The following is a 113150-nucleotide window of genomic DNA, read 5'->3' on the forward strand; positions in this document are numbered from 1 at the left end:
GACGATGATCGCTGTGGCCGAGGTCGATACGCCGGTTGGCGCGCAGCCAGTCGGCGATCTCGTATCCGGTCGCGCCGGTCGCGGAGACGTCCATCAGGATCTGTAGCCGATCCAGATCGTGGGATGCCTCCACACCGAGCAGTTCGTCCTCCATGACGGTGATGCCCGGCAACGTGATAAGCCGCTCGCGGCCGTAGGCGGCGACTTGCAATGCGCCGGTGAGCAATTCGTGTCCCTGCTCGACCATCTGGCGACGCCACCCGTCGATCGCGGCGTACAGCATGACATTGGGGCTGGTGGTCATCAGCAGGTCGGCGCACTGGCTCAATCGGTCACGATCGACGAGATCGCCTTGGACGTGAAAGACCGATCCCTGCTCGAAGCCCGCGCCCATCTTGTGGACGCTGACCACGCAGATGTCGGCACCCGCGTCCATGGCCCAGGTAGGCAGGTCGGTGTGGAAGGGCAGATGCGCACCCCACGCCTCGTCCACGATGAGCGGTTTGCCGTATTCGTGGCAGACGGCCGCGATCCCCTCGAGGTCCGCGCAGGTACCGTATGGGCTGGGACTGACGATCAGCGCACCTGCCGCATCCGGGTGAGCCTGCCAGGCCGCGCGCACCTGCTGCGGTGACGGTGGATGCGAGAAGTGCCGTGCCGCATCCCATCTGGGCGTGATCCAATACGGGCGCACACCCGAGAAGATCAATCCCGCGACGATCGACTTATGGCTGTCGCGGCCCAGGATCAAGCCGCCGTCACCACCCGCGACCGCCATCATCGCCGCCTTCACCGACAGCGAACTCCCGCAGGTGGAGAAGAAGGCATACTCGGCACCCACCGCGTCGGCCATCAAGTCCTCGGCGTCGGCGAGGTGATGGCCGCGCGCGAGGCGGTCGTCCATACCCGGCGCCGCCAGCACATCGGCGGCCAGCGCACCGCCGAGGACTTCCCGCACCCGCGGATCCGCACCCCGTCCCTGACGATGTCCGGGCGGGGTGAAGCCGTAACGGCCGAGTCGTCCGTAGTCGGCCAGTGCATCCAGTATCGGGGCAACCGAATGATCCATCGTCTCTCCCTGCATCCCGTTCGTGAGCGACGGGCCACAGCCACCGCTCTGACACGGCGATAACCGGATATACGGCAGTTAACCCTCAGCAGCGTCGTTGAAACCGTCGGCACGACGTCGAACTGAGCGGTGGTCGCACCGATTGAACGCGCAGCCGCCGGGTAGAGCGTGGACGTAGCCCACGGCCACTCTCGAGGAGGACGACCATGCCGGCAAAGCCCATTCAGAGCCCGCTCAGCGGCGACAACCTGCGCGTGACCGGAGATGCGTTGCAACAGACCGTCGTCGATCTGATCGATCTCTCGCTGATCGCCAAGCAGGCACACTGGAACGTGATCGGACCACACTTCCGTTCAGTGCATCTCGGACTGGACGAAGTGGTAACCACGGCAAGGGAATTCACCGATACGGCCGCCGAGCGCGCCACGGCGATCGGCATCAGCCCCGACGGCCGGGCCACGACCGTGATCAAGGAATCCGCAGCAGAGGGAATCAGCGACGGCTGGCAGCACGACACCGTCGTCATCGACTCCATGGTCGACAACCTCTGGGCCGTGATCACCCGGCTACGCGAACACATCCAGGCCACCGAGACAGCAGACCCCGTCACCCAAGATCTCCTGATCGAGATCGCCGGGCGTCTCGAACAGTTGCATTGGATGTGGCAGGCCCAGCAGGCATAGCGCAGACGCGTACATCGAACGAGCGAGGACAGATGATGGGGACGGATGCAGATGCCGGCGATCCGCGGGAGCGCGCAGATCTGGACGAGGCCGATCGAGGGAGCGAGTTCGCGGACGAGCACACGGCTGTGACAACCGAGCGCGACCCCAAGGGCGAGACCGAATCCCCGGAAGGATTGGGCGGCATGGATCCTGATGGCGGCACCGCCGTCTGACAGCCGGGGACAACAGCCTCCGGTGCATGGGTGGTGTTCAGCGGATGAAAAGGGAAAGCGGCTCTCTCGCTGGGTAATGCTGGCTACCAGCGGGAAGCTCGAGAGCGGCAGCGACGTCGATGCGGGCACCTAAATCCGCCATCGCGACGTCGAGGCGCATGAGAATGGTCTTGAGGTCGGTTGGCAAGCCGCTGCCCGCGCGCAGCGATGCTTCGTCGTCCACCATGCGGCGCAGTAGTCCGATTGTGACGAATACAGAAGCCAGAAGGCGTCTTTCGACGGCATTCAAATTAATGAGCTTCCTCTAGCGTGGGCGCACCATCGATGCGTGCAGGCCGCGCTCATCTCGTTCGACGGCGAAGGTCACCGGCTGATGTTCGGTCAGGGTGCGATAGCCGGGAAGGTCGATGTCGGTGTAGTCGACTCAAAGAACGACATCACGCACCCGTAGTGCGACCACGTCGGCGCAAACCTCGCTGCCAGCAAGAAACATTGGGACTTTGGGCATTTCAGATCTCCTTCGGTCCACGGTCCGATTGCGGCGCTGAGGAAAATCGTCAGAAGTAGTGGGAGCGTCCACCGATCGGGCGGCCAACCGCACCCAGTACCGCGAGGATGGCGCCGACGATCAGAAGGATGACGCCGATGGTGGTGAGGATCGGGATGCCGACGACGATGCCGATCACAAGAAGGATGATTCCCAGGACGATCATGTTCGATCCCTTGCGCTGGTTGTGCTGACGGGCAGGCGATTCCCCGGGCCGCGGGTATCAAACCGGGCCCGTACCGACTTTTGGATGTGCTGGCGCGTCAAGGGGCAGGAACCGGGTATGCGAAGAATGTCCGACTGCTGGGTGCGGCCCGAACCCAGGCCCTGCATACGGCTTCCGGTGCAGTACGACCATCAATGGCGATGGTTTCCTCAACGACGAGGGATACGCACGAACCGCGAGAGCCTGCGCGACAACGGAATATGCGGTGGGCAACCGGGTGCCGTCGATGTGGTGTTGCCCGCCCACCCTGCCTGGCTGCGTTTCCTCGCACAACGCCTGAGGCGGGCAACACCGACCACCCTCAGTTCGGGATGTAGTGCAGCAAAGTGAACTCGGCTGCCGCTCCCGTCACGTCCAAGACCCGGTCGACGCAGCGTGAGCCGACGACCATCAGATCGCACTGGCGGACTTCGGCGAGCCGCTGGACCTCGAGTAGCACCTGCAGCGCATTGAGGCTGAAGAATGTGACCGCGTGCAGGTCGACGACCAAGGCTCCGCCGATGGGCAGCGAGTCCGACAGCTGTGCGCGGAAGCTGTCGCAGTTGCAGATGTCGAGTTCGCCGGTGAAGGCGCAGCGAGGGGGTTGGTTGCTGGATATCGCGGCGGCCGAGAGCTGGTCGCGCGCAGATCGCGAAGTGATCATGATGGGAACCAGGGCTTTCATGGGCGCTGACGGAGCAGCTTCGACCGCATGACCACGATGCCACCGCGGAGTCCGCCACCGGACTCAGGCTGGAGAGCTCAACCCTTGCCATTCGACTTCCCACTACGCCAGCAAACCAAACGACATACCAGCGATGAAGATCATTACTTGTTCTGCCTGCTGGTGACAGATCGTTCAGATTGGGGCCAGGCCGCACGGTCTGACGAACGCGCTGTCATGCCGCGTTGAGCGCTGACCGATTCGGCCCTGCCATCAAGTGTCTAGGTAGCCGAGTTGCGTCTCGAACAGGTCAGTGCGGTGTATGGAAGATCAACGGGCCGAGCGGTTCTCGGCCGTCGAGAGTGTGCGTGTATGCCGAGAGGCGCGCATCGCGGGGGTGCGAGGGACGGGTCCGTCGACGGGCTGCTCGCTGGTGAGGATGATCGCGGTGGCATCGGCGCGATAGGTCCGACACACGGAGGTGGCGAGGCTGCGATGCGCGGCTCGGCGAGTCGGTCATGCTGGATGTCCGACCACCTAGGAAGAAGGTAGCCGTGCGTGTTGCCGTGGCCCAGGAGTTGACCGGGATCGAGAGTGTCACTGTCGAGGAGTCGCCGCCACCGCCTGACCCCGGTCCCGGCCAGGTGCTGATCCGCGTCCACTGCGCGGGCGTGGGTCCGTGGGATGTGGGAATGCTGGGTGGAGGGTTTCCCGGGACCACGGTGCCGTTCGTTCCGGGCCAAGAGGTCTCCGGTGTAGTGGAAGCGGTCGGTGTGGGCGCCGAAGTCCTACCGGGACAGCGGGTTTACGCGACGACGTTCCCGACCGGCGGCGGGCTCGCCGAGTTCGTGCTCGCGGATTCCGGCCGGGTGGCCGCGATGCCTGCCGACACGGACTTCGCGGCAGCGGCGGGGCTGGTGATCGCAGCGGGAACCGCGCACGAAGGGCTCATCGACCGAGGGCGGTTGCGGGCTGGGGAAACCGTCCTCATTACCGCCGCCTCGGGCGGAGTCGGCAGTTGCGCGGTGCAGATCGCGGTAGCCGTGGGCGCCCGTGTCCTGGGTGTGGCCAGCCTCGGCAACCACGGGTATCTGCGGAGCCTGGGTGCCGCGGCGGTGTTCGATTATCACGATCCCGACTGGGCCGGACAGGTCCACCGCGCTGTGCCCGGAGGCGTCGACCTGTTGTTCGACGGCGCCGGGGGACAGACCCGCGACAGCGCCCTCACCACGATCCGAGACAACGGCCGCGCGGTGTCGATCATCGCCCAGGATCCGATGGGTGAGTTGGAACGCGGGATCACCGGGGACACTTTCGCCGCACGTGTCGACCGGCAGCGCCTCGACGCGCTGACCGCCTTGGTCGAGGCCGGCCAGCTACATCCGAGGGTCGAGGCCGTGTTCCCGCTCGAGCAAGCCCCTGAAGCGCTCGCGCGCGTCGCCGGTGGACACACCCGCGGCAAGCTCGCGGTGCAGATCGTGCCGTAGCGGCGGTCGGTAGCGTCTGCTCACCGGCACGCGAGCAGCCCGGTTCGGCGCCGGAGTCTGGCAACTCCCAACGCACAGAACGCCTTTCTATGCCGCGGAGACGGCAGATTCCACATCGAGCGATACCTCCGACCGGACCAAGTGCAGGAGAACAGCTTTCACAGGCGCTGCCTGATCCGCGGCTGTTCCGCTGGATCATGGGTGCGTATCCGCAATTCCTCTGTCGACTTCCTCGCCGCCGCCACCGAACCTGACACGCCAGTTGGCTGGTGGGTCCGTATTCAGGCGGAAGAGTGCTGAAGCGGGACTCGGCGGTGGATTGGGTGACGTGGGGCAATCTGCGCGACATCGTTGGGTCCGATGGTGCAGGGAGGGCGGGTGGCAAGTGGCGTGCCGGTGCGCAATTGGGACATGCGGTGGGCGTGGGCTCGGCGGGAGCCGATTCGGCGCGCCATACGGCCGGAATTGATGGCACAGGTGAGTCATTCAGAATGAAACGTCGGTGAGTCAACGGTAGGGTGAACGGCCGTGACCCGATTGTTATCGGGTTCGGTTCGAGCTATTGGAGATTCATGAAGTACACAAAGTTCGTGGCTACCGCATTCGTTGCCGCTGCCGCGACCGGGATCGCTGCGGGGACCGGTTATGCCGTGCCCGTCGATCAGGCTCCGGCGGTGCAGCAGGCTTCGTCGACGCTGCAGGGGACGCAGCAGGGTGTTGATTACAGTGTGGCGCTGACCGATGCGAACGACATCGTCACCAAGGTGAGCGGTGGGCAGTTCAGCCTGGATGCGGCGAACCAGACCGTGTTCCTGAAGAATCAGGCCGGCGCCGAGGTGCTGCGGGTGCCGTTGAGCGGGGTGCTGGCGGGTAAGCAGTACGCGCTCACCTCGGATATCGACGCCACCGGGACGCAGTTGACGCTGACCCCGACCTCGGCTCCGGTGTCGGGCGCCAAGGACATCGACTCGCAGGCCGATTTCTTCGGGCAGCTGCAGCATGCGGCGCTGGGCGGGATCATCGGCGGCATTCTGGGTGCGTTCCTGTTCGGGATCGGCGCGATTCCGGGGGCGATCATCGGTCTGCTCATCGCGGGCGGGCAGCCGCTGATCGATTCGGGCTCGGCCTACTTCAGCGGGCAGCCCTGAAAACGCTGATTCTCGGTGGCACCCGGGAGGCTCGGGAACTGGCCGACATCGCTTCCGGTGAGCGGGGATTCGAGATCGTGTCCTCGCTCGCCGGGCGCGTGCGCGAACCTGTGCTGCCGGTCGGCGAGGTGCGCGTCGGGGGATTCGGGGGAGTCGAGGGGCTGCGGGAGTGGCTGGCGGGCAATGGGATCGAGGCCGTGGTGGATGCGACGCATCCATTTGCCGGGGGCATCACGGCCAACGCCGCCGCTGCGGCGGCGAGTCTCGGATTGCCGATAGTGCACCTGCGGCGCCCGGGCTGGGCCGAGCGGGAGGCGGATCGCTGGATCCATGTTCCCGACCTGGCGTTGGCGGCGGAAGCCGCTGCGGCGCTGGGGAAGCGGGTCTTCCTGACCATCGGGCGCCAGGGTGTGGGCGCGTTCGCGCACTCGGATGCGTGGTTCCTGATCCGTGCCATCGACCCGCCCGAGGGTGATGTCCCCGAGAATCACGAATTGCTGCTCGCCCGTGGGCCTTTCAGTGTCGAGGATGAGATCGCATTGCTGACCGAGCGGGACATCGACGTCCTGGTGACCAAGGACAGCGGGGGAGCGCTCACCGAGGCCAAGCTGACCGCCGCGCGTGCGCTCGGCCTCGCGGTCGTGATGATCGACCGGCCACCGCTGCCCGAAGGCGCGCGGCAGGTGGAAACCGTTGCGGCGGCGTGGGATTGGCTGCGCGCTCGGCGCGAAACCGCCGAGCGCTAGCCCATTGCCGCCGGGTCAGGACAGGCGGCTGGTGCGGTCCAATAGCTCGGGCAGGCGGTCGAACCACTCCAGGACGGCCCGCTCGTAGCGGATTCCGAAATCGAGGGTGGCACGCTCGAACGGCGACATGCGCTGCTCGTCCTGGCCGGACAGGTAGCCCGACAACCGTTGTTCGTGGACGGCGCGGTTGGCGGCGACGATGCGCTCGAGCCGTCCGGAGTCCACGAATTCACCGAAGGACAGGGTCAGCAGCAGCGGCACCCGGATCGTTTCGGCGCCCGGGTCGCGGGCGATCCACTCCGCGAACGCCTCTCGGCCGTCCTCGGTGATGCGGTACGGCGTGCGATCGCGCGCGCCGGATTCACCCTTCTCCACGAGTCCGAGCTGATGCATGGTGGCCAGCTCCCGATAGACCTGGCTCTGGGTGATGGTCCAGAAGTCGCCGATGCGCTCCTGGGCCATCGCCACCAGATCCCACCCGGACATTTCGCCCTGGTGCAGGAAGCCGAGTAGGGACGCTGCCGTCGAGTTGAGCGGGCGTCGAGCTTTGTCTTCGGTCACCGGCACTCCTTCCAGCCACGTTCTACTGTGGAATATTAGTCTCCGTAGCGACGCGAGGTGAACACCCTGGGTCCACCGGCCGCGTCGAACACCGTGGTGGTGGACGCGCCCACGATCAGCAGGGTCCGCATGTCCACCTCGGCCGGATCCAGGTCCTGCAGGGTCACCACCCGCACCGATTCGGTCGGCCCGCCCACATCGCGGCCGATCACCACCGGCGTCTCGGGCTTGCGATGCTCGAGCACCAGCTCCCGCATGGCCGCCACCTGCCACTGCCGCTGCGACGAGGCGGGGTTGTACACCGCGAACGCCATATCCGCTGATGCCACGGCCGAAATGCGTTGCGCCACCGTCTCCCACGGCTTGAGCCGATCCGACAGCGACAGCATGGCGAAATCGTGCCCCAGCGGCGCGCCCATCCGGCTGGCCACCGCGCTGGCCGCGGTCACCCCCGGCAGCACCCGCACCGGCACATCGCGCCACTGCGGATCGGCCGACTCCTCGATCACCGCCGCCGCCATGGCGAACACCCCGGGATCCCCGGACGACACCACCACGACCTTCGCCCCGCCCTTGGCCATGTCCAAAGCCATTCCGGCCCGCTCGGATTCGACCCGATTGTCACTGGCATGCCGCCGCTGCCCGGCCCGCACCGGCACCCGGTTCACATACGTCGTGTACCCGACGATGTCGGTCGCCTCGGCCAGCGCCTGCGCTACTTCGGGCGTGGTCCATCCCTCAGCGCCGGGTCCGAGCCCCACCACCACGACCTCGCCGAACCGGCGATCCGCCTCCGGATCGGCGGTGATCGCGGATGCCGGTGTCCCCGGGTCGGTGTGGCGATGGATAGTCGTGGGATTGGCGACGCTGCCCTGCTGCGCCACAGGAGATTCGGTGGCGGTCTGTGCTCCGGCCGCTCCCGTCCCCGAGGTGGCCTCCGCTCGCGACCGAAAGATAGCGGGTGCGCCGGGATTTCCTGCGGCGGCTGCGCTTTCGGTGTCGGTCGAGATGGCATCGATCGCCGTTGCGATGGGCGCGTGGCGTACGTCCTGCGTGGTCAACGGGATTCGGGTGGCGGGTTCGGGGCCCGGCACGATGGTGATCGCGAAGTAGGGGACGCTCGAGTCGTCGACGTCGGCGGCACGCAGGACACGCTGGCGGGTGGAGCTGGCGCGTTCGACGTAGTAGGCGTCGTCGAGGCGGCCGGAGTCGGAAAGGGCCTGGCGGACACCGGGGTACGTGCGGCCGAGCTTCATGATGGCGGCGGCGTCGGTTTCGCGCAGGCGGGCGGTGAGTTCCTCGGTGGGCATGGTGCCGGGGAGGATGGTCAGGACCTGCTCGCCCTCCACGAGGGGAGTGCCCAGGGCGGCGGAGGCGGCGCTGACCGAGGTGACGCCTGGGATGATCTCGGTTTCGAAGCGGTCGGCCAGGCGGCGGTGCATGTGCATGAACGAGCTGTAGAACAGCGGGTCGCCCGCGGCGAGCAGGGCCACGGTGCGGCCCGCGGACAGGTGCTCGGCGAGCAAGGCGGCTGCGCGCTCGTAGAATTCGTCGATCGCGCCCTGATAGCCGCCGGGATGATCGGTGGTCTCGGTGGTGACCGGGTAGACCAGGTGCTCCTCGAGCTGCCCCTCGCGCATGTACGGCGCGGCGATGGCACGCGAGATGCTGCGGCCGTGGCGGGCGCTGTGGAAGGCGATGACGTCGGCCTCGGCGATGACGCGGGCGGCCTTGACCGTCACCAGTTCCGGATCGCCGGGACCCAGCCCGACACCCCAGAGCTTGCTCATTCTTGTTCGCTCGCAATCGCATTGAGGGCGGCGGCCGTGATGGCGCTGCCGCCGCGCCGGCCCCGCACGGTCAGGAATTCGACGCCGCCGTATTCGGCCAGCGCCTGCTTGGATTCCGCGGCCCCGATGAACCCGACGGGAATACCGAGCACCGCGGCCGGGCGGGGCGCGCCCGCGTCGAGCATGTCGAGCAGATGGAACAGCGCGGTCGGCGCATTGCCGATGGCGACCACCGCCCCGTCCAGCCGATCACGCCAGAGTTCCAGCGCCGCAGCGGATCTCGTATTGTCGATGGCCGCGGCCAGTTCGGGCACGCGCGGATCGCGCAACAGGCACAGCACCTCGTTGTCGGCGGGCAGCCGCTTGCGCGTGACCCCGGAGGCAACCATGTTGGCGTCGCACAGAATCGGCGCGCCCGCACGCAGCGCCGCCCGCGCCTTGGCCACCACATCGGTACTGAACTCGACGTCCCCGGCCAGATCCACCTGCCCGCAGGCGTGGATCATGCGCACCACCACCTGCGACACATCCGCTGGGAACCGGGCCAGATCGGCCTCGTCCCGAATGGTCGCGAACGAGCGCCGATAAATCTCGGCCCCGTCTTTGAGGTAGCTGGTACGCACGTCGGACATGGCGTCCACAGTAGATTTCGCCCTCCGAGCGGCCTCGAGTGGGTAGTGCGCGACGGCCTGCGGACGAGCGCGACCGCCGTACCGTGCGGTTCGGTCAGGTGCGGGGGCGTTCGATCAAGCGGGACATGACGATATTGCTGCGAGTGCGCCCGACCCGCGCGTTCTCCCGGATCCGCTCGACCGTGGCCTCTATTTCGGCCATGTCCGTGGCCATCACGTGGACCAGCGCGTCGGCCTCGCCCGCAATCGTCCACACCCCGACCACCTGGGGGATCGGTTCGAGGCTGCGGCGCAGTTCGGCGGGGGAGATGTTGTCGCGGTAGAAGACTTCGACATACGCCTCGGTGCGCCAGCCGAGCGCGGCCGGATTCACCACGGCGGTGAAGCCGGTGATCTGCCCGCCCGCCACCATCTTGTCGACCCGGCGTTTGACCGCGGGCGCCGACAATCCGACGGCCGCCCCGATCTCCTGGAACGAGGCGCGGGCGTGCTCGAGCAGGTGGGCCAGGATGCGACGGTCGAGCTCGTCCACGGTCGGCTCCTTCTCGCAATGATGCGCACGCATCGTTCTGACGCAATGATTCGCCGCGATATCGGTGATCAACGCAACGAATCGCTATTTCCAGTGCAACGGTACGCCACATACCTTCAGCTCAGCCCGGTCCGCGCCGCTACCGAGGGAGTCTCGTTGACGTCCGTAGCCACCCTGCCCGCCCGTGATCCCGCCGCCCGCCGTCCCGTTCCCCGCCGCTATCTCATGTGCCGCCCGGAACACTTCGAAGTCACCTACGCCATCAACCCGTGGATGGACACCTCCGAACCGGTCAACCGTGCCCTCGCGCTGGCCCAGTGGGACGGTCTGCGGGCTGCCTACGAGGCGCGCGGGCATCGGGTCGAGGTGATCGAACCCGTTGCGGGGCTGCCGGATATGGTATTCGCCGCCAATGGCGGGCTGATCATCGGCGACCGCGCGCTCTCGGCGCGCTTCGCCAATCCCGAACGCGAGGCCGAAGGCCCGGCCTACCACGACTGGATGGCCGCGCGGGGCTTCACCGCCGTCGCCGCGGCGCGCGAGACCAATGAGGGCGAAGGCGATTTCGCCATCGCGGGCGAGCGCATCCTGGCCGGAACCGGGTTCCGCAGCGCGCGCGGCGCGCACGAGGAGGTGGGGGAGTTCTTCGGGCTGCCGGTCGTCTCGCTGGATCTCGTGGATCCCCGCTTCTACCACCTCGATACCGCGCTCATGGTGCTCGACGACACCATCGCCTACTACCCGGCCGCCTTCAGCGGTCCCAGCGCACGCCTGCTGGCGCGGTTGTATCCCGATGCCATCATCGCCACCGACGAGGACGCGAATGTGCTGGGCCTCAACGGCGTCTGCGACGGCTACCACGTGTTCCTGACCGAGAAGGCGACCGAACTGCACGAGCAGTTGCGAGCCCGCGGGTACGAACCGGTCGGCATCGACCTCTCGGAGCTGCTCAAGTCCGGCGGCAGCGTGAAATGCTGCACGCTGGAAATGCACCAGGTCAGAACGGCAACCGGGTCCGGAACGGACTGACCGCTGGATCGTGCAGGGGGTGCGCCATGATCAGGAAGCGCAGCAACATGATCGCGCCGCTGATCTGCAGCCCCGCCAACGGAATCTCAGCGAGCACGGCCGTGCCGACCGAGACCCACACATCCCCGGCATCGGCGGTCACGATGTCGAACCAGGCGTCCACGAGCAGCAGGATGCCGGTGGCGAACGCCGGGAGCAGCACCATCACCCGGCGTTTCCAGCCCAGATACGCGGTGCTCGCCATCAGCAGCACCAGCATGATGTCGTAGCCGATCCACGCCAGCGACCAATTGCGGGCGTGGTACTCGGCCGGCAGCGAGAAGCCGAGGTAGACGATCCAGGGAATCAGCCCGAGACAGCCGGCGACCATGAGCGTCAGACGAACCCGCCGATGCACCCGCACCACCTCCGGTCGGGGCAGCACCCGCTCGGGCGGCGGCTGCAATCGCCGAATGAGAGCCCGCCGCTCGTCATCCGACATCGCCGCGATCTCCTGATCGCTGAGCTTCGACACGGTCATGATCGACTCCCGCCTCCGCCGGTCACGGAAACCACACTGCCTCAGCAAGGATCGTCGTACCGCCGCCGCTCATGTCCGTGCTGACACACCGGGCCGAATTCCGAGCGTAGGCCGATCCGATCATCGTGCGATACCGATCGGGTTGTCGAGACCTCAGTCGTCGCCGGCGGCGCGGCGACGGCGCGCGGCGCGGCGATCGGGGTCGAGACGTTCCCGCATCCGATCGTCGGCCCCGGGACCGGCGAGGAACGTGAAGTCGATCGTGGACAGCGGTCGGCCGCTGTCCCGGTCGACGAGGCCGGGGACGATCTCGTCACCGGTCTCCCGATCGACCAGGATCACGCTCGGTTCGGCGGTGTCGGCGTGTTTGCGGCCCCATTCGTAGAGGGCCACCACCACGGGGAAGAGGTCTCGGCCCTTGGCGGTCGCGATGTATTCGTAGCGCGGCGGTGCGTCGTGGTAGCGCCTGCGTTCGAGCAGACCGGTCTCGACGAGGGTGCTCAGTCGCCTGGTCAGCATGTTCGGGGCGATGCCGAGGTTGTATCCGAACTCGTCGAACCTGCTGAATCCGTCCAGGGCGTCTCGCATGATCAGCAGGGTCCACCAGTCGCCGACCTGATCCAGCGCACCGGCTATCGGGCATCCCATGGACTCCACACTCGTCCGTCGCATCCGGCGATTCTCCCATGCACCTAGTTACTTGCATAATGGTAGTCACTAATTTAGCGTGGGGCGCCGCGGTCCTCTTCGGCCGCGATCCGGCACTCACCCGCGGGTGAACTATCGAAAGGATGTGCCGTGAGCTCCATCGATTCCCGGTCCACGACGCTGGTCATCGGGGCGGGCGGCCGCCACGGCGGCACCGGTTCCCATGTCGCGCAGCGTCTTCAGGAGCAGAACCACACCGTTCGCGTCCTGGTTCGCACCGAAGATGAACGCGCGCAACGCCTTCGTGCGCTCGGAGCGCAGATCGCGGTGGGCGATCTGCTGGATCGCCGGACCCTCGATGCCGCGGTCGACGGCGTGGACACGGTGTACTTCACCTACCCCGTCGCACCCGGTGTCGTGCAGGCCGCGACGAATTTGGCCTCGGCGATGCGTGCCGCCGCGAGCACGCCGCGATTGGTGGTCATGTCGATGGCGGCCACGGCCGCCGACAGTCCCAGCGGGCTGGGCCGCGCGCATTGGGCGGCGGAGGAGGTGTTCTCCTGGGCCGGACTCGAACCGGCCGTCCTGCGTATCGCCGCGCTGTTCTACGAGAACATCCCGCTCCTGCACGCCGAGTCCATCCGCCGCACCGGAGGCTTCGCCAACAGCTTCGGAGCGGCGGCCATGCCGTGGATCAGCGGACATGATGCCGCCGATCTCGCCGTGGCCGCCCTCATCGACCCGGACCGCTACCCGGCCGCCACCACGTCCTACCCGCCGGGCGCTGCCGTGCACACGCATGCCGAGATCGCCGCGCTCATCGCCGCCGAAATCGGAAGTCCCGTCGGTTATCAGCAGATTCCGGCCGCGCAATGGCAGCGCGACCTCGAGGATCTGGCCCGGCGGGACACGCTCGCGACGATCAATCCCGAGATGGCCCAGCACATCTCGAGCCTGGGCGCGAAATTCTCACAGAACCCGGTCGCGCCCCGACTCGACAGCACCGCGCTCGGCGAGGCGATAGGGCACCCGCCTCAGACCTTCGCCGACTTCATTCACAACCATCGCGACCGGTTCATCGAAGCGCCGACCGACTGAACGCCGAGACGACACTCCGAGTGGGCCCTCGAGCCGGCGCCCCAGAGCTCTCTGTCCGGACCGGCGGCCACCTTCGTGCCCATCGGCTCCGCCGCGGACGGCCATCCGCTCGCGCTCATGGTGTTCGGCCCGCCCTTGGCGATGACGCCGTGCACGCGGCGGCCAACCGCACTCCGACCCGATCGACTCTCCGGGCGAGAACGGCGCGGCATCGCGCTTGCCGAGGGAGCGGATCGGTCTAGTCGGCGGGGACGATGCGGTAGCCGTCGGTGGTGGCGATGATGTCGGTGACCGCGCCCTTGGGGCGGCCGCAGCGGCGGTCGCAGCCGGACCAGTGCTGGCGGCCCGTGGCGACGATCTCGTCGGCGTCGAGGCCCTCGCGGGCGACTTGCGGTGTGCCGGTGTGGATCACGCGGCCGGAGTCGACGGCCTCGGCGGTATCGGCTCGGACGTCGGTGAGGGATTTGGCGCAGCCCGGCATGCCCGCGCAGGCGCTGACCAGTAGCCATGGTGAGTTGGCGTCGAAGACCAAGCCCATGGGTGCGAGGACGCGGACGACCTGCTCGGCGGTCCATTCGTCCATGTCGGTGAGAACGATGCTGCGCCACGGGGTGACGAAAATCGGACGCTCGACGGCGGCGATGAATTCGGCGGTGCGGGCGGGCAGGGAGCCCAGGCGGACGCCCGCGCCGAGGGCGACCCGATTGTCGTCCTGGGTCAGCCAGCCGATCGGAATGTCCTGGCGCGGGGCCAGTTCGACGGGTTCGCCGGAGGCGTCCAGATCGGAGCGGTTGGCCAGCAGGTGCTCGGTCAGGCGGGTGCCGCCGTCGGGGATCTCGTGCAGCCGCCACTGGCCGTCGCGCAGTTCGAGGAAGCCGTGGGCGGCGGCGAGCATGAGGTCGACCGCCTCGGCGGCGGGTACGCGCACACCGGTGTCCTTGCCCGCCAACAGGAGCGCGTAGGTGGCGTCGTCGAGCGCGTGCACGCCGATATCGCCGCCGAGGCCGCTGACATCGCCGCGACCGTCGTCGAGGGTGAACAGGACGCGACCGGGCAGCTCGGCCAGGCGCGGATCCGCGCGCAGACCCTCGTCGAGCGCGGGCACCAGCGGATGCACGTCGGTCCAGCCTCCGGTCCGGCCCGACAGGGGAGAGGCGACGATATTGCGGACCCGCTCATGGGTGGCGCTGGGCAGCAGGCCCGCCGTGGTGAGCCGTTCGCTGAGTTCGGCGGCGTCGCGGACCCGGCGGAACTGCACATTGCCGCGGGAGGTGAGTTCGATATTGCCGTCGCCGAGATCGACGGCGGCCGCGGCGAGGGCTTGCATCTGCTCGGGGGAGAGCCGCCCGCCCGGCACGCGAATGCGGGCGAGGGGACCGTCGGCTGCTTGGTGCAGGCGCAGCACGCCCGGGCAGGAATCGGGATCGGATCGCGTCATGGCGTTCCCAGCCTACGGAGGATGCCGAGGTCGGGCACGCACTGGCTGGTTGAGCCGGGTGAAGAACAGGTATCCAAATCTGGAGATATTGCAATCTGGGCATGAGTTGCGCACGTGTCGGACCGAAGGACGCAACTGCACACGGATGGGGGAGGGCAAAAAGAGATTCCGGGGAGTGAAGCCCCGGAATCTGGTTGGCGGGTGGGTCTTTTCGGGTGCGGTCAGTGCATGCGGTGGGGTTCGATGGCCTTCGGCGCGCCGCGGCGGCGGGCGAAGGCGGGTGTGGTTTCCCAGGTGTCATTGAGGAGGCTGGGGACGTTGTGGTGTTCGACGTGGTCGCGGTGGATGGTGGTGCTCATGACCGTGATGGCGAACAGCACCGTCGCGGCGCAGATGATGCCGGCGAGCATCGCCCACTGCGTGTGACCGGAGCCGGCGGCCGTGAGGGCCATAGCCAGCGTTGCGAAGGCAACCAATGCGCAAAAGTATCCCGACCAGGCAGCAAAGCGATTCCGCCTGACCCATCCTGGAGTGCTTGGCATATCGGCAGCATACTTTCGGACCGGTCGGTCTCCCAGGGTCTCGGGCGAGCCTTTGCCGCACTGTGATCCGGGCGCGTTGACGGGGATCGCCGGGCGGCGCGATAGCATCGGCGAGCTCGTCGAACGGAAGAAACCGGTGCAATTCCGGTGCGGTCGCGCCACTGTGACAGTCAGACCTTCCGGCGAGCGCCGAACCGTGCTGGGCGCGTCACCCTAGGAAGGCCGAACCTGTGATTCTGCTGCTGTCCACCTCCGACACCGATCTGCTGAGCGCGCGCGCCAGCGGGGCCGACTACCGGCTCGCCAATCCCGCGCGGCTGCTGCCGGAAGACCTGCCGGGTCTGCTCGACGGTGCCGAGCTGGTGATCGTGCGCATCCTGGGCGGCAGGCGCGCCTGGGAGAGCGGGTTGGAGACGGTGCGCGCGAGCGGGATTCCCATGGTGGCGCTCGGCGGTGAGATCGCGCCGGACGCCGAGCTCATGGAGTGCTCGACGGTGCCGGGCGGTGTGGCCGCGGACGCGCACAACTATCTGGCCGCGGGCGGGCCCCGGAACCTGCTGCAGCTGCACAACTTCCTCTCCGACACCGTGCTGCTCACCGGGCACGGCTTCGAGCCGCCGGTGGAGATGCCCAGCTGGGGTGAACTGGAACGGGATTCGCGCGAGCTCGGCGCGGACGCCCCGACCGTCGCCGTGGTGTACTACCGCGCCCAGCATCTGGCCGGCAACACCGGCTACATCGATGCGCTGTGCTCGGCCATCGAGGACAAGGGGGCGCGGGCGCTGCCGGTGTACTGCGCCTCGCTGCGTGCCGCCGAACCGGAACTGCTGGCCGAACTGCGCAAGGCCGACGCGCTGGTGGTCACCGTGCTGGCGGCCGGTGGCACCAAGCCCGCGACCGCCTCGGCGGGCGGCGACGACGAGGCCTGGGATGTGGGCGCGCTCGCGGACCTGGATGTGCCGATCCTGCAAGGGCTCTGCCTGACCAGCGGCCGCGAGCAGTGGGAGGCCAACGACGACGGCCTGTCGCCGCTGGATGTGGCGACGCAGGTGGCGGTGCCGGAATTCGACGGGCGCATCATCACGGTGCCGTTCTCGTTCAAGGAGTTCGACGCCGACGGGCTCTCGACCTATGTGCCCGACGCCGAGCGTGCGGCACGCGTGGCGGGCATCGCGGTGCGCTACGCGCGGCTGCGGCACATTCCGGCCGAGCGCAAGAAGATCGCGCTGGTGCTGTCGGCGTACCCGACCAAGCACGCGCGCATCGGCAATGCGGTCGGGCTGGACACCCCGGCCAGCGCGATCCGGTTGCTCACTGAGATGCGCTCGGCCGGTTACGATCTTGGCGCGGAGGGGGAAATCCCCGGCCTGGAACAGGGTGACGGCGACGCGCTGATCCACGCGCTCATCGCCGCGGGCGGTCAGGACCCGGACTGGCTGAGCGCGGAACAGTTGGAGGGCAACCCGATTCGTATCGGGGCCGACCTGTACACGCAGTGGTTCGAGACGCTGCCGGAGGACCTGCGCGAGGCGGTCGTCGAGGCGTGGGGCCCGCCCCCGGGCGAGCTGTACGTGGACCGCTCCGCCGACCCCAAGGGTGAAATCGTCATCGCCGCATTGCGTTTCGGCAATGTGGTGCTGATCGTGCAGCCGCCGCGCGGGTTCGGCGAGAATCCCGTCGCCATCTACCACGACCCGGATCTGCCGCCGAGTCACCACTATCTGGCCGCCTACCGCTGGCTGGCCGCGCCGGAGGGCTTCGCCGCCGACGCCGTGGTGCATCTGGGCAAGCACGGCAACCTGGAATGGCTGCCCGGCAAGACCCTCGGCATGTCGGCGTCGTGCGGCACCGATGCCGCGCTGGGCGATCTGCCGCTGATCTACCCGTTCCTGGTCAACGACCCGGGCGAGGGCACCCAGGCCAAACGCCGCGCCCACGCCACCCTGGTCGACCACCTGATCCCGCCGATGGCGCGCGCCGAAACCTACGGCGACATCTCGCGGCTCGAACAGCTGCTCGACGAGCACGCCAACATCTCGGCGTTGGACCCGGGCAAGCTGCCCGCCATCCGCCAGCAGATCTGGACGCTCATGCGGGCGGCCAAGATGGACCACGATCTCGGCCTGACCGAGCGGCCCGACGAGGAAGTCTTCGACGACATGCTGCTGCACGTCGACGGCTGGCTGTGCGAGATCAAGGACGTACAGATCCGCGACGGGCTGCACATTCTCGGCCAGGCCCCGGCGGGGGAGTCCGAGGTCGACCTGGTGCTGGCCATGCTACGCGCCCGGCAGCTGTGGGGCGGCGAGGTCAACGTGCCGGGCCTGCGGGAAGCACTGGGGCTCAGCGAAGCCGGGGACGAAGCGCGCGAGCGGGTGGACGCGTTCGAGAAGCTGGCGCGCGAACTGGTGTCGGCCATGCAGGAAGTCGACTGGGATGTCGACTCCATCGACGCGGTCACTGAGACGCTGTTGAACGGCGAACTGGCTGCAGCGGCCGGAATCGCCACTGCAACAGGGCTTTCGACCACGAGTGCCGCGCCCTTGGCCGATTCGGCGGTGCTCTCGGCCACCGCGACGGGGCCGTCGGTCGGGGCGGCGGAATCGTCGACCGCCAAGGCAGGGCCGTCGGCCGATTCGGTGGGGACGTCGTCTGAGGCGGCAAGGTCGTCGGGCGAGGTGGAAGGGCCTTTGACGCAGGTGCGTCGGGTGCTGGGGTTCGGGGCGACCGAGGTGGTGCCGCGGTTGCGGCAGACCGGGGTGGAGATCTCGCGAATCCTGCACGCGCTGAATGGTGGATTCATTCCGGCCGGGCCGAGTGGTTCGCCGCTGCGTGGTCTGATCAATGTGCTGCCGACCGGGCGGAATTTCTATTCGGTCGATCCCAAGGCGGTGCCGTCGCGGCTGGCGTGGGAAACCGGTCAGGCCATGGCGGATTCGCTGCTGGAGCGGTATCTGGCCGATCACGGCGAGTACCCGCGCTCGGTGGGCCTGTCGGTGTGGGGCACCTCGGCCATGCGGACCTCCGGAGACGATATCGCCGAGGTGTTCGCGCTGCTGGGCGTGCGGCCGGTGTGGGATGAGGCCAGCCGCCGCGTGACTCGGCTCGAGGCCATCTCGCTGGAGGAACTGGGCCGCCCGCGCATCGACGTCACGGTGCGCATCAGCGGGTTCTTCCGCGATGCCTTCCCGCACGTGCTCGCGCTGCTCGATGACGCGGTCCGGTTGGTCGCCGAGCTCGACGAGCCCGCCGAATCCAACTACGTGCGTGCCCATGCTCAGGCCGATCTGGCCGAGCACGGTGATGAACGACGCGCCACCACCAGGATTTTCGGCTCCAAGCCCGGCACCTACGGCGCGGGACTGCTGCAGCTGATCGATTCCAAGAGCTGGCGTACCGACGACGATCTGGCGCAGGTGTACACCGCCTGGGGCGGTTTCGCCTACGGCCGTGACCTCGACGGCGCGCCCGCCGCCGACGACATGCGCACCGCGTATCGGCGAATCGCGGTGGCGGCCAAGAACACCGACACCCGCGAGCACGATATCGCCGACTCCGACGACTACTTCCAGTACCACGGCGGCATGGTGGCCGCGGTGCGCGCGCTCACCGGCAAGAACCCCGAGGCCTACATCGGTGACAGCACTCGCCCCGACGCGGTGCGCACCCGCACCCTGTCGGAGGAGACCACCCGCGTGTTCCGGGCGCGCGTGGTGAACCCGCGCTGGCTCGAGGCGATGCGCCGGCACGGCTACAAGGGCGCGTTCGAAATGGCCGCCACGGTCGACTATCTGTTCGGCTACGACGCGACCACGAATGTGGTCGCGGACTGGATGTACGAAAAGCTCGCCGAGTCGTATGTTTTCGACGAGACCAACCGCAAGTTCATGGAGCAGTCGAATCCCTGGGCGCTGCACGGTATTGCGGAGCGTTTGCTGGAAGCGGCGGAGCGGAAACTCTGGGAACAGCCCGAACGCGAAACCCTGGACCGGCTGCGGCAGATCTACCTGGAAACCGAAGGCGAACTGGAATAAGCGAATTCCGGCCGCGCGCGGCGTGTCGGGGTGACTCGCAGGACAACGGCGGACAACCCCGGCACCTGGGTCTTCCCTGTGGGAGATCTTGAGAGGATTATGAGAATCGTCCCGGCGTCGTACTCGGGGAGACGTCGGGTCACCCAATGATGGTATTGGGGCTCATAATTCGATTGGGAATTCCCCGATTCGCCGCGTCCACGGGTACGCGCAATCGAGTTGCGGTCCAAGGCGTCTCTGTTCGGGATTCGCCAGCTTGGCCATGCGGTGAATCGGCTCTTCGATTGCAGGGAAACATCATGCGAATTGCCAGAATTGCCGCTACCGCTTTACTTTCCGTCGCTGCGTTGTGCGTCGCCACGGTGACCGCACACGGCGCACCCGTCACTGCGCCCGGCATCTCCGGCGCGGATCGGGGCGTCGACTATTCGGTCACGCTCGCGCCCGATCGCAGCGCGGTCACCACCACCCTCACCGCGGGTCATTTCGAGCTCGCCGGTACCGGGGTGAACGTGATCGCGCCGTCGGGGGAGATCATCGGTTCGCTACCGCTGGTCTATCCGACCGCGGACCGCGTCCTGTCCGTCATCCCCGAGGTCAGCGCGGCGGGAACCGAATTGACCGTACGGCCCGCCGACCCGGCCGATGTCGCCGCGCCGACCGCTGATGTCGTGGCACTGCAGAATGTGGCGAATGCCGGATCGATCGTGGCCGGAGCGCTCATCGGCTGCGTGGTCGGCGCCGTGATCGGGTTCTTCTTCTTCGTGGTCGGCGCCATTGCCGGTTGCATCGTCGGCGGGCTGCTCGGCGCGGTCATCGCCGGAGATCAACCCTGACCGGGAAGGGAATACGCACACCCGCCGCCGGACCGCTCCCCGTCGGTTCGGCGGCTGCGGCGTGCGCGAAAAGCGTTATGCCGGAGCGATTTCGATGCCGATGGTGCCGGTGTCGCCGCGGCGGATCTTGCTCAGCGTGATGCTGATCCAGCCCATGATGCCGTACCGGCGCTTGATCAGATCCCGCGTCCGCTCCGAGCCCGCGGGATCGAGGATCAGGGCCGAACCCTTCACCATCTCGCCATGGGTCTTGCCGCGGAAGTCGCACGGCTGCAGCGTGACTTCGGGATTGCGCCGGATGCGCTTGACCTTCCAGCTGTCGGTCACGGTCCAGACATAGAGCCGGCCGTCGTCGAGCACCGCCCACACGGGAGTCCCGACCGGCGTCCCATCCTTCTTGAAGGTGGTCAGCTGCACATAGTTCGCCTTGCCCAACGCCTCGAACGTATTCTCCACGCCCGCAGCATAATGGGCGCCGTCAGCTCCTGCCGTCCTCAACCCGTGCATCGCCGCAGTGAATGCGGAGGTATGCCTAACCGGTTCCCCGGCGCGACGCGGATCACGCGCCGCGCCAGGGGCGTGCGTCTGCGCCCGATCCGTGGCATGGCTTCCGACCTGATCGACGAGGAAGCGCAAGGGGCAGTTTCGGTTCCGGTCGATCAGTCGATCCCTTGTGCGGCCTTGAGGCGGTCGTCGAAGATTGCGATCGTTGTGTCCGTGAGCCGCCCAACGGGACCGGACAGCCATGGCCGGTAAGCGGTAGTGATGCGGTCGGTCCGAATCCAACCCTGAACCGGGTCTGCCTCGGCCAGCGGTACCGCGACAAGTCGATCCGGGTCGAATCGTTCGATGGGCGCGACCATTACCCAGTTCTCGCTGTCCGGCAGCAGATAACCGGGCGTAATGACGACCCGGTAGGGGGTACGTTCGTCGTTTTCGCGGGAGGGGCGTTCGCGATCGAAGGTGTAGACGTCGCCGTGGTTCACGCGGCGTGTCCGTGCCCGTTGTGGGCATCGGAGTCGGCTGCCTCGTCTAGCGCGAGAAGTTCTTCGGCGCGGGCCACGTCGTCGGCGGCGTCACGCTGCCGCGGGCGGTTCGCATCCTCCCACAAAGCGCCGATCTTGGCGGCACGCACGAAATAGGGGGAGACCTTCAATCCGTTGCGTGCCGCTGCAGCTTCGAAGAAGGCGAGATCGGCATCAGGAACCGTAATCGTCAACTTGGCCATATTCGACACCATACTCTTGGCCATCTCTATGGATGCGGCGAAATCGGCGACGAGCCCGGCGAACGCGTCGGCGTGGGTGAGCGGGAGATAGTGGCCCGCGCGCGGGACGACCAGTAGGCGGGCGTCGGCGGCGGCGCGCAGGAAGGCTTGCTCGCCGAGGCGGAAATGATCGTGACCGCCATTGACCAGGCGGACGGGTCCCGGATAGGCCGCGAGGGCGGCGAGCGGATCGAAGCCGGTCAGGGCGGCGAGTACATCGGGGATCGCTTCGGTGGCGATGCCGCCGCGCGCGATGTCGGCGGCGACGCGGGACGGGACAGCACGATCGAAGACGCGCTCGCTGAGTGCTTTTCCGCCGTCGGGTCGTGACGACAGGGCGCGGTGCATGAGTCGGAACGGCATCGAGAGCGTGCGGCCGGGCACCAGGGTCGAGCCCGCCACGACCAGTCCCGAAACCCGGCCGGGATGGGCGGCGGCGGTGGCGATCGAGACGAAACCGCCCAGGGAATGGCCCACGACCAGGGCGTTGCCGCCTTGTCGATCGATGCTCTCGGCGACCGCCTCGATCGCGCCCGGCAGGGTGAATCGTTCGCCGCGGCGGCGACCGTGGCCGGGCAGATCGATCGCCAGCACCGGGCGTCGCGGGGCGAGGCGGTCGATCACCTCCGCCCAGCAGGTGTGGCTCAGCCTGATGCCGTGGACCAGGACGATCGGAGTGTTCGTCATCGCTACCTCCAGAGAAAATGCAACGCAACGTTGCGTTGTGATCAAAGCAGGCATTCGAGTGCAACGCAACGTTGTGTTGTATTTTGGGGCGGTGACGACACCGGGACGACGATCGGCGGGCGGACCGCGGCAGGCGGGTGCGATCTACGGGGCGACCCTGGAATTGCTGGCCGCCAAGGGTTATGACGGACTGACCATGGAGGCGGTTGCCGAGCGGTCCGGGGTGAACAAGACGACGCTGTATCGCTGGTGGCCCGCCAAGGACGCGCTGCTGGCCGCCGCACTCACCGACTCCGACCTGCTGGCCTTCCCGGTGCCGGACACGGGCAGTCTGCGCGGTGATCTGCTCGCCTTGGCGCATGCCATCGCCGGATTGCTGACCGATGCGGCGACCGGGCCCGTCGCCACCGCGGTGCTGGCGGCCGCACCCGCGCGGCCGCAGCTGGCGGCGGTCGGAGCGTCCTTCTTCGCCGACCGGCTCTGTCGCGAGCAGCCGGTGTTCCAACGCGCGATGGATCGCGGCGAACTCGGTCGCGCATGCGACCCGGCGGCGATCATGGATCTGCTCGCCGGGGCCATCTGGTTCCGGCTGCTATTGCGCGGTCAGCCGCTGACGCCCGAATATCTCAGCGGCGCAGTGGATCTGGTGATCGACGGGCTGCCCGCGGCGGATTGAGCCGGGGCCTCTCACGCGGACTTCGCGGCGACCAGGCGCAGGGCCATGGCGGCGTAATCGGCGCCGATCTGGTCGGGGCTGCGGCGGTAGTCGGGGGAGTACCAGCGGGCGGTGTCGACGCACAACGACATCAGGGCCAGGGTGGTGGCGTGGGTGTCGGGGACGTCGAAGTCGCCGTCGGTGACGCCGTGCGCGACCAGGTCGCGCAGCAGGCGGTGGATGGCGATCTGGATGTCGATGACCTCGGCGCGGTGTTCGGGGGTGAGGTCGGTGAGGTGGTGCAGCACGACCTTGACCGAGGCGGCGTGCTCGGCGTGCCAGACCGTCAGGTCGCGCACGACGGCGGTCAGGTGTTCGGCGGCGGTGCCGGGGGCGGCGGCCGCGGCGGTGGCGACCTGCTGGGTCAGGCGCATGGACGACAGCGAAATGCGGTAGAGCACTTCCTCTTTGGAGCCGAAGTGGACGTAGAGCCCGGCGGGGCTGAGTCCGGCGCGCGCGGCGATGTCGCGGGTGGTGGTGGCGTGGAAGCCGCGCTCGGAAAAGGCGTCGATGGCGGCCAGGAAGATCCGGCGCTGGCCTTCGGGGAAGCGGCGTTGGGACAGCTCGAGGTGCGCCACCGTCGCGGTGTCGCGGGCGGCGGTCTCGGCGTTCGGCGTTACGTCGTCGTTACCCATCGAATGAGTATCTCCCAGTGAATGTTTCACCGGAGCACCGGCCGGGCCCGAGGGCGGCCCGGCCGGTGGGGCGGGCGCCGGACCCGCGATGACGGCGGCGGATCCGCCTCGCCCTGGTTCGGCGGCCTATTTACCGGCCGGGGTGAACGGTAAAGACGCCGCGACCTGGGCGATATCGGCGCGGCGGACCAGCAGCAATGCGATGGGTACCGCGCTCAGGCCGAGGAGTCCGCAGGCCCACAGGGCCTGATGGAACCCGCCGGTGAGGGCGTCCGCGGCGGGATGGCCACGGCCGAGCAGGGCCGTGGAGCGCGCGGTCGCCACGGTGGACGCGATGGCTATGCCGATCGCGCCGCCGAGTTGCTGGGAGGAGTCGATGAGGCCGGAGGCCACGCCCGCGTCACGCTCGGTCACCCCGGCCAGGGCTCCGATCGACACCGGGATGAACACCCAGGTGACGGTTCCGGTCAGGAGGAACGGGCCCGCCAGGTTCGCCCAGAAGCTGCCGTGCACCGGAACCTGTGTGGCCCAGAGGATTCCGGCTGCGGTGAGGGTCATTCCCGTCGCCATCACCAGCCTGGCCGACGCCCGGGTGACCAGGTACTGCGCCGGTCCGGCGAACACCACTCCCGTCAATCCGACTGTGAGCCAGGCCAACCCGGTCGTCATCGCGGAGTATCCGAGCACCTGCTGCATGTACAGGGTGCCGATGAAGATGTAGCCGTAGAACCCTGCCCCGAGGAGGAAGCCGACCGCGTTGGAACCGGCGAGGGTCCGCAGCCGGAACAATCGCAGAGGCAACAGCGGCGCCTCGACTCTGGACTCCACCACGACGAACGCGATCAGCAGGACCGCCGCGGCCGTGAGCAGCGCCAGCGTCCGGGTGGCCGTCCAGCCGAGCGTGGGCGCCTGCGAGATCGCGTAGACCGCGAGCACCAGCGCGGCGGTCACGGTGAGGGCGCCGAGCGGGTCGTAGCGGCGGTGCGCGACCGACCGGCGGCTCTCGGGAACCACGCGCCGGGTCAGCAGCAGCGCGGCTCCGCCGATCACCACGTTGAGATAGAAGATGTAGGGCCAGCCTGCATAGCGGGTGAGCGCGCCACCGGCCAGCACGCCGAAGGTGGCCCCGCTGGCGCCGACCGCGCCCCAGATGCCCAGTGCCCGATTGCGTTCGGCGCCCTCGGGGAACATGTTCATCACGATCGAGAGCGCGGCGGGCAGCACCGCGGCGGCCCCCAGGCCCTGCAGCCCGCGCATGAGAATCAGGAACGTGGCATCGGTGGCCAGCGCGCAGGCGAGCGAGGCCGCGGTGAACACCGCCAGCCCGGCCGTGAACATGCGCCGTCGCCCGAGCAGATCGGCGGTCCGGCCGCCGAGCAGCAGGAAGCCGCCGAAGGTGATCGCGTAGGCGGTCACAACCCATTGCAGGTCCGATTGGGCGAAGCGCAGTTTCGCGCCGATGGTCGGCAGCGCTACGTTCACGATCAGCAGATCCACCGCGGTCATGAAGTACGCGACGGTGAGCAGCGCGAACGCGCGCCATCGGCGGGCCGCGTCGGGTGTCGCGGTGCGGCTGTCGGTGCTGGGGTCCAGTGAGGTCATGGGTGCCTCCGGTCGTCACGGGTCGAAGTCCTCACCGGATGAAGCACCGCGGATCGCGCCGATTCGCCGCCGCGTGGCGATGAATCCGGGCCGGTGCCGGTGTTGCATTGTCAGGACCCGTTTTTCGGGTGGAGGAAAGGACAGGTCTCACCATGACCGAGGCGACCCTCGCGCTGGCCCGGGCCGGAGATGGTGCGGCGTTCCGCGCACTCGTCGAGCCCTATCGCCGTGAGCTGCAGGCGCACTGCTATCGGATCCTGGGGTCGGTGCAGGATGCCGAGGACGTACTCCAGGAGGTCATGTTGGCCGCATGGCGTTCGATCGGCCGGTTCGACGGCCGGTCACTGCGGGCGTGGCTCTACCGGATCGCCACCAACCGCTGCCTCAATTACCTGCGCGGCGAATCGCGCCGCCCGCAACCGGCCGACCTGCCCGGATACCGGACCGAGGCGGGGCGCTCCGAGGAGCCGTGGTGGCTCGAACCCTTCCCGGGCGGCCTCGACGAGCTGACGCCCGGTCCCGAATCCCGTTACGACGCACGGGAATCGATTGCCCTGTCGTTCGTGGCGGGCCTGCAGCATCTCTCACCCCAGCAGCGGGTGGTCCTGGTGCTGCGCGATGTGCTCGGCTTCCCGGCGGCCGAAACCGCGGAGATCCTCGGCATCACCCGGGCGGCGGTCAACAGCGCGCTCGTCCGGGCCCGGGACGCTCTGCCGCCCGACCGGAATCCGCACGAGGTGCCCCTGCCCAAGTCGCCCGCCGAGGTCGCCGTAGTCGACCGGTTCGTCAGCGCGTTCGAGCGCGGCGACCTGGAAGAACTGGTGACGCTGCTGACCGACGACGCCCGCCTGACGATGCCGCCGGAGCCCGACGAGCACCGCGGACCCGGACCGATCGCCCACTTCCTCGTGTACACCCATGTGGGCCTGGAGGTCAAGCTGCTTCCGGCTCGCGCCAATGGTCAGCCCGCCCTGGTGCTGTATCTGCCCGATCCCCACGCGCCGATCTGGCGGGCCAACGGGCTCATCGTGCTGTCCTTGCGGGGAGAGCGGATTCAGTCGATGACGCGGTTCGGGGATCAGAGCGTTCTCGCCCGGTTCGGATATCCCCGCACGCTGCCGCGGGGATGACCGGATGCTCTCACCCCACGCGGGTGAGGACCTGCGGGCCGGATTCGGTGATGGCGATGGTGTGTTCGGAGTGGGCGGTGCGGGAGCCGTCGGCCGAACGCAGGGTCCAGCCGTCCGGATCGGTGACGATGCGGTCGGTGGTGCGGGCGAACCAGGGTTCGATGGCCAGGGTCAGCCCCGGGCGCAGCCGGAACCCGCGCCCGGCCCGGCCGTTGTTGGGGACGTGCGGGTCCTCGTGCATGGTGCGGCCCAGGCCGTGACCGCCGTACTCGGTATTGATCGGGTAGCCGCCGGAGTGCGCGACCGCGGCGATGGCGGCCGAGAGATCGCCGATCGAGTTGCCCGGCACGGCCACCGCGATCGCGGCGTCGAGGGCGTCCTCGGTGGCGCGGATCAGGCGCACGTCCTCCGGATCGGGCGTGCCGACGATGGTGGTGACGGCCGAGTCGGCGACCCAGCCGTCGATGCTGACCGCCAGATCCATGCTGAGCACGTCGCCGTCGCGCAGGGTGTAGTCGAACGGAAGCCCGTGCAGCACCGCGTCGTTGACCGACAGGCAGATGGTGTTGCGGAAGGGCCCGCGCCCGAACGAGGGGGAGTAGTCCCAGTAGCACGAGACCGCGCCGCGCTCTCGGATGCGTTCGCGCACAACGGCTTCCAGTTCGAGCAGGTTCACCCCGATCTGTGCCTTCGCGCGCAGTTCACCCAGTACCTCGGCCACGAAGGCCCCGGTGACCCGCATGCGTTCGATCTCGGCCGGGCTCTTGAGCTCCACCATGACAACCTCCCAGAGTCGGTATTTTAATACCGACCATAGCGGCTTGCGGTATTTAAATACCAACCGTAGGGTGGCGGTCATGGTCCGACTGCCCCTCACGCCCGCCCAGCTCGAGGCCGGTCGCCGCCTGGGCGCGGCCCTGCGTGCCGCCCGCGCGGACCGCGAGCTGATGGAAGTGGCCGCGAGCGCGGGCATTTCGCCCGAGACGCTGCGCAAGATCGAATCGGGTCGGCTGCCGACCCCGGCCTTCGGGACCGTGGTGGCGCTCAGCCGCGCCCTGGACATCCCCCTCGACGAGCTGGCCGATATCTGGCAGCCGAGCCTCGAACAGCGCTCGGCGTCCTGATCCGGCTCAATCCACGGTCAGCTCGACCGGCACCGCGATGACATCCACCATCGCGCCGTTGCGCAGCACGGTCACCGGCAGTGAGCGGCCGATGGCGTCGGCGAACAACTGTCGTTGAATGCCTTGCGCGTCACGGATTTCCGTGCGCGCGATGCTGAGCACCAGATCCCCGCGGCGCAGTCCGGCGCGTTCGGCCGGGCCGCCGCGCACCACTTCGACGATGCGCAGCCCGGCGTCCTGCCCGGTCCGCGCGGCGACCGCGGTGGGCAGCGGCGCGGGCACCCCGACCACGCCCAGGTAGGCGCGCCGCACCCGGCGCTCGAGGAGCAGGGTGCTGATGATGCGGCGGGTGGTGGCATTGATCGGAATCGCCAGTCCCAGGCCGATTCCGGCGACGGCGGTATTGACCCCGACCACACGCCCGGCCGAATCCGCGAGTGCCCCACCGGAATTGCCGGGATTGAGGGCGGCGTCGGTCTGGATGACGTCCTCGATCACGCGGGCGGTGCGGCGGTTGCCCACCGGCACCGAACGGCCCAGGGCGCTGACCACCCCGGCCGTCACCGACCCGGCCAGCCCGAGCGGGCTGCCGACCGCGACCACCAGCTGGCCGACCACGAGCCGGTCGGCGTCGCCGAGCTGCACCGCGCGCGGCGCGCCGGCCCGGGCGCGCAGCACCGCCAGATCCGAGAGCGGATCCACGCCCACCACATCGAATTTCGATTCCAGCCCGTCGGCGAACACCACCTGACCGTTGCTCGCCTCGCCCACCACGTGGGCATTGGTGAGCAGGAACCCGTCGTCGGTGAACACCACCGCCGAGCCGCCGCCGCGGCGGGTCTGCACGCTGGCCACGTGCGGGGTCACCGATTTGGCGACCGCGATCACGGTGCGCGAATAGGCATCCAGCGCCGCGGCGTCGGGTTCTCCGAAGCCGGGCTGGGCCACCGGCTCGGGGGAGTTCGCGTTCTCGTCCATCGACGAGAGGGCAGCTTCGTCGTCCACGACGACCACCATCCCGATTACATGATTACGTTGCTATGACACCAGGATGCGCGCGAAACGGGGTTCGCGACAACCGGTTCGCCGACAGCGCAACCCCGGGTCAGCGCACGCGGTACTTCAGATGGGTGACGCGCGTGCCCGCCACGATCTCCGGATCCTCGAGCAGCACCGGCGCATCGGCGAGCTCGCCCAGCAGCGGGACGCCGCCACCGAGCAGTACCGGCACGATATCGACCCAGATCTCCTCGATCAGGCCCTGATCCAGGCATTGGCGGGCGACATCGCCGCCGCTGACGCCGACCATCTTCTCGCCCGCGATACCGCGCGCGACATCCACGGCCTCCTTCACACCGCCGGTGACGAAGGTGAACGGGGCCTCGGGATGCTCGGCGATCCACTGCTCGGGCACGGTGTGGGTGACCACCACGATCGGCTTGTCGGCCGGATGCACGCCGCCCCAGCCGTCGGTCAGGGTGAACAGCCGCTTGCCGACGATGTAGACACCGACCCCGTCGAGCCAGGCCTGCAGGTAGGCGGCATCGGAGGGGGTCAGGTTGAACGGGATCTCGGGGTGGGTGCTGGCGATCGGGACATCGCCGCTCTGGTACCAGGCGAACAGGTGCTCGAATCCGGTTTCGCCGGGTCCGGCGATGAAGCCGTCGAGGGACATGCTCGCGCCGGTGACTACCTTGCTCATTGCCGTACTCCTTCATGAGTGGAACGAAGCGGCCGTGATTGCCGTCTCTGCGATGAAGTCGGAGCCGATGTCGGCAAATCATCGTTCATGCCCGAAGAAGTTTTCGGGAAACCATGGCGGGGAACGGATTCACGCCCGAAACCCGCCGACCCGGGCATGATGGAGGCGAGTTCGCGGCACGGTGAGGGCACGGCGATGGTCGATATCGAGATCCGGGACCTGGGGCGGGGACGGCGGCGCGAGGCGGCCGCGGTGCTCGGGCGCGGCATGCGTGACAACCCGATCAATGTGGCGGCCTTCGAAGCGGATCCCGCACGCCGGGAACGGGTGCTGACCCGGTTCTTCCGGGCGGCGGTGTACGGGCTGTCCGGGCGCGGGACCGTCGGCGGGGCGTTACGCGAGGGCCGCGTCGTGGGCGTGTGCGGTATGGCTCCGCCCGGCCGCTGTCATCCGACTCCGGAGGAGAAGACGCTCATCCTGCCCACCGTGTTGCTGGGCACTCCGTTCGGCACGACCGGGCGGGTGGTGCGGTGGAGCAACGAATGGGCGCAACGCGATCCGGGCGAACCTCATTGGCACCTCGGTCCGGTCGCCGTGGACCCGGCACTGCAGGGCCTGGGCATCGGCACCCTCATGCTCACGGATTTCTGCGCCCGCGTCGACGATCGGCGCGAGGTCGCCTACCTCGAAACCGACAAGCCCGAGAACGTGAGGTTCTACCGGCGCTTCGGATTCGAGGTCGTCGAGGAGGCCGACGTGCTCGCGGTACCGAACTGGTTCATGCGCCGACCGCGCGCCGTCTGACCCGAAACGCCTCGGCGGCACGCTATTTCGAGAAGATCGCCTGAGCCTGGACGACGTATCGCTCGCGGACGCGGTCGACGGTCTCGCGGTCGGTTCGGCACAGTTCGCCGAAGGTGGACTCGGCTCGCTCGACCAGCTCGGCGTCCGGCATCGACAGTCCCTCGAGCGCGGCGCAGTACCAGCTGTCGATGCGGGAGGAGTAGTCACGGATCGCCGCACCCACCTGCCGGACCGCAGTGGACAGCGGCGGCGGCCCGGCCAACTCGGCCGCACCCTTCAATTCCCGAAGCTCCGTCCACGCCTTCGTGTACTCGACCTGCGCGTCCTCCAACTCCTGTGCGCTGGCGAACATCCCCCGATCGAGCACCGATCGCGCGTCCCGCGCCGCCTCACAGAACCGATCGACGCCTTTGACGAACTCCAGATGCGCCGCATACCGCCGATCCTGGACAGCCTCCCGCCGCGCCTTCACCGCCTGCCGATGCTGCGACCGCAGGTTCACCCAGGTCCCGGCGAACGACGCCGCACCCCCCACGAGCGCCCCGGCCACCCCCACCAACCCGGTGACCACTTCACTGCCCATCCCCACATCATCCGCTGGATCCGGCCGCGGACCGGCGGATGTTCTTGTGCTGGAGCCGAACCGGAACCCGATCGAGTGCGGGGTCAAACGGTCCGGGCGTCCACCGCCTGGAAACTCAGATAGCTCGGGCGGGCCGGGTCGAGGACGACGGTCTGGCCGGTGATCTGCCGCTTCCTCCACGTGGGAAGGAGATGGCGGGGGAAGCTGGTGCGGCTCACCGCGATTCGCAGGCGGTGGCCGGTGCGGAGGAGGATTTCGGTGGGGTTGATCTCGATGTCGATATCGAAGGGGGTTCCCGGTGACAGGGGCAGTGCGGAGTCGGCGGTGAGCGGGTGGTGGGGGAACAGGAGTTCGTCGGCGACGTAATAGCTGGTGGCGGAGTCGGTGTGGCGCAGCGAGGACAGCAGGGCGCCGCGGGTGAAGGGCAGCGAGGTGCCGTCGGGATGGACGTCGCAGACGGTGATGGACCAGAAGGCGTCGGTGCCGTCGGCCTCGGCGTGTAGGTGCAGGTTCATCGGTCCGGTGAGGATCGTGTCCCGGTCGAAGGGGGCGCTGGTGAAGGTGACGGCGGTGGCCTCGTTGCGGCGGTCGTCGTTGCCGTGGACCGCGCGGCCCAGCCAGCCGGAACGCTGGGTCAGCCGGGAGCGCAGGAACTGTCCGGCGACACCTTCACGCAGTAGACCCGGCAGCGCGGGAATCAGCTTGCCGCCGTTGACCGCCAGAATCCACAGGGCCATCCCCGGGGTGGGCACACCGCCGGTGAGCCCGAGTTCGCGGGGCGGATTCTCCCCGGCCTCGATGGCGAACACGGCCTCGAGGCCCTCCGGCCGCTGCGCCGCGGTGTGCAGGGCCGCGATCGCCCCGTACGAGACTCCCGTGACCGCGACCCTGCCGTCGCACCAGGGCTGTTCGCGGACCCAGCGCACCACCTCGGCGTAGTCGAGCTGTTCGCGGCTGCTGAAGAAATCCCAAGCGCCGGTGGAGCTTCCGGTGCCGCGCACATCCACCATCAGGCCCACATAGCCGCGTCGCACGGCGGTGCGGTTGATGGCGAACGGCTCCAGAATGCCGCCGGCCGGGGTGCGCAGGACATCACGCCGGGTGGTCCGGGTGCGGTCGGAGGGTTCGACGCGCCCGGCGAGGCAGCGCAGGGAGTTGTTCCAGCGGGTGGCGTGGCGGTTGAACATCTTGTTGTAGGCGGTGAAGTTGACGATCGCCGGAAGCGGTTCGGCGGCGGGCCCGTTCGCGTCGCCGGGCCGCAGCACGTCGGCGGACAGCAGTACTCCGTCCGACATGCGGATGGGAATGGTGTTCCCGGCGTACAGCTTCGGGTAGCGGACCGGCCCGATGTCGAATCGGGTGTCGGGCCGGACCGCGGATTCGTGCGGTCCGGCCGCGAGCGGATCGGTCATCGGGGTCCCCCATCGATGTCGGTGCCTTCCCGTCACCGTAACACCGTCTGGGACAGCGGGTGTCGCTATTGCCGCCTAGGTGGCCTGACTGACCGAGGACATATGGAAGTCGGGAATCCGCAAGGGCGGCATGGCCGTCCGGGAGAACCAGTCCTTCCATTCGCGGGGCAGGGTGATCTCGGTGCGGCCCGCCTCGGAGGCGCGGCGCAGCAGGTCCAGCGGGCTCTCGTTGAAGCGGAAGTTGTTGACCGCCGCCGTGACCGCGCCGTTCTCGACCAGGTAGACGCCGTCGCGGGTGAGGCCGGTCAGCAGCAGGGTCGCGGGGTCGACCTCGCGGATGTACCACAGGCAGGTCAGCAGCAGACCGCGCTCGGTGCGCGCGATCATGTCCTCGAGGGTGGCGTCGGAGCCGCCGGTCATGAGCAGGTTCTCGCCGGGAACGGTGACGGGGGCGTCGAATTCGGCGGCGGTGGCGCGCGGGTAGACCAGCGATTCGATGACGCCCTCGCCGATCCAGTCGGTGCGCTGGGCGGTGAGACCGTTGTCGAAGACCGACAGCGACTCCGAGGACGAGGAGGTCGCCACGAACGGTCGGTACTCGAGGCCCGCGGCCGCCGGATCGGAGTAGAGGGTCAGCGGAATGTCGGTGAGCCGCTCGCCGATTCGGGTCCCGCCCGCGCGCGAGAAGGCCGTATGGCCCTCGTGCGCGCCGCGGCCCTCCATGGTCCAGGCCATGTAGATCATCATGTCGGCGACCGCGGAGGGCGGGAGCAGGGTTTCGTAGCGGCCGGCGGGCAGCTCCACGCGGCGCTTGCTCCAGTCCAGGCGGCGCGACAGTTCCGCGAGCAGGCCGGGGGTGTCGACGTCGGCGAAATCGGTGGTGCCGGTGCCGACCCAGGCGCTGGCCAATTCCGCGCCCTCGCCGCGCTTTCCGTTGATCTCCACCGACCCGGTGGGCTGCACCCAGCGTCGCCGCAGGCCCGTGGAGGTGCCCAGCCAGGTGGAGTGCATCTGGTGGTGGGCGAAACCGTAGAGCCGGTCCGCGCCGTCGAATCCGGTGGCGAGATCGCCCGCGAGGGTGGTGAACACGCCGATGTCGGTGGTAGCCGGCTCGCCGTCCCAGTCCAGCAGCTTGTCGAGGGTGTCGGCGTCGACGGCGTCGGGATCCAGCAGCGGCATGGCGTCGCGCGCGGGTTCGGCGGTGCGCGCGGCCTCTTCGCTGGCGCGCACCACGTATTCGATGTCGGCGGGATCCACACTGGTGGAGCTCACGCTGCCCACGCGGGCGCCGGACCCGTCGCGGAAGATGGAGACCACCGCCCAGTCCCGGGCCACCGAGGACCCGTTGGTGGTCATGGAGTTTCCGGCCCAGCGCAGCGACGCCTCGTGCGCGTCGGTCACGATCACCACGGCCTCGTCGGCGCGGGAGGACCGCAGCGCGCGTTCGACGACCTCGGGGGCGGGGAGCACACTCACCGTTGTCGGTCCTTTCTTCGAGACGACGCTGCCTACTGTCCGGCCTCGGCGCGGGTATTGAGAATATTGATGCCGCGCACCAGAACCGACGGGCAACCGTGCGAGACCGCCGCCACCTGTCCGGGCTGCGCCTTACCGCAGTTGAACGCACCGCCCAGCACCCAGGTCGAGGGCCCGCCCACGGCTTCCATGGATCCCCAGAAGTCGGTGGTGGTGGCCTGGTAGGCGACATCGCGCAGCTGCCCGGCCAATTCACCGTTGCGGATGCGGAAGAAACGCTGGCCGGTGAACTGGAAGTTGTAGCGCTGCATATCGATCGACCACGACTTGTCGCCGACGATGTAGATGCCGTCCTCGACGCGGGAGATGAGTTCGGCGGTGCTGGTGTCGCGTTCGGGATCGGGCTGCAGTGACACATTGGCCATGCGCTGGATCGGCACGTGATGGGCGGAGTCGGCGTAGGAGCAGCCGTTGGAGCGTTCCAGGCCCAGCCGCGGCGCGAACACCCGATCCAGCTGATAGCCCACGAGAATGCCGTCGCGCACCAGATCCCAGCGCTGCCCGGCCACGCCCTCGTCGTCCCAGCCGACGCTGGCCAGGCCGTGCTCCTGGGTGCGGTCACCGGTCACGTGCATGATCGGGGTGCCGTACTTCAGGGTGCCCAGCTTGTCGGGGGTGGCGAACGAGGTGCCCGCGTAGGCGGATTCGTAGCCGATGGCGCGGTCGTACTCGGTGGCGTGGCCGATGGATTCGTGGATGGTCAGCCACAGATTGGTCGGATCGATGACCAGATCGGTGGGCCCGGCGACCACGGTCGGGGCTTTCACCTTCTCGGCCAGCCACTCCGGGATCCGCGCGAGTTCGCCCGCCCAGTCCCAGGTTCCGTCCGCGCCCGTGACGTACTCCCAGCCGCGCCCCACGGGAGCCGCGAGCGTGCGCATGCTCTCGAACACGCCCGCCGACGGGTCGACGGTGATCGCCTCGAACTCCGGATGCAACCGCACCCGCTGCTGGGTGATGCGCGAGCCGAAGCTGTCGGCGTAGAAGGTCTGCTCCTTGACCTGCAGCACCGACGCCGTCACGTGATCGACGCCGTCGGCGGACTTCAGCCGCTCCGAATAGTCCAGCAGCAGCGCCACTTTCTCCGGCGTCGGCACCGAGAACGGGTCGAGGTCGTAGGCCGAGACGTACTCCACGCCGTCGTAGCGCGGCTCGGCGGCCAGCTCGACCCGCTCGCGATTGAGCGCGCGCAGCGTGCGCGCCACGGTCACCGCGCCGCGCGCCACCTCGGCCGCGGTATCCACGGTCAGGTCGGCATGCGAGGCGAAACCCCAGGTGCCGTCGACGATCACGCGCACCGCGAACCCGAGATCGGTGCTGTCGGACACCGATTCGACGCGCCCGTCACGCAACCTGATGGACTGCTGCACAAGTCGATGCACGCGCAGGTCCGCGTACTCGGCTCCGGCCGAGCGGGCCGCGGACAGGGCGGCGTCGGCGAGCGCGGACAGCGGCAGCGCACGGAACTGTTCGTCCACGACGGCGGTAGCGATGCTCACCCGAACCAACCTAGAGGCCGACACGCCGAGGGGCCAAGAAACCACGCAGCCGGAATGAAATTCACGGTCAGCAAACATGCATACGCTGCAACAATGCGCGAAGTGCGAAGTAGCGCAGCCTGAAACGGCACGCACAAGTCCTGGACATGCCACGTTTTGCTGACCGGATGCCGTACTGTCTGCCCGCGTGCCGCCATCCGCACTCCGCGATCGCAAACGGGAACGCACCCGCCGAGCCCTGCTCGAAGCCGCCGTAGAACAGTTCGAGAGCCGAGGATACGAGGCGGCCACCGTCGCCGACATCGCGGCCGCCGCCGAAGTCGGCACCAGAACGTTCTTCAACTACTTCGCCAGCAAAGAGGAACTGCTGTTCCCCGAGCCGGACGAACGCGTGCAGGCCGCCGTGCGCGCCATCGCCACCCGCCGCCCCGGGGAACGCCCCGTCGAGGTGCTGCTGCGCGCCCTGCGCGCCGCCGGCGACAACCCCGGCGACCACCTCGGTGACACCCTCGCCGCCCGGATCGCCGTACTGCGCGCCCAGGTTTCGCGCACGGTGCCCGCGGTGTCGGGCCGCGCCGCCTACGCCCAGCTCGCCTCCCAACAGGAGATCGCGCGCCAGTTGCGCGCCGCCTTCCCGGAGGAACTCGACGACGTCGGCGCGGCCGCCCTCGTCGGGGCGGTCGTCGGCGCGGTGTCCGGTGCCCTGACCGTGCTGTTCCAGCGCCCCGGCCTCGCCGAGGACGCCGAAGCGCTGCAACGCAAGATCCAGGAAACCACCTCGAAGGTGCTGGCCCCCTGGCTGTCCCAGCCCGCCCCCGCGCCGCGCGAACTCCCCGGCGAGCAGACCCAATTGCTCCCGGACATCCCGCTACGCCCGGAGCCCGAGCCCTTCCGCCCCATGGGGACGGTGCACCGTCTCACCCAGGAGTCGTTGCAGCGCTCGGCCTCCGACGGCCTCCGCTCCCTCCCCGGCGTCCACCGCCACTCGGAAGACGCCCGCGTCTAACCGTCGAGTGGCACACCGGCGCGGGGTATTCGGACAGATCGCCTCGATGGTGTGCCGCTCGACGACAGTGGAGTCAGGTGGTGAACTGCTGCCAGCCGAGGCGGATCACCATGACGATGACGACGATCAGCAGGACCGCGCGGACGAAGCCCGCGCCCTTCGCGATCGCCATGCGCGAACCGACCACGGAGCCCGCCACGTTCGCGACGGCCATGGACAGGCCCAGGGCCCACAGGACGTGGCCGGTGCTCGCCAGGAAGATCAGCGAGCCGAGGTTGGAGCCGCAGTTGATGACCTTCGCCATGGCCGCGGCGCGGACGAATTCGGTGCCGAGCAGGGTGGCGAAGGTGATGATCAGGAAAGTGCCGGTGCCGGGGCCGAGCAGGCCGTCGTAGAGGCCGATGAGGCCGGCGGCCAGGGCCACGACCAGGATCGTCTTGCGGCGGGTCGGGGGATGGGTGGCCATGGTGACCCCGACCGAGGGGCGCATGGTCACGAAGATCGCCACCCCGACGAGGACGACCATCACGATCGGGACGAAGTACTTCTTGTCGATCAAGGCCACCGCCGCCGATCCGCAGGCCGCGGCGAGGGCGGCGATGAGCGCGCCGGGAATGAGGACCTTCCAGCGCATCGGGACCTTGCGGGAGAAGGTCAGCACCGCGGCGCTGGTGCCGGATAAGGCGGCGATCTTGTTGGTGCCCAAGGCCGTCTGCGGGGCCAGACCGGGTAACACCACGAACAGCGTCGGCAGCACGATCAGGCCGCCGCCGCCGACCACCGCGTCGACCCAACCGGCCGCCGTCGCCGCGGTCAGTAGGACCGCCCAGTCCGCAAGGCTCACAGGGCGACCCAACCAGAAACCGTCCACCAAGATCAAACGGTTGAGTGCCGGTCGGGCGCGCGCGCCGAGCGCGACCGTAGGGTGGATGGGTGCGCCGGTTCAGTTTGTGGCTGCGTGGCAAGCCCGTCATCACCGATTCGACCCTGGCCGTGTTGTTGCTGGCCATCGATGTGCTCGCGGTCGGCAACAGCAGCTCCAAGGTCAGCTATCTGGTGATGAGCGTGCTGCTGGTGGTGCCGATCGTGTTCCGCCGCACCCACCCGTGGGCCGCGGCGCTGAGCCTGGTGGGGCTGTCGATGCTCACCTCACTGGTCAACAGCGGCGCCGACGACAAATCCGTGCATCCGGCGCTGCTGGGGCTGGGCATCATGCTCTACACGCTGGTCGCTTACGTCGGGCGCCGTGAAGGGCTGATCTACCTGGGCGTGCTGGTACTCGACAGCCTGCTGGCGGCGTTGGCCGTCGCGGTGCCACCGGCCACCGACCTCGTCTTCACCGTCCTCTACTTCGCGTTGTGCTGGACGATGGCCGAATTCGTGGGCGCGCGGCACGCCTACGACGCCGAGGTCGCCGCCCGCCTGGCCGTGGCCGACTACGACCGCGAACGCCGCGCCCACGACGCGGTCGCCGCCGAACGCACCCGCATCGCCCGCGAACTGCACGATGTGGTCGCCCACGCGGTCAGCGTCATCATCGTGCAGGCCGACGGCGCGCGCTTCGCCCTGCGCCGCGACCCCGACACCGCCGAACAGGCGCTGTCCACCATCGCCGGCACCGGCCGCGACGCCCTGCGCGAACTGCGCCGCACCGTCGAGCTGCTGCGCACCGAGCATGCGCCCGAACAACTTCCGCAGCACGGCACCGCCGGCATCGCCAAGGTCGTCGACATGATGCGCAGCGCGGGCCTGGACGTGTCCCTGGAACTGTGCGGCGAACTCGACACCGTCACCCCCGAGGTCAGCCTCGGCATCCACCGCATCGTGCAGGAATCGCTGACCAACACCCTGCGCCACGCCGGCCCTGACCCGCACGCCGCGGTCACCGTCACCCGCCGCGACACCGACGTCTTCGTCGAGATCACCGACTCCGGCCCCACCCCGATCACCCAGACCACCGTCAACGGCTCCACCCTGATCACCCGGCCCGGCGCCAACGGCTGCGGCCCGGTCAGCGCCACCACCGAACTCGCGGTCCCCGCCACCGTCCAATCGCGGATACCCGGCAGCGGCCTGGGCCTGGTCGGCATGCGCGAGCGCATCGCCGTCCTCGACGGCACCCTCACCGCGGGCCGAAACCCGCACGGCGGCTGGACCGTCCGCGCCACCATCCCCCTCGACCGCCCGACCGGCGAATAACCCTCCACCCTGGCTTCGCATCCGCGCGCTGCCGGTTCGCCCATGCGAAACGTGCCGACGCTCGCGTGCACCGGATACCCCATCGCCATGCTGGACCGGCAGGTCCGCCCGCGCGGCCTTCGGGTTCTGGCGGGCGTGACCCAGCGGATCGGCCGGGACCGGGACGGGCATCACCGCTGCTGCCCCCTCCCGGTCCGCGTGCCGGGAGATCGATCCGGGAATTCTGGGATCACGTTGGGCACCGGTTAGGTTGTCAGGGTGCCGATCACCGTTCTAGTAGTCGATGACCAGGAACTCATGCGTGCGGGGTTGCGGATGGTGCTCGGCGCCCACCCCGACATCGAGGTGGTGGGGGAGGCCGACAACGGGGCCAATGCGATCGCGCGGGCGCGGGAACTGCGGCCCGACGTGGTGCTCATGGACGTGCGGATGCCGGTGACCGACGGGGTGACCGCGACCGCGCGGATCATCGAATCCGGGTGCGGGAGCAGGGTTCTGGTGATGACCACCTTCGATCTCGACGAGCACGCGCTGGGGGCGCTGCGGGCGGGGGCCAGCGGGTTCCTGCTCAAGGACACCCCGCCCGAGGACCTCATCTCCGCGATCCGCAGCGTCGCCGCCGGGGACGCGGTCGTCTCACCCAAGGTCACCAAGCGGCTGCTCGACCGGCTCATCGCCGAGGATCCGGCCGCCGGGCGCGACCCGGGCGTGCTGGAGGTGCTCACCGCCCGCGAACGCGAGGTGCTCGAGCACATCGCGGCCGGGCGCTCCAATGCCGAGATCGCCGGGGAGCTGTTCCTGTCCGAGGCGACGGTCAAGACCCACGTCGGGCGGGTGCTCACCAAACTCGGCCTGCGCGACCGGGTTCAGGCCGTGGTCCTGGCCTACGAGACCGGGCTGGTCCGCCCGGGCAGCGCCTGACACTGTGACCGGCGACGCACCCGGGAGAAAATCGGGGCCCTCGCGCGTTGCAGGAGTAGATCGATCGAAAGGATCGCCCGATGCCTGCCCTGTTGTTCCTCGCCTGGTTCGCCGCCGAGATCGCCACCCTCGTCGTGGTCGGCCACTTCATCGGCGTATTCCCCACCATCCTGCTGCTGTTGGCGGGCTCGGCCGTGGGTCTGGTGCTGGTGCGCTCGCAGGGCCGGCGCGTGTTCCAAGGCTTCCGCAAGGCCGCGCGCGGTGAACTCGACCCGGGCACCGCGGTCGCCGACGGGGCCCTGGTCGGCGTCGGCGCGGTCCTGATGTTCGTGCCGGGCCTGCTCACCACCGCCCTCGGCCTGCTGGCCCTGCTCCCGGTGACCCGGTTCCTGTTCCGCCCGCTCGTGGCCGCTTTCGCCGCCCGCCGCCTGAGCCGCGTCGCCACCGCCGTCGGCCCGTACGGCTACCGCAACGTGGTCATCGACCCCGACGGCGAGGTCATCGACGCCACCGTCGTCACCGAGTACTACGACGACGGCCAGGGCCACGGCTACCGCGCCATCGACCCGCGCTGACCCACAACGCCTTTCCGCACCCCGGTCCACTCGGCCTCGACGCCGCGTGCCGGGGTGCTCATGTTTTTCGAGCAGCCACACCGGGAATCGGACGTGCTGTCCCGACCCGAGCAGCCCGGCGACACCGGCAAGCCTCGAGGGCAAGGGCTGTGCGGACGGCGGCGCAGGTCCGATTCCTCGACCCTCTGGGCGCGGGCGGTCCGGGCCTGGTCGGGGGGCTGTGGAAGCCGACTCGCTGACAGCGGGCAATGCGGTTTCGGGCGCGGCGGGGGAGTCGGGCAGGATGGGCATCCGTGAGTACCCAGTTGCTTGTCGGCGGTCGTATCTACAGTTCGAGCAATCCTGACGCGACGGCCATGGCCGTCAGTGACGGGACCGTGGTGTGGGTCGGGCTCGACAAGCCGGGGCGGGCGCTGCATCCGGACGCGGAGATCATCGAGCTGGACGGGGCGCTCGTCGCCCCGGGATTCGTGGACCCGCACGTGCACGTGACCGCGCTCGGGTTGAAGCTGACGGGACTCGATCTGGCGCAGGCCGGTTCGCTCGCGGACTGCCTCGAGGCGGTGCGGGCGCACGCGGCCGCGCACCCCGAGGGCGTCGTGCTCGGCGAAGGCTGGGACGAGACCCGGTGGGCCGAGGGCCGCCCGCCGTCGGTGGCCGAACTCGATGCCGCCGCGCCGGGACGGCAGGTGTATCTGGCTCGGGTGGACGCGCATTCGGCCGTCGCCTCCACCGCGCTGCTGGCCGCGGTGCCCGGCCTCGCCGAGGCGAGCGGGTTCACCCGCGGCGAGCCGCTGCGCGCGGACGCCCATCACCGGGTGCGCGGGGCCGCACTGGGTGCGCTGAGCCGCGACCAGCGCGACGCCGCAAGGCGGGCCGCGCTCGACGCGGCGGCCGCCAATGGCGTTGTGGCCGTGCACGAATGCGCGGGCCCCGACATCTCCGGCGCCACCGACGTGCGGGAACTCCTCGAATTCGCGCACGGGGTCGAGGTGCGCGCCTACTGGGGGCAGGCCGTGACCACCGCCGACGAAGCCCGCACCCTGGTCAAGGAACTCGGGGTGCACGCCCTCGGCGGCGACCTGTTCGTCGACGGGGCGATCGGCTCCCACACCGCGTGGCTGCGCGCGCCCTACGCCGACCGCGACACCACCGGCACCTCCTACCTCGACGTCGACGCCATCACCGCACACGTGCTGGCCTGCACCGAGGCCGGAATCCAGACCGGATTCCACGTCATCGGCGACGCCGCCATGGACGCGGTCGTCGCGGGCTTCGAGCGAGTCGTCGACCAGCTCGGCGGCCCGGCCGTCGCCTCGCGCGGGCACCGCATCGAACACGCCGAGATGATCACCCCCGAGCAGATCGGCAAACTCGCCGCCTGGGGCGTGATCGCCAGTGTCCAACCGGGATTCGACGCCGCCTGGGGCGGCCCCGACGGCATGTACGCCACCCGCCTGGGCGCCGAACGCGCCGCCACCCTGAACCCCTTCGCCGCCATGGCCTCCGCAGGCATCTCCCTGGCCATCGGCTCCGACGCCCCCGTGACGGCCCTCGACCCGTGGGAGGCCGTGCGTGCCGCCGCCCACCATCGCACCCCCGGCCACCAGATCTCCCCGCGCGCCGCCTTCGCCGCCGCCACCCGGGGCGCCTGGCGCGCGGGCGGTGTGCGCGACGGCGTCGCCGGAACCCTGGTCCCCGGAGCCCCTGCCTCCTATGCCATCTGGGATTCCCGCGAGCTCGTGGTGGCCGCCGCCTCCGACACTGTCCAGCGCTGGTCCACCGACCCCCGCTCCCGAGTCCCCGGCCTCCCGCCCCTCACCCCCGACGCCACCCTCCCGCGCTGCCTGCGCACCGTGCACCGCGGAGTCACCATCCATGAAGCCTGAGACCGGCCCCGAAACCCGTTCCGCCGCACTACGCTCCACCGGCTCCGGCTCCGGCTCCGGCTCTGCGGCTCGCACCGGAGAATCGGAACCGCCGAGCCCCGGCCCAGCAACGGCGTCTTTCGCGGAAGGCAACGGCGAAGCCGGTGCGTCCGCACCGAACCCGGTCGCCCCGAAGCCCGACGTCGTCGCCCCGGAATCGGCTGTCGACCCCGAGCCGGCGAACGCTGCCGGGCTGCCGGGCCCGGACAGGCTGCACGGCGACGACTCACAGGAGCCCGCCGGTACCGCGGCGGAAGGCACTGGTGGCGAGGGTGTTTCGAAGTCCGGGAGTGCGGGTCCGGTGGCGCGGCTGGTCGGACTGGCGGCGGCACGGCCGCGGGTGACGCGGCTGATCGCGGCCGTGGTGGCCGGGCTGCTGTTGTACGCGAGCTTCCCGCCGCGGACGTTGTGGTTCCTCGCACCGGTCGGGATCGCGTTGCTGACGTTGGCGGTGCGTGGAACGTGCCGGGCGCGTGGGGGATTCGGGTTCGGATTCGTGGCGGGGCTGGCGTTCTTCCTGCCGTTGCTGCCGTGGACCGGGATCTATGTGGGGCCGGTGCCCTGGATCGCGTTGTCGACGGTGTGCGCGGTGTATGTGGGGTTGTTCGGGGTGCTGACGCGGTGGGTGGCGACGCTGCCGGGGTGGCCGCTGTGGGTGGCGTGTGTGTGGTCGCTCACCGAGTGGGCGCGGTCGAGTTTTCCGTTCGGCGGGTTCCCCTGGGGGAGGCTGGCTTTCGGGCAGGCCGACGGGTGGTATCTGCCGTTCGCGATGCTGGGCGGCGCGCCGCTGGTGAGCTTCGCGGTGGCCTTGACGGGGACCGGTCTGGCGGCCCTCGCACTGGGTCTTTTGCGAAGGTTGCGAGGGGAAAAGGGCGATAGCTCGGAAGTGGCTGCGGTCACAGTGAATTCTCCCAGATGGGGGGCTGTGCGTCTCACATCGTGGAACCGGATTGTTGCTGCGGCAATGCTTGTGGCTATAGTTCCCCTTACCGGAGTGATCCTCCGGACCGCGCTGCCCGGCCCGGAGGACGGCAACCGGCCGATCACGGTCGCCGCCATCCAGGGCAGCGTGCCGCAACTGGGACTGGACTTCAACGCCCAGCGCCGCGCGGTTCTCGACAATCACGTTCGCCGCACCGAGCAGCTGGCCGCCGACATCGCCGCGGGCCGCGCTCCGCAGCCGGACGTGGTGATCTGGCCGGAGAACTCCTCCGACATCGATCCGCTGCGCAATGCCGATGCGGCCCAGGAGATCTCGCAGGCGTCCAAGGATGTGAAGGCACCCATCCTGGTGGGCGCGGTGCTCGTCAACGACGACCGCACCACCACCAACTCGGTCATCGTCTGGAACGGCGACGCCGGGCCGGGGGAGCGGCACGACAAGAAGATCATCCAGCCCTTCGGCGAATACCTCCCGTACCGCAACTTCTTCCGGCACTTCTCCGAATACGCCGACCGCGCAGGCTATTTCGTCCCCGGTACCGGCGACGGCGTGGTGCACGTGCAGCCCGCGGGCGGCGGCGCTCCCGTCGCGATCGGCGTGGCGACCTGCTACGAGGTCGTTTTCGACCGCGCCTTCGAGCAGGCGGTGACCGCCGGTGCGCAGATTCTCACCGTCCCGTCCAACAACGCCACCTTCGGCCGCAGCGAGATGACCTATCAGCAGCTGGCCATGTCGCGGGTGCGCGCGGTGGAGCACGGTCGCGCCGTGGTGGTTTCGGTGACCACCGGTGTCAGCGCCATGATCACCGCCGACGGCACCATCCAGCAGCGCACCGTCCAGTTCGAGCCCGCGGCGCTGGTAGCGAGGCTGCCGTTGCGAAACAACACGACGCCCGCGACGCGGTTGGGCCCCGCGCCGGAGGCATTCTTGTGTATCCTGGCCGCGGCTGCCACTGCGGCAGCGCTCATTCGGCGGCGGGCGCGCGACCAGCGCGAGCGCTGAGAAGAAGCGGTCACTGCAGAGGATCCGACCGCTCCGGATGTCCGAACAACCTTTCGGCGCAGTAATCGCGGGTACGTGTGACGAGGGCCGTCCCGCTCGGCGACTCAGATTCGCCAGTTCGTTGCCTGGGCTTGTTGGTGTTTCCGATATGTCCGAGTTTGCGCGGTTCCCTTATGCGATTTACGCGAGTATCGCGAGGTTTGCTATGAGGTAGCTGAATTAAATCTTCGCTCCGCCAACGCTGTTCGTTGCGGGCAACTCGAGATCACCACCGATCCGCTCGGCGGGATGCTCCGAATCATAGGGCGTGGGCCACGTCCTACGGCTCGCGCGTGCGCGCGAAACCCGGACTCGGAGGCCCACCTGATCGTCTATCGGGGCTCGGGGAGTGCGTCTACAGCGGCAGAACGGAGTGTTTTCATGAGTTCATTGGCCACCGACCGTGTCGACCAATGTGCTTCGGGTGAATTCTCGGCTCAACCTTTCGCGCTCTCTCCCGCGCAATCGGCCCTCTGGTACGCCCAGCGCATCCGACCCGACATTCCGCTGACCATCGCGCAATTCGTGGAGATCCACGGCGATCTGGACGTGGGACGGCTGCTCTATGCCATCGAACGCTTCGGCGCCGAAAGCGAAGTCGGCCATGTGCGGCTGCTCGAGATCGACGGCGTCCCGCACCAGGTGGTCGACCCCGCCTGGCGGCCCGGCTGGGCCCGCATCGACCTGCGCGAGGAGCCCGATCCGAAGGCGGCGGCCCGCGCGTGGATGAACGAGCACGCCAGCTCGCCCATCGACATCGAGCACGACCCGCTCACCATGAATGCGGTGCTGCGCGTCGGTGATTCGGACTGGATCTGGTACACCCGCGGCCACCACATCGTCATCGACGGCTACGGCGCGATGAACGCCACCACCCGCGCCGCGGAGATCTACACGGCGCTGGAGAGCCAGGGCGAGCCGGTCGTCTCGCGCGCGACCCCGCTGGCCACCATCTACGCCGACGAGATCCGCTACCGGGAGACCAGCCGTTTCGTCACTGACGGCGACTACTGGCGTGAACAGCTCGCCGGGGTCGGCGAGCCGATCACCTTGTCGAGCAACGGATCGAAGCCCGTGGTCTCCGACGCGGGCCGCCGCACCGCCACCGCCGTCATCGGCCGCGATGTCGAATCCGCCATCGAGGCCGCGGCAACCGCGTTCGGCTCCAACAGTTCCGCGCTGTTCGTGGCCGCCCTGGCCGGCTACGTGCGCGCGGTCACCGGCACCCAGGACGTGGTGCTGAGCCTGCCCGTCTCCGCCCGCACCACCGTGTCGCTGCGGCGTTCCGGCGGTGTGGTCTCCAACGTGGTCCCCATCCGCGTCCAGTTCGCTCCCACCCACACCGTGGCCGACACCGTGCGCGCCATCGAACTGCAGATTACCGGCGCGCTGCGGCACCAGCGTTACCGCAGCGACGACATCCGCCGCGAGTGCGGCTATTCCCGTGACGCGCGCGGTTTCTTCGGGCCCATGGTCAACCTCATGCTCTTCCACAGCGAGCTGAAGTTCGGCAGCCTGATGGGCTCGATCAACGTGCTGTCCACCGGCCCGGTCGAGGACCTCTCGATCAACCTCTACAACGGCCTGGGCAACCGCATCCACATCGACTTCGAGGCCAACCCGCGCCTGTACGGCGACGCCGAGTTGTCCATGCACCACGGGCGCTTCCTGGACTACCTGTCCCGTTTCGTCACCGCGGCCCCCGACACCGTGATCGCCGACATGCCGGTGCTCACCGAGCTGGAACGCGAACGCGTCCTGCACGAATGGAATTCGACCCAGGTCGCCCGCCAGGAAGGCACCCTGGCCGGACTGTTCGCCGACCGCGCCGCCATGTCCGCGGGCCGGGTGGCCCTGGACTTCGAGGGCGAGACCCTCACCTACGCCGCCTTCGACGAGCGCGCCAATCGCCTGGCCCGCGAACTCGTCGCGCGCGGCGCGGGCCCGGACACCCTGGTGGGCCTGGCCATTCGCCGCAGCCTGGACCTGCTGGTCGGCATGTACGCCATCGTCAAGGCGGGCGCGGCGTATCTGCCCATCGATCCGGACCACCCGGCCGAGCGCATCCAGGCCGTGCTGGAACAGGGCCGTCCGCTGTGCGTGCTCACCACCGCCCGCGACCGGCTCGAACTGCCGCGCACCGCACCGCGATTCGACATCGACACCGTCGACCTGACCCAGCGCTCGGGCCGTCCGGTCACCGACGCCGACCGGCGCGCACCCCTGCGCTCGGATCATCTGGCCTACGTCATCTTCACCTCCGGCTCCACCGGCAAGCCCAAGGGCGTGGGCGTCACCCACGCCGCCATCGTGAACCGGCTGCGCTGGATGCAGCACGCCTACCCGCTCGACGCCTCCGACGTGGTGCTGCAGAAGACCCCCGCCACCTTCGACGTGTCGGTGTGGGAGTTCTTCTGGCCCTTGCAGATCGGGTCGCGGCTGGTCATCGCCGCCCCCGACGGGCACCGCGATCCGGGGTATCTGGCCCGCGTGATCGCCGAGAAGGGCGTCACCACCGCGCATTTCGTGCCGTCCATGCTCTCGGTGTTCCTCACCGACACCGATGTGGCGGGCTGCACCGGTCTGACCCGCGTGTTCTGCTCCGGTGAGGCGCTGCCCGCCGCCACCGTCGCCGAATTCCACGCCGCCCTGGGCACCGGTCCGCAGGCCCCGCAGCTGCACAATCTCTACGGCCCCACCGAGGCCGCCGTCGACGTCACCGCCTGGCATTGCACTCCCGGCACCACCGACGTGCCGATCGGCGCGCCCATCTGGAACACCCGCACCTACGTCCTCGACGCCCGCCTGCAGCCGGTCGCCCCCGGTGTCGTGGGTGAGCTGTATCTGGCGGGCGTGCAACTCGCGCGCGGCTACCTCGGCCGTGCCGCGCTGACCGCGGACCGGTTCGTGGCCAATCCGTTCACCCCCGGCACCCGCATGTACCGCACCGGGGACCTGGTGCGCTGGCGCGGCAGCGGCCGCTCGGGCGTGCTGGAATACCTGGGCCGCAGCGACTTCCAGGTGAAGGTGCGCGGCCTGCGCATCGAACTCGGCGAGATCGAGGCCGCCCTGCTCGCCGACGAGCGGGTGGCGCGCGCGGTCTGTGTGGCCCGCCGCGGCCGCGGCGGCGACGAACTCATCGGCTACGCGGTCCCCGCCCCCGGCGCGGGCCCGCTCGACCCGGCCGAGCTCACCGCCGGACTGCGCCGCACCCTGCCCGGCTACATGGTGCCGTCGATCCTCATGGTGCTCGACGAACTACCGCTCAGCGCCAACGGCAAGGTGGACCGCAAGGCCCTGCCCGAGCCCGACGCGGGCGCGCGCCGCCCGGCCCGCCCCGCCGCCGCCCCGGCCAATGCCGTCGAACTCCAGCTCACCGGCATCTTCGCCGAGGTGCTCGGCACCGACGAATTCGACGTCCAGGACAACTTCTTCGACCTGGGCGGCAACTCCCTGACCGCCGCACGGGCCATCGCCCGCGTCAACGCCGCCCTCGGAGTGTCGCTGACCATCCGCGATCTGTTCGAAAGCTCGACCGTCAGCGCGCTGGCCGGACGCCTGGCCGGGGCCCGCTCCGACCAGGCGTCCCCGAAGCTGGCGGCCGGGCCACGCCCGCAACAGATTCCGCTGTCGCTGGCTCAGCAGCGGCTGTGGATCCTCAACCGCTTCGCCGAGCACGCCGCCGCCTACAACATGCCCCTCGCGGTGAAACTGACCGGGCCTCTGGATATTCCGGCACTGCGGGCCGGGCTGGTGGACGTGCTCGAACGGCACGAGAGCCTGCGCACCACCTTCCCCGACACCCCGGACGGGCCCTGCCAGGTGGTGCACCCCGCCGCCGAGATCCCGCTCACCCTCGACCCGATCGACGCCACCGACTCCGATGTGGTCGCGCTGGCCACCGAATTCGCCGGGTACGGTTTCGATCTGCGCAGCCAGTCCCCGGTACGGGTCGCGCTGTACGCCACCGGCCCCGACTCCTATCTGTTCCTGATGGTGCTGCACCACATCAGCGGCGACGGCTGGTCCATCGCGCCCCTGATCCGCGACATCATGACCGCGGTCACCGCCCGTGCCGAGGGCCACGCCCCGCAGTGGACGCCGCTGCCGGTGCAGTACGCCGATTTCGCGCTGTGGCAACGGGAACTGCTCGGCGACGAGGCCGACCCGGCCAGCGCCCTGGCCCGGCAGCTCGCGTACTGGCGCGCCGCGTTGGCGGACCTGCCCGACCAGCTGGACCTGCCGCTGGACCGCCCGCGCCCGCGGCAGCGTTCCACCGACGGCGGCACCGTCGAATTCACCATCCCGGCCGAGACCCGCCGCGCCCTGGCCGCCGTGGCCGCCGAGCGCGGGGTCAGCACCTTCATGGTGTTGCACGCCGCCCTCGCGACAGTGCTGGCGCGCCTGTGCAATACGAGCGACATCGCCATCGGCACCCCCATCGCCGGACGCAGCGATCCCGATCTGGACGAGCTGGTCGGTATGTTCGTCAACACCCTGGTGCTGCGCACCCGGGTCGACCCCGCCGCCGGATTCGACCGCATGCTCACCGAGGTCCGCGACACCGACCTCAACGCCTTCGCCAATGCCGACGTGCCCTTCGAACGGCTGGTCGAGGTCGTCAATCCGGAGCGCTCGGCCGCCCGCCACCCGCTGTTCCAGGTCATGCTGTCCTACGACAGCAGCCCCGAACTCGGTGTCGAACTGCCCGGCGTGGCCGCCGAAGTCGTGCCCATGGCCACCGACATCGCCAAGTTCGACCTGCAGCTGACCGTGCACGAACCCACCGGCGCCGCCGCCGAGGGCGCGCCGCTCACCGCCGAATTCGGTTACGCCGCCGATGTTTTCGACCACGCCACGGTCGAGGCCATCGCCCGGCGCTTCGGCGCGGTGCTCACCGCCGCGGTCACCGACCCGTCCGTGCCGGTGGGCGACCTGCCGCTGCTGGACGCGCGGGAGACCGCGAAACTGGTGCCCATCATGGGTTCCCCGGCCGAACCCGCCATCACCCTGGCCCGGCTGCTCACCGACACCGCCGAGCGCGTCCCGGACGCGGTCGCCGTGCGCTACCTGGGCGTCGACACCACCTACCGGGAGCTCGACGAACGCTCGAATCGCCTGGCGCGCGTGCTGATCGAGCACGGCGCGGGCCCCGAGGTCGTGGTGGCCATCGCGCTGCCGCGCGGGCTCGACAGCATTCTCGCGGTGTGGTCGGTCGCGAAAACCGGTGCGGCCTATGTGCCGATCGACCCGGACTATCCGTCCGACCGCATCGCCCACATGCTCGCCGACTCCGGCGCCATGCTCGGCATCACCGACTCCGAACACCGCCAGGAGCTGCCCGACTGGCCCGGCAACCGGGGCCGCCACCGCAAGAACTACGTCGACTGGCTGCTGGTCGGCTCCGAACAGCTCGCCCAGGAGTCCGCGCAGTTCCCCGACACCGCGGTCACCGACGCCGACCGGCACCACCCGCTGCGCACCGGCGGCCCGGCCTACCTCATCTACACCTCCGGCTCCACCGGCCTGCCCAAGGCCGTGGTCGTCACCAACGCCGGCATCGCGTCGCTGGCCCACGAGCAGATGCACCTGTTCAAGGTCACCGATTCGGCTCGTACCCTGCACTTCTCCTCACCCAGCTTCGACGCCTCGGTGCTGGAGCTGCTGCTGGGCTTCGCGGCCGGGGCCACCATCGTGGTCGCGCCCGCCGGCATCTTCGGCGGCATCGAGCTGGCCCGCATCCTGCGCGAGGAACGGGTGACCCATGCCTTCGTCACCCCCGCCGCCCTCGGCACCGTCCCCGCCGACGATCTGCCCGAACTCGAGGCGGTCATCGTCGGCGGCGAGGCCTGCCCCGAGGAGCTCGTGAAGGTTTGGACCGCACCGGAATCGCGGCCCGGGCTCCCGGCGCGGCGCATGCACAACATGTACGGCCCGTCGGAGGCCACCGTCGCCGCCACCGCCACCGGACCCATGCTCGCCGGGCAGCCGGTGCCCATCGGCCTGCCGGTGCGCGGTATGCGACTGTTCGTCCTCGACGGCCGCCTGCACCCCGTTCCGCCGGGGGTCGCGGGTGAGCTCTACCTGTCGGGGCCCGGCCTGGCCCGCGGCTACCTCGGACGGCACGGCCTGACCGCACAACGGTTCCCGGCCAACCCGCACGGCCGCCGCGGCGAACGCATGTACCGCACCGGCGATCTCGTGGTCGCCGACGGCGCCGGGCAGCTGCGCTTCCTGGGCCGCGCCGACGACCAGATCAAGATCCGTGGATTCCGCATCGAACTGCGCGAGATCGACCACGTGCTGGCCGCGCACGAGGGAGTCGCCTTCGCGCTCACCGTCGTCCACCACGACGAACGCGGAATTCCGCGCCTGGTCGCCTATCTCACCGCCGACACCGAGCTCGACCCGGCCGAGGTGCTCGAGACCGCGCGCGGCCGGCTGCCCGGCTACATGGTGCCCTCGGCGCTCACCATCCTCGACGCCATGCCGGTCACCCCGTCGGGCAAACTCGATCGCAAGGCGCTGCCCGCACCCGAGTTCGTGGCCGCGGCGCCCACCCGCGCCCCGGAAACCGAACTGGAACAACAGGTCGCGCTCGTCTTCGGCACCGTACTGGGTGGTCTCGTGCCCGGCGCGGAGGACAACTTCTTCGAGATCGGCGGCAACTCGCTGCTGGCCACCCGCCTGACCGCCACGCTGCACACCGAATTCGGGGTGGAGCTGCCGGTGCGCGCCATCTTCGAGGCCCCGACCGTCGCGGGAGTGGCCGCGCGCCTTGCGGAAGCGCCCCGGACGCAGCGTGTCGCGCTGGCTGTGCACGCACCACGCCCGGAGCGCGTACCACTGTCGCTGCCGCAACAGCGACTGTGGTTCCTCAATAGATATTCCCCCGAATCCAGCGCTTACAACATTGCTTTCGTCCTGCGGATCGACGGCGAACTCGACATCGACGCGCTGCGGGCCGCGCTGGCCGACGTGGTCGAACGCCACGAGGTGCTGCGCACCGTGTTCCCCGAGGACGAACAGGGCGCCTACCAGGTGATCCTCGACACCGCGCGGTGCCTGCCGGTGCTGGAGGACGTGGAGGCCGACGAGGTCGGCGCGCGCACCGCGCTGCGTTCCCTGGCCCGGCGCGGCTTCGACCTGACCCGTGAGATCCCGCTGCGAATGACCTTGCTGCGCACCGGGAACCGGCGCCACCTGCTCGGTATCGCGCTGCACCACATCGCCGCCGACGGCTGGTCGCTCGGCCCGCTCACCCGCGACCTGGCCATCGCCTACACCGCCCGCCACGGCGGCGCGGCGCCCACCTGGACGCCGCTGCCCGTGCAGTACGCCGACTTCAGCCTGTGGCAGCGCGACCTGCTCGGCCTCGACACCGATGCCGAGAGCCCCGCCGCCGCGCAGCTGGCCTACTGGCGCACCGCGCTCGCGGACCTGCCCGAGGAACTGCCGCTGCCCTACGACCGCACCCGCCCGGCCGAACCGACCGGGCGGGCCGGGACCGTGCGCTTCGAGGTGCCGGAGGCGTTGCAGCGCAAGCTCGCCGATGTCGCCCGCGCCCACGGCGTGAGCCTGTTCATGGTGTTGCGCTCGACCCTGGCGGTGCTGCTGCGCACCGTCACCGGCGGCCGCGACATCGTCATCGGCACCCCGGTCGCCGGGCGCACCGACACCCGCCTCGACGAGCTGGTCGGCATGTTCGTCAACACCCTGATCCTGCGTTCGGACGTCGATCCGGACCGCAGCTTCGCCGAACTGCTGCAGGCCGACCGCGACACCGAACTCGCCGCCATGGCCCACGCCGAGGTGCCCTACGAGCGGGTCGTGGAGGAACTGCAGTCCGAGGAGGGGCAGCGCCGTTACGGCGCGCGCCCGCTGCTGCAGGTCGCGTTGACCGTGCAGGACACTCCCGTGCCCGCGCTGCGGCTGCCCGGATTGTCGCTGCAGGCCGAGGAACTCGACATCGCGCTGGCCAAGTTCGACCTGGAATTGCGGGTGCTGCCCGGCTCCGGGCCCGCTGCCGAGGCCGAGGACCGCGTCTTCGAATTCGTCTACGCCGCCGAACTGTTCGACCAGGCCACCGTCGAAACCCTGGGCGAACGCCTGCTGCGGGTGTTCGACGCGGTCGCCGCCGACCCGCGCGTGCGGGTCCGCGACATCGACGCGCGCACCGAACTCGAACGCGAAACCCTCACTCCCGCCTGGGGTCCCGCGCCCGAACCGCAGTGCAGCCTGGCCGCCTACTTCGCGGCCACCGCGCACCTCAACGCCGACCGCGTGTTCTTGCGCTTCGACGACACCGAACTCACCTACCTGGAGTCCGACGTCTACTCCAACCGCTTGGCGCGGGCCCTGGTCGATCGGGGCCTCGGTCCCGGCGACCGGGTGGCCCTCGGCCTGACCCGGTCGGTGGAATCGGTGCTGGCCGCCCTGGCCGTCGCCAAGTGCGGCGCCGCGTTCGTCCCGGTCGACCCCAACTATCCGGCGGATCGGGTGCGGCACATGCTGACCGACTCCGGCTGCCGGGTCGGGATCAGCATGACCGAGCACGCCGCGGACCTCTACACCGCCGCCGGCGACCACCCGGTCGACTGGCTGCTGCTCGACAACGCCGAACTCCTCGAGGAACTCGAGGTGCTCGACGACGGCCCGATCACCGACGCCGAACGCACCACCACCCTGTGGACCGCCGACCTCGCGTACGTCATCTACACCTCCGGCTCCACCGGAAAACCCAAGGGCGTGGCCGTCACCCACGGCGGCCTGTCCAACTTCGCCGACGAGATCCGCGAGCGCATGCGGGTCGACCGGGACTCGCGGACCATGCACTTCTCGTCCCCGAGCTTCGACGCCGCGATCTTCGACCTGCTGCTCGCGGTCGGCGCGGGCGCGACCATGATCATCGTCCCGCCGGATGTGTACGGCGGCGACGAACTGGCCGCGCTCATGGACCGCGAAGAGGTCAGCCACACGTTCATGACCCCCGCCGCCCTGGCCACCATCGACCGCGAACGCTGGCCGCTGCCGCACCTGCGCTCGGTCATGGTCGGGGGAGAGGCCTGCGGTCCGGAACTGGTGGCGCGCTGGGCGCCCGGGCGCATGATGTTCAACGGCTACGGGCCCACCGAGACCACCGTGGTGGTCACCATCGCCGGACCCCTTTCCGTCGGCGCACCCATCACCATCGGCAGCCTGGTGCGCGGCGCACGCGCCCTGGTCCTGGACGAACGCCTGCGCCCGGTCCCGGTCGGCGTGCCCGGCGAGCTCTACCTGGGCGGACAGGGTTGCGCACGCGGCTATTTCGAGCGGCTCGACCTGACCGCGTCGCGGTTCGTGGCCGACCCGTACGGACCCGACGGCTCGCGGCTCTACCGCACCGGTGACGTGGTGCGCTGGACCGCGAACGGCGAGATCGCGTACCTGGGTCGCAGCGACCACCAGGTCAAGGTGCGCGGATTCCGCATCGAACTCGGCGAGATCGACGGCGTGCTCACCGCGCACCCCGCGATCCGCTTCGCCCACACCGAGGTTCGCGAGATCGCGGGCGCGCGCCGCATCGTGTCCTTCGTGCTGCCGCTCGACCTGGCCGCGGGCGCGAATCTGGAAGAGCTGCGGGCCCACTGCGTCGAACGCTTGCCGGTGCACATGGTGCCCTCGGCCATCACCCTGCTCGACCGTATCCCGCTCACCCCGGTCGGCAAGCTCGACCGCGACGCGCTGCCGCAACCGCAGGCCGTCGTCGCCGTGGTCTCGCGTGACCCGGAGACCGACACCGAGCGCCTGGTCGCCGAGGTGATGGGGGAGCTGGTCGGGACCGAGGCCCTCGGCGCGGACGACAGCTTCTTCGAGGTCGGCGGAAACTCGCTGCTGGCAACCCAGTTGGTGGCCCGCCTGGCCACCGCCACCGGTGTCCGGCTCGAGGTGCGGACGGTGTTCGCGGCACCGACCGTGGCCGGGCTGGCCATGGCCCTCGACGCCGGATCCGCCTCGGCGGACCTGCGCCCCGAACCGCGCAAACGCACCCGCCCCGCCCGGATTCCGCTCTCGGCCGCCCAGCGGCGACTGTGGTTCCTGGAGAAGTTCAACGCCTCGGGCGAGCACGGGGAAGCGTTGGGCGCCTACAACGTTCCCGTGGCCCTGCGCCTGCACGGCGAACTCGACATCCCGGCACTGCGCGCGGCCCTGCACGAGGTGCAGCGCCGCCACGAAACCCTGCGCACCGTCTTCCCCGAGATCGACGGCGAACCCTGCCAGCAGATCCTCGAGGCGGGCGAAGCGGCGGTCACCCTGCCGTTGCGCACCGTGCCGGAATCGGAGGTGCCCAACGAGATTCGCCGCGTCACCGCCGCCGGATTCGACCTGGCCACCAGCGTCCCGCTGCGCGCGGCGCTGCTGCGGATCACCGGCAGCAAGACCGAACACGTGCTGGTCCTGGTGGTGCACCACATCGCCATGGACGGCTGGTCGCTGCAGCCGCTGGCCGCCGACGTGGCCACCGCCTACCGCGCCCACGCCGGGAAGCAGGGCCTCGACTGGCCCGAACTGCCCATCCAGTACGCCGATTACACGCTGTGGCAGCAGGATGTGCTGGGCCGCGAAGACGATCCGGAGTCGGTGATCAGCCGCCAGCTCGACTACTGGCGGCGCGCCCTCGACGGCATCCCGGAACTGCTTGCAGTGCCTGCAGATCGGCCACGACCGCCGGTTCCGACCTACCGCGGCGGCACCGTGGACTGCGCGCTCGACGCGTTCACCCACCGTGAGCTGCAGATGCTGGCCGCCGAGCACGGCGTCACCATGTTCATGGTGCTGCACGCGGCACTGGTTGCGTTGTTGCATCGACTGACCTCCGGCGACGACATCACCGTCGGCACACCCATTGCCGGACGCGGACATCCGGCTCTGGACCGCATGGTCGGCATGTTCGTCGGCACCCTGGTGCTGCGCACCCACATCGACGGCGGGGCCGGATTCGCGGACCTGCTGCGCGCGGTCCGCGACACCGACCTGGAAGCCTTCGCGCACGCCGATGTGCCGTTCGAGCGGCTGGTCGAGGTGCTCAACCCAGTGCGCTCGCAGGCACATCACCCGATGTTCCAGGTCATGCTGTCGGTGCAGAACCAGCCGGTGCGCGTGCTGGAACTGCCGGGCATGCGCATCGAGGCCGACGACGCCGACCCGGGCATCGCCAAGTTCGATCTGCAGTTCACCCTCACCGAATCCTGGACCGACGCACGCGAACCCGACGGCATCACGGTGTCGGTCAACTACGCCGCCGACCTGTTCGAGGAGACCACCGCCCGCCGCCTCGCGCAGCGGTTCGTGCGCCTGCTGGCCGCGGCCGCCGCGAATCCGGTGACCGCCGTGGGCGATCTGGAACTGCTCGGCCCGGCCGAATGGTCGGCGCTGGCCCCGGTGCGCGGGGCCGAACCCGGTCTGCCGATCACCTTCCCCGAGGTGTTCGAGGCCGCCGCCAACCTCAACCGCTCGGCCATCGCGGTCCGCTCGGCGGGCACCCAGATCTCCTACGACGCCCTCGACCGTTGGACCAACCGGCTGGCCCGGGTGCTCATCGGCTACGGCGTCGGCCCGGAAACCCTGGTCGCCATGGGCATTCCGCGCTCGGCCGAATCGGTGGCGGTCATGCTGGCCATCGCCAAGGCCGGCGCCGCGTTCGTGCCCGTCGACCCGAACTACCCCGAGCAGCGCATCAGCCACATGCTGCTGGATTCGGGTGCGGCCGTGGGCATCACGCTGTCCTCGTATCGGGAGCGCATGCCCGACGGGGCCAACTGGACGGTCCTGGACGCGCCCTCGTTCCGGCGGCGGGTGCTGGCCACCTCGGACACCCCGATCGTCGACGCCGAACGGACCACGCCGCTGCGCATGGACAACCCGGCGTACGTCATCTACACCTCCGGGTCGACCGGCATCCCCAAGGGCGTGGTCGTCACCCACGGCGGCCTGTCCAACTTCGCCGCCGAGACCGCGCACCGTTTCGACGTCGGCCCCGGCTGCCGCGTCCTGCACTTCGCCACACCGAGTTTCGACGCCGCCATGCTCGACCTGCTGCTCGCCCTGGGCGGCGCGGCCACCCTGGTGATCACCCCGCCCGGCGTGGTCGGCGGGCAGGAACTGGGGCAGGTGTTCATCGAGGAGGGCATCACCCACGCCTTCATCACCACCTCGGCGCTGGGCACCGTCGACCCGACCGGCGTCACCGCGCTGCGGCACGTGCTGGTCGGCGGCGAGGCGCTGCCACCGGATCTGGTCACCCGGTGGGCTCCCGGCCGCAAGCTCTACAACGTGTACGGGCCCACCGAAACCACCATCGTGACGGTGATTTCGCAGCCCATGGCGCCGGGCGGGCAGATCACCATCGGCGGACCCATCCGCGGTGTCGGCGCGACCGTGCTCGACGCGCGCCTGCACCCGGCGCCCGGCGGGGTCACCGGCGAACTGCACCTGGCGGGCGCGGCCCTGGCACGCGGCTACCTGCGCCGGCCGGGCCTGACCGCGCAGCGCTTCGTCGCCAACCCGTTCGGCAAGCCCGGTGAGCGCATGTACCGCACCGGCGACCTGGTGCGCTGGCTCGAACGCGGCGGGCGCGCACGGGATCTGGAATACGTGGGCCGCACCGACCACCAGGTCAAGATCCGCGGGTTCCGCATCGAACTCGGCGAGATCGACGCGGCGCTGGCCAAGCACGCCGATGTCGAGTTCGCCACCACCATCGGGCACCGCACCCCGGCCGGATCGACCGCGCTGGTGGCGTATGTGAAGCCGCGCACCGGCACCGCGCCGACCACGGCCGAGCTGACCGCGCACGTGGCCGAGTTGGTGCCCAACTACATGGTCCCGCAGTCGATCATGCTGCTGGACCGGGTGCCGCTCTCACCGGTCGGCAAGCTGGATCGAAAGGCCCTGCCGGAACCGGTGTTCGCGGCCCGCGAGGGCTACCGGGCCCCGGCCACGCCGATGGAGGAGGCGCTGTGCGCCGCCTTCGCCGAGGTACTGGGCATCGGACAGGTCGGCGCCGACGACGGATTCTTCGAACTCGGCGGCAACTCGCTGCTGGCCACCAAGGTGGTGGCTCAGCTGCGCGCCGAGGGCATCGACCTGCCGGTGCAGGCCATGTTCGGCGACTCCACCCCGTCGGCCATCGCGCGTCGCCTCGCCGACGCCAAGGGCGACGCCGGAGCCGCGCTGCTCGCGGCACTGGGCGCGGTGCTGCCGCTGCGTCCGGGCACGGATTCGACTGTGCCGCCGCTGTTCTGCGTGCACCCGGCCATCGGCCTGTCCTGGTGCTTCGCCGGACTGCTCTCGCACCTGCCGCACGAGCGGCCGGTGTACGGGCTGCAGGCCCCGCACGTCGCGGGGGAGGAGAGCCACCGCACCATCGCCGAGGCCGCGAAATACTATGTGGCGCACATGAAGTCGGTGCAGCCCGAGGGGCCGTACCATGTGCTGGGCTGGTCGCTGGGCGGGCTCATCGCCCACGAGGTGGCCGTGCAGCTGCAGCAGGGCGGCGACGAGGTCGCGCTGCTGGGACTCATGGACAGCTACCAGCTCTCGGACCAGTGGCTCGAACAGGCCGTGCCGTCGGTCTCGGCGATCATCGCCGAATTCGGTTCCGACCTGCTCGGCGGGGACGCCGACATCGACCCGCGCATGACCCTGCACGAGGCGGCCGAACTGCTGCGCGGCCGGTCGGGACCCTTCGCGGCGCTGACAGTGGACCACCTCGAACGGCTCTACATCGGCTACGAGAACGGCGCGCAGCAGGCGCACGGCTTCCAGCCGCACATCTTCGACGGCGACCTGTTGTTCTTCACCGCCGCCGACGACGAGATCAACCGGGCCGACCCGGAACGCTGCGCCGCGGCCTGGGAGCCGTACGTGACCGGTGTCGTGCACGACCAGCTGGTGCGCTGTACGCACGCCGGCATGACCACGCCCGAATCCCTCGCCGTCATCGGGCCGGTGTTGCGGGATCACCTGGCGGCGATCGAAGCCCGGCGGGAGGGGCAGGCATGAGCGGTCAAGCGCGGAGGAGGCAGCGGAGCGTAACCACGGAGCGCTCCGCTCGTGCCCGAAAGGATCCAGCATGAGTCTCGCGGTGGAAGTTCAAGGACTGGTGAAGTATTACGGCAAGGTGCGGGTGCTCGACGGGATCGATCTGGCGATCCCGTCCGGCACCGTGATGGGACTGCTCGGGCCCAACGGCGCGGGCAAGACCACCACGGTCCGCATCGTCACCACCCTGCTACGCCCGACCAAGGGGACGGTTCATGTTGCGGGCGTGGATGTTCTGAAGAACCCCGCCCGCGCCCGCACCCGGCTGGGCCTGTCCGGGCAGTACGCGGCGGTCGACGCCAACCTGTCCGGATTCGAGAACCTGCGCATGGTGGCGCGGCTCTACGGCATGACCCACAAGCGGGCCGCCGAGCGGGCCGACGAACTGCTCTGCGCCCTGGGCCTCGAGCACGCGGCCGGGCGGCGGGCGGGTACCTACTCCGGCGGTATGGCCCGGCGCCTGGACCTCGCGGGCGCGCTGGTGTGCAGACCCCCGGTGGTCGTGCTCGACGAGCCGACCACCGGATTGGATCCGCGCGGCCGCCTCGACATGTGGCGTGTCATCGGCGAACTCGTCGACGACGGCACCACCGTGCTGCTCACCACCCAGTACCTCGAGGAGGCCGACCTCCTCGCCGACCGCATCACCGTCATCGACCGCGGCCGCGTCATCGCGCGCGGCTCCGCCGACGAACTCAAGACCTCCATCGGCGGTGACAAGCTCACCGTCACCCTGGCCGCGGGCCAGGATCCCGCACCGGCCAAGCGGGTGCTCGCCGGTGTCGGCATCGGGGAACCCGAAACCGCCGAAGCCGTCGACGAACTCACCGTCGTGGTCGGCGACGGCACCCGCACCATGGTCGAGGCCCTGCGCCGCCTCGACGACGCCGGGGTGTGCGTCGTCGACGCCACCGTGCACCGGCCCAGCCTCGACGACGTATTCCTTTCCCTCACCGGCAAATCCGCCGACCGCAAGTCCAATGCCCCCACGCCCGAGCCCGTTCAAGAGGAGATCCTGTCGTGACGACCCTCCCCGCCGAGCCAGCCGCGCCGCCCGTCGTCGATCCGGCGCACGGCCGACACCGCGCCGAGGGGCCCGCCATCCTGCTACCCCGGGTGGTGCGGGACAGCGCCATCGTCGCCTACCGCAATCTGCTGACCATCCTGCGTGTGCCGACGCTGCTGGTCACCGCGACGATCCAGCCGCTGATGTTCGTGTTCCTGTTCGCCTATATCTTCGGGGCGTCTCTGGGCGGCAGCCAGTACCGGGAGTTCCTGCTCGCCGGAATCTTCACCCAGACAGTCGCTTTCAACGCCGCGTTCACCACCGTCGGGCTGGCCAACGACCTGCACAAGGGCATCATCGACCGGATGCGGACCCTGCCCATGTCGCGGCTGGCGGTGCTGATGGGCCGCACCCTGTCGGATCTGGTGGTCAACATCCTGGCGCTGGCGGTCATGGTCGCCTGCGGGTACGTGGTCGGCTGGCGCATCAACGGCGCGATCCTGGACGCTGTGCTGGCCTTCGGGGTGATCCTGCTGTTCGCCTTCGCCATGTCCTGGGTCGGCGCCATCACCGGGCTCATGTCACCGAGCGTGGAGGTGGCCCAGAGCGCCGGTCTCATCTGGCTTTTCCCGCTGACCTTCATCTCCTCGGCCTTCATCTCCAGCGAGACCCTGCCCGGCCCGCTGCGCACCGTCGCCGCCTGGAACCCCATCACGGCCGTCTCCGCCGCCGGGCGCAAGCTCTTCGACAACGGCTCCCCGCCCACCTTCAAGGCGCCCACCGGCTGGCCCGCCGACCACTGCGTCGAGTACTCCATCTACTGCTCGCTGGCCATCCTCGCCGTCGCGGTGCCGATGGCCCTGCTGCAGTATCGCAAGGTCGCCAGTCACTGAAACGCTTGCCGCCCACCGCGGCTCACGGCGATTCCGGCACAAAAGAAAAGGCCCCCCGCACCGAGTGGTGCGGGGGACCCTTTCGTGTCCGTTGTCGCTCAGCCGCGGCGACGGTTCTTGATCAGCTCCATGCGCTCCTGGAGCAGCTCCTCGAGCTCTTCCTTGCTGCGGCGCTCGAGCAGCATGTCCCAGTGGGTGCGCGGCGGCTTCACCTTCTTGGGCTCCTGGGTGGTGCCCTCCATGAGGGTGCCTTCCTGGCCGTTCTTGCACAGCCAGGTGGGCGGAATCTCAGCGTCGTCGGCGAAGGGAACGTTGAATTCCTCGCCGTTGTCGGTGCGGTACCGCGCCATCCGACGCGGCGCCAGGTCGTGGTCGCGGTCGGTCTCGTAGCTCACCGCTCCGAGCCGAGACCCCCGGAGTACGCGATCTGCCATGAGTGCGGTCCCTTCTCGCCTGTCGGCAATGTCTACAACTTGTCTTCTGCCTCTGCGCTACGTCGTATCAACGCAGACGCGAACGCTTGGGTTCCCGTTAGAGAACCCTGCCATCCTACTCGTTCTGCCCGGCCCGCTTGTCGCGGCGTGCCCTTCCGCCCGGTCGTGGCCCGGAACCGCTAATGTGTCGGACCATGTCTCGACGCGTGCTGTCCTGCTGCCAGTGGTGCGGGCGGGAGATCGCCGAATCGGAGATCGGACGCCGCCGGCGGTATTGCCGACAATCGTGTCGCCAGCGGGCGTACGAACATCGAAACAGCGTGAAGGGCACCGGTATTCCCGAGGATTCGGTGGTACTGAGTGCCCAGGAGGTGTCCGACCTGTCGGACCGGTGGTTCGCGGCCCGCTGTGCGGCCGAGGACGTGGCCACGGCCGTCTCGGAGGGAGCAGAGATGCTCGAACTGGCCGATCTCACCGCGACATTGGTGGCACTGACCCGCGAGGCCGAACGGCTGCGCTGAGCGCGGCGTGGCGGCCCGGATTCTCGGCGCGCACGCTCAGCCCGTAGACCGCCGCGATCCCCGCGGCGGTGACGGCGGCGACAATGCCGAGGGCGGTGAGGGTTTCACCGTCGGGCGCGGTCACCGGCTGTCCGCGCAGCGCCTGCCACATGAGCAGTGCCACCAGTCCGGTGTAGCCGAGGGCCAGCACGCCGATCAGGCGCGCCCGGGTGCGCTCGGGCCGTAGCCAGCCCACGGCCGGTGCGAGGCGGGCCAGCACGATGGCGGCCACGATCAGCAGCTGGATGCCGTGCAGGCCCGCGAAGTGGGCGATGCGCATGTCACCGCCCGCGGTGGACCAGTGCGTCACCGGCATGCCCGCGACCCCGTCGCGGACCTCGGGCTGCCCGTGGACGAAGGTGTGCCCCGCGGCGAGGGTGACGGGGTGGCCGTAGGCGTCGGTGGTCTGCTGCTTGCCGCTGAAGCCCATGGTGTAGCCCAGCGCCATGCCGAACACCGCGATGCCCAGGCCCGCCCGGATCGCGGTCGAGGTGGGCCGGTCGGTGACGCGCTGCCACGAAAGGGTCACCGCGATCACCAGATTCGCCAGGAACAATCCCGGCACACCGGACATGAACACCTGCTGGCCGATGGTGTTGACCGCATCGTGCTGATCGTTGAAGTGGCTGAAGGTGCCGCGCGCGGCCTGCAGCACGATGAACCCGACGTCCACGACGGCGGTGAGCGCGAACAGCGCGCCCGCCCACCAGGTCAGTCGCCGGGCGCGATGGGGGAACGACAGCAGCCACGCCAGGGTGCCGCCGTAGAGGGTGAAGGCGAGGGCGAACTTGAACGGCTTGAGCCATACCGATTCGCCCAGCAGCATCCGGTCGTCGAAGGCCATGGCGCACAGGCAGAACACGGCCAGCGCGGCCATGGCGATGGTGGTGCCCAGCAGCGGGCGGTGCAGTCGGCGGACGGGGGCGGGGACGGTGAGCGACGCGTGCGACGGACGATCGAGCGTGGTCATGACGCTGACGGTAGGTTCGCGATCCCGCACGCCACGTCCCCCGACGGTGGGGTGGGCACGTAGTACCCGGGTATGAGAACGGCCCCGGCGGTATGAGCCGGGGCCGTTCTCGATCGACCACCGCGCGGTGGCCTGCGTTCGACGCTGAACGCGTTGGTGCGCAACCGGATCCGTGCACCCCTCATCGGCGCCCGGTCCCGGTGGCGGGTCCTAGTCGGCGGCGGGGCCGAGGTTCATGCCGCGCCCGGCCAGCCAGGGCAGCGGGTCGATGGCCGCGCCCTCGCCGGCGTGCACCTCGTAGTGCAGGTGGGGTCCGGTGGAGTAGCCGCGGTTGCCGACGGTGGCCAGCACGTCGCCGGCCTTCAGTTGCTGGCCGACCTGGACCAGGATGTCCTGCATGTGGCCGTAGACGCCGATGGTGCCGTCGTCCTGCAGCACCCGCACCCACAGGCCGAAGCCCGAGGCCGGGCCCGCCTCGATGACGGTGCCGTCGGTGACCGAGCGGATGGGGGAGCCGAACATGCCCGCGAAGTCGATCCCGGCGTGCATGGCGCCCCAGCGCATGCCGAAGCCGGAGCTGAGCGGGCCGTCGGAGGGGCGCACGGTCTTGGGGCGGTTCTGCTCGGCGCGCAGGCCGTTGAGGAAGTCCAGCACCTGCTGCGGCACCACCTGCGGCATCTGCGCCTCGCGCGGGGTGAACGCGACCGGGATGTCGGTCTCGGTCGCGGCGTTCGCGACGGAGTTGCCCGTGAGTGTGTGTGCCTCGTGCGGGTCGGCGGCGGCCAGTGCGGTCAGCGAGGCGCCGACGACGGCGGTGACGGCCACCGCGCGGGTCGCGGCGGTGCGGTACCGGCCGGCTCCTCGCCGTAGAGATAACGGAACTGTTACGGGCATGACTCGAACGTACGAGGTCTCAGCTGTCGTTCAGAAATCGAGTTGTGACCGTCACAGTCGTATAAAATCCCAGTTGATGTGTCACGATGCGATAACGACACGCAGGTAATTCCGGAATGACGTCGGTCGACGAAGGTTGCTCGTGTATTGACCGGGCGGTCGTCATGTGGGCAATCTATTTAAGTGATCACTAATGGAGTCCGGGTGCTGAGTGCTCTCGCCGACGACACCCGCCGCGCGGTCTTCGAAGCGCTGCCGCAGGGGCCGAAGTCGGTGGGGGAGATCGCCGCGGGCCTCGGGGTCACGAGTTCGGCTATCTCTCAGCATCTGAAGGTGTTGCGGGAGGCGCGCCTGGTGATGGTGCAACCCGCCGGAAACCGACGCCTCTATTCTCTGGACCCGCGCGGTCTGGCCGACGCCCGCGACTACCTCGAACAGTTCTGGCCCAGCGCGCTGGCCGCGTACTCCGCGGCCCTGTCGAACGCGCGGGAGGAGCAGTCGCCGAAATAGCGGGGCGCTACGGTGGCGGCGTGGGTACGTCCGTCGCAGTCGAGAATCAGCGCCGCACAACACTGCCCGGCTGGTCGGTGCCACTGCTCTTCATCGCGGGAGGCGTCTCCCAATATCTGGGCGCCGCGATGGGCGTGCACCTGTTCGGCACGGTCGAACCCGCCACGGTCGCCTGGTTGCGGGCGGCCGCGGCCGGTGTGGCGCTGCTGGCGTGGCGGCGGCCCTGGCGCGGGACCTGGACCCGGCGAACGGTGGTGGTGGCCACCGGTTTCGGCGTGGTGACCCTGGCCATGAACATCGTCTTCTACGAGGCGATCGCGCGGATCCCCCTGGGCACCGCGGTGGCCATCGAATTCCTCGGCCCGGTCGCGGTCGCCACCCTCGGTTCGCGCCGGGCTCGCGACTTCCTGGCGGTCGCCCTGGTGATCGCGGGCGTCTACCTGCTGGCCGGAGTCTCCTCCGACGCCCGACCGGCAGGCGTCGGTTTCGCCCTGCTGGCCGCGGCGCTGTGGGCGGGCTACATCCTGCTCGGAAAGCGGGTCGCCGACGCGGGTTCGGGGCTGGACGCCCTCGCCGTCGGCATGGCCGCGGCCGCCGCCCTGCTGGCCCCGATCCTGGTGGCGCGCCAATTGGTCCTGTCGCCAACAGCTTTCGCCGATCCGTCGACCTGGCTGCTGGGTGTCGGGGTGGGCGTGCTGTCGAGCGCGGTTCCCTACGCGCTCGACCAGCTGGTCCTGCGCGAGGTCGGGCGCGCCCGCTTCGCCCTGCTGCTGGCCCTGCTCCCGGCGACCGCGGCCGTCATCGGGGCGATCACCTTGTCCCAGAGCCCCTCGCTGCCGGAGTCGCTGGGCATTGCGCTCGTCATGGCCGCACTGACCGTCTCCGCCACCCGCGGGTAGCGACCGCTCTCTCGATATGACTCCGATGTGGCGTGTGTCATTTGTCCGCTCCGGTGTAATTTGCACCGTATGCGCGAATTTCAGGATGGTGGACTGTGCGCCGCGGTGGGGTGCCCGCCCCTGAAACGCGAGAAACCCGCGCCGATGGCGCGGGTTTCCAGGTCGTCGGCTACCGGAGCCGGCGAGGACGTTCTCAGATGACGCGGACGCCCTGGGCCTGCGGACCCTTCTGGCCCTGACCGATCTCGAACTCGACGCGCTGGCCCTCATCGAGGGTCTTGAAGCCGGAGCCCGAAATCTCGGAGTAATGGACGAAAACGTCGGGACCGCCACCGTCTTGAGCGATGAACCCGAAGCCCTTTTCGCCGTTAAACCACTTCACGCTGCCTTGAGCCATTGTGTGTAAAAACTTTCTTGTAGTCAGCCGGGCGATTACTTCAAAAGCCCGTGCTTATCGAAATAGTCTGTCACATTTCGAGCCGTCGGTCCAAAACGGTGCCGCAACACACACGAATCCGACACGCGTGTAGTTTGCGCGCTGGTCGCCTCCGGTGTGCTCGGCTATCCCACACGCCGGTACGCCTGCTGGGCGCGCCGGTCCAGATTGGTGCCGGGCCAGGGGCGTTTGCGCAGCTGCTTGTCGACGGCGTTGACGACCTCGGGCACGCCGATCTTCAGCAGTCCCGGGTCGGCGACGGCCGCGTCGGGGTCGCCGGTCTGCCCGGCCCACAGCACGGCGTGGCGGCCCAGCAGGTGCGGGGGCGGGCCGCTGCGGCTGGGCGGGTTGGGCCCGAACAGCAGCACGGTGCGGGTCCCGAAAGCCGTTGCCAGATGGGCGACTCCGGTGTCGCCGCACACCACCAGGTCGGCCTCGGCGACGGTGGCGGCCAGTTCGATGAGGTTCTGCTGACCCGCGAGGACTCGCGCCGGTGAGAGTCCCGCGCGGGCGGCGACGCCGAGCGCGGTCTCGCGTTCGGGTTCGTCGCCGGTCAGCACGACCTCGCGGCCCTGCACCAGCAGGTGCCGGATGACCGCGGCGAAGCGGTCGGGCGGCCAGCGCCGGGCGGGGGCGCCCGCGCCGATGTGCACGACCACGGCCTCGCGGTGGCTGGTGGTGGCCACCGGCGGGACCAGGCCCAGGTTGCGGCGGTCGGCGGCGATGCCGTCGAATTCGAGCAGATGGCACCAGCGGTCCACATCGTGCATCTCGGGCTGCCATTCGGGTCCGGGCAGGTCCGGGAAGGCGGGGTTGCGGTAGGTGAGAATGCGCTCGGGCCGGGTGCGCACGAGCTCCACCAGCCCTTCGGCGCCGACGCCGCTGAGGTTGACCGCGAGCGCGGGCTTCTCGCCGTCCCAGCGCAATCCGATGGGATCGCTGACGGGCACCATCTCGTCGACGGAGGCGATGAGGTCGATGATCGGTTTCAGGCGGTGGGGCGCGGCGAGCGCGATGTGGTCGTCGGGCCGGGCCCGCCGCAGCGCGCGCAACGCGGGCACGGCGGTGAGGAGATCACCGAGCCCGTGTGCTCGCAGCACCAGTACAACCGCCACCTTGATTCTCCTAGCCGGCCACGCTGCCCACGACGCGAGACTCTCCACCGGACACTGAGGAGAGCCATTGGCAGAGGACTACCCGGCCCGTGGCGGGGTGAAACCGGTAGGGCTGTGATCGACGTCGCCGGGCGAGTCCGATCGGTTTGTACTACCGGCTGTCGTTGCCGGGGTGACATGGATTACCGTGTGCCTCATGACCTTCGTCTACAACCTCGTGGTGACGGCTCATCTGCTCGGTATGGCGGCGGTGGTCGGCGGATATGTCGCCTCCCGGCCGCGAGTGTCGGAACTGATGGTGTGGGGTGCGCGGGCCCAGATCGTGACCGGTGTCGTGCTGCTGGGTATGGCCGAGTCGATCCATTCGCTGGGCAAGGACCCGAACATGGCGAAGATGATCGTCAAACTCGTTGTGGCCGTGCTGGTCGCGGCGTTCGCCGAAATGGGGCGCGCGGATGCCAAGCGCGGCAAGGAAGTCGCGTGGATGTGCGAGGCCGCCGGTGGGCTGGCCATCCTGAACGTGCTGATCGCGGCCCTGTGGAAGTGAACGGACTGTACTGAGGCGGCCGATGCCGCACGGGTGATTCCCCGTGCGGCATCGGTCTTTTCGGACACGGCTCAGCCTCGCACCAGTTCGGGTGGCAGGTCGGCGGCGTGGCGGGCCAGATTCTTGGCGATCTCGGCGGCGGCCACGGCGTGCCCGGCCATGGTCAGGTGGATGAGGTCGGCCGAGACCCAGTCCGGGCGGGTTCGGGCCGGGTGGTCCCAGAATTCGGTGAGGATCGCGTCGTGGCGGTGCGCGACGCGGCGCACGGCCTGGGCGAATTCGGTGAACAGCGGGCGCAGCGGGGCCATGCGGCCGGTGAAGACGTCGGCGAAGGTGAACATCGACAGCTGCGCGCCCGTCGCGGCGAGGCGGGTGCACAGGTCGTCGAGCTCGGCCTCCACGTCGGGCACGCTCGCCCCGCGCAGGAACAGGTCGTTGCCGCCGCAGGACAGGTGGACCAGGTCCGGGCGGAAGGCTTCGATCACCGATAGTTGGCGGGCGCGGACATCGGCGAGGACCGCGCCCATCTCTCCGGTGTTGAGGTAGTCGGTGCGCGGGTGGGCGGCCAGCAGCCAGCGCGCCAATCGGTCGGCCCAGGGGACGGTTTCGTAGCCCGGCCACGGGTCTCCGGTGCCCGCGGCGGTGGAATCGCCCAGGACGGCGAAGCGCCGCCAGGGAACATGACGCAGCAGAGTGGTGGCCTCGGCGTCGGCGAGGGTGAACGGGTCGGTGGCCTCGGTGCGGGCGTTCATGCGGTGAGCTCCTGGGTGCGGACGGGCAGAACGGCGAGAACTGCAGCGGCGACGGCGATGACGGCGCAGACGGCGAACAAGGTGTGGAAGGCGGTCAACGGCCGGTCCGGCCGGGCGGCGAAGACGGCGGCGAGCACGGCCACGCCCAGTGCGCCCCCGGATTGGCGGGCGGTGAGATTCATGCCGACCCCGGCCGCGAACCGTTGCGGCGGCAGCGATCTGGCGGCGGTGGTGCCGAGCACCGTGATCAGCAGGCCGATGCCGCCGCCCCCGAGGATCCCAGCGGGCACCCACGCCTTCCACAGTGCGGGCGTGGCATCCCAGACGCCGGTGCTCATATAGAGGGTGGAGGCGGCGAACATCAGCGCGCCCAGCACACCCAGCCATCGTTGCCACGCCACGGGCGCACGCCCGGCCGCGACGGCGGTGACCATGGAGGCGATCGCTCCGACGGTCATGGCGGCCGCGGATTTCAGCACCGAGTAGCGCCACATCGAGTCCAGCCACAGCGGTCCGGCCAGCAGCCAGGCGAACATGGCCGCGCCGAACACGAAGGCGACCGCGTTGACCTGCGCGTAGGAACGGCTGCGCCACAAGCCGACCGCGATGGCCGGGCGCGGATGCGAGCGCGATCGCCACAGGGCCACCGCCAGCAGCGCGAGTCCACCCAGCCCGGTCGACACCGTGCGCGGATCGCCCCAGCCCCACTGCTGTCCCTGGGTGACCGCGGCGACGACCGCGCCGATGCCCAGTCCGGTGGCGGCGGTGCCGATCAGGTCGGGCAGCCCGTGCGGGTGCCGCTGCTCACCGCGGGCCAGCCGCAGTCCGGCGGCGAGGAGGGCGGCGGCGATGGGCACATTGATGACGAAGACCGAACGCCAGCCGAACCAGTCCACGAGCGCGCCGCCCACGGCGGGGCCGACGGTGGCGGCGAATCCGCCCGCCGCGGTCCAGGCGGCCATGGCCACGCCGAGGCGTTCGGGTGGGGTGACGCCCAGGACCAGGCCGAGCCCGGCGGGGATGAGGAAGGCGGCGGTGCCGCCCTGCAGGAATCGCCCGGCGATGAGCCAGTCCGCGCCGGGCGCGAGCGCGCACAGCAGGGAGGTGAGCGCGAATCCGGCCAGGGCGGTGAGGAATACGCGCCCGCGTCCGAGGGCGTCGGCGAGTTGGCCCGCCGGAGTGAGCAGGGCGGCGAAGGCCACGGCGTATCCGCTGACCACCCAGGTCAGGGTGGTGGGCGCGGTGTGGGGGTAGTCGCGGGTGATGGCGGGGAAGGCGATGTTCACCACCGACAGGTCGAGGAAGGACATGAACGCCGCGCCGGAGGCGACCAGCAGCGCCAGGTGGGCGGAACGATTGGATATGACTGGGGCCGAAGGGATTTCGATATCGGTCATGACGGCTCTCTGGGGCTCGGAGGCTGAGCGGGATCAAAAGTGAACGCACGGTCGTTCTTATTGTTGAAAAATACGACCGATCGTGCGTAAAAGCAACGGGGGATGCCAAGATGGAGAGGTGGATGAACCGGTGCAGGCTTCCGAGCAGGAGATTTCCGATCAGCGGCTGCTGAAGGGCGCGCGCGCCCGCGCGACCATCGCCCGCCGCGCCGCCGAGGTGGCCTCGGTCGAAGGGCTGACCGGATTGAGCCTGGGACGCCTCGCCACCGACCTGGGGGTCAGCAAGTCCGGGGTGGCGACCCTGTTCGGCACCAAGGAGAAGTTGCAGCTGGCGGCGGTGGCCGCGGCGCGAGAGATGTTCATCGACACCGTGATTCGCCCCGCCCACAGCGCGGAGAAGGGAATGTCGCGGTTGCGTGCCCTCATCGAGCGCTGGTTCGACTATGTGGGTGAGCCGATGCTGCCCGGCGGCTGCTTCCGGTGCGCCAATCTCCCGGAGTTCGACAGCCGTCCCGGCCCGGTGCGTGATGCGCTGGCCGCCGACCACGAGGACTGGTTCGCGGTGCTGGAGAAGGAGATCGGGCACGCCCAGGGGCAGGGCTACATGGCGGGACTGGATCCGCACGCGGTGGCGTTCCAGATCGACGCGGTCGTGGGCGCGGCGAACACCGCCGCGCGCATGGGGGACGAAACCGCGCTGCCCTTGGCGCGCACCATCGTCGAGGGACTGCTGTCGTCGGCGCGCTGACCCCTACGCTGACCGGCCCGATCGGATCGGTGCTTCGCGCACTGCAAGTGTGCATCGAATGCGTGAATGCAGTTCGGTCGCAGTCGGTTTCACGTGGATCAATGGTTCGGCGTGTCTAGTGCGGGCGTGGCGCGTACATGATGAGCGCGACTCCGGCCAGGCATACCAGCGCGCCGGACACGTCCCAGCGGTCGGGCCGGAAGCCGTCCAGGACCATGCCCCACAGTAGCGATCCGGCGACGAAGACGCCTCCGTAGGCGGCGAGGATGCGCCCGAAATTCGCGTCGGGTTGCAGGGTGGCGACGAAACCGTAGAAGCCGAGCGCGACCACGCCCGCTCCCATCCACGCCCAACCCCGGTGTTCGCGGACCCCCTGCCAGATCAGCCATGCTCCACCGATTTCCGCGACGGCGGCCAGTCCGAACAGCACGATCGAGCGTAAGACGGTCATAGAAGCAAACCCTAAGGTCTGTGACCGGATCCGGTCGGACCAACCCTGCCGAGGCGGTCCGACCGGGCCGGGTTCACCGGGTCGCGACGCTGTCGAACAGTTGCTGACCGAGATAGCCGCCCGGGCCGGGCACGCCCGGCGGGATGGCGAAGACCGCCGAGCCGACCGGGACGGTCCACTGGTTGAGGGCGTCGAATTCGGCCAGGCGCTGCTGCACCGGCAGGTACTGGGCGTCGATATCGCGCTGGAACGACGCGAACAGCAGACCCGAGTTGGAGACTTGCCCGGGGGCGGGCGCGTCGTCGTAGTTGTAGCCGCGGCGCAGGAACCGTTCCTCGTCGCGGGTGTGGTGGGCGCGGGCGATGTGGGAGGACGGCGGGATCTTCGGAATGCCGTACTGATCCACCACCTGGAAGTCGGCTTCGTCGAATTCCTTTGTGCCCGACAGGGGTGCGCCGTTGTCGACGGTGCGCCCGATGGTGATGGCGCGACCGTCGGCGTCGAGTTCGTCCCAGGTCTCGAGCTGCATGGCGATGCGCCGCAACACCATCGAGGTGCCCCCGGCCAGCCACGGCCGGTAGCCGCCGTCGTCCCACACCAGGCGATCGAAATCCGGTGTGTCGGGGGCGATGTTGACGGTGCCGTCGACCGAGCCCATGAGATTGCGCATGGTCTGGCCCTTGGCGGCGTTGCGGAATCCGCGCTGCACCCATTTCACGCTGACCAGCGACTTGACGTGTTTGGACAGCACGCGCACCGCGTGGGACACCGTGGTGGCCTCGTCGGCGCAGATCTGCAGCACCAGATCGCCGCCGCACCAGGCGGCGTCGAGTTTGTCGATGCTGAACGGCGGCAACGGTTTCAGCCAGTGCGGGCGCTGATCGTCGAGTTGCGCGGCGGTGAACAGTTGCGGCCCGAACCCGACGGTGACGGTGAGCCGGGCGGGCCTCGCGGCCAGTTCCGGTTCGGTGTCGGCGAGCGCGGGCTTGCCCTGGGTCAGGCGCGAGGCGTCGTCGGTCCAGATCTTCAGCAGGCCGATGATGTCCTCGCGTCCCACGCCCGCCACCAGGTCGAAGCCGACGAACGCGGCGTGCCCCGGCGGTTCGGTGGCGATACCGGCCTGGTGGGCGCCGTAGAAGGCGACCGTGTCCAGGGCGGGATCGCGGTCGTGTTCGCGGTGGGTGAGAGTGGCCGCGCCCCAGCCGATCCCGGCCGCCCCGGCCGCGCCCGCGACGGCGGCCGAGCCGCCGAGCAGTCGCCGCCGGGACAGGCCCGCGGGCCGCGCCCTTGTCGGCTCAGCCACCGTGGGCGGCGGTGTCGCCGGAGGGCTGGTAGTTCTCCTTGCCGCCGGCGAAGTCGCGCACCTGGGCGGTGACGGTGGTGGTGGAGCCGTCGGAGAAGGTCAGCGTGATGGGGGTTTCCGAGCCGGTGCGCAGCGGGGCCTTCAAGCCCATGAACATCATGTGGTCACCGCCCGGCTGCAGGGTGATGCTGCCGTGGGCGGGGATGACGAAGCCACCGGGCTTGGGGCGCATGGTCTTCTCGCCCGCGCCGTCGGGGGCGACCTCGTGCAGTTCGACCGTCGCGGAGGCCGGGCTGGCGGCGGCGACCACATTGACCGGCTTGTCGGAGTTGTTGGCGAGCTTGCCGAAGGCGGCGGACATGCCGCTGTCGGCGGCCTTGATCCACTGGTCGGACATGGACACCGACTCGGCGGCCTTGGCCGTGGAATCCGAGGCGGTCTGGGAGTTGGAGCAGGCCACCGGCAGCAGCGCCAGCGTGGTGATGGCGGCGGCCGCGCCGAGGCGGCGGGCGAATCCGCCGGTGCGCAGGCGGAAGCTGTGGCAGCGGGGCATCTGGGACATGGGAGGTCTCCGTGTGTCGGGGGATGGGTGCACCCCGGACCGGTCCCGGCGAAACCCTGTGCACGCAGGGCTGATTCGACCCGTTGCGGATCGACGAGGATGTCGCGGTACTAGGCCGGAGCGAAAAGTGAGAACACAGCAGGGCCCGCCGGTGGGCCGCGCCGTCCGATACCCGGGCTGACCAGCAGCCGCCGGACTGTGGCGCGCTCGTCACCGACCCACACGGGTACGGGTCGGCCCGGCGGTTGCGGTGCCGAGGCCAGCGCCAGGATGAACCGTCGCACGCTGGTGACGGCCCGGCGCATACCCGCCTCGGCGGCGCGAATCACCAGCGCGCCCAGCGGGATCGCGATCAGGTGCGCGAGCAGCATCGACGGTGAGGAGGCGTGATGGTGGTGGCCCGTCGGCATCGACAGCGCCGCGTGCCCGAGGGACTGGCCCGCGGCGAGCATGGCCATGGTTCCGGCCAGGCCGTAGCGCGGGCGGATCGAGGCCACCACGGCGCCGATGGCGGCGCAGGCGGCGAACAACAGGGCCAGGGCCGAGCCTTCGATGGCGGTCGCGCCGCCGCCGAGTCCGTGCGCGAGAATGGCCACCGCACCCGAGGACGCGCCGACCGCGGCGCCGCGCAGGCGCGCGGTGTGATCGGTCGGTGAGCGCACCCGGACATGCTACGACGTCGTGTCGGAGGCGATGGTTCCAGGTGGTACGACCGGCGTCTCCACGAGATCTTCACAATCGGCGCGAACCATCTCCACGGCGGTTTCGTAAGGTCACCTGCATGGAAACCAGTCCGAGGAGCCCGCGCCGGATTCTGGTGGTCGACGACGAGCCGACCATCGCCGAGTCCATTGCCGCGCGGCTGCGCGCCGAAGGATACGCGGTCGACATCGCCCACGACGGGCCCGCCGCGGTCGAATCGGAGGCCGCCGGTGACCCGGATCTGGTGGTGCTGGATGTGATGCTGCCCGGCTTCGACGGCCTCGAGGTGTGCCGGCGCATTCAGGCGCGCCGCCCGGTCCCGGTGCTCATGCTGACCGCGCGCACCGACGAGACCGACATGCTCGTCGGGCTGGGCGTCGGCGCGGACGACTATCTGACCAAGCCGTTCTCCATGCGGGTGCTCACCGCCCGCGTGCACGCGCTGCTGCGCCGCGTCGAGCGGACCGCGACCCCGGCGGCCACCATCGTGGTCGGGGATCTGCGCATCGACATCGATCAGCGTCGAGTGTGGCGCGCGGACGCCGAAACACAGCTCACCCCCTTGGAATTCGAGCTGCTGGTGCATCTGGCGCGCCGCCCGCGCACGGTGCTGGCGCGCGAGCGACTACTCAGCGAGGTGTGGGGCTGGGCCGACGCCTCGGGCACCCGCGCCGTGGACAGTCACATCAAGGCCCTGCGCCGCAAACTCGGCGCGGATCTCATCCGCACCGTGCACGGTGTCGGATACGCGCTGGAGGCGAGATGAGCGGCGTCGAACGCGGCGGGCGGCACCGGATCTGCGCCCAGCCCAGCCGCGGGCGACCCCGGCCGGTGAGTGCGCCCCCCGCGGGTCCCCGTGAGAACGGGCCGGACGGCGGAACCGGTGACGGTGGCGGGCGGGGGCGGCGGTGAGCGCGCGGGAGTGGTTGCGCGCGGCCGGGAATCCGCTGGCCGGACGGATGCCGCGGCCGCTGGATCGGGTGCGTTCGATCAAGGTGAAGCTGGCGATCGTCATGGTCGGCTCGGGGGCGGTGGCGTTCGGATTCTTCGCCCTGAAGATCGGCTGGCTGCCTCCGCGCACCACGGTGGCGGCGACGCTGCTGGCATTGGTGCTCTCGCAGGTCCTCGCGCACGGGATGACGCTGCCGCTGCGGGAGATGACCGCCGCGGCCAAACGCATGGCGCAGGGCGACTATTCGCGGCGGGTGCGCGCCACCTCCCGTGACGAGGTCGGCCAGCTGGCGGAGGCGTTCAATCAGATGGCCGCCGATCTGGCCGCCGCCGATCAGCAGCGGCGCGAGTTCATCGCGAACGTCTCGCACGAATTGCGCACGCCCATCACCGCATTGGGGGCAGTGCTCGAGAACCTGGTCGACGGGGTCTCCGAACCCGATCCGGCGACCCTGCGCACCGCGCTGGCGCAGACCGAACGGTTGAGCCTGCTGGTGTCGGAGCTGCTGGCGCTGTCGAGCGTGGAAGCCGGGGCGGTGGCCCTGGACCGCGAACCGGTGCCGGTCGAGCCACTGCTGAAAGAGGTTGTCGCCGAGGCGGAAGTGATGGCCGCCGCCATCGATCGCCCGGTGCGTTTCAGCGCCGTCGCCACCCCCGGACTGACCGTGCACGCCGACCGCGCCCGCCTGCACCAGGTCCTGCTCAACCTGCTCGACAACGCCACCCGCCACGGCCCCGCCCACGGCGAGGTCCGCATCCACGCCCACGCCGGACGCACCCACACCATCATCGACGTCGCCGACGACGGCCCCGGCATCCCGCCCGCCGAACGCGCCCGCGTCTTCGAACGCTTCACCCGCGGCGGCCGCGCCACCGGCGGCGGCACCGGCCTGGGCCTGGCCATCGCCCGCTGGATCATCGACCTGCACGGCGGCACCATCGCCGTCGCCGACCCGGGCTCCCGCATCCGCATCACCCTGCCCGCTTCCTGACGCTTCCTTCCCCGAATCCCGGCGCGCCCCGTGCTCCCGGGATGTTCCCGCACACCCATCGGAGGCTCCGTCATGCCCGAAAAACCTTCCGACACACCGAATTCTGGCCCCGGAACACCCGCGCCGCCACCTGTGCCCGTTACGCCCGCGGACTTGCCACTCGTGCCCGAGGTGCCCGTCAGCGGCGAGCCGACGACCGAGGAGCGTGCCAAAGAGGCGTCCTCGGCCGCTTCGGGAGCCTTGTCGGCCATGGCGGTTCCCGCCGGCACAGCCGAGGACGGGTCTTCGAATCCGCCGACCCTGCCCGAGATTCCGGTGGCTGCGCCGGGTGCCTGGGCCGCGCCGCCCGTGCCCGTCGCCGATCCGCCGCACGCCCGAGGGGTAGGCCCGTTGGTGCCCGATGGGCCGAATCACGTGTGGCCGCCACGAGTTCCGCCGCGCTCGGCATTGGTGCCGGTGCCCGCGGGCCTGTTGGCGGCGACCGGGCTGGCCGGTGTGGCCGCCGCGGTGTGTGTGCCCGTGGATCGTCCGGGGCTGGGGTGGCTGCTCGCGGGCTTGACCGTCACGGGCGCGGTGTACGCGGTCGATCGCGCCGCCCGTCGCGCGAGCCGGGCCGATGACGAACACCTCGGTGGCCGGGAACGGATCTGGTGGGCCGGGGTGGCGTTGGCGTTGCTGGGGGTCGGGGTGGTGCGGGATGCGCCGTGGCTGTTCGGGTTGTGTCTGGCGGGTGCGGTGGTGGCCGGATCCCTGGCGGTGGTGCGGCCCTCGGTGTACGGGGTGGGGTGTGATGCGGTGGCGGTGCCGTTCGCGGCGGTGACTTCGCTGCCGTGGGTGTATCGGGCGGTGGAGGGGAGACGTGCGCGCGGCGGGGTGGGCTCGCAACGGGTGTGGTGGTCGGTGGCGGTGGCCGCTGGACTGTTGGTGATCGTGGTGCCGTTGCTGGCGGGGGCCGATGCGGTGTTCGCCGGGGTGGTGGACGGTGTGCTGCCGCGCGTGAACGTGCCCGCGGTGCTGCGGTGGGGTGTGGTGTTCGCGGTCGCCGGGATGGGGACCGCCGGTGCGCTGTATCTGTTGGCGGGCCCGCTCCCGGCCGCGGGAAGCGCCGGGTCGCAGACGACCGGTGACGGCGTGGATCCGTTGGGGTGGATGGGAATTCGACGGTTCTCGCCGCTGGAGTGGGGTATCCCGGTGGGCGCGCTGACCGTGGTGTTCGCGGCGTTCGTGGCCACCCAGGTGGCGGTGCTGTTCGGGGGCGACGGCTATGTACAGCGGACCGCCGGACTGACCTACGCCGAGTACGCCCGCAGCGGGTTCTGGCAGTTGTCGATCGTGAGCATGCTGACGCTGGCGGTGATCGGGGCCGTGCTGCGGTTCGCCCGTCAGGAATCGGGGATCGAACGCCGATGGCTGCGTGGCGCGGTCGCGGCGGTGAGCGTGCTGAGTCTGGTGATCGTGGCCTCGGCGCTGCACCGGATGTGGACCTATCAGCAGGCCTACGGGTTCACCGTGATGCGACTGCTGGTGGAGGTGTTCGAGGGCTGGATCGCACTGGTGTACCTGCTGATTCTCGTGAGCCTGGTCCGGTTGCGGCGCGGGTGGGTGCCGCGCGCGGCGGTCGGAGCGGCGGCGGCGACATTGCTGGGATTGGCGGTGCTGAACCCGGAAGGGTTTGTGGCCGAGCGCAATATCGACCGGTGGCAGGCGGGTAAGAGCCTGGATGCCGAGTACCTGAGCAGACTGTCTGCCGATGCGCTGCCGGCCACGCATCGCTTGCCCGGCGGCGAGCGCGCGGCCGTCTCGGAGGCCATACGCGCGCGTCTGGGTGAGGATTCGTGGCAGGGCTGGAACTATTCGCGTGCGGTCGCCGGTCGCTGAGGATCGATGTCGCCGCTCAGCCGAAGCTCACCGGCGTCCAGGTGCGCCCGGCGTCCTCGGTCGTCAGCATCATGGTGGCGTAGTGTTTCGCCCCGGGGCGCGACAGGATCACGAAACCTGTTGTCTCGGTGACGAACTCGCCGGAGAAGTCGTTCCAGTTCCGGTCGGGTGCGGTGTAGGTGGTGGTCCAGGTCGCGCCGCCGTCGGCCGAGGTGAGCAGGTGGTCGTCGATGGCGGCGACCAGATGGGCGGGGTCGGCGGGGATGAGTGCGGTCCGGGCCGTCAGCGTGGGGGCGAGCTGGCCGGTTTCGGTGAAGGTGGCGCCGCCGTCGGTGGAGGTCATGAGGCGGGTGGCGCCGCCGTCGTCGGCGGGGCCGAGCCGTCCGCACAGGGCGACGAGCCGCCTCTCGGTGAACGCGTGCAAGCCGGCGGGACCGTTGCCGCCGCAGGGCAGTTGCCATGTGGTCCAGGTGCCCTCGACGAGGCGGGAACCGGATTGGGTGCGGTTGTACACGACCAGCCAGGCCCGGTTGCCGACCGCGCTGACGGCGGCCAGCGGCTTGGGCCCGCCTCCGACATTGTTGGGAATGTCGGTTGTCCTGGTCCAGGATTCGCTGTCGAGCGGGCTGGTCCACACCTCCGGGTCCTTACCCGAGGGCACCCCGGCGATCCACACGCTGTCCTCGGAGAAGGAGATCGCCCATTCCGCGTCCAATTCCAGTTCGACCTCGCGCCAGTTCTTCCCGCCGTCGTGGGTCGAGAACAGCCGGTGGTCGATCCAGGCCCATCCGTTGCGGGTATCGGCGAAGTGCAGCGCACCGGCGGGGTTGCCGCCGCGGATCGCCGTCGCGCCCGGCTGCAGCGGGGCGGGCAGTGCCACCTGCTGCCAGGTGCGCCCGCCGTCGGTGGTGTGGCGCAGTTGCTGGCAGGGCTCGGCGGTGCACGGGTACATCCGGCCCAGCACCCAGCCCTCGTCGGCGGAGACGAAGTTGATCGAATCGGGTTGGAAGCCCACCGGATCCGGTTCGGCGACGATCTTGCCGGGCGTCGGCGGTGTGGGCGGAACGGGAGGTGCAGGTGGGGCCGACTGTGTGCTGGTGTGCGAGCCCGTATGTGGGTCGAGGCCGTTGCCGCCGGGGTCGAGAGTGAGGGCCGCGACCAGTCCCGCCGCCAGGACCGGTACTCCGACTCCGACGACTCCGGCCAACGCGACCGGATTCCGCAAACCCACCGGTCTGGACTCCCTTCGGCACAACACCCCCGGCCGCTGGTCCGGGCACTCACCCGGGCGGTCCTGTGGCACAACGGGATCGAGTATGCCCGGTGGGAGGACGAATCGCCCACCCGGCTCAGCGGTGGGCGCGCTGGGCGGCCAGGCGGGTCGCGATGTCGGCGATGAGCTCGTAGGGGACGGGGTTCTTCAGGGGGAAGTTCAACGAGCCCTTGCCGACCCGGTAGGGCGCGATGGCCTGCTCGAACGCGGCGTCCCCGGCGGGCACCGGGTACACCGACAGGTGCTTCTTCCAGCCCGCGAAGTACATCACCGCCTTCCCGTTCACTTCGACGGTCGGCATCTTGTAGCTGAGGGTCTCGGTGGCCTCGGGCAGTGCGGTGTGGATCGCGGCACGCACCCGGTCGAGGGCCTCGCGCATGGGTGCGGGCTGGGTGGCGAGGTATTCCTCGACGGTGCTCGGGTCAGGCTTGGCCATAACGGTTCACCTTCCGTGGAACGTCCGTTTCGACCGTACCGGTGGGCTGGTCAGCCGCGCAGCCGTTCCAGCAGGCCCAGGCTGGTGTCGAGCATGGCGTCGAGGGAGTCGGCGACGTAGAGCAGGTCGATGAAGAAGTCGTCGAATCCGGTGTCGGCGGCCACGGCTTCGATGGTGTCGGCGACCAGCGCGGGGTCGGTGCCCGCGGCCACGTTCACGCGCACCACGGTGTCGATGGCCTTCGGGTCGCGGCCCGCTTCCACCGCGGCCTGGTCGATGAGCTCGCGCAGTCCCAGCAGCCGCTGGCCCCAGGCGGGCGGGCCGGGGACGGGGACCACGGGCAGCCAGCCGTCGGCGCGGCGGCCGATGCGGGCAAGCCCGGCCGGGTTGAACGCGCCCAGGTAGATCGGCGGCCGGGGACGTTGGACGGGTTTGAGTTCGCTGCGATGTTCGGGGACGGTGACGAACCGGCCCCGGTACCCGGCCGGATCGGTGGTCCAGATGGCTTCCAGCGCATCGAGAGTCTCGTCCAGTCGCGCCCCGCGATGGCTGAACTCCACCCCGGACGCCTCGTATTCCTCGGGTGACCAGCCGATTCCGAAGCCGGGCAGCAGTCGCCCGTTGCTGACCACGTCGAGGGTGGTCAGCGCCCGCGCCAGGTGCGCGGGCCGATGCAGGGGAGCGATCAGCACATTGGTGCCCAGCCGCACCCGCTCGGTGACCGCGGCCGCGATGCCGAGCAGCAGCAGCGGGTCGAGCACGGAATTGAATTCGTCGGGAATGGTGGGCTTGCCCGCGTACCCGACCGCCGGATTCGTCGCCGCGATGAGCCGTTCACCGACCCAGAGGCTGTCGGCCCCGGCCTGTTCGAGCGCGGTCGCGTAGTGCGCGACCCGCGCGCCCTCGCGGGCCTGGGCGCCGTGCTGGGGAAGCGAGAATCCGATTTTCACGCCTTCGGTGATACCAGACCCGCGATTTCGTGCCGCCGGGCGCCACCGGAGAGGATGGGCCGGGTGGGAGAACACAAGGATCGCATGCTGGCCGGCGAGCTCTACCGCGACAACGACCCCGAACTGGTCGCCGAACGCCTGCACTGCCAGAAACTGCTCGACGACTTCAACGCGACCCGCGCCGGCCAGGACACGGCCCGGCGCGCGATTCTCGAGCAGCTGCTCGGCGCGATCGGGGAGGGCTCGTGGATCATGCCGCGCTTCCAATGCGACTACGGCCACCTGATCCGGTTGGGCCGCAACAGCTTCCTCAACTACGACGCCATCGTGATGGATTGCGCGCCGGTGACCATCGGCGACGACGTCTCGATCGGCCCGCGCACCCAACTGCTCACCGCCCTGCACCCGATGACCGACCACGAGCTGCGCCGCCAACGGTGGGAGACGGCCGCCCCCATCACGATCGGGGACAATGTGTGGCTCGGCGCGGGTGTGATCGTCTGCCCGGGTGTCACGATCGGCGCGAACACGGTGGTCGGCGCCGGCAGCGTCGTCACCCGCGACCTACCTGAGAAAGTCTTCGCCGCAGGCAATCCGGCCCGGGTGATCCGCACACTGTAGGCCGGGCGAGCGGCGAGTATTCCGGTGGCGGCGGGGCCGGTGGGCTGCCGAGTCCGTCGGGGCGCGACTGTGGGCCGAGTCGGCCTATGTGTCGGCTCGGGGACTATTCGGGCTGCCCCCTGCCGAATGCCCTGTTGCCCCAGTTCTATTCGGGCAGGCCGGTCAGTTCGGCGCAGAGCCGGTGCAGGCGGGTGGCCGCGGCGTCGTCCTGGGCGGCGGGGGAGGGGGCTTTGACGCGGTTGCGCTGGAAGTAGCAGCCGGACACGGCCGACACGTCGGGGTCGGTGGCCAGGTAGGTGAGGGCCGCGCCGCCCTGCTCGGCGGAGACCATGAACAGGCGTTTGGCCAGCGCCAGCGCGGGCTGGGCGAACCAGGGGGCGGAGTCCCAGATGCCGGTGTCGACCGCGCCGGGGTGAAAGGCGTTGGCGGTCACCTTGGTTCCGGTCAGCCGCCGGGCCAGGTCGCGGGCGTAGAGGATGTTGGCCAGTTTGGAGCGCCCGTACGCGGTGGTGCCGGAGTAGCCGTGGCGCATCTGCAGGTCGTCGAAGTCGAGGTGGTTGCCGTAATGCATGACCGAGGAGGTGAACAGGATCCGTGCGGGGGTGCTCTCGCGCAGTAGGTCCAGCAGTAGTTCGGTGAGCAGGAAACCGGCGAGATGGTTGACGGCGAAGGTGGCTTCGAGTCCGTCGCCGGTTTCGGTGCGGCGCATATGGAATCCGCCGGCGTTGTTGGCCAGTACGTCGAGGCGGTCGTAGCGGCCGCGCACGGTCTCGGCGAGTCCGCGCACCGCGTCGAGGCTGGACAGGTCGCAGACCAGGGTGTCGATCTCGGCGGTGGTGTCCGCGCGCACCGATTGCGCGGTGGCGGTGAGCTTTTCGTGATTGCGGCCGACCAGGATCAGTCGGTGCCCGTCGGCGGCGAGGCCCCGCGCCGCGGCCAGGCCGATCCCCGATGTGGCCCCCGTGATCAGCATGGTCTTCATGCTCTGTCAATCTGCCACACCCCGACCGCGCTGTCGCGCCGCACGGGTCACCCGATTGTGATGGGGATCTCGTGAAAGTCACTGTCGCGCAACGAATGCGGCCTCCTGGTCGGGTGCACGAACCGGATCGGTGAAATCGTGCGGAATACCGAGTGACAGAACACCGGCGGACCCGTACCGTCTGAGACACGCGCCCGCGTGGTGGCGGGCGGTCTCGGCAAAGGAGCCGACATGGCGCATCCGCACGATCTCACGCCCACCGCGCTGCCCGCGCCCCGCCCGGGACTACCGCCCAACGCGCGCTTCGATATCGGGCCCGCCCTGCACCCGAAGGTCCACGTGCGGCGCGGGGTGGGAATCCGGTTGAGCGACGGCACGATCCTCTCGGCGGACATCACCCGGCCCGCCGACGCCGACGGGCGACCGGTCACCGCCGCACTGCCCGCGGTCATCACCCTGACCCCCTACAACAAGACGCTGATGACACGCGCCAACCCGCTCATCGACGCGGTCACGGCCGTCGGCCCGCTGGTCTACCGTCTCGTCCCGCCCTCACCGCACGGGCGCGCGGGCGGTCGCGAGATGCTGCGCGCCCTGGGCGGCGGTGCGCTGGAATCGATTCGCGCCAACCGCACCCTCATCGCGCGCGGCTACGTCCACGTCGCCGTCGACGTGCGCGGCACCGGCACCTCCACCGGGCGGCTCGAGATCATGTCCGCGCGCGAGCAACGCGACCACCTCGAGGTTCTCGCGTGGGTGCGCCGACAGTCCTGGTGCAACGGCGATCTCGCCATGACCGGGATCTCGTATCTGGCCATCACCGCCCTGCAGACCGCCGGGCATCGGCCCGAGGGTTTGAAAGCGGTGTTCGCGCTGGTCGGTTCGGAGGATCCGACCCGGGACCTGATCCTGACCGGCGGCGTGCAATCGATGTTCACCCTGGCGTGGCTGGGCGCGGTCAACGGCGGCAAGTGGCTGCCCTCGCTGCCGGGCCTGGTGAAATCCGGTGCCGCCGGACGCTATCTGCGCGACCGGCTGGCCAGTCCGTTCACCCGGCTCCCCGATATCGCCGGCGCCATGATCGACGACCGGCACCCCGAGCACTTCTACAACGACGACGCCCGCGACCGCCGCCCCCGGCTCGAGGAATTCACCGCCGCCACTTGGATCCACGCGGGCTGGCACGACGTGTTCGCCCGTTCCGCACCGGCGCTGTACCAGCGGCTCCGATTGCCCTCGGGCGCGGCGCAATTGGTGGTCGAGGACAGCTATCACGTCGGGCCCGGCACCGGATTCGGCACCGACGACCATCCGCAGCGTCTCGACGAACTGCAGTGCGCGTTCTTCGACCGCTGGGTCAAGGGCATCGACAACGGGATCGACGCCTACGGTCCGGTGACCGTGCGCCAGCTCGGCGGCGGCTGGGTCGCCCGCGACGGCTACCCGCATCCCGCTGCCCGGGTGCATCGCTGGTATCTGTCCCGCCACGCCAGCGGCGCCGCGCCGCATGCCGCCCACGACGGCTCCCTGCGCCAGTGGCCCGACCGCTACCCCGCGCGAATCCGGTTGCCGCGCAAGCGCCCCGGCATCGCCTCGCAGACCAGCACCTGGCTGATGTGCGGGCTGCCCACCGCGTTCGGGCGCAGCTGGTCGATCGACGACCGCGCCCACGAGGCCGCCACCGTCACCTTCACCGGCGACGCGCTCGACCACGATCTGCTGCTGTCGGGGCCGATCAATCTGCACCTGCGGGTGTCGGCGGCCGGGACCGACGCCTTCTGGGCAGTCACCGTCTGCGATGTCGCCCCCGACGGCGTCTCCACCGTGATCGCCCGCGGCGCACTGCGTTCGAGCCGCCGCGCCCTCGACGCGGAGGCCAGCGGCTACCAGGACGGCGAACTGCTCGCCGCCGCACACCCCATGAGCGCCGAGACCGTGCTGCGGGTGACTCCCGGTGTGCCCCACGACCTGGACATCGACATCACCCCCACCGAAGCGATCCTGCGTGCCGGACACCGCCTGCGCGTGGCGATCGCGCGCACCAGCTGGCCGCGATACTTCCTCACCCCGGCGGTGTCGCGCCACATCAAGGACCAGCACATCGTGCTCGATCCCCAGCATCCCGGGCATCTGAGCGTCCCGGCCGTACCGCTGCCGACCGGGATCGAGAACCGTACCGCCTCATAGGGAGATCACCCCGTCGGCGGCGAAGACCCTGTGCCGCAAGGTCACGACACGTACCGTTGAACCATGGAGCCGGTACTGGTCACCGGTGCCGCCGGGGGGCGCGATGGATCCACCGGGCGGCACCTCACAGCACAACTGCTCGGCCGCGGCATTCCCGTGCGGGCCCTGGTGCGCTCCGACGACGTGCGCGCGAATCTGCTACGGGCGCTCGGGGCGCAGGTCGTGGTCGGCGATCTCCGCGACCTCGCGCTGGTGCGCAGCGCCATGGCGGGGGTACGCGGGGCCTACTTCACCTATCCGGTGGTCGACGGACTGCTCGACGCCGCGGGCGTGTTCGCCGTGGCGGCGCGCGAGGCCGAGGTCGAACGCGTGGTCGCGGTGTCCCAGCTCGCGGCCGGGCCGCAGGCGCTCACCCCGCGCATGCGTCAGCACTGGGTGGCCGAGCAGATCCTGGACTGGGCGCAGATCGGCGCGATCCACTTGCGCGCGGCCGTCTTCCACGAGAACCTGGCCCGCATCGCCGACACCGGTGACGGCGCGGCGCTCACGATGCCGATGGGTGCGGCGAGTACCGAACTTCCGCTGGTGGCCGCCTCGGACGTGGCGCGGGTCGCGGCGGGCCTGCTGGCCGATCCCGAACTCGAGGCCGATCCGGTGTTACTGCTGACCGGGGATGTGGTCTCCATCGGCGCGGCCGCGCGCACCCTGGGCCGCACCTACCGCGACGCCGATCCCGACGCCTGGCACCGCTGGGCGCTCGAGTTCTACGGCAGCCCGCATGCCGCGGAGCATCTTTCCAGGCTGTGGGAGATCTTCCGGGTCCTCGGCGAAGGGACCGGGCTGTATCAGGTGACACCGGCCATCGAGAAGATCGGCGGCCACCCGCCGATCACCCTGTCCGACTTCGCGATCCACCGCCCGGCCCACTGAGCGCGGTCAGCGCGCGTCGGGAACCTCGGCCGCGCTCAGATAGACGCGCTTACCCAACGCGCGGGCATGAGCGACCATGCGATCGGCGCCTTCGGACGGGCCGCCGATGCGCAGCACCGCGTCACAGCGCGCCAGCAGCTGCTCGGCGACGGGGTGAAAGATCTCCTCGTAGAGGGAATCTCCGGGCCCGGTGCTGCCCGCGGTCTCGAGCAACGGCAGCGCCAGCGCTTCCCCGGTCACCCCGAGATGCCCGGCCCGGAACAGGGCCAGCGCGGTCTCGTTCATGGCCGCCACATTGGCGGCCATCCGGGCCGGATCGTCGCCGGTGCCCGACCGGTACGGTCCCGCCACCAGGATCATCTGAGCATTCGACACGGCAACTCCTTCGATTGGTGCACAGTCGGTTCACACCGAATGGACGACGACGCCCGCCTCGCGCAGGGCATCGAGGGTCTGTGGTCCGGCCGGATGGATCGCCGGATCCGATCCGGCCCGGTCGGTGACGAATTCGTGGGCCGCCGACAGCGCGGCGACCTGGCTGAAGGCGCGCACCCCCAGCTTGGTCGCGTCGGCGACGGCCAGCACCCGCGCCGACTGCGCGATCCCGGCCTGTTTGACCGCGGCGTCGTCGAGGCAGAACTCCGACCAGCCGTAGCCGGCGTGGACACCGCCGATCGACATCACGAACACGTCGAAGGCCAGCGCCTCCAGCGCGCGTAATGCCAAGGGGCCGACCAGGGATCGCTCACCGGGGCGGGAGCGGCCACCCGCGACCAGCAGCTCGATATCGGGCTGGTCGGCCAGGGCCAGGGCGGTCTGCAGGCTCAGCGCGGTCACCGTCAGCGGTCCCCGTCCGGCCAGGGCGCGGGCCACGTGCACCGTGGTGGTGCCCGCGTCGAGCAGCACACGGGAGCCCGGCGCGATGAGGTTCGCGACCGCGACACCCAGGCGATCCTTGATCGCGGCCGACCAGTCCGCACGATCGGTGAAGCCGCCCGCCTCGGTGCGGGCGTGGACGGCGACCGCACCGCCGTGCACGCGCCGCGCCAGGCCCCGCTGTTCCAGCGCGTCCAGATCCCGGCGCACCGTCATCTCTGAAACGCCCAGGCGCTGTGCCAGTTCCGACACCGACGCGCGGTCGGCGCCCTGGATCAGGCGCAGCGTCACATCCAACCGTTCGGCAGCGTCCACCCCACAGTTCTAACATTGTTGTGTTCGAATGAACAGTGCTGGTTTCGTTTTACGATCACGTGCCATTACCCGCCTGGTAATGGCCTGCGACCGTTGCCCATTCGTACGATCGGCTCATGGCGACACCCACGGCAGGCGATCTACTCCGGCACTGGCGCACCACCCGGCGACTGAGCCAACTCGAACTCGCCGGCCGCGCCGACACCTCCACCCGCCACCTCAGCTTCATCGAAACCGGCCGCGCCACACCGAGCCGTCACATGTTGCTGCACCTGTCCGAAGAACTCGACATCCCCCTGCGCGAACGCAACCGCATGCTCCTCGCCGCCGGTTACGCCCCCGTCTACGCCGAACCCGAACTCGACAATCCCGCCATGGCACCGGTCCGCGACACCCTGCGCCGCCTGCTCACCGGCTTCGAACCCCACCCCGCCCTCGCCATCGACGCCACCTGGACCATGGTCGACGCCAACGCCGCCATCACCCTGTTCCTCGACGGCGTCGACCCCGCCCTGCTGCAGCCGCCCGTCAACGCCCTGCGCCTGACCCTGCACCCCGACGGACTCGCCCCGCGCATCGTCAACCTGCCCGAATGGCGCGGACACCTCTTCGAACGCCTGCAACGCCAGATCGAGATCACCGGCGCACCCGAACTCGTTGCGCTGCTGGCCGAATTGCGCGCCTACCCCGGCGGCGAACAAGCCCCCGGACTGCCCGAACCCGATCAGACCATCGTCCCGCTGCGACTGCGTCACGACGGCCACGAACTCGCCTTCCTCGGCGTCACCACCGTCTTCGGCACTCCCATGAACGTCACCGTCGCCGAACTGGCCATCGAAGCGTTCTTCCCCGCCGACGCCGCCACCGCGACCCTGCTGCGCGAACGCATCGCCGTCGCCGCCGACCCCACCACCCCATCCGACTAGTCGGTCCGCGCGGGGTGGTCCGTACCGCACAATGAATCTCCATGGACGTGCCCGCGCACCTCACCCACCTCACCGGCACCCCACCGACCCGCCTGCACGCACTCGGCCACAGCCACGCCTGGACCCTGCACCGCGCCGAAACACTCGACGGCCGCACCCTTTTCATCAAAGCCCTCGACAACGGCACCCCCACCGGCGTCCTGACCGCCGAAGCCGCGGGCCTGCGCTGGCTGGCCCAGGCCACCCCCGACCTCGTCCCACCCGTCCTCGCCGCCGACCCCCACATGCTCGTCCTACCCTGGCAACCCCCGCACCCACCCACCCCGGCGGCCGCCGACCACCTCGGCCACTCCCTCGCCACCCTCCACACCACCACCCCCGCGACCTACGGCGCCCCCTGGCCCGGCTACATCGCCACCCTGCCCCTCGACAACACCCCCACCCCCGGCCCCTGGGCATCCTGGTACGCCGAATACCGTCTGGCCCCTTACCTTCCCGCCGCTGCCGAACACCTCGGCCGCGACGGCCTCCGCCTTCTCGAACGCGTCATCGACCGCATCGACGACCTCGCGGGCACTCCCGAACCCCCCGCCCGCATCCACGGCGACCTCTGGTCCGGCAACATCCTCTGGACCCCCGACCGCGCCCTCCTCGTCGACCCCGCAGCCCACGGTGGCCACCGCGAAACCGACCTTGCCATGCTCGCCCTGTTCGGCGCCCCCCACCTCGACCGAATCCTGTCCGCCTACCAGCACACCGCACCCCTGAACCCGGGCTGGCGACAACGCATCCCGCTACACCAACTCCACCCACTGCTGGTGCACGTCGTGCTGTTCGGAGCCTCGTACCGCGGCATGCTGCTCGCCGCCGCGGCCTCGGCCCTCGCGGGGTAGCCGCACTCGGCCGACCGCGATGTCCTCGCAATCGGCGACCTGAACCGCGGAACCCGGTCCCGGACAACCTCCTCGGCGCAATCCAGGGTGTCCTCGGTCCCCAACTCGATGCGCAACGGCGGAATCGCGCTGGATTGTCCGTCGCCGCCCGCCCGTGGCCGATCGGTCCGCTCCCGCGCGTTCGAGTTCCGCTCCAGCGCTTACCAATTCCCGAGTTCGCCGGTAGCGTCTGTCGCGTGACACGGGTGGTTGCCGATTCGGTTCGATCTTCTTCCGGGACCGATCGGCGTGAGCCGTTCGCGGTGGTCGCGGTTGCGGTAGTGGCGGCGGTGACCGCCGTGGTGGCGGCAGCCGCCGCGACGCGGTACGGGTATTACTACGACGAGCTGTATTTCATCGCGGCGGGGCGACGGCCGTCGTTCGGGTATGTGGACCAGGGGCCGTTCGTGCCGCTGGTGGCGCGGGCGATGGACTGGGTGTTTCCCGGATCGTTTGTGGCATTGCGGATTCCGGCGGTTGCCGCGTCGGTCGGGGTGGTCGTGTTCGGCGCGGTGATCGCGCGGGAGTTGGGTGGCGGGCGCGGGGCACAAGTGGTGACGGCCGCGGCGTGTGCGACGTCGGTGCTGGTGCTGGGGCAGGCGACGACGTTGTCCACCAATGGAATCGACACGGTGTTGTGGGTCGTGCTGACGTGGCTGTTGGTGCGTTGGGTGCGGACTCGCCAGGACGGGCTGCTGCTGGCGGCGGGTGTGGTGACGGCGGTGGACGTCCAGGTCAAATGGCTGGTGCCGGTCTTCTGGATCGCGGTGATCATCGGTGCGGGGGTGGTGGGGCCGCGGGATCTGCTACGACGGCCCGCGCTGTGGTGGGGCGCGGGCATCGCGCTGCTGGCTGCGACACCGGGACTGATCTGGCAGGCCCGGCACGGCTGGCCGCAGCTGAGCATGGGATCGGTGGTCCGGCGTCAGACAGGCGGTTTCGCCGGGTCGCTGTGGTTCGTGCCCTCGACGCTGGAGTTGTGGGGTCTGCTGGGTGCGGTGGTCGTCGTGTGTGGTGTGTGGCAGTTGCTCCGGTCGCCCGGCTTTCGCCCGTACCGGTTTCTGGGTGTGGCGTTTCTTCTGGTGATAGCGGTCTTCGCGGTCAGCGGCGGCCGTACCGTCTACGGCGCGGGGTGCTATCCGGTGGTGATCGCCGCCGGATCCGTGGGGTTGGCCGCGTCCGCCAGGCGCTGGCCCGCGATGGCCGCGATACCGGCCGTGGTGGTTTCCGCGCTGGCAGTCGTCTACTTCGCGACGCCGTGGCGACCCGCCTCGCAGTTCAGCCCGTCCTCCGATCGTGCTGTCACACTGGGACCTTCGGTCTACAGCGAGCTCGGCTGGTCCGAGCTTGACGCGGTGACGGTCGACGCCTACCGCAGATTGTGGCCGCGACAGCGACCCACGGCCGTCATCGTGACGGAGTGGTACGTCCAAGCCGCGGCGCTCGACCACGACCGTACGAATCTGCCGCCGGTGTTCAGCCCCAATCGCGGCTTCGGCTACTTCGGCGCGCCACCCGACACCGCCGAAACGATCATCTACGTCGGCGGCACCGAAGCCGATCTGAGCCACTGGTTCACCTCCGTCGTACCTGCGGGCCGAATGGAGAACCCACTCGGAATCCCGGGCATCACCAGGGACATCACGATCTGGGAATGCGGCGGCCCCAAACAGCCGTGGTCGGTCATGTGGCCGACCATGCGCAAGCTGTGACGCGCGGACCCGACGTCGAACCGACACATCACCGCAGAACAGTTGCGGCGGTGCGCGTTTCGATCAAGGCAACAATAGCGCCTTGATGGCGCGCCGCTCGTCCATCGCCGCGTAGCCCTCGGCGACCCGGTCCAGCGGCAGGGTCAGGTCGAAGACCTTGCCCGGTTCGATGTGACCGTCGAGGACCCGGCCGATGAGGTCGGGCAGGAATCGGCGCACCGGCGCCGGGCCACCGCGCAGCCCGACGTGGGTGCGGAAGAGCTCGTCACCGCCGATCTGGATGCCGTGCGGGACGCCGACGAATCCGACCGTCCCGCCGACGCGTGTCGACTGGCGGGCCTGGGTCATGGATTCGGCGGTACCCACACATTCCAGCACCGAGTCGGCCCCGACCCCGTCGGTGAGTTCCTTGATCCGGGCCACGCCCTCGTCGCCACGCTCGGTGACGATATCGGTGGCCCCGAAGTCGAGCGCCAGCTTCTGCCGCGCGTCATGCCGACTCATCGCAATGATCCGCTCGGCCCCGAGCTCCTTGGCGGCCAGCACCCCGCACAGCCCGACGGCCCCGTCCCCGACCACCGCGACCGTCGATCCCGCCCGCACCTCGGCGGCTACCGCCGCGTACCACCCGGTCCCCATGACATCGGACAGCGTCAGCAGACTGGGCACCAGCCCCGCGTCCGGCTGCTCGGGCAACGCGACGAGAGTCCCGTCGGCCAGTGGAATCCGGATCAGCTCCGCCTGACACGTCCCCATGAACCCACCGTGCATACAGGCGGATTGAACCCCGTAACGGCAATTGGCACAGGTGTTGTCGGAGTAGGCGAACCCACCCACCACGAACTGCCCCGCCCGCAACGACGCAACCTCCGCCCCCACCTCCTCCACGATCCCCACATACTCGTGCCCGATCGGCCGCGGCTCGGTAACCGGATTGATCCCGCGATAATTCCACAGGTCAGACCCGCAAACACAGGTCGCGACGGTCCGAATGACCGCGTCGGTCGCCTGTTCGATCCGAGGATCGGGCCGCTCTTCGAACCGAATATCGAACGGGGCATGCAGAACGGTGCCACGCATGAGCTCTCCTGTTCGCCGCCGAACGCCGGAAGACTCGCCTCGAACCATGCTAGCCACCCATTAGCTAATGCCTACATTCCGGGTGCCCGGAGAGCGCTACCTGTGCACGGAACGGGGTTCAGACGCCTCGGAAGGCCTTGTCGCCGACTCGTTCCGGGTCGGTGATGTGGGAGAGGAACAGGCGGGCGGTGGGGGTTGGGGTGCGGGTGGTGACGACGTGCCAGGGGCGGGTCAGGGGGGTGCCGTCGACGGTGAGTTCCTCGAGGAGGCCGGCGGCCAGGTCGGTCGCGATGGCGTCGGAGTGGATGAGGGTGATGCCGAGGCCCTCGCGGGCGGCGGCGATGGCCGCGCCGTGGGTGCCGAGCGTCAGTGTGGGCGGGCGGATTTGGAGGCGGTCGAAGAGGGCGAGGGTGGTGTCGCGGGTGCCGGAGCCTTTGCCTCGTAGTAGCCAGGTGGCTTCGCAGGGGTCGGGCCAGAGGTTGGGGGCGCCGACGACGACCAGTTGGCAGGGGCGGCGGGCGCGGGTGACGAGGCCGGTGTCGCGGGGCGGGCGGCCCGCCACCACGAGATCGGTTTCGTGGTGGGTCAATTCGAGGAACAGGACGTCGCGGGGCTGGATGGAGAGGCCGAGTTCGATGTCGGGGTAGCGGTTGCGGAAGGAGGCGAGCAGCCGCAACAGGACGTACTCGCCGGCGGTCGCCACCACGCCGATGCGCAGGCGACCGGTCTCGGCCTCGCGCACCGCCGCGTGCGCTTCCTTCATCAGCCCCAGGATGCTGCGGCAGTAGTCCGCGTAGACCCGGCCCGCCTCGGTGAGCGCGATGCCGCGCCCGGATTTGGCGACGAGTTTCGCGCCGAGTTGTTTCTCGATGTGTGCCACGGCCGCCGAGGCGGCGGCCTCGGTGATGTGCAGCTGCGCGGCGGCACGGCGAATGCTCGAGTGCTTGGCAACGGCGAGAAAGGTTTCCATGCGCACCGCGCTCACCGTACCCATACTCAACGGTAGCAAACCCGACTAAAAGGTTGAGCGAGAACAGAAACAATCGAATTGTTTGTCGTTAACGACCCCGTCATCCTGGGAATCGCAAGTGACCCAACCCGGTTCGCAGGAGGAAAGATGGCGGGATCTGCCGATGATCAGCGCGGCCGGTGGGATCCGGGCGTGCAGTCCTACGCGTCGATGGGATACTACGCCCCGGACTATCAGCCCAAGGACACCGATGTGCTGGCCGTGTTTCGGGTGACGCCGCAGCAGGGCGTCGATCCGGTCGAGGCGTCGGCGGCCGTGGCCGGCGAATCCTCCACCGCGACATGGACCGTCGTCTGGACCGACCGGCTCACCGCGCACAGCCGCTACCAGGGCAAGTGCTATCGGGTGGACGAGGTCCCGGGCCGTCCGGGCGAGTACTTCGCCTATGTCGCCTACGATCTGGACCTGTTCGAGGAGGGCTCGATCACCAATCTCACCTCCTCGGTGATCGGAAACGTGTTCGGTTTCAAGCCATTGCAGGCATTGCGCTTGGAGGACATGCGGATTCCCGTCGCATATGTCAAGACCTTTCAAGGTCCTGCGCACGGAATTGTTATGGAGCGCGAATACCTCAACAAATATGGGCGCCCGCTGCTCGGCGCGACGGTGAAACCGAAACTCGGTCTGTCGGCCCGCAACTACGGGCGCGTGGTGTACGAGGCCTGCAAGGGCGGTCTCGATTTCACCAAGGACGACGAGAACATCAACTCGCAGCCGTTCATGCGCTGGCGTGATCGTTTTCTGTTCGCCATGGAGGGCGTGAACCGCGCGATTGCCGAAACCGGTGAATTGAAGGGTCATTACCTCAATGTCACGGCCGCCGACATGGAGGACATGTACGAGCGCGCCGAGTTCGCCAAGTCGCTGGGCAGCTGCATCATCATGATGGACCTGACCGTCGGCTACACCGCCATGCAGTCCATGGCCAAGTGGGCGCGCCGCAATGGCATGTTGCTGCACCTGCACCGGGCCGGGCATTCCACCTACACCAGGCAGAAGACGCACGGCGTGAGTTTCCGGGTGCTCGCCAAGTGGTGCCGCCTGATCGGCGTGGACCACATCCACGCGGGCACCGTGGTGGGAAAGCTGGAGGGCGACCCGCATACGGTGCGCGGATTCTATGACACCCTGCGCGACGGCCATGTTCCCATGAATCCGGCCAACGGCATCTTCTTCGATCAGGATTGGGCGAGCCTGCCGGGCGTCATGCCGGTGGCCTCGGGCGGTATTCACGCCGGGCAGATGCATCAACTCCTGGATCTCTTCGGCGACGACGTGATCCTGCAATTCGGCGGCGGCACCATCGGCCACCCGATGGGCATCGCCGCGGGCGCGGAGGCCAACCGGGTAGCGCTCGAAGCGGTCGTCAAGGCGCGCAACGAGGGTCGCGATCTGCTCAAGGAGGGCCCGGACGTGCTGCGCCGCGCGGCCGAGATCTGCCGTCCGCTCGATGTCGCCCTGGCCACCTGGGGTGATGTCACCTTCGACTACACCTCCACCGACGCCCCCGACGCCGTTCCGACGGCGACGCGCTGAAGCCCCAACGACCCGAAAGGCACGGAATCCCCATGCATCTGCGTCAGGGCACCTTCTCGCACCTGCCGGAACTCGACGACGCCGAGATCGCCGCGCAGGTCCGCTACGCACTGCTCAACAACTGGCCGGTGTCCATCGAGTACACCGACGACCCGCACCCGCGCAACAACTACTGGGAGATGTGGGGCCTGCCGCTGTTCGATCTCGACGAGCCCGACGGCGTGCTGGCCGAGATCAACGCCTGCCGGGCGACGTTCCCGCGCCACTACATTCGCGTGAACGCCTACGACGCGTCCTACGGCCGCCAGACCACGGCCTTGAGCTTCATCGTGCAGCGTCCGGCCCACGAGCCGGGCTTCCGCCTGGATCGCACCGAATCCGATGATCGCCGCCAGCATTACGGCTTCCACGCCTATGCGACCGACGATCGTCCGGGCGAAAGGTATGGCGGCTGAAGACGTTTCGGGACGGGAGGATATCGTGAGCACGGAACGCCCCGCGGTTCCGGACGGCCGGCAGCCTGCAGCCGGCCGTCCGGCGGGCGGGTTCCAGATGCACCGGCCCGGGGTCACGAGCCCCGGAACGGTGCGCGGTACGGCCGCCGATGGCCCTCCCGGACCGGAGGATTCGGCGGCCGACCACCTGAGCCCACTCCCTGACGACGCGCTGTTGGATCTGTCGACCGACATCGCCGGCAAGGACGTGGAGGACACACTCACCCGCCTGGATTCCGAACTGGTCGGCCTGGCGAATGTCAAACGGCGTGTGCGGGAAATCGCGGCCCTGCTGCTCATCGATCGCGCCCGTCAGCGCTTCGGTCTTCAGGCTACCCGCCCGACCATGCACATGAGCTTCACCGGCGGACCCGGCACCGGCAAGACCACGGTCGCGCTGCGCATGGCCGAGATGCTGCACGCCCTCGGCTACATCCGTAAACCCAAGGTGCACACCGTCACCCGCGACGACCTGGTCGGCCAGTTCATCGGCCACACCGCCCCCAAGACCAAGGAGGCCCTCGCGAAGGCCGCCGGGGGAGTGCTGTTCATCGACGAGGCCTACTACCTGTTCCGTCCCGAGAACGAGCGCGACTACGGGCAGGAGGTCATCGAGATCCTGTTGCAGGAGATGGAGAACGAGCGCACCAGCCTGGTCGTCATCTTCGCGGGCTACCCGGACCGCATGGAGACCTTCTTCTCCGCCAACCCGGGCCTGTCCTCCCGCGTCGCCCACCACATCGAATTCCCCGACTACACCCACGAAGAGCTCATGGCCATCGCCGAACTCATGGTGCGCCAGGAGAACTTCCGCTTCGATCCCGATGCCGCCGAAGCCTTCTCACGCTACCTCCGCCTGCGCATGGCCCGCCCCCGCTTCGCCAATGCCCGCAGCGTGCGCAACGCCCTCGACCGCTGCCGCCTCCGCCAGGCCAAACGCCTGGTCGAACTGCATCGGCCGGTCGGCCGCACGGACCTGATCACACTGACGGACAGCGACGTCCTCGGCAGCAGTGTGTTCGCGGACGCCCCCGCCGACTCGAACGGGTCCACCGACGAGGGGGCCTCTCCATGACGAAATGAGAGCGACTGTGCCCGAAGGATTGAAGACCCTCACCCGCTACACCATCGAATCCGAGCATCGGCACCCCGGATCGTCCGGAGAGTTCTCGGCGCTGCTGAACGTGGTGGCGACGGCGACCAAGATAATCGGCAACCAGGTGACCCGGGGAGCGATCGTCGGCTCCCTGGGCGCTTCGGATGCCGAGAATCTGCCGGTCACCGTGCATCGGAAGATGGACGCCATCGCCAATGACATCATGGTGGCCGAATCACAGTGGACCGGACCGCTGTCGGCGCTGGTGTCCGAGCAGATGCGCGAATGCCATCCGGTGCCCAGCGAGTACCGGCGCGGGAAGTATCTGCTGGCCTTCGATCCGCTGGACGGGTCCAGCAATATCGACGTGAACCTGCCTGTCGGAACGATTTTCAGTGTGCTGCGCGCACCCGAGGACGGGCGCGAGGCGACCGGGGACGACTTCCTGCAGCCGGGAGTGCGGCAGGTGTGCGCGGGATTCACGCTGTACGGGCCCGCCACCATGCTGGTGTTGACGGTGGGCGACGGGGTCGACGGCTTCACCCTCGATCGCGAGGTGGGCGCGTTCGTGCTCACCCATCCGCGCATGCGAATCCCCGACGACACTTCGGGTTTCGCCATCAATGCCGCCAACGAGCGCTTCTGGGAGCGCCCGGTGCGCCGCTACGTCCACGAATGCCTCGAGGGCCTGGACGGCCCGCGCGGGCGTGACTTCAATATGCGCTGGGTCGCCTCGCTGGTGGCCGACACCTTCCACATCCTCACGCGCGGTGGGCTCTACATGTATCCGCGCGACACCCGGCACCCGGATCGTCCGGGCCGGGTCTCGCTGCTGTACGGGGCCAATCCCATCGCCTTCATCGTCGAGCAGGCCGGGGGCGCGGCCACCACCGGGCACGAGCGGGTGCTCGACGTCCAGCCCGAGGAGTTGCATCAGCGGATCCCGCTGATCTTCGGCTCGCGCAATGAGGTCGAGCGGATCGAGCGCTATCACCGCGAGCCGGACGAGGGGCAGAGCTTCGACGCCTCCCTCTTCGGTTCCCGCTCGCTGTTCCGTTCAGCCCGCCACTGAGCGTTCCGTGCGCAGCCAGCGCGCGAAACCTGCTGTCCGGCAATTGAGGAGGAGCCACATGTCGGTGAAGCATCCCGTGGTCGCGATCACCGGGTCGTCCGGTGCGGGGACGACCAGCGTCACGCGAACCTTCCAGGAGATCTTCCGCCGCGAGGGAATCAACGCGGCCATCGTGGAAGGGGATTCGTTCCATCGCTTCGACCGCAACGAGATGAAACTGGCCATGGCCGAGGCCGAACAGCAGCGCAACCTGACCTTCTCGCATTTCGGGCCGGAGGCGAACCTGCTCAGCGAGTTGGAGTCGCTGTTCCGCGAGTACGGGGAGACCGGCGTCGGCGGGGTGCGGCGCTATCTGCACGATGACGACGAGGCCAAGCCGTTCGGGCAGCCCGCGGGCACGTTCACACCCTGGGAGGAGCTCGCGCCGGGCAGCGATCTGCTGTTCTACGAGGGCCTGCACGGCGCGGCGGTGTGCGAGGACATCGATGTGTCCCGCTATGCCGATCTGCTGGTCGGCGTGGTGCCCATCATCAATCTGGAGTGGATTCAGAAGGTCCACCGGGACAAGACCGAACGGGGTTACTCCAGCGAGGCCATCATCGACACCATCCTGCGGCGCATGCCCGACTACGTGAAGCACATCTGCCCGCAGTTCTCGCGGACGTACGTGAACTTCCAGCGCGTGCCGACGGTGGACACCTCGAATCCGTTCACCGCCCGCACCATTCCGACCGCGGACGAGAGTTTCGTGGTGATCCGTTTCGCCGACCCGAAGGTGATCGACTTCCCGTATCTGCTGTCCATGCTGCACGATTCGTTCATGTCGCGGCCCAACAGCATCGTGGTGCCGGGCGGCAAGATGGACCTGGCCATGCAGCTGATCTTCACGCCGCTGATCCTGCGGCTGATGGACAAGCGGCCCAAGCGTTTGCGTTGAGAACGGCTGTCCGGCAATAGGAAACGGCGGCCGCCCGCAGGGGCGACCGCCGTTCGAATTTCGAGTCAGAGACCGGCCGGAACTTTCTTCGCGTCGCTCTTGACCATGAAGGCCGAGACCACCTCGAAGACGCCGATGGCGATCAGCCAGCAGCCGACCACGACCACCAGGGCGGTGATCGAGCGGAACGGCTCCACGATCAGCAGACCACCACCGACGATGAGCAGGATGCCGAACAGGATCTGCCAGCCCCGGCCCGGCACCGCCGCATCCGACATCGCGGCGACGAGCACCGCGGTGCCGCGGAAGATCCAGGTGATGCCGATCCACAGCGCCAGCAGACCGATGGCCTGGAACTCGTTGCGGAAGCAGAAGAAACCCAGAATGAAGGACAGGATCGCGGTGATGAACGACAGCACCCGCATCCAGGTGCTGATGTGCAGGCCGAACGCCGCGATCAATTGGAAGACACCGGACACGAGCAGATAGATACCGAACAGGACACCGGCGACGACCAGGGTGGGTCCGGGCCACACCAGGACCAGGATGCCCAGCACCACCGAGAGAATGCCGGTGACCAGGATCGACTGCCACGCACTGCGGGCCAGTGCTTGGACCGGCCCTTCGTAAACTCCCTCTTTGCTGGTTGTCATGTTCAGCAGAATATGACCAGTTAGGGCGAATTGCGCTTAATTAGCCAAGTGTTGCGCGGCTGTGACGCGGTTCAACCCTCGTCGGCGGTGAGCCGGGCATTTCGGCGCACCCAGCGAATGTCCGCGCGCCAGGTGTAGCAGGCCACCAGCAGCGAGCCGACGAACGCGGCGTTGAGCATGTAATAGCCGTCGACCACCAGTGACACCAGGCCGCCGATGAGTGCGCCCGCGGCGAACGAAAGATATTGCGTCGCATAGCCGAGCCAGTCGCGCGCACTGCCGCCGCCGGCCACGTGACGTTCCACGCCCTGCGCGAACTTCACCAGCGTGCCGGTGATGTAACTGACCGGGATGGACACCTCGCCGTTCTTGACGAACGAGGTGTTCAGCGCGCCCATGCCGAAGGCCACGAACAGGATCGGGGCCAGGCCGATGCCGCGCTCCTCGAGGAAGAAGTCCACGACCGCCGCGCCCAGCAGCGCGCCCGTCGTGAGCATGGTCGCGCCATGCGGGTGATTGGTCCACCAGTAGCGACGGCACAGCGAGGCCACGAAGACACCGGCCAGGAAGCACACGATGATCGAGGCCGCGCCCAGCGCGAGAGTGTGGTCGCCCGCGAAATTGCCCAGCACCGCGCGTTCGGTATTGCCGGTCATGAAGGTGACGAAGTAACCCTCGGAGTGGGTGTACGCGGCCGCGCCGACGAATCCGGCCAATATCGACAGCACGACCGACAGCCGCATCTCGAGGTCCCAGAAGGGTTCGGGGTTCCGATTGCGTGTCGCAGTCACAGCAACAGGCTAGCAATCTGAATCACGGTGCCTGGGAGGTGAAAATCCGGACGGCTGACGGCGCGCCCGCGGTGGGGTACAGTGCATATGTTAACCGGAATTCGCGTCCGGTCGGTTCAGCTGGAGCAAGGAGAAGTCATGACTTCCGCCGTCATCGTCGACGCTGTCCGCACCCCGTCCGGCAAGGGCAAAAGCGGTGGCGGCCTGTCGGAAGTCCATCCGGCCACGCTGCTGTCCGGGGTGTTGCAGAACCTGGTCGAGCGGACCGGCCTCGATCCGGCGCTGGTCGATGATGTGATCGGCGGTTGCGTCACGCAGAGCGGCGAGCAGGCGTTCAATATCTCGCGGACCGCGGTGCTGGCGGCCGGATTTCCCGAGGCCGTACCCGCCACGACCGTGGATCGGCAGTGTGGATCGTCACAGCAGGCCGCCCACTTCGCGGCGCAGGGCGTGATCGCCGGGGCCTACGACATCGCCATCGCCTGCGGCGTGGAATCCATGTCGCGGGTGCCCATGTTCTCCAATGCCCAGGGCAAGGACGCCAACCGCGGACCCATCGCCCACCGGTACCCGGACGGGCTTGTGCAGCAGGGCATTTCCGCCGAGGTGATCGCCGCGCGCTGGAAGTTCGACCGGGCCGCGCTGGACGAATTCGCGGCCCGCTCGCACCGATTGGCCGCCGCCACGGCCGCATCCGGCGGGTTCGACAACGAATTGGTCGCCGCGGGCAGCCTCACCGCCGACGAGACCATTCGGCCCAGCACGACTGTCGAGGGCCTGGCCGGATTGCGGCCCGCCTTCGTCGACGCCGAGTTCAAGGCCCGGTTCCCGGAGATCGAATGGTCGATCACCCCGGGCAACTCCTCGCCGCTGACCGACGGCGCGTCCGCCGCGCTCATCATGAGCGAGGAGAAGGCGACCCAGCTCGGTATGAAGCCCCGCGCCCGCTTCCACTCCTTCGCCGTCATCGGCGACGACCCGCTGCTCATGCTGACCGCCGTCATCCCGGCCACCCGCAAGGTGCTGGCGCGAGCCGGATTGTCCATCAACGACATCGACGTCTACGAGGTGAACGAGGCGTTCGCCCCGGTCCCGCTGGTCTGGGCGCACGAACTGGGCGCCGACCCGGCAAAACTGAACCCCCGCGGCGGCGCGATCGCCCTCGGCCACCCACTCGGCGCCTCGGGCACCCGCATCCTGACCACCATGCTCAACCACCTCGAACAGACCGGCGGCCGCTACGGCCTGATGACCATGTGCGAGGCAGGCGGATTGGCCAACGCCACCATCATCGAACGCCTCTGACCCCGACCGCGGCCAGCGATGGGCTCGGCGCGAACGGCGTGTCAATACCTCTGGGCGGCAAGCGATCTACTGCCGACCAATTGCGTCAGAGGAGGACGCGCCACATGTTCCGGAGTAGCGCCATGATCATCGCCGCAGTCGTCGCGGTGGCACTCGTGTCCGGGTGCGGCGAGCGCTCGGGCACCCGCGCCACGCCAGATGGACAGCAAGTCGTCACCACCGGCAAACCCCCGGAATATAGCCCAGAGGGCAGCGTGACTGCGGGCTCGCAGCCCAGCGCGGAGCCCCGCCGGCCACTGTTCACCCGGGCAATGGCTCCGCTCACGGCCGGTGTCGGTGGCCGGCCGTAGTCTTGGCCGGATCTGGTGGACCGGGTGAGGGAGGCGTGGTGCGGGTTTCGTGGGATCAGGTGTTCGGCTGGCGGGTTCAGCGGCAGTTCGTGGATCCGTGGACCGAGGGTGATGCCGTAGCCGTGGCCGAGCGGCTGTGCGGGATACAGGCGCAGGTCACCTCGGCGGCGGAAACCGCTGTCGCGCTGCGCCGTTCGGCGGGTGAGCCCGGGGCGGTCGTCGCGGCGCTGGGGGAGGGGAGGCTGATCAAGACCTGGGCGATGCGGGGGACCCTGCATGCGCTGACCCCCGAGCTGGGCGCCGCGGTGCTCTCGCTCATGGGATCGGCTCGGACCTGGGAGAAGCCCTCCTGGACCAAAGCCGCGGGTGCTACACCGCAGGATGTCGCGGCCCTGGTGAAAGCCGTCGGCGAAATACTCGACGGCCGAGTGCTCACCCGCGACGAGCTGGTCGGCGAGCTGATCGTCGAACCCCGATTCCAGCCCCTCGAAACGCATTTGCGCTCCGGCTGGGGTTCCATGCTCAAGCCGCTGGCCTGGCAGGGAGCCCTGTGTCACGGCCCGAATCGCGGCACAGCGGTCACCTTCGGCAATCCCGCGAACATCATTCCCGAGTGGTCCGGAATCCCGGACCCGGACCTAGCGGCGCCACTCGTCATCCGCGCCTACCTGGGCGCCTACGGACCCGCGACGCCGGAAATCTTCAACAACTGGCTGACGCGCGGCTTCCTGAGCAAACCGACGGTGCGACGCTGGTTCTCGGAACTGAGCGATGAACTGACCGAAATCGACGTCGAAGGTCGCAAGGGCTGGTTCCTCACCGACCTCCTCGACGAACTGGCCGGTACCAAGCCGACTTCCGAGGTCCGCCTCCTCGGCCAGTTCGATCAGTACGTCCTGGGCCCCGGCACCGGCGATACGGCCCTGCTGCCCGGCGACCACCGCGCCAAGGTCAGCCGCACCGCAGGCTGGATCTCACCCCTGGTGCTGACCGGCGGACGAATCACCGGTACTTGGGATCTCGACAAGGACGAACTGGTCGTCTCGATGTTCGACGGAGCACCGGTGCCCCACTCGCGGATCACCCGGCAGCTACCGCGCATCGGCAGAGCCATCGGCCGAACTGTCGCCGCGGTTCGATCCGCCTGAGACCGGCCCGAACCAGCCCAGCAACCGGAACGCGACCACACTCGCGACGGCGCTCGCCCCGAGCGACTGCGTCCAAGGCTCGACATGATCGAAGTTGACGATGAAGCTGATCAGGTTCGCCAGGCACAACCCGGCGGTGACGACCAGCGCCACCAACGGCCGCCAGGACTCCCGACGTGATTCCGACATCCCGATTCCCCCGAATCCCCTGTGCACGAAACACTTTGGACGTGACGATACTACGCTCGTCCGAGGTCGCCAAGTCGATTCTCAGGGGTGGTCTCAGGGATTGTCCGGATGTCCTTGCCCGTGCCGGTCCCTACCGTCGAGATATGCGAATCGTGCCGACGGTGACAGTGGTGGCGCTGCTGGGGGCGGCGGGGTGCGGGGGTGTGTCGCAGGAGGGGCCGCAGCCGGTGTCGAGTACGCCGATGGCGGTGTCGGCCGAGCGGGTCGATCGGATTCGGACCGATATCGATGGGATGGTTCGTGGCGGGACCACCGGGGTGATCGCCACTCTCACGGAGAACGGGCAGACGGTGACGCTGACCGCGGGGGTTGGCGATCGCGCGAGCAAGGCGGCGATTCCGATGGCTCCGCCGCAGCAGGTGCGGGTCGGCAGTATCTCGAAAACCTTTGCGGCGGCACTGCTGCTGCAGTTGGTGTCGGAGGGGAAGTTGCGGCTGGACGAACCGGTCGACACCTATCTGCCGGGACTGCTGACCGGGGAGGGAGTGGACGGGCGGGTGATCACCGTGCGGCAGATCCTGCAGCATCGCAGTGGATTACCGGAAATCGCGGATGATCCGGAGCTCGACGAGACGCGGGCGGTGGCCGAGGGACGGACGTTCACCCCGCAGCAGGAGATCGCCATCGCGCTGCGCAAACCTGCTCAGTTCGCGCCGGGAGCGCGGTTCAAGTACACGAACACCAATTTCATCGTCGCGGGCATGTTGGTTGAGAAGATCACGGGCCGAACGTATTCCGACGAGCTGACCGGGCGAATCACCACACCCGCACAGCTGCCCGACACCTATCTGCCCGGCCCGGGTGAGCTGGGATTCCGCGGTCCACACTTGCAGGGCTACACCGTGATCGCGGGCGTGCCCACCGACGTAACCCGCTCCGAGCCGTCGATCGCCTGGTCCGCGGGCGGTATGGTCTCCACCGGCAACGATCTCAACCGCTTCTTCCTGGCATTGCTCGCCGGCAGGATCGTCGCCGATGCCCAACTGCGCGAAATGCTGGCCACCCAACCGCGTTCCGCCGATGCGCCCTTCGAGTACGGGCTGGGCATCGGTTCCACACCGCTGCCGTGCAATACGCAGTACTTCGGCCACGTGGGCGAGATCGTCGGCTTCACCACCGTTTCCGGAGCGACCCGCGACGGCCGCGCGGTGACCATCGCCCTCAACGATTCTCCCGACAAGGAACCGGACTTCACCAACCTCCTCGGCGACGCTTTGTGCCCCTAGAGCCACCCCTTGCGCAGTGCTGTGTGGTCGGGGGCGGCCCCGCGGGCGTGATGGCCGGGCTGCTGCTCGCCCGTGCCGGGGTCAAGGTGACCGTCCTCGAGAAGCACAAGGACTTCCTGCGCGACTTCCGCGGCGACACCGTGCACCCGTCGACCCTGCGCCTGCTGGACCAACTGGGTCTGGGGGAGCGGTTCGCGCGCCTCCCGCAGCGCAAGCTCGAGCGGATGTGCATGCGGGTCGCCGATCGCACCGTGGTGGCCGCCGATTTCGGCCGGATCCCCGGCCCGCACCGCTACATCGCCATGGTCCCGCAGTGGGACTTCCTCGACCTGCTGGCCGACGCGGCCCGATCCGAACCCACGTTCACCCTGCGGATGGCGACCGAATTCACCGCTCTGCGCACCGAATCCGGCCGCGTCACCGGCGTCGCGTTCCGAAACCCGGACGGTACCGTCGAATCCCTGACCACCGACCTCGTCCTGGCCTGCGACGGCCGCGATTCGGCCGCCCGCGCGGCCGCCGGACTCGAGCAGCACATGTTCGATGTCCCCATGGATGTCTGGTGGCTGCGCATTCCGGCCGAGGCGGGGGATCGCCATGATTCCCAGGTCTTCGCGCGATTCGCCAACGGCCGCGCCGCCGTCACCATGGACCGCGGCGACTACTACCAGACCTCCTACCTCATCCCCAAGGGCTCGGACGCCCGCCTGCGCGCCAACGGAATCCAATGGCTGCGAGACGAACTCGCCCTGCTGTTCGGCTGGCAGCCCGAGTTGCTCTCCGCCCTGCGCGACTGGGACGACGTCAAACTCCTCGAGGTGACCATGGGCCGCCTGCCCACCTGGCATCGTCCCGGCCTGCTCTGCCTGGGCGACGCCGCCCACACCATGTCCCCGGTGGGCGGCGTCGGGGTGAATCTCGCCATCCAGGACGCGGTGGCCGCGGCCCGCCTGCTGAGCGGGCCACTCCGCACCGGCACCCTCACCGATTCCGATCTCGCGAAGGTCCAGCGCCGCCGCCGACTCGCCACCGCGTTCACCCAGAAATCTCAACTCTCCGAACACAAGATGCTCCTCGAGCCGTCGCTGTCCGGCACCCTGGATTCGGTCCCGGTCCCGTTGCGCCTGGTAGATCGGATCCCGGCTTTGTCGGCGCTCACCGCCTACCTCGGCGGTATCGGTATCCGCCCCGAATCGGCCTGAGCGCGGCGGGTGCTCATCCCGCGATCTGATCGCGGATTCCCGCCGCCACCGCTTCATCGCCGCGCACGGACGGATGGAATGGTATGGCGGTGGGGTCGCGTGGATCCTGATAGTCGTTGAGCCACGGCTGTTCTGTGCACAGTCCGTGGCCGGCGGTCACCGCGCGGGAATCGAAGAACTCGACGCCCAGTAGCCGTGCCGCCTCTCGTTGAGCCTGATCGAGGCGGTCCAGGGATTCGATGGCCGCCTGCCCGCGAGGCTGGATGAAGCGCACCGCGCCGAAGGCGTTGAAGCACACCGCGTCCTGCCCGATGCGGAAGAATTCCGGATATCCGACGAGCACGATCCGCGCGTTCGGGGCGTAGTACTTCACATAGGTGATGACATTGGCGAGGCGTTCGGCGTACTTCGCGCCGGTCAGATTGCTGTCGTCCACGATGCGGTTCGCCGCGGCGGCCTCGGTTCCGCATCCGCGAATCAGATCGAGGACGCATTGCTGCAGGGCGTACCAGAGGGTGGTGTCGTTCGTGCCCCAGCGGTCGTTCAATCCGAATTGCAAGGCCACCACCTTGGTTCGCGGTCCGAACGCGCCCGCCTGGTCGGCCTGTTTCGCCTCCCAGGCGGCGGTGTAGCTCGGCGGGGTGTCGATGGACGCGCCCGGACACGACAGGTCGAGGTAGTCCGAGGCGTCGGCCTCGCCCATCAGCTTGCTCAATTGCGTGGGCCATGAAGTGTCGCCGTGCCGGCACTCCTGCGAATCCACCGCCCAGGCATTGGCGCTGAACGAGTCGCCCAACACCACAAGCTCTCGGCTGTCGGCCGGAGCCGCCGTCCCCATCCCCGCCGCACAGGCCGAAACGCCCACGGCCAACACCACCGCGATCCAAGACCTCATGACCACCGCCCGAAAAAACTGAACCGAACACATTTCATCTACCCGTGAGTCAAGCACCCGCCGCGCTGTCGTGCTGGATTCCACGATCGATTCCGGCCCCCCAGTTCCTCTCCCCCCGGATCTGGGGGGAGGACATCGGTTCAGGCGGGGGTGAGAACTCCGCGGTTGCGGATCATCAAGATGGCCGCGACGAGCGAGAGGCTCAGCAGGGTCAGGGCGAAGATCGTCGCGCCCGTGGACAAGCCGACGAGGTCGCTGAGGTATCCGGCACTGACCGGTAGCAGACCCGCGGGGATGTAGCCGCCGATATTGAAGGCCGCGTTGGCTTCCGCCAGCCGCGCGGCCGGGACCGCGTGACCCAGCAGCGACAGTCCACCCAATTGGCCGAGTCCCTGTCCCGCGCCCGCGAGCAGGGCCGACCCGATGAGGAAGGCGGGGGATTGGGTGTGGACCGCGATCACCAGTCCCAGCATGGCCAGCGCGGTGGTGGCGGCGGAGATCGTCATGGTTACCGGGCGTGGCAGGGTACGGGCGGCGAACTGGACGGCGGTGGCGGTGAAGAACATCGCGAAGGCCATGGCACCGGCGAGGATTCGACTGGTGGTGCCGAGCAGGCCGGACAGCAGCGCCGGACCCAGGGACAGCACGAACGACGTGGCCGTGATGCCGGGCGCGAACACCGCGACACCGAGCAACAGCTGACGACGGTTCTCGGCGGGGACGCGAGGCACACGGATCCACGACCCCGCACCCCGGTGCGCCGGACGGCCGAGCGGCATGCGCAGAACAGTGATGAAAGCGGTGGCCAGCAGCGCGATCTCGACCACGAAGACGGTCGCCGTCGGAGCCGGGGCGGTCTCGGACAAGATGCCGGACAGCAGCGGGCCGACGCCCGCACCGAGAACCATGGCGGTCGAGGCGAACAGCGCACCGAGGTGTTTGCGTTCGGGTCCGGCCACGTCGGTCACCGCGGCCATGCCGGCCGAGACCGCTGCGCCGACCGCGATACCGGTCAGCAGCCGGGCGATCATCAACGCGAGCACGTTCGGCGCGGTCGCGAAGATCAGGCAGGCGACCGTGGCGAGGATCAGCGCCGGAATCAGAACCGCCTTGCGGCCGAGCCGGTCCGAGGCCACGCCGGAGACCAGCAGCGATCCCAGCAGGCCGACGATGTAGAACGCGAAGACCACGGTCATCGTGCCTTTGGAGAATCCGAAGTCCCGCTGCCACAGCACATACAGCGGCGTCGCCGCGTTCGAGAGCACGAAGACCGCGGTCACCGGCCATGCCGCCAGCCAGATCCACCATTTCGGGGTCGGGTGGTGTTCGGCTTCGAGGTTGACCGGCTTCGTGTCGTTCGCCGGACGGGATTGTGTCGCAACCACTTCCACTACCTCCACTTAAAGTTCGAAAAGACTCGAACTAGTACGAATGAAGTCGAACATAGCATGCTGTACGATGAAAGTCGTACAAGCGCCGACAGTGAGGAGTTCGCCGATGCCGACCAAGGCGCCAGCCCCGCGATTCACGCTCCCGCCCGAGCCGGCCGCGACTCCCGAACCGCTGCCCGAGCCGGGCGTCGACGAGCTGCGCCTGGAGACCGTCATGGGCGCACTCAGTGACCCGCTGCGGATCTTCATCGTGCAGAAACTGCTGCTCGACTCCGAGGCGTACGACCACCCCTGCGGCTGGTTCGGCATCGACCGCCCGAAATCCTCACTGACACACCACTTCAAGGCGCTGCGCGAAGCGGGTATCACCCGTCAGCGCCAATATGGCCTGGAACGCCGCAGTCAGGTCCGCATCGACGACCTCGAAACGCGCTTCCCCGGCCTGCTCGCCCTCGTCGCCGCCTGGCGGCCCGCGGACTGAGGCCCGATAGGCTGCGCGAATGCGGACGGAGCGCGAGCAGCGGCTGATCGACACGGTGGCGTGGGTGCGGATCGAGGAGGGCCGGATCCTGTGCGCGCGACCGCGCGGCAAGGACGTCTTCTATATCCCCGGCGGGAAACGCGAAGGCGCGGAGACCGATCTGCAGACGCTGATCCGAGAGATCCGCGAGGAGCTGACGGTCGAGATCGCCCCGGACTCCGTCGCCCATGTCGGCACCTACGAGGCGTTGATCCCCGAGGCCGTCGTGCGCATGGCCTGCTATACCGCCGACTACTCGGGCACCCTCGCGGTCAGTAGCGAGATCGAGGAAATCGCCTGGTTCACCTACGCCGATCGGCCGCAGGTGCCGCCGGTGGACCAGCTGCTGTTCGACGATCTGGCGGCCGATGGCCTGCTCGCGGGCTGATCAGAGGCTAAAACTGGAACACGTACATACTGCGTACTCGCCGGTAATCATACAAAGCCTGGTCAATTTGTAGAACATGTTCTAGCGTGGTGAGCACAACGTTTCCAGTGTCGGAAAGTTCAGAGGAGCCCACCACACATGCGTACCGAGATCTGTGATCGCCTCGGCATCGACGTGCCCATTTTCGCCTTCACCCACTGCCGGGACGTGGCCGCCGCGGTCAGCAACGCGGGTGGTCTCGGCGTGCTCGGCGCGGTCGGGTTCACCGCCGAGCAGCTCGAGGTCGAGCTGCAGTGGCTCGACGAGCACGTGCAGGGCGTCTACGGCGTGGACCTGGTCATTCCTTCCAAGTACGAGGGCAAGGGCGTCGAGGGCCTGACCCCCGAGGAGCTGGAAGCCCAACTGGCCAAGCTGGTTCCGCAGGGGCACCGCGATTTCGCGGAGAAGATCCTCAACGACCACGGCGTGCCGCACCTGCCGCCGGAGGAGAAGCACAACCAGCTGCTGGGCTGGACCGCCACCACGGTCGCCCCGCAGATCGAGGTGATCCTCGAGCACCCCAAGGCCAAACTGGTCGCCAACGCGCTGGGCACCCCGCCCGATGACGTGATCAAGCAGATTCAGGACTCGGGTCGTCTCATCGGCGCGCTGTGCGGTTCGGTCAAGCACGCGCTCAACCACAAGAACGCCGGGCTGGACTTCGTGGTCATGCAGGGCACCGAGGGCGGCGGCCACTGCGGCGAGATCGCCTCGATCGTGTTGTGGCCGCAGGTGATCGACGCGATCGGCGATATGCCCGCCCTCGCCGCCGGCGGCATCGGCAACGGCCGTCAGGTCGCGGCCGCGCTGGCCATGGGCGCTGCGGGCGCGTGGACCGGTTCGCTGTGGCTGACCGTCGAAGAGGCGAATGTGCCTCCGGCGCAGATGCAGACCTACATCGACGCCACCAGCTCCGACACCGTGCGCTCGCGCTCGTGGACCGGCAAGCCGTGCCGCATGCTCAAGAACGACTGGACCGAGGCGTGGGAAGCGCCGGAGAACCCGAAGCCGTTGGGCATGCCGCTGCAGATGATGGTCGCCCTCGACGGCGTCAAGCGCGGCCACCGCTACCCGGAGCAGGCCAAGGACGTGAACTTCAACCCGGTCGGCCAGGTCGTCGGCATGATGAACAAGATGGAGCGTTCCGCCGACGTCGTGCAGCGTCTCATCACCGAGTACCTGGAGTCGTGCGAGCGGCTGAACAAGCTCAACAACGCCTGATTCCGTAGGCGAGTCCGCCTGATCGGCAGGTGATTCGGCGCGCCGGGCAGGGATTGTCCGGCGCGCCGACGCGTATTCGGACGATCGACCAGCGTTAGTGTGTGGGTCATGGGGAAGGTCGAACGGGTGCTGCGGGCGGCGTACTTCGCGCTGCTGTCGGTACCGGTTGCCTTCGCGCCCACCGGGGTTCGGGCCCGGGTTGTCCGGCGGATCTTCCGGACGCCGTTCGCGCTGCGCGAGCCGGGCTGGTGGCGGACCCTCGCGCATTCGGTGCTCAGCCTCGCTGTCGGACTGGTCGCCTGGTTCGCGGCGTTTCTCATGATCCTGGCCGCGGTGCGCGGCATCTTCTATCCGCTCATCGCCGCGCACGACTACCAGCATTCCTGGGGCGGACCGACATTGGCGGGCGCCTGGGCCGTCCATTTCGCCGGGGGAGCGCTGCCGTTCCCGCTCTGGGTGCTGCTGATCGCCGGGCTCGGCGTCCTCGAACAGCGTCTCGCCCAACGGTTGCTGAGCCGCAGCGGGCCGTGGTGGCCACTGCCGGTGGCGGTCGTCCTGTTCGCGGGCAGCGTGCTGTTCTTCATAGCCTGGTGGCATCAGATCTAGCGCGACACGGGCAACGCGCCGGGCTGGGACCGGAATTGCCTGCACCGTCATTGTTTTCGATCTTGCGGCACCTCAGCATGGAATAGCGGCAGATGTGCCGTATGTCCTGGTCGCGGACCCGGATGCCGGAGACCCGGTGTGACGCCTGTCTCCGAAACCGCCGTGCGGCTTGCTGTTTCGGGCCACTGATTGCCAAGGTTTGCGGGATATGTTGCAGAAGCTACGTTCATCCCCCGCGCTGCGTCGCGCGCTGCAAGCGGCGCTGTCCCTTCTCGTCGTCATCGCCGTCACCGCCCTGGTCGCCGTCCTCGAAAAACACGGAGGCACCGGCAAATCCGCGGATTCGAGCGGACCGCCCGCCCCGTCCGGCCCGGTGCAACCGGCCGGATCGGCCAAGGAGATCACCAGCCTGCTGGGAAAACTCAAGGTGGCCGACGAAATGCCGATGACCGGCTACTCGCGTGATCGATTCCCGCACTGGGACACCGAGAAACCTGAACACGGATTCGGTGACACCTTCGCGCAATACAGCCGCTGCACCACCCGAGATGTCGTGCTGCTGCGCGACGCGACCGGGCCGGTGAAACTCGATCCGAGCAGCTGCAAATTGACCGTCGGCAAGGACGGCGGCTGGCGCGACCAGTACGGGGTCATCGACAAGAAGACCAATGCCCTCAAGACCTACAAGTGGACCACCGATTCCTCGGGCCTCGATATCGACCACATCGTGGCATTGGCCGAGGCCTGGCGCTCGGGCGCGGCGAACTTCGACGACGACACCCGCCGCCACATCGCCAATGACGCACTGAACCTGGTGATTTCCGATCCCACCGCCAACCGTTCCAAGGGCGACCAGGATCCGTCCACCTATATTCCGCCCGGGAATTTCCGGTGCGCCTATATCGCGCACTACATCCAGGTGAAAGTAAAGTACGGATTGAACGTCGACGCCAAGGAACAGACCGCATTGCAGACAGCCGTCAAGGACTGCACCGCCAAGGGAGAATTCACATAGTCGCCATCGTCGAAATCCGCACCGAAGCAGCCGTCATGACCCGGGAAGAGGGAACGGTATCCGGGGATCTCGATGTGACGCTGGATTATTCGGGCCAGGGGCTGGTGCGCTATCGCGGCACCGCCACCTGGTACACCATCGGCAATCTGGAGGACGAACAACCACGCAGCTGGTCCAGCGTGCAGGACCTGGCCACCGCCATCGAAAACGAGAGCGGCAGCCGGGATTCCGCCGGCAACGTCGTGCCGTTCGAGGCGTGAGCCTTAGTCGCGCACGGCTTTCAGGGCCTCGGCCCGCGACTTGACCGCGTCGGTCATACCCGTGAACCCGGTGGTCAGCGCGCCGCCCAGCAGGCCGGAGACCACCGGGGCCAGCGGGCCGTTGAGCTGGAAGTGCGACACGTAGCGGGTGCGGCCGTCCGCGAGCGCGGTCACGGTGTGCGAGCGCTCGCTACTGAGCAGGCCCAGCGGCGCGGGCTTCATGCAGTAGCTGAATTCCTCACCCGGCGTGTGGGAGCGGATGAACTCGCGCTGCTGCTTGGGCTTGGGTCCGACCAGCCGCACCTTCATATCGATCGGCGACCCCGGCTCGAGCGTGGTCTTGCACTCGAGGCAGAAGGGATTCCACTCCCCGTACTTCTCCACGTCGGTCAGCACCTGCCACACCAGCTCGGCGGGCGCGTCGATGTCCACGGTCTTATCGATGACGAAGGCCATGCGAGAACAATACTGAAACCAGTTCTAAAAGGTGACCCGGGCGTCCCCGGTACGGTCGAGCCATGACGCTCGCCGACCGCTACCCACTCCTGCACACCCCCGCCCGCTGGGAATGGGGCGGTCTGGACGTCCAGTTCTCCACCGACCTCCCGCCCGACGATCTGGTCACCAACATCCACGTCGTCTGCTTCATCGGCGACGACATCGTCCTGTGCCGCGACGACCGCGACCACTGGATCCTCCCCGGCGGCACCCGCGAGGCCGGCGAATCCATCGAATCCTGCGTGATCCGCGAACTCGCCGAGGAGGCCGGGGCCGAATTATCCGGCCCCATCCACCCTTTCGGCGCCCACTACGCCACTACCGACCGGCCCACCCCGTACCGCCCCTGGCAGCCCCATCCCCATAAGGCCTGGCTCTGGTGCACCGCCGACGTCATCCTCACCGGCCAACCCACGAATCCCGCTGACGCCGAACAAATCCTGGAAGTCCGCTCGTTCCCCCTCGTGGAAGCAGTGCGCTACGCGGGCAGCGACGGCTCGTACCACCCCGAACTAATCACCCTGGCCGCCGAACTCCATCGGCGCTGAATTCGGGATGGCCTGGGCGATCAGGAGGTCTACGGCGCGGCCGACCCGGGCGGTGTCGCCGGTGACCCACCAGTCCTGAATCAGCCCGCGCATGCCGGAGATCAGCAGGGTGGCGGAGGCTTCGGGGTCGGGGATGGTGGCGTCGATCCGGGTGAGGGAGTTGGTCATCGCGGTGATGAGCACTTCGATGGCGTCGGTCGCGTAGTCCTTGAAAGGGCTGTTGGGGACGGTGGCGGCACCGAGGACCTGCAGGAGTACCGGGAGGCTGTTCGCGAATTCGCCGGCGGTGTTGATCGCGAAGGACGCGGAGAGGCGTTCGCGGAGCAGCTGGGCGGAGTCGATGCCGGAGAAGAGGGCGGGGATGTCGGGGCGCTGGGTTTCCAAGGCGGCGACCAGCATTGCCTCTTTGGTGCCGAAGTAGTGGATGAGCATGCGCGAGCTGGTGCCGAGGTATTCGGCCAGGGGGCGTAGGGAGAGTTCGGCCAGGCCGTGGTCGGCGATGTAGGCGATGACGCCTTCGAGGAGTTGGGCGCGGCGGGCATGGTCGAGTGGACGGGGCACGGGTTGACTGTAGCGGGTGCTACAGGTATCCATGTCGGCATGGGTGTAACAACTGGTACAGAAACTCGGTCGGCGGTGGTGGTGACCGCGATGGCGGCTACCACCTGCCTGGGAGCCGATCTGGAGTCCACATGGACCCGGCTGCTCGCCGGGGACAGTGGGATCGGTCCGCTCACAGACGATTTCGTCACCGACAACGACCTGCCGGTGCGGATCGGGGGACGGCTGGTGGCCCAGCCGGGGGAGCGGCTGACCCGGATCGAGCAGCGGCGCATGTCCTTCGTACAGCAGTTGGCGCTGGTGCTCGCGCGGCAGGCGTGGCAGGAGGCGGGGACGCCCGAGGTCACGGCCGAACGCCTCGCGGTCGCCGTCGGCACCGGACTCGGTGGTGGTGAGGCGTTGGTCAATGCGGTCGAGTCGATGAAGGCCGGGGGATATCGCAAGGTGCCGCCGATGACGGTGCCCATGGTCATGCCGAATGGGGCCGCGGCCACCGTCGGACTGGAGATCGGGGCCAAAGGCGGTGTGTACGCACCGGTTTCGGCCTGTGCGTCCGGGGCGGAGGCCATCGCCCACGGCTGGCGGCTGATCACCACCGGAGAGGCGGACGTCGTGGTCGCGGGCGGCGTGGAGGGGCACATCGACGCGGTCCCGATCGCCAGCTTCGCCATGATGCGGGCCATGAGCACCCGCAATGACGAACCCCAGCGCGCCTCACGGCCTTTCGACAAGGACCGCGACGGGTTCGTCTTCGGGGAGGCGGGCGCCCTGCTGGTGCTGGAATCCGAGGAACACGCGCGGGCGCGCGGCGCGACCGTTCTCGGCCGGGTGCTCGGGGCGGGCATCACCTCGGACGGCTATCACATCACCGGCACCGCACCGGACGGCGACGGTGCGGCCCGCGCGATGCGCAAGGCCCTCGCGACCGCGGGCTTGACCGGCGACGACATCGACCACGTCAACGCCCACGCGACCGGTACCCAGGTCGGCGACGCCTCCGAGGCCAAGGCGATCATGGCCGTCACGCCGAAAGCCTCGGTGTACGCGCCCAAGTCGGCGCTGGGGCATTCCATCGGCGCGGTCGGCGCGCTCGAGGTCATGCTGACGTTGCGGACGCTCAGTGAGCAGATCATCCCGCCCACATTGAATTTCGAAGCAGGCGACCCGGACACCGACCTGGACGTCGTCGCGGACAAGCCGCGGTATCAAGAGCTGCGCTACGCGCTGAGCAACTCCTTCGGCTTCGGCGGGCACAATGTGACGCTCGCCCTGGGGCGCGCCTGAACGGCTTGCGTCACAACCGATTCAGGGCAGTTTGTCGGTCTGCACGCGGGGGTCCAGTTTGCGCAGAGTGTCGGGCCGGTCGGTGAGGCACGGCCAATCACGGCTCACCGCTTCGAGAGTCGCGTGCCCGGCCGGGATGAGGGCGTCGGCGTCGGGGCGGTCGGCCAGGGTGTCGCCGAGGTGATCGCTGGCGGGCCGGTCGAGGGGCTGGATGACCGTGTTGGGCAGATCCAGCAGGACCGAGAGGATGTCGAGGCGGCCCGGGGGAATCAGGGCGCGGGCCGCGGCCAGGGCGGTCGCGGGGACGATGATCGTGTGCCCGGCGTCGGCGGTGGCCCACACGACGGATTGGACGTAGGCCACGCGATGGGCCCAGGCGGTCAGCGCTGCGGTGTCGAAGACGACGCCTCCGAGCGTCGGGGCTGCGGGGGTCATGCCGCGCCGCGGTCGCCGGAGGCATCCTCCTCATCCGATAACGGGGGCAAGCCTTGGACCGCTCGGGCGCGGTTGATCAGATCCAGGGGCGGGCGGCCGCCGAGCGCGTTCTCCAGGCGGGCCAGGGATTCGGCGCGGTCGACGCGGGCCTTCACGGACTCGGCGACGAAGCTCGAGATCGAGGCAATGCGGCCGGAACTGCGCCAATCGTCGAGGGTGGCGGCGATCTCCTCCGGCATCGTCACGGTGATCTTGCGGGTGCGACGCTGTCTTGCCATACCGGGATGGTAATCCGGTATTCCCGCCGGACGCGAGCTGACAACGCCGGGGCGCCTTTACACGTCCGCACCCGCATCCCGCACGGAAACCGGCTATTCGGATTCCACTGATCCGAAACCTGCCGGTCAGGCGTCGATCCGTGTTCGATACGGTGGAGTGTGCCCGCAGCCGTGGGCGCTGCCGCAATTCTCCAGTCAAGAGGACACAACTAGATGGATCAGAGTTCGATCGCGTGGGCCGACGGTGCGCTCGTCACCATCGACCAGCGGGCGCTGCCGCACGAGGTGCGGGAGCTTCGTATGACGACGGTCGACGAGGTCATCGATGCCATCAAAACGTTGGCCGTGCGCGGCGCGCCGGCGATCGGGGTGTGCGGGGCATTCGGTGTGGTGATCGCGGCGCTGGCCGCCACGACCGACGGCGTGGTCGACACCGCGCGGGTCGAGGCCGAGGCCGCGCGCATCGCCGACGCCCGGCCGACCGCGGTGAATCTCGCCTGGGGTGTGCAGCGCACGCTGGCCAAGCTGCCCGAGGGGGTGGCGGGCCTGCTCGACGAGGCGCTGGAAATGCTGGCCGAGGACGGCCGCGTGAATCTGGCGGCCGCCACCGAGGCCGCCGACCTGATTCAACGGCTCTGCGGTGACCGGCCGCTGCGGCTGCTCACCCATTGCAATACCGGTCGGCTCGCGACCACCGCGTGGGGGACCGCCATCGGCGCGCTGCGGGTGCTGCACCAGCGCGGCGCGCTCGCCGAAGTGATCGTGGACGAGACCCGCCCGCTGCTGCAGGGCGCGCGGCTCACCGCATGGGAGATGGCCGAAGCCGGTATCCCGCACCGGCTCACCATCGATTCGGCCGCGGCGTGGGCCATGGCCACCGAGCAGGTGGACGCCGTGGTGGTGGGCGCGGATCGCATCACCGCCGACGGGGCCGTGGCCAACAAGATCGGCACCTACATGCTGGCGATCGCGGCACGCCACCATGGGATTCCGTTCATCGTGGTGGCCCCCGAATCCACGCGCGACATCTCCACCGCGCAGGGCTCGGACATCGTGGTCGAGCAGCGCGCGGCCGCCGAGGTGACCG

108 protein-coding genes and 1 riboswitch (2 of these 109 only partly in view) are annotated in these 113150 nt (G+C 69.1%); of the genes, 55 read left to right on the top strand and 53 right to left on the bottom strand.

Translation table 11 applies throughout. The features are described 5' to 3' along the window. A protein-coding gene (locus tag GPX89_RS36005; protein WP_157392223.1) for an aminotransferase class I/II-fold pyridoxal phosphate-dependent enzyme crosses the window boundary here: on the bottom strand, positions 1 to 1069 show its 5' portion. It extends 386 nt beyond the left edge of the window; only the first 1069 of its 1455 coding nucleotides appear in the window; it begins with the start codon at positions 1067 to 1069; its stop codon lies off the left edge, out of view. Between the two features lie 206 nt (positions 1070 to 1275). On the opposite strand from GPX89_RS36005, the gene GPX89_RS36010 reads away from it, so the two are divergent. Together GPX89_RS36010 and GPX89_RS36015 are read left to right on the top strand one after the other, a co-directional pair. Beyond that, complete coding sequence (locus GPX89_RS36010; RefSeq protein ID WP_157392224.1) at positions 1276 to 1752, top strand: Dps family protein; 477 nt, start codon at positions 1276 to 1278, stop codon at positions 1750 to 1752. 35 nt (positions 1753 to 1787) lie between these two features. Further along, positions 1788 to 1967 (top strand): hypothetical protein, encoded by a 180-nt coding sequence (locus GPX89_RS36015; protein WP_157392225.1) that lies wholly within the window; start codon positions 1788 to 1790, stop codon positions 1965 to 1967. A 37-nt stretch (positions 1968 to 2004) separates the two neighbouring features. Here GPX89_RS36015 and GPX89_RS36020 read toward each other — a convergent pair whose 3' ends face one another. Next, on the bottom strand, positions 2005 to 2193 hold the full coding sequence (locus GPX89_RS36020) for a hypothetical protein (RefSeq protein WP_157392226.1): 189 nt from the start codon (positions 2191 to 2193) through the stop codon (positions 2005 to 2007). A 102-nt stretch (positions 2194 to 2295) separates the two neighbouring features. On the opposite strand from GPX89_RS36020, the gene GPX89_RS45655 reads away from it, so the two are divergent. After that, positions 2296 to 2418: a hypothetical protein gene (locus GPX89_RS45655; RefSeq protein ID WP_268893426.1), complete on the top strand. Its 123-nt coding sequence runs from the start codon at positions 2296 to 2298 to the stop codon at positions 2416 to 2418. A 106-nt stretch (positions 2419 to 2524) separates the two neighbouring features. Here GPX89_RS45655 and GPX89_RS44055 read toward each other — a convergent pair whose 3' ends face one another. Together GPX89_RS44055 and GPX89_RS36030 are read right to left on the bottom strand one after the other, a co-directional pair. Then, the gene (locus GPX89_RS44055; protein ID WP_198347438.1) at positions 2525 to 2680 is read right to left on the bottom strand and encodes a DUF6131 family protein; all 156 of its coding nucleotides are present in this window, start codon (positions 2678 to 2680) and stop codon (positions 2525 to 2527) included. A gap of 361 nt (positions 2681 to 3041) precedes the next feature. Continuing rightward, positions 3042 to 3383, bottom strand: a complete 342-nt coding sequence (locus GPX89_RS36030; RefSeq protein ID WP_157392227.1) for an STAS domain-containing protein — start codon at positions 3381 to 3383, stop codon at positions 3042 to 3044. A 554-nt stretch (positions 3384 to 3937) separates the two neighbouring features. Here GPX89_RS36030 and GPX89_RS36035 point away from each other — a divergent pair. The 3 genes from GPX89_RS36035 to GPX89_RS36045 all read left to right on the top strand — a co-directional run bounded on the left by GPX89_RS36035 (position 3938) and on the right by GPX89_RS36045 (position 6764). Further along, positions 3938 to 4870: an NADP-dependent oxidoreductase gene (locus tag GPX89_RS36035; RefSeq protein ID WP_198347759.1), complete on the top strand. Its 933-nt coding sequence runs from the start codon at positions 3938 to 3940 to the stop codon at positions 4868 to 4870. Between the two features lie 590 nt (positions 4871 to 5460). Beyond that, a complete protein-coding gene (locus GPX89_RS36040; RefSeq protein ID WP_328602689.1) occupies positions 5461 to 6018 on the top strand; it encodes a hypothetical protein in 558 nt (185 codons plus the stop codon). Beyond that, complete coding sequence (locus GPX89_RS36045) at positions 6015 to 6764, top strand: cobalt-precorrin-6A reductase (RefSeq protein ID WP_157392392.1); 750 nt, start codon at positions 6015 to 6017, stop codon at positions 6762 to 6764. Before GPX89_RS36040 ends, GPX89_RS36045 begins: the two co-directional genes overlap by 4 nt. Before the next feature lie 15 nt (positions 6765 to 6779). On the opposite strand, the gene GPX89_RS36050 is transcribed toward GPX89_RS36045, so the two are convergent. The 4 genes from GPX89_RS36050 to GPX89_RS36065 form a co-directional block, all read right to left on the bottom strand. Further along, the gene (locus GPX89_RS36050) at positions 6780 to 7325 is read right to left on the bottom strand and encodes a PadR family transcriptional regulator (protein WP_328602690.1); all 546 of its coding nucleotides are present in this window, start codon (positions 7323 to 7325) and stop codon (positions 6780 to 6782) included. Positions 7326 to 7360: 35 nt separating this feature from the next. After that, positions 7361 to 9115, bottom strand: a complete 1755-nt coding sequence (gene cobJ, locus GPX89_RS36055; protein WP_157392230.1) for a precorrin-3B C(17)-methyltransferase — start codon at positions 9113 to 9115, stop codon at positions 7361 to 7363. Next, entirely contained in the window at positions 9112 to 9747 is a 636-nt protein-coding gene (locus GPX89_RS36060) for a precorrin-8X methylmutase (protein WP_157392231.1), read from the bottom strand. The genes cobJ and GPX89_RS36060 overlap by 4 nt, the downstream gene beginning before the upstream one ends. Before the next feature lie 94 nt (positions 9748 to 9841). Beyond that, a complete protein-coding gene (locus GPX89_RS36065; RefSeq protein WP_157392232.1) occupies positions 9842 to 10312 on the bottom strand; it encodes an Lrp/AsnC family transcriptional regulator in 471 nt (156 codons plus the stop codon). A 123-nt stretch (positions 10313 to 10435) separates the two neighbouring features. Here GPX89_RS36065 and ddaH point away from each other — a divergent pair, with 123 nt between their 5' ends. Then, a complete protein-coding gene (gene ddaH / locus GPX89_RS36070) occupies positions 10436 to 11308 on the top strand; it encodes a dimethylargininase (RefSeq protein WP_235948907.1) in 873 nt (290 codons plus the stop codon). Here ddaH and GPX89_RS36075 read toward each other — a convergent pair. Both GPX89_RS36075 and GPX89_RS36080 read right to left on the bottom strand, forming a co-directional pair. Continuing rightward, positions 11277 to 11828, bottom strand: coding sequence for a hypothetical protein (locus GPX89_RS36075; RefSeq protein ID WP_157392233.1), 552 nt, complete (start codon positions 11826 to 11828; stop codon positions 11277 to 11279). The two genes, ddaH and GPX89_RS36075, sit on opposite strands and share 32 nt — an antisense overlap. A gap of 153 nt (positions 11829 to 11981) precedes the next feature. Continuing rightward, positions 11982 to 12500 (bottom strand): winged helix-turn-helix transcriptional regulator, encoded by a 519-nt coding sequence (locus GPX89_RS36080; RefSeq protein ID WP_157392234.1) that lies wholly within the window; start codon positions 12498 to 12500, stop codon positions 11982 to 11984. Positions 12501 to 12626: 126 nt separating this feature from the next. Here GPX89_RS36080 and GPX89_RS36085 point away from each other — a divergent pair, with 126 nt between their 5' ends. Continuing rightward, positions 12627 to 13574 (top strand): NmrA family NAD(P)-binding protein, encoded by a 948-nt coding sequence (locus tag GPX89_RS36085; protein WP_157392235.1) that lies wholly within the window; start codon positions 12627 to 12629, stop codon positions 13572 to 13574. A gap of 238 nt (positions 13575 to 13812) precedes the next feature. Here GPX89_RS36085 and cobG read toward each other — a convergent pair whose 3' ends face one another. Both cobG and GPX89_RS36095 read right to left on the bottom strand, forming a co-directional pair. Beyond that, on the bottom strand, positions 13813 to 15012 hold the full coding sequence (gene cobG / locus GPX89_RS36090) for a precorrin-3B synthase (protein ID WP_157392236.1): 1200 nt from the start codon (positions 15010 to 15012) through the stop codon (positions 13813 to 13815). Positions 15013 to 15233: 221 nt separating this feature from the next. Next, a complete protein-coding gene (locus GPX89_RS36095; RefSeq protein WP_157392237.1) occupies positions 15234 to 15488 on the bottom strand; it encodes a hypothetical protein in 255 nt (84 codons plus the stop codon). 182 nt (positions 15489 to 15670) lie between these two features. Continuing rightward, positions 15671 to 15740, top strand: a riboswitch (adenosylcobalamin-variant (AdoCbl-variant) riboswitch). A gap of 44 nt (positions 15741 to 15784) precedes the next feature. Here GPX89_RS36095 and cobN point away from each other — a divergent pair. Both cobN and GPX89_RS36105 read left to right on the top strand, forming a co-directional pair. After that, positions 15785 to 19588: a cobaltochelatase subunit CobN gene (cobN, locus tag GPX89_RS36100; protein ID WP_328602691.1), complete on the top strand. Its 3804-nt coding sequence runs from the start codon at positions 15785 to 15787 to the stop codon at positions 19586 to 19588. Positions 19589 to 19887: 299 nt separating this feature from the next. Next, entirely contained in the window at positions 19888 to 20424 is a 537-nt protein-coding gene (locus GPX89_RS36105) for a hypothetical protein (RefSeq protein ID WP_198347760.1), read from the top strand. A 75-nt stretch (positions 20425 to 20499) separates the two neighbouring features. Here GPX89_RS36105 and GPX89_RS36110 read toward each other — a convergent pair whose 3' ends face one another. From GPX89_RS36110 to GPX89_RS36120, 3 genes are all read right to left on the bottom strand, one after another. Next, positions 20500 to 20880 (bottom strand): PPOX class F420-dependent oxidoreductase, encoded by a 381-nt coding sequence (locus GPX89_RS36110; RefSeq protein ID WP_328602692.1) that lies wholly within the window; start codon positions 20878 to 20880, stop codon positions 20500 to 20502. A gap of 203 nt (positions 20881 to 21083) precedes the next feature. Continuing rightward, the gene (locus GPX89_RS36115; protein WP_157392239.1) at positions 21084 to 21410 is read right to left on the bottom strand and encodes a hypothetical protein; all 327 of its coding nucleotides are present in this window, start codon (positions 21408 to 21410) and stop codon (positions 21084 to 21086) included. Beyond that, positions 21407 to 22378, bottom strand: a complete 972-nt coding sequence (locus GPX89_RS36120; protein WP_157392240.1) for an alpha/beta fold hydrolase — start codon at positions 22376 to 22378, stop codon at positions 21407 to 21409. Before GPX89_RS36120 ends, GPX89_RS36115 begins: the two co-directional genes overlap by 4 nt. Positions 22379 to 22469: 91 nt before the next feature. Between GPX89_RS36120 and GPX89_RS36125 the strand changes: the two genes are divergently transcribed. Next, positions 22470 to 23054, top strand: a complete 585-nt coding sequence (locus GPX89_RS36125; protein ID WP_198347761.1) for a TetR/AcrR family transcriptional regulator — start codon at positions 22470 to 22472, stop codon at positions 23052 to 23054. 11 nt (positions 23055 to 23065) lie between these two features. On the opposite strand, the gene GPX89_RS36130 is transcribed toward GPX89_RS36125, so the two are convergent. Both GPX89_RS36130 and GPX89_RS36135 read right to left on the bottom strand, forming a co-directional pair. Continuing rightward, positions 23066 to 23728 (bottom strand): TetR/AcrR family transcriptional regulator, encoded by a 663-nt coding sequence (locus GPX89_RS36130; RefSeq protein ID WP_157392242.1) that lies wholly within the window; start codon positions 23726 to 23728, stop codon positions 23066 to 23068. 126 nt (positions 23729 to 23854) lie between these two features. Next, positions 23855 to 25330 carry an MFS transporter gene (locus GPX89_RS36135; protein ID WP_157392243.1) on the bottom strand — a complete coding sequence of 492 codons (1476 nt, stop codon included), beginning with the start codon at positions 25328 to 25330 and terminating at the stop codon, positions 23855 to 23857. Between the two features lie 152 nt (positions 25331 to 25482). Between GPX89_RS36135 and GPX89_RS36140 the strand changes: the two genes are divergently transcribed. Next, positions 25483 to 26460, top strand: coding sequence for an RNA polymerase subunit sigma-70 (locus GPX89_RS36140; protein ID WP_157392244.1), 978 nt, complete (start codon positions 25483 to 25485; stop codon positions 26458 to 26460). A gap of 10 nt (positions 26461 to 26470) precedes the next feature. On the opposite strand, the gene map is transcribed toward GPX89_RS36140, so the two are convergent. Next, positions 26471 to 27238, bottom strand: a complete 768-nt coding sequence (gene map, locus GPX89_RS36145; RefSeq protein WP_157392245.1) for a type I methionyl aminopeptidase — start codon at positions 27236 to 27238, stop codon at positions 26471 to 26473. A 79-nt stretch (positions 27239 to 27317) separates the two neighbouring features. On the opposite strand from map, the gene GPX89_RS36150 reads away from it, so the two are divergent. Next, the gene (locus tag GPX89_RS36150) at positions 27318 to 27584 is read left to right on the top strand and encodes a helix-turn-helix domain-containing protein (RefSeq protein ID WP_157392246.1); all 267 of its coding nucleotides are present in this window, start codon (positions 27318 to 27320) and stop codon (positions 27582 to 27584) included. Between the two features lie 6 nt (positions 27585 to 27590). Here GPX89_RS36150 and GPX89_RS36155 read toward each other — a convergent pair whose 3' ends face one another. Both GPX89_RS36155 and GPX89_RS36160 read right to left on the bottom strand, forming a co-directional pair. Further along, positions 27591 to 28562: a S1C family serine protease gene (locus GPX89_RS36155; protein WP_157392397.1), complete on the bottom strand. Its 972-nt coding sequence runs from the start codon at positions 28560 to 28562 to the stop codon at positions 27591 to 27593. 127 nt (positions 28563 to 28689) lie between these two features. Next, a complete protein-coding gene (locus GPX89_RS36160) occupies positions 28690 to 29286 on the bottom strand; it encodes a dihydrofolate reductase family protein (RefSeq protein ID WP_157392247.1) in 597 nt (198 codons plus the stop codon). Between the two features lie 87 nt (positions 29287 to 29373). On the opposite strand from GPX89_RS36160, the gene GPX89_RS36165 reads away from it, so the two are divergent. Continuing rightward, positions 29374 to 30090 carry a GNAT family N-acetyltransferase gene (locus tag GPX89_RS36165; RefSeq protein WP_157392248.1) on the top strand — a complete coding sequence of 239 codons (717 nt, stop codon included), beginning with the start codon at positions 29374 to 29376 and terminating at the stop codon, positions 30088 to 30090. Positions 30091 to 30112: 22 nt separating this feature from the next. Here GPX89_RS36165 and GPX89_RS36170 read toward each other — a convergent pair whose 3' ends face one another. The 4 genes from GPX89_RS36170 to GPX89_RS36185 form a co-directional block, all read right to left on the bottom strand. Next, the gene (locus tag GPX89_RS36170) at positions 30113 to 30673 is read right to left on the bottom strand and encodes a hypothetical protein (protein WP_157392249.1); all 561 of its coding nucleotides are present in this window, start codon (positions 30671 to 30673) and stop codon (positions 30113 to 30115) included. An 83-nt stretch (positions 30674 to 30756) separates the two neighbouring features. Continuing rightward, a complete protein-coding gene (locus GPX89_RS36175) occupies positions 30757 to 32085 on the bottom strand; it encodes a CocE/NonD family hydrolase (protein WP_157392250.1) in 1329 nt (442 codons plus the stop codon). A gap of 75 nt (positions 32086 to 32160) precedes the next feature. Further along, a complete protein-coding gene (locus tag GPX89_RS36180) occupies positions 32161 to 33555 on the bottom strand; it encodes a TldD/PmbA family protein (RefSeq protein WP_328602732.1) in 1395 nt (464 codons plus the stop codon). Between the two features lie 38 nt (positions 33556 to 33593). Next, entirely contained in the window at positions 33594 to 35120 is a 1527-nt protein-coding gene (locus tag GPX89_RS36185; RefSeq protein WP_407939533.1) for a TldD/PmbA family protein, read from the bottom strand. Between the two features lie 187 nt (positions 35121 to 35307). On the opposite strand from GPX89_RS36185, the gene GPX89_RS36190 reads away from it, so the two are divergent. After that, positions 35308 to 36126 (top strand): TetR/AcrR family transcriptional regulator, encoded by an 819-nt coding sequence (locus tag GPX89_RS36190; RefSeq protein ID WP_328602694.1) that lies wholly within the window; start codon positions 35308 to 35310, stop codon positions 36124 to 36126. A gap of 73 nt (positions 36127 to 36199) precedes the next feature. Here the strand turns inward: GPX89_RS36190 and GPX89_RS36195 are convergent, their stop codons facing one another. Further along, positions 36200 to 36970 (bottom strand): TSUP family transporter, encoded by a 771-nt coding sequence (locus tag GPX89_RS36195; protein ID WP_328602695.1) that lies wholly within the window; start codon positions 36968 to 36970, stop codon positions 36200 to 36202. A gap of 89 nt (positions 36971 to 37059) precedes the next feature. Between GPX89_RS36195 and GPX89_RS36200 the strand changes: the two genes are divergently transcribed. From GPX89_RS36200 to GPX89_RS36235, 8 genes are all read left to right on the top strand, one after another. Further along, positions 37060 to 38325 carry a sensor histidine kinase gene (locus GPX89_RS36200; protein WP_328602696.1) on the top strand — a complete coding sequence of 422 codons (1266 nt, stop codon included), beginning with the start codon at positions 37060 to 37062 and terminating at the stop codon, positions 38323 to 38325. 258 nt (positions 38326 to 38583) lie between these two features. Continuing rightward, entirely contained in the window at positions 38584 to 39246 is a 663-nt protein-coding gene (locus GPX89_RS36205; protein ID WP_328602697.1) for a response regulator transcription factor, read from the top strand. 80 nt (positions 39247 to 39326) lie between these two features. Continuing rightward, positions 39327 to 39821, top strand: coding sequence for an FxsA family protein (locus GPX89_RS36210; RefSeq protein WP_157392253.1), 495 nt, complete (start codon positions 39327 to 39329; stop codon positions 39819 to 39821). A 293-nt stretch (positions 39822 to 40114) separates the two neighbouring features. Next, the gene (locus GPX89_RS36215; protein WP_328602698.1) at positions 40115 to 41710 is read left to right on the top strand and encodes an amidohydrolase; all 1596 of its coding nucleotides are present in this window, start codon (positions 40115 to 40117) and stop codon (positions 41708 to 41710) included. Then, the gene (gene lnt / locus GPX89_RS36220; RefSeq protein WP_198347763.1) at positions 41700 to 43694 is read left to right on the top strand and encodes an apolipoprotein N-acyltransferase; all 1995 of its coding nucleotides are present in this window, start codon (positions 41700 to 41702) and stop codon (positions 43692 to 43694) included. The genes GPX89_RS36215 and lnt overlap by 11 nt, the downstream gene beginning before the upstream one ends. A gap of 420 nt (positions 43695 to 44114) precedes the next feature. After that, positions 44115 to 57776: a non-ribosomal peptide synthetase gene (locus tag GPX89_RS36225; protein WP_157392254.1), complete on the top strand. Its 13662-nt coding sequence runs from the start codon at positions 44115 to 44117 to the stop codon at positions 57774 to 57776. Positions 57777 to 57846: 70 nt separating this feature from the next. Then, positions 57847 to 58839: an ATP-binding cassette domain-containing protein gene (locus GPX89_RS36230; RefSeq protein ID WP_157392255.1), complete on the top strand. Its 993-nt coding sequence runs from the start codon at positions 57847 to 57849 to the stop codon at positions 58837 to 58839. 77 nt (positions 58840 to 58916) lie between these two features. Then, positions 58917 to 59714 (top strand): ABC transporter permease, encoded by a 798-nt coding sequence (locus tag GPX89_RS36235; RefSeq protein ID WP_407939541.1) that lies wholly within the window; start codon positions 58917 to 58919, stop codon positions 59712 to 59714. Between the two features lie 98 nt (positions 59715 to 59812). On the opposite strand, the gene GPX89_RS36240 is transcribed toward GPX89_RS36235, so the two are convergent. After that, the gene (locus GPX89_RS36240; RefSeq protein ID WP_157392256.1) at positions 59813 to 60148 is read right to left on the bottom strand and encodes an RNA polymerase-binding protein RbpA; all 336 of its coding nucleotides are present in this window, start codon (positions 60146 to 60148) and stop codon (positions 59813 to 59815) included. A 194-nt stretch (positions 60149 to 60342) separates the two neighbouring features. Between GPX89_RS36240 and GPX89_RS36245 the strand changes: the two genes are divergently transcribed. Next, on the top strand, positions 60343 to 60669 hold the full coding sequence (locus GPX89_RS36245; RefSeq protein ID WP_157392257.1) for a hypothetical protein: 327 nt from the start codon (positions 60343 to 60345) through the stop codon (positions 60667 to 60669). Here GPX89_RS36245 and GPX89_RS36250 read toward each other — a convergent pair. Then, a complete protein-coding gene (locus GPX89_RS36250) occupies positions 60620 to 61678 on the bottom strand; it encodes a hypothetical protein (RefSeq protein ID WP_235948909.1) in 1059 nt (352 codons plus the stop codon). The two genes, GPX89_RS36245 and GPX89_RS36250, sit on opposite strands and share 50 nt — an antisense overlap. 210 nt (positions 61679 to 61888) lie before the next feature. After that, the gene (locus tag GPX89_RS36255; RefSeq protein ID WP_157392258.1) at positions 61889 to 62572 is read right to left on the bottom strand and encodes a M23 family metallopeptidase; all 684 of its coding nucleotides are present in this window, start codon (positions 62570 to 62572) and stop codon (positions 61889 to 61891) included. 183 nt (positions 62573 to 62755) lie between these two features. Between GPX89_RS36255 and GPX89_RS36260 the strand changes: the two genes are divergently transcribed. Continuing rightward, the gene (locus GPX89_RS36260) at positions 62756 to 63082 is read left to right on the top strand and encodes an ArsR/SmtB family transcription factor (protein ID WP_328602699.1); all 327 of its coding nucleotides are present in this window, start codon (positions 62756 to 62758) and stop codon (positions 63080 to 63082) included. Between the two features lie 20 nt (positions 63083 to 63102). Continuing rightward, on the top strand, positions 63103 to 63981 hold the full coding sequence (locus GPX89_RS36265; RefSeq protein ID WP_328602700.1) for an EamA family transporter: 879 nt from the start codon (positions 63103 to 63105) through the stop codon (positions 63979 to 63981). A gap of 193 nt (positions 63982 to 64174) precedes the next feature. Here the strand turns inward: GPX89_RS36265 and GPX89_RS36270 are convergent, their stop codons facing one another. Next, positions 64175 to 64378: a cold-shock protein gene (locus tag GPX89_RS36270; RefSeq protein ID WP_157392259.1), complete on the bottom strand. Its 204-nt coding sequence runs from the start codon at positions 64376 to 64378 to the stop codon at positions 64175 to 64177. Between the two features lie 164 nt (positions 64379 to 64542). After that, entirely contained in the window at positions 64543 to 65532 is a 990-nt protein-coding gene (locus GPX89_RS36275) for a glycosyltransferase family 9 protein (protein ID WP_328602701.1), read from the bottom strand. 196 nt (positions 65533 to 65728) lie between these two features. Here GPX89_RS36275 and GPX89_RS36280 point away from each other — a divergent pair, with 196 nt between their 5' ends. Beyond that, positions 65729 to 66079, top strand: coding sequence for a hypothetical protein (locus GPX89_RS36280; protein ID WP_157392260.1), 351 nt, complete (start codon positions 65729 to 65731; stop codon positions 66077 to 66079). 71 nt (positions 66080 to 66150) lie between these two features. Here the strand turns inward: GPX89_RS36280 and GPX89_RS36285 are convergent, their stop codons facing one another. Further along, positions 66151 to 66831: an SGNH/GDSL hydrolase family protein gene (locus GPX89_RS36285; protein WP_157392261.1), complete on the bottom strand. Its 681-nt coding sequence runs from the start codon at positions 66829 to 66831 to the stop codon at positions 66151 to 66153. Next, complete coding sequence (locus GPX89_RS36290; RefSeq protein WP_157392262.1) at positions 66828 to 68228, bottom strand: MFS transporter; 1401 nt, start codon at positions 68226 to 68228, stop codon at positions 66828 to 66830. Before GPX89_RS36290 ends, GPX89_RS36285 begins: the two co-directional genes overlap by 4 nt. A 118-nt stretch (positions 68229 to 68346) precedes the next feature. Here GPX89_RS36290 and GPX89_RS36295 point away from each other — a divergent pair, with 118 nt between their 5' ends. Further along, on the top strand, positions 68347 to 68976 hold the full coding sequence (locus GPX89_RS36295; protein WP_328602702.1) for a TetR/AcrR family transcriptional regulator: 630 nt from the start codon (positions 68347 to 68349) through the stop codon (positions 68974 to 68976). Between the two features lie 115 nt (positions 68977 to 69091). On the opposite strand, the gene GPX89_RS36300 is transcribed toward GPX89_RS36295, so the two are convergent. The 4 genes from GPX89_RS36300 to GPX89_RS36315 all read right to left on the bottom strand — a co-directional run bounded on the left by GPX89_RS36300 (position 69092) and on the right by GPX89_RS36315 (position 71954). Continuing rightward, the gene (locus GPX89_RS36300; protein WP_157392263.1) at positions 69092 to 69427 is read right to left on the bottom strand and encodes a YnfA family protein; all 336 of its coding nucleotides are present in this window, start codon (positions 69425 to 69427) and stop codon (positions 69092 to 69094) included. Positions 69428 to 69500: 73 nt separating this feature from the next. Further along, positions 69501 to 70730: a Dyp-type peroxidase gene (locus tag GPX89_RS36305; protein WP_328602703.1), complete on the bottom strand. Its 1230-nt coding sequence runs from the start codon at positions 70728 to 70730 to the stop codon at positions 69501 to 69503. Continuing rightward, entirely contained in the window at positions 70723 to 71283 is a 561-nt protein-coding gene (locus GPX89_RS36310; RefSeq protein ID WP_157392410.1) for a copper chaperone PCu(A)C, read from the bottom strand. Before GPX89_RS36310 ends, GPX89_RS36305 begins: the two co-directional genes overlap by 8 nt. Positions 71284 to 71402: 119 nt before the next feature. After that, entirely contained in the window at positions 71403 to 71954 is a 552-nt protein-coding gene (locus GPX89_RS36315; RefSeq protein ID WP_328602704.1) for a hypothetical protein, read from the bottom strand. A gap of 119 nt (positions 71955 to 72073) precedes the next feature. Between GPX89_RS36315 and GPX89_RS36320 the strand changes: the two genes are divergently transcribed. The 3 genes from GPX89_RS36320 to GPX89_RS36330 all read left to right on the top strand — a co-directional run bounded on the left by GPX89_RS36320 (position 72074) and on the right by GPX89_RS36330 (position 75815). After that, on the top strand, positions 72074 to 72760 hold the full coding sequence (locus tag GPX89_RS36320; RefSeq protein ID WP_157392264.1) for a response regulator transcription factor: 687 nt from the start codon (positions 72074 to 72076) through the stop codon (positions 72758 to 72760). 193 nt (positions 72761 to 72953) lie between these two features. Continuing rightward, the gene (locus GPX89_RS36325) at positions 72954 to 73937 is read left to right on the top strand and encodes a HAMP domain-containing sensor histidine kinase (protein WP_157392412.1); all 984 of its coding nucleotides are present in this window, start codon (positions 72954 to 72956) and stop codon (positions 73935 to 73937) included. 162 nt (positions 73938 to 74099) lie between these two features. Next, entirely contained in the window at positions 74100 to 75815 is a 1716-nt protein-coding gene (locus GPX89_RS36330) for a DUF4153 domain-containing protein (protein WP_328602734.1), read from the top strand. A gap of 16 nt (positions 75816 to 75831) precedes the next feature. Here the strand turns inward: GPX89_RS36330 and GPX89_RS36335 are convergent, their stop codons facing one another. The 3 genes from GPX89_RS36335 to GPX89_RS36345 all read right to left on the bottom strand — a co-directional run bounded on the left by GPX89_RS36335 (position 75832) and on the right by GPX89_RS36345 (position 78474). Next, positions 75832 to 77046: a WD40/YVTN/BNR-like repeat-containing protein gene (locus GPX89_RS36335; protein WP_157392265.1), complete on the bottom strand. Its 1215-nt coding sequence runs from the start codon at positions 77044 to 77046 to the stop codon at positions 75832 to 75834. A gap of 118 nt (positions 77047 to 77164) precedes the next feature. Further along, positions 77165 to 77524: an iron chaperone gene (locus GPX89_RS36340; RefSeq protein WP_157392266.1), complete on the bottom strand. Its 360-nt coding sequence runs from the start codon at positions 77522 to 77524 to the stop codon at positions 77165 to 77167. Between the two features lie 50 nt (positions 77525 to 77574). Next, complete coding sequence (locus GPX89_RS36345) at positions 77575 to 78474, bottom strand: TIGR03619 family F420-dependent LLM class oxidoreductase (RefSeq protein ID WP_328602705.1); 900 nt, start codon at positions 78472 to 78474, stop codon at positions 77575 to 77577. Between the two features lie 63 nt (positions 78475 to 78537). On the opposite strand from GPX89_RS36345, the gene GPX89_RS36350 reads away from it, so the two are divergent. Next, positions 78538 to 79095, top strand: coding sequence for a sugar O-acetyltransferase (locus GPX89_RS36350; RefSeq protein ID WP_328602706.1), 558 nt, complete (start codon positions 78538 to 78540; stop codon positions 79093 to 79095). 145 nt (positions 79096 to 79240) lie between these two features. On the opposite strand, the gene GPX89_RS36355 is transcribed toward GPX89_RS36350, so the two are convergent. Further along, positions 79241 to 80077 carry an SDR family NAD(P)-dependent oxidoreductase gene (locus GPX89_RS36355; protein ID WP_157392268.1) on the bottom strand — a complete coding sequence of 279 codons (837 nt, stop codon included), beginning with the start codon at positions 80075 to 80077 and terminating at the stop codon, positions 79241 to 79243. A 231-nt stretch (positions 80078 to 80308) separates the two neighbouring features. Between GPX89_RS36355 and GPX89_RS36360 the strand changes: the two genes are divergently transcribed. Together GPX89_RS36360 and GPX89_RS36365 are read left to right on the top strand one after the other, a co-directional pair. Further along, the gene (locus GPX89_RS36360) at positions 80309 to 82264 is read left to right on the top strand and encodes a CocE/NonD family hydrolase (protein ID WP_157392269.1); all 1956 of its coding nucleotides are present in this window, start codon (positions 80309 to 80311) and stop codon (positions 82262 to 82264) included. 63 nt (positions 82265 to 82327) lie between these two features. Continuing rightward, on the top strand, positions 82328 to 83194 hold the full coding sequence (locus GPX89_RS36365; RefSeq protein ID WP_157392270.1) for an NAD(P)H-binding protein: 867 nt from the start codon (positions 82328 to 82330) through the stop codon (positions 83192 to 83194). A 6-nt stretch (positions 83195 to 83200) separates the two neighbouring features. On the opposite strand, the gene GPX89_RS36370 is transcribed toward GPX89_RS36365, so the two are convergent. Together GPX89_RS36370 and GPX89_RS36375 are read right to left on the bottom strand one after the other, a co-directional pair. Further along, the gene (locus GPX89_RS36370) at positions 83201 to 83569 is read right to left on the bottom strand and encodes a hypothetical protein (RefSeq protein ID WP_235948916.1); all 369 of its coding nucleotides are present in this window, start codon (positions 83567 to 83569) and stop codon (positions 83201 to 83203) included. 30 nt (positions 83570 to 83599) lie between these two features. Beyond that, entirely contained in the window at positions 83600 to 84385 is a 786-nt protein-coding gene (locus tag GPX89_RS36375) for a DeoR/GlpR family DNA-binding transcription regulator (RefSeq protein ID WP_198347764.1), read from the bottom strand. Between the two features lie 116 nt (positions 84386 to 84501). Between GPX89_RS36375 and GPX89_RS36380 the strand changes: the two genes are divergently transcribed. From GPX89_RS36380 to GPX89_RS36390, 3 genes are all read left to right on the top strand, one after another. Further along, positions 84502 to 85311: a helix-turn-helix domain-containing protein gene (locus GPX89_RS36380; RefSeq protein ID WP_157392271.1), complete on the top strand. Its 810-nt coding sequence runs from the start codon at positions 84502 to 84504 to the stop codon at positions 85309 to 85311. 41 nt (positions 85312 to 85352) lie between these two features. Further along, positions 85353 to 86204 carry a fructosamine kinase family protein gene (locus GPX89_RS36385; protein ID WP_157392272.1) on the top strand — a complete coding sequence of 284 codons (852 nt, stop codon included), beginning with the start codon at positions 85353 to 85355 and terminating at the stop codon, positions 86202 to 86204. 236 nt (positions 86205 to 86440) lie between these two features. After that, positions 86441 to 87955: an ArnT family glycosyltransferase gene (locus GPX89_RS36390; RefSeq protein ID WP_328602707.1), complete on the top strand. Its 1515-nt coding sequence runs from the start codon at positions 86441 to 86443 to the stop codon at positions 87953 to 87955. A 63-nt stretch (positions 87956 to 88018) separates the two neighbouring features. Here the strand turns inward: GPX89_RS36390 and GPX89_RS36395 are convergent, their stop codons facing one another. Both GPX89_RS36395 and GPX89_RS36400 read right to left on the bottom strand, forming a co-directional pair. Then, positions 88019 to 89035: a zinc-dependent alcohol dehydrogenase family protein gene (locus GPX89_RS36395; RefSeq protein ID WP_157392274.1), complete on the bottom strand. Its 1017-nt coding sequence runs from the start codon at positions 89033 to 89035 to the stop codon at positions 88019 to 88021. A 118-nt stretch (positions 89036 to 89153) separates the two neighbouring features. Continuing rightward, complete coding sequence (locus tag GPX89_RS36400) at positions 89154 to 90029, bottom strand: LysR family transcriptional regulator (protein WP_235948918.1); 876 nt, start codon at positions 90027 to 90029, stop codon at positions 89154 to 89156. A gap of 123 nt (positions 90030 to 90152) precedes the next feature. Here GPX89_RS36400 and GPX89_RS36405 point away from each other — a divergent pair, with 123 nt between their 5' ends. The 5 genes from GPX89_RS36405 to GPX89_RS36425 are packed head-to-tail and all read left to right on the top strand — an operon-like array spanning position 90153 to position 95200. Then, positions 90153 to 91601 (top strand): form I ribulose bisphosphate carboxylase large subunit, encoded by a 1449-nt coding sequence (locus tag GPX89_RS36405; protein WP_157392275.1) that lies wholly within the window; start codon positions 90153 to 90155, stop codon positions 91599 to 91601. Between the two features lie 32 nt (positions 91602 to 91633). Then, positions 91634 to 92056: a ribulose bisphosphate carboxylase small subunit gene (locus tag GPX89_RS36410; RefSeq protein WP_157392276.1), complete on the top strand. Its 423-nt coding sequence runs from the start codon at positions 91634 to 91636 to the stop codon at positions 92054 to 92056. 25 nt (positions 92057 to 92081) lie between these two features. Next, a complete protein-coding gene (locus GPX89_RS36415; protein WP_328602708.1) occupies positions 92082 to 93170 on the top strand; it encodes an AAA family ATPase in 1089 nt (362 codons plus the stop codon). Positions 93171 to 93186: 16 nt separating this feature from the next. Then, a complete protein-coding gene (locus GPX89_RS36420) occupies positions 93187 to 94263 on the top strand; it encodes a class 1 fructose-bisphosphatase (protein WP_328602709.1) in 1077 nt (358 codons plus the stop codon). Between the two features lie 58 nt (positions 94264 to 94321). Then, positions 94322 to 95200 (top strand): phosphoribulokinase, encoded by an 879-nt coding sequence (locus tag GPX89_RS36425; protein WP_157392278.1) that lies wholly within the window; start codon positions 94322 to 94324, stop codon positions 95198 to 95200. 65 nt (positions 95201 to 95265) lie between these two features. Here the strand turns inward: GPX89_RS36425 and GPX89_RS36430 are convergent, their stop codons facing one another. After that, entirely contained in the window at positions 95266 to 95853 is a 588-nt protein-coding gene (locus GPX89_RS36430) for an HdeD family acid-resistance protein (RefSeq protein WP_157392279.1), read from the bottom strand. 71 nt (positions 95854 to 95924) lie between these two features. Then, the gene (locus GPX89_RS36435) at positions 95925 to 96596 is read right to left on the bottom strand and encodes a YoaK family protein (protein ID WP_157392419.1); all 672 of its coding nucleotides are present in this window, start codon (positions 96594 to 96596) and stop codon (positions 95925 to 95927) included. A gap of 186 nt (positions 96597 to 96782) precedes the next feature. Between GPX89_RS36435 and GPX89_RS36440 the strand changes: the two genes are divergently transcribed. Continuing rightward, positions 96783 to 97949 carry a thiolase family protein gene (locus GPX89_RS36440; protein ID WP_157392280.1) on the top strand — a complete coding sequence of 389 codons (1167 nt, stop codon included), beginning with the start codon at positions 96783 to 96785 and terminating at the stop codon, positions 97947 to 97949. Positions 97950 to 98337: 388 nt separating this feature from the next. After that, positions 98338 to 99447, top strand: coding sequence for a winged helix DNA-binding domain-containing protein (locus GPX89_RS36445; protein ID WP_328602711.1), 1110 nt, complete (start codon positions 98338 to 98340; stop codon positions 99445 to 99447). Here GPX89_RS36445 and GPX89_RS36450 read toward each other — a convergent pair. Then, entirely contained in the window at positions 99391 to 99636 is a 246-nt protein-coding gene (locus GPX89_RS36450) for a hypothetical protein (RefSeq protein WP_157392282.1), read from the bottom strand. The genes GPX89_RS36445 and GPX89_RS36450 overlap by 57 nt on opposite strands. Positions 99637 to 99779: 143 nt before the next feature. Between GPX89_RS36450 and GPX89_RS36455 the strand changes: the two genes are divergently transcribed. Then, a complete protein-coding gene (locus GPX89_RS36455; RefSeq protein WP_157392283.1) occupies positions 99780 to 100922 on the top strand; it encodes a serine hydrolase domain-containing protein in 1143 nt (380 codons plus the stop codon). 23 nt (positions 100923 to 100945) lie between these two features. Then, positions 100946 to 102124: an FAD-dependent oxidoreductase gene (locus GPX89_RS36460; RefSeq protein ID WP_328602712.1), complete on the top strand. Its 1179-nt coding sequence runs from the start codon at positions 100946 to 100948 to the stop codon at positions 102122 to 102124. A 13-nt stretch (positions 102125 to 102137) separates the two neighbouring features. Here GPX89_RS36460 and GPX89_RS36465 read toward each other — a convergent pair whose 3' ends face one another. Together GPX89_RS36465 and GPX89_RS36470 are read right to left on the bottom strand one after the other, a co-directional pair. Next, positions 102138 to 103019 carry an SGNH/GDSL hydrolase family protein gene (locus tag GPX89_RS36465; protein WP_157392285.1) on the bottom strand — a complete coding sequence of 294 codons (882 nt, stop codon included), beginning with the start codon at positions 103017 to 103019 and terminating at the stop codon, positions 102138 to 102140. Positions 103020 to 103159: 140 nt separating this feature from the next. Then, complete coding sequence (locus GPX89_RS36470; protein WP_328602713.1) at positions 103160 to 104404, bottom strand: MFS transporter; 1245 nt, start codon at positions 104402 to 104404, stop codon at positions 103160 to 103162. 112 nt (positions 104405 to 104516) lie between these two features. Here GPX89_RS36470 and GPX89_RS36475 point away from each other — a divergent pair, with 112 nt between their 5' ends. The 6 genes from GPX89_RS36475 to GPX89_RS36500 all read left to right on the top strand — a co-directional run bounded on the left by GPX89_RS36475 (position 104517) and on the right by GPX89_RS36500 (position 108459). Then, positions 104517 to 104891, top strand: a complete 375-nt coding sequence (locus tag GPX89_RS36475) for an ArsR/SmtB family transcription factor (protein WP_157392286.1) — start codon at positions 104517 to 104519, stop codon at positions 104889 to 104891. A gap of 19 nt (positions 104892 to 104910) precedes the next feature. Continuing rightward, a complete protein-coding gene (locus GPX89_RS36480; RefSeq protein ID WP_157392287.1) occupies positions 104911 to 105318 on the top strand; it encodes an NUDIX hydrolase in 408 nt (135 codons plus the stop codon). Between the two features lie 138 nt (positions 105319 to 105456). Continuing rightward, complete coding sequence (locus GPX89_RS36485; RefSeq protein WP_157392288.1) at positions 105457 to 106578, top strand: NAD(P)H-dependent flavin oxidoreductase; 1122 nt, start codon at positions 105457 to 105459, stop codon at positions 106576 to 106578. Between the two features lie 99 nt (positions 106579 to 106677). Then, a complete protein-coding gene (locus GPX89_RS36490; protein ID WP_328602714.1) occupies positions 106678 to 107184 on the top strand; it encodes a hypothetical protein in 507 nt (168 codons plus the stop codon). A 208-nt stretch (positions 107185 to 107392) separates the two neighbouring features. Next, on the top strand, positions 107393 to 108199 hold the full coding sequence (locus GPX89_RS36495; RefSeq protein ID WP_157392290.1) for an HNH endonuclease family protein: 807 nt from the start codon (positions 107393 to 107395) through the stop codon (positions 108197 to 108199). A 35-nt stretch (positions 108200 to 108234) separates the two neighbouring features. Further along, positions 108235 to 108459, top strand: a complete 225-nt coding sequence (locus GPX89_RS36500) for a hypothetical protein (RefSeq protein ID WP_157392291.1) — start codon at positions 108235 to 108237, stop codon at positions 108457 to 108459. Between the two features lie 3 nt (positions 108460 to 108462). On the opposite strand, the gene GPX89_RS36505 is transcribed toward GPX89_RS36500, so the two are convergent. After that, complete coding sequence (locus tag GPX89_RS36505; RefSeq protein ID WP_157392292.1) at positions 108463 to 108915, bottom strand: SRPBCC domain-containing protein; 453 nt, start codon at positions 108913 to 108915, stop codon at positions 108463 to 108465. 62 nt (positions 108916 to 108977) lie between these two features. Here GPX89_RS36505 and GPX89_RS36510 point away from each other — a divergent pair, with 62 nt between their 5' ends. Then, the gene (locus GPX89_RS36510; RefSeq protein WP_157392293.1) at positions 108978 to 109505 is read left to right on the top strand and encodes an NUDIX domain-containing protein; all 528 of its coding nucleotides are present in this window, start codon (positions 108978 to 108980) and stop codon (positions 109503 to 109505) included. Here GPX89_RS36510 and GPX89_RS36515 read toward each other — a convergent pair. Continuing rightward, a complete protein-coding gene (locus tag GPX89_RS36515) occupies positions 109470 to 110066 on the bottom strand; it encodes a TetR/AcrR family transcriptional regulator (protein WP_235948920.1) in 597 nt (198 codons plus the stop codon). The two genes, GPX89_RS36510 and GPX89_RS36515, sit on opposite strands and share 36 nt — an antisense overlap. A gap of 39 nt (positions 110067 to 110105) precedes the next feature. On the opposite strand from GPX89_RS36515, the gene GPX89_RS36520 reads away from it, so the two are divergent. Further along, positions 110106 to 111350 carry a KasA/KasB family beta-ketoacyl-ACP synthase gene (locus GPX89_RS36520; RefSeq protein ID WP_157392295.1) on the top strand — a complete coding sequence of 415 codons (1245 nt, stop codon included), beginning with the start codon at positions 110106 to 110108 and terminating at the stop codon, positions 111348 to 111350. 21 nt (positions 111351 to 111371) lie between these two features. On the opposite strand, the gene GPX89_RS36525 is transcribed toward GPX89_RS36520, so the two are convergent. Together GPX89_RS36525 and GPX89_RS36530 are read right to left on the bottom strand one after the other, a co-directional pair. Further along, positions 111372 to 111785: a hypothetical protein gene (locus tag GPX89_RS36525; protein ID WP_033091132.1), complete on the bottom strand. Its 414-nt coding sequence runs from the start codon at positions 111783 to 111785 to the stop codon at positions 111372 to 111374. After that, positions 111782 to 112063 (bottom strand): hypothetical protein, encoded by a 282-nt coding sequence (locus tag GPX89_RS36530; protein WP_157392296.1) that lies wholly within the window; start codon positions 112061 to 112063, stop codon positions 111782 to 111784. Before GPX89_RS36530 ends, GPX89_RS36525 begins: the two co-directional genes overlap by 4 nt. Before the next feature lie 213 nt (positions 112064 to 112276). Between GPX89_RS36530 and mtnA the strand changes: the two genes are divergently transcribed. Then, positions 112277 to 113150, top strand: the 5' portion of a protein-coding gene (gene mtnA, locus GPX89_RS36535) for an S-methyl-5-thioribose-1-phosphate isomerase (RefSeq protein ID WP_157392297.1). 791 nt of this gene lie beyond the right edge of the window; only the first 874 of its 1665 coding nucleotides appear in the window; it begins with the start codon at positions 112277 to 112279; its stop codon lies beyond the right edge, outside the window.

The organism is Nocardia terrae, from assembly GCF_009760405.1.
Classification (GTDB): Bacteria; Actinomycetota; Actinomycetes; order Mycobacteriales; family Mycobacteriaceae; genus Nocardia; species Nocardia terrae.

Excerpts from the sequence above, each read along its gene's own strand:
- GPX89_RS36010 (WP_157392224.1), top strand. The coding sequence starts at position 1,276 with ATGCCGGCAAAGCCCATTCAGAGCCCGCTCAGCGGCGACAACCTGCGC.
- GPX89_RS36015 (WP_157392225.1), top strand. The coding sequence starts at position 1,788 with ATGGGGACGGATGCAGATGCCGGCGATCCGCGGGAGCGCGCAGATCTG.
- GPX89_RS36020 (WP_157392226.1), bottom strand. The coding sequence starts at position 2,193 with ATGGTGGACGACGAAGCATCGCTGCGCGCGGGCAGCGGCTTGCCAACC.
- GPX89_RS44055 (WP_198347438.1), bottom strand. The coding sequence starts at position 2,680 with ATGATCGTCCTGGGAATCATCCTTCTTGTGATCGGCATCGTCGTCGGC.
- GPX89_RS36030 (WP_157392227.1), bottom strand. The coding sequence starts at position 3,383 with ATGATCACTTCGCGATCTGCGCGCGACCAGCTCTCGGCCGCCGCGATA.
- cobJ (WP_157392230.1), bottom strand. The coding sequence starts at position 9,115 with ATGAGCAAGCTCTGGGGTGTCGGGCTGGGTCCCGGCGATCCGGAACTG.
- GPX89_RS36060 (WP_157392231.1), bottom strand. The coding sequence starts at position 9,747 with ATGTCCGACGTGCGTACCAGCTACCTCAAAGACGGGGCCGAGATTTAT.
- GPX89_RS36065 (WP_157392232.1), bottom strand. The coding sequence starts at position 10,312 with ATGCGTGCGCATCATTGCGAGAAGGAGCCGACCGTGGACGAGCTCGAC.
- GPX89_RS36075 (WP_157392233.1), bottom strand. The coding sequence starts at position 11,828 with ATGACCGTGTCGAAGCTCAGCGATCAGGAGATCGCGGCGATGTCGGAT.
- GPX89_RS36080 (WP_157392234.1), bottom strand. The coding sequence starts at position 12,500 with ATGCGACGGACGAGTGTGGAGTCCATGGGATGCCCGATAGCCGGTGCG.
- cobG (WP_157392236.1), bottom strand. The coding sequence starts at position 15,012 with ATGACGCGATCCGATCCCGATTCCTGCCCGGGCGTGCTGCGCCTGCAC.
- GPX89_RS36105 (WP_198347760.1), top strand. The coding sequence starts at position 19,888 with ATGCGAATTGCCAGAATTGCCGCTACCGCTTTACTTTCCGTCGCTGCG.
- GPX89_RS36120 (WP_157392240.1), bottom strand. The coding sequence starts at position 22,378 with ATGACGAACACTCCGATCGTCCTGGTCCACGGCATCAGGCTGAGCCAC.
- GPX89_RS36130 (WP_157392242.1), bottom strand. The coding sequence starts at position 23,728 with ATGGGTAACGACGACGTAACGCCGAACGCCGAGACCGCCGCCCGCGAC.
- GPX89_RS36135 (WP_157392243.1), bottom strand. The coding sequence starts at position 25,330 with ATGACCTCACTGGACCCCAGCACCGACAGCCGCACCGCGACACCCGAC.
- GPX89_RS36140 (WP_157392244.1), top strand. The coding sequence starts at position 25,483 with ATGACCGAGGCGACCCTCGCGCTGGCCCGGGCCGGAGATGGTGCGGCG.
- map (WP_157392245.1), bottom strand. The coding sequence starts at position 27,238 with ATGGTGGAGCTCAAGAGCCCGGCCGAGATCGAACGCATGCGGGTCACC.
- GPX89_RS36150 (WP_157392246.1), top strand. The coding sequence starts at position 27,318 with ATGGTCCGACTGCCCCTCACGCCCGCCCAGCTCGAGGCCGGTCGCCGC.
- GPX89_RS36155 (WP_157392397.1), bottom strand. The coding sequence starts at position 28,562 with ATGGACGAGAACGCGAACTCCCCCGAGCCGGTGGCCCAGCCCGGCTTC.
- GPX89_RS36160 (WP_157392247.1), bottom strand. The coding sequence starts at position 29,286 with ATGAGCAAGGTAGTCACCGGCGCGAGCATGTCCCTCGACGGCTTCATC.
- GPX89_RS36165 (WP_157392248.1), top strand. The coding sequence starts at position 29,374 with ATGCCCGAAGAAGTTTTCGGGAAACCATGGCGGGGAACGGATTCACGC.
- GPX89_RS36170 (WP_157392249.1), bottom strand. The coding sequence starts at position 30,673 with ATGGGCAGTGAAGTGGTCACCGGGTTGGTGGGGGTGGCCGGGGCGCTC.
- GPX89_RS36175 (WP_157392250.1), bottom strand. The coding sequence starts at position 32,085 with ATGACCGATCCGCTCGCGGCCGGACCGCACGAATCCGCGGTCCGGCCC.
- GPX89_RS36210 (WP_157392253.1), top strand. The coding sequence starts at position 39,327 with ATGCCTGCCCTGTTGTTCCTCGCCTGGTTCGCCGCCGAGATCGCCACC.
- lnt (WP_198347763.1), top strand. The coding sequence starts at position 41,700 with ATGAAGCCTGAGACCGGCCCCGAAACCCGTTCCGCCGCACTACGCTCC.
- GPX89_RS36225 (WP_157392254.1), top strand. The coding sequence starts at position 44,115 with ATGAGTTCATTGGCCACCGACCGTGTCGACCAATGTGCTTCGGGTGAA.
- GPX89_RS36230 (WP_157392255.1), top strand. The coding sequence starts at position 57,847 with ATGAGTCTCGCGGTGGAAGTTCAAGGACTGGTGAAGTATTACGGCAAG.
- GPX89_RS36240 (WP_157392256.1), bottom strand. The coding sequence starts at position 60,148 with ATGGCAGATCGCGTACTCCGGGGGTCTCGGCTCGGAGCGGTGAGCTAC.
- GPX89_RS36245 (WP_157392257.1), top strand. The coding sequence starts at position 60,343 with ATGTCTCGACGCGTGCTGTCCTGCTGCCAGTGGTGCGGGCGGGAGATC.
- GPX89_RS36250 (WP_235948909.1), bottom strand. The coding sequence starts at position 61,678 with ATGACCACGCTCGATCGTCCGTCGCACGCGTCGCTCACCGTCCCCGCC.
- GPX89_RS36255 (WP_157392258.1), bottom strand. The coding sequence starts at position 62,572 with ATGCCCGTAACAGTTCCGTTATCTCTACGGCGAGGAGCCGGCCGGTAC.
- GPX89_RS36270 (WP_157392259.1), bottom strand. The coding sequence starts at position 64,378 with ATGGCTCAAGGCAGCGTGAAGTGGTTTAACGGCGAAAAGGGCTTCGGG.
- GPX89_RS36280 (WP_157392260.1), top strand. The coding sequence starts at position 65,729 with ATGACCTTCGTCTACAACCTCGTGGTGACGGCTCATCTGCTCGGTATG.
- GPX89_RS36285 (WP_157392261.1), bottom strand. The coding sequence starts at position 66,831 with ATGAACGCCCGCACCGAGGCCACCGACCCGTTCACCCTCGCCGACGCC.
- GPX89_RS36290 (WP_157392262.1), bottom strand. The coding sequence starts at position 68,228 with ATGACCGATATCGAAATCCCTTCGGCCCCAGTCATATCCAATCGTTCC.
- GPX89_RS36300 (WP_157392263.1), bottom strand. The coding sequence starts at position 69,427 with ATGACCGTCTTACGCTCGATCGTGCTGTTCGGACTGGCCGCCGTCGCG.
- GPX89_RS36310 (WP_157392410.1), bottom strand. The coding sequence starts at position 71,283 with ATGCCCCGCTGCCACAGCTTCCGCCTGCGCACCGGCGGATTCGCCCGC.
- GPX89_RS36320 (WP_157392264.1), top strand. The coding sequence starts at position 72,074 with ATGGAAACCAGTCCGAGGAGCCCGCGCCGGATTCTGGTGGTCGACGAC.
- GPX89_RS36325 (WP_157392412.1), top strand. The coding sequence starts at position 72,954 with ATGCCGCGGCCGCTGGATCGGGTGCGTTCGATCAAGGTGAAGCTGGCG.
- GPX89_RS36340 (WP_157392266.1), bottom strand. The coding sequence starts at position 77,524 with ATGGCCAAGCCTGACCCGAGCACCGTCGAGGAATACCTCGCCACCCAG.
- GPX89_RS36355 (WP_157392268.1), bottom strand. The coding sequence starts at position 80,077 with ATGAAGACCATGCTGATCACGGGGGCCACATCGGGGATCGGCCTGGCC.
- GPX89_RS36360 (WP_157392269.1), top strand. The coding sequence starts at position 80,309 with ATGGCGCATCCGCACGATCTCACGCCCACCGCGCTGCCCGCGCCCCGC.
- GPX89_RS36365 (WP_157392270.1), top strand. The coding sequence starts at position 82,328 with ATGGAGCCGGTACTGGTCACCGGTGCCGCCGGGGGGCGCGATGGATCC.
- GPX89_RS36380 (WP_157392271.1), top strand. The coding sequence starts at position 84,502 with ATGGCGACACCCACGGCAGGCGATCTACTCCGGCACTGGCGCACCACC.
- GPX89_RS36385 (WP_157392272.1), top strand. The coding sequence starts at position 85,353 with ATGGACGTGCCCGCGCACCTCACCCACCTCACCGGCACCCCACCGACC.
- GPX89_RS36395 (WP_157392274.1), bottom strand. The coding sequence starts at position 89,035 with ATGCGTGGCACCGTTCTGCATGCCCCGTTCGATATTCGGTTCGAAGAG.
- GPX89_RS36400 (WP_235948918.1), bottom strand. The coding sequence starts at position 90,029 with ATGGGTACGGTGAGCGCGGTGCGCATGGAAACCTTTCTCGCCGTTGCC.
- GPX89_RS36405 (WP_157392275.1), top strand. The coding sequence starts at position 90,153 with ATGGCGGGATCTGCCGATGATCAGCGCGGCCGGTGGGATCCGGGCGTG.
- GPX89_RS36410 (WP_157392276.1), top strand. The coding sequence starts at position 91,634 with ATGCATCTGCGTCAGGGCACCTTCTCGCACCTGCCGGAACTCGACGAC.
- GPX89_RS36425 (WP_157392278.1), top strand. The coding sequence starts at position 94,322 with ATGTCGGTGAAGCATCCCGTGGTCGCGATCACCGGGTCGTCCGGTGCG.
- GPX89_RS36430 (WP_157392279.1), bottom strand. The coding sequence starts at position 95,853 with ATGACAACCAGCAAAGAGGGAGTTTACGAAGGGCCGGTCCAAGCACTG.
- GPX89_RS36435 (WP_157392419.1), bottom strand. The coding sequence starts at position 96,596 with ATGCGGCTGTCGGTCGTGCTGTCGATATTGGCCGGATTCGTCGGCGCG.
- GPX89_RS36440 (WP_157392280.1), top strand. The coding sequence starts at position 96,783 with ATGACTTCCGCCGTCATCGTCGACGCTGTCCGCACCCCGTCCGGCAAG.
- GPX89_RS36450 (WP_157392282.1), bottom strand. The coding sequence starts at position 99,636 with ATGTCGGAATCACGTCGGGAGTCCTGGCGGCCGTTGGTGGCGCTGGTC.
- GPX89_RS36455 (WP_157392283.1), top strand. The coding sequence starts at position 99,780 with ATGCGAATCGTGCCGACGGTGACAGTGGTGGCGCTGCTGGGGGCGGCG.
- GPX89_RS36465 (WP_157392285.1), bottom strand. The coding sequence starts at position 103,019 with ATGAGGTCTTGGATCGCGGTGGTGTTGGCCGTGGGCGTTTCGGCCTGT.
- GPX89_RS36475 (WP_157392286.1), top strand. The coding sequence starts at position 104,517 with ATGCCGACCAAGGCGCCAGCCCCGCGATTCACGCTCCCGCCCGAGCCG.
- GPX89_RS36480 (WP_157392287.1), top strand. The coding sequence starts at position 104,911 with ATGCGGACGGAGCGCGAGCAGCGGCTGATCGACACGGTGGCGTGGGTG.
- GPX89_RS36485 (WP_157392288.1), top strand. The coding sequence starts at position 105,457 with ATGCGTACCGAGATCTGTGATCGCCTCGGCATCGACGTGCCCATTTTC.
- GPX89_RS36495 (WP_157392290.1), top strand. The coding sequence starts at position 107,393 with ATGTTGCAGAAGCTACGTTCATCCCCCGCGCTGCGTCGCGCGCTGCAA.
- GPX89_RS36500 (WP_157392291.1), top strand. The coding sequence starts at position 108,235 with ATGACCCGGGAAGAGGGAACGGTATCCGGGGATCTCGATGTGACGCTG.
- GPX89_RS36505 (WP_157392292.1), bottom strand. The coding sequence starts at position 108,915 with ATGGCCTTCGTCATCGATAAGACCGTGGACATCGACGCGCCCGCCGAG.
- GPX89_RS36510 (WP_157392293.1), top strand. The coding sequence starts at position 108,978 with ATGACGCTCGCCGACCGCTACCCACTCCTGCACACCCCCGCCCGCTGG.
- GPX89_RS36520 (WP_157392295.1), top strand. The coding sequence starts at position 110,106 with ATGGGTGTAACAACTGGTACAGAAACTCGGTCGGCGGTGGTGGTGACC.
- GPX89_RS36525 (WP_033091132.1), bottom strand. The coding sequence starts at position 111,785 with ATGACCCCCGCAGCCCCGACGCTCGGAGGCGTCGTCTTCGACACCGCA.
- GPX89_RS36530 (WP_157392296.1), bottom strand. The coding sequence starts at position 112,063 with ATGGCAAGACAGCGTCGCACCCGCAAGATCACCGTGACGATGCCGGAG.